100 protein-coding genes (2 of these 100 cut by a window edge) are annotated in these 115343 nt (G+C 70.0%); 53 read left to right on the top strand and 47 right to left on the bottom strand.

What is annotated here, in order from left to right:
- From ACIBF5_RS19340 to ACIBF5_RS19350, 3 genes are all read left to right on the top strand, one after another.
- Positions 1-61 carry the end of a cobalt transporter gene (locus ACIBF5_RS19340; protein WP_396813404.1) on the top strand. The gene continues 743 nt to the left of window position 1, outside the view, so the window shows 61 of its 804 coding nt (coding positions 744-804); the start codon falls outside the window, past its left edge; the stop codon is at positions 59-61.
- Between the two features lie 161 nt (positions 62-222).
- Positions 223-567 carry a PLP-dependent transferase gene (locus ACIBF5_RS19345; RefSeq protein WP_396813406.1) on the top strand — a complete coding sequence of 115 codons (345 nt, stop codon included), beginning with the start codon at positions 223-225 and terminating at the stop codon, positions 565-567.
- Positions 564-1052: a CoA-binding protein gene (locus ACIBF5_RS19350; RefSeq protein WP_396813408.1), complete on the top strand. Its 489-nt coding sequence runs from the start codon at positions 564-566 to the stop codon at positions 1050-1052. The genes ACIBF5_RS19345 and ACIBF5_RS19350 overlap by 4 nt, the downstream gene beginning before the upstream one ends.
- A gap of 87 nt (positions 1053-1139) precedes the next feature.
- Here the strand turns inward: ACIBF5_RS19350 and ACIBF5_RS19355 are convergent, their stop codons facing one another.
- The gene (locus ACIBF5_RS19355; protein WP_396813603.1) at positions 1140-2369 is read right to left on the bottom strand and encodes a D-alanyl-D-alanine carboxypeptidase family protein; all 1230 of its coding nucleotides are present in this window, start codon (positions 2367-2369) and stop codon (positions 1140-1142) included.
- A 495-nt stretch (positions 2370-2864) separates the two neighbouring features.
- Here ACIBF5_RS19355 and ACIBF5_RS19360 point away from each other — a divergent pair, with 495 nt between their 5' ends.
- Together ACIBF5_RS19360 and ACIBF5_RS19365 are read left to right on the top strand one after the other, a co-directional pair.
- Positions 2865-3827, top strand: a complete 963-nt coding sequence (locus ACIBF5_RS19360; protein ID WP_396813410.1) for a hypothetical protein — start codon at positions 2865-2867, stop codon at positions 3825-3827.
- Between the two features lie 95 nt (positions 3828-3922).
- Complete coding sequence (locus ACIBF5_RS19365; protein WP_396813412.1) at positions 3923-5968, top strand: PQQ-dependent sugar dehydrogenase; 2046 nt, start codon at positions 3923-3925, stop codon at positions 5966-5968.
- 241 nt (positions 5969-6209) lie between these two features.
- Here the strand turns inward: ACIBF5_RS19365 and ACIBF5_RS19370 are convergent, their stop codons facing one another.
- The gene (locus tag ACIBF5_RS19370; protein WP_396813414.1) at positions 6210-6572 is read right to left on the bottom strand and encodes a MerR family transcriptional regulator; all 363 of its coding nucleotides are present in this window, start codon (positions 6570-6572) and stop codon (positions 6210-6212) included.
- A gap of 50 nt (positions 6573-6622) precedes the next feature.
- On the opposite strand from ACIBF5_RS19370, the gene ACIBF5_RS19375 reads away from it, so the two are divergent.
- From ACIBF5_RS19375 to ACIBF5_RS19385, 3 genes are all read left to right on the top strand, one after another.
- Entirely contained in the window at positions 6623-7894 is a 1272-nt protein-coding gene (locus ACIBF5_RS19375) for an MFS transporter (RefSeq protein WP_396813416.1), read from the top strand.
- 327 nt (positions 7895-8221) lie between these two features.
- Positions 8222-9028 carry an SAM-dependent methyltransferase gene (locus ACIBF5_RS19380; protein ID WP_396813418.1) on the top strand — a complete coding sequence of 269 codons (807 nt, stop codon included), beginning with the start codon at positions 8222-8224 and terminating at the stop codon, positions 9026-9028.
- Positions 9029-9350: 322 nt separating this feature from the next.
- Positions 9351-9806 (top strand): Lrp/AsnC family transcriptional regulator, encoded by a 456-nt coding sequence (locus ACIBF5_RS19385; RefSeq protein ID WP_396813420.1) that lies wholly within the window; start codon positions 9351-9353, stop codon positions 9804-9806.
- Here the strand turns inward: ACIBF5_RS19385 and ACIBF5_RS19390 are convergent.
- Positions 9787-10389 (bottom strand): histidine phosphatase family protein, encoded by a 603-nt coding sequence (locus ACIBF5_RS19390; RefSeq protein WP_396813422.1) that lies wholly within the window; start codon positions 10387-10389, stop codon positions 9787-9789. The two genes, ACIBF5_RS19385 and ACIBF5_RS19390, sit on opposite strands and share 20 nt — an antisense overlap.
- A gap of 160 nt (positions 10390-10549) precedes the next feature.
- Here ACIBF5_RS19390 and ACIBF5_RS19395 point away from each other — a divergent pair, with 160 nt between their 5' ends.
- Entirely contained in the window at positions 10550-10744 is a 195-nt protein-coding gene (locus ACIBF5_RS19395; RefSeq protein WP_396813424.1) for a CsbD family protein, read from the top strand.
- 66 nt (positions 10745-10810) lie between these two features.
- Here the strand turns inward: ACIBF5_RS19395 and ACIBF5_RS19400 are convergent, their stop codons facing one another.
- Entirely contained in the window at positions 10811-12223 is a 1413-nt protein-coding gene (locus ACIBF5_RS19400) for a KamA family radical SAM protein (RefSeq protein ID WP_396813426.1), read from the bottom strand.
- A 137-nt stretch (positions 12224-12360) separates the two neighbouring features.
- Here ACIBF5_RS19400 and ACIBF5_RS19405 point away from each other — a divergent pair, with 137 nt between their 5' ends.
- The 9 genes from ACIBF5_RS19405 (at position 12361) to ACIBF5_RS19445 (ending at position 22845) form a co-directional block, all read left to right on the top strand.
- Positions 12361-13392: a zinc-binding alcohol dehydrogenase gene (locus tag ACIBF5_RS19405; RefSeq protein WP_396813428.1), complete on the top strand. Its 1032-nt coding sequence runs from the start codon at positions 12361-12363 to the stop codon at positions 13390-13392.
- A gap of 4 nt (positions 13393-13396) precedes the next feature.
- On the top strand, positions 13397-14965 hold the full coding sequence (locus ACIBF5_RS19410; protein ID WP_396813430.1) for an amidohydrolase: 1569 nt from the start codon (positions 13397-13399) through the stop codon (positions 14963-14965).
- A gap of 52 nt (positions 14966-15017) precedes the next feature.
- Positions 15018-16631, top strand: a complete 1614-nt coding sequence (locus ACIBF5_RS19415) for a lysine 5,6-aminomutase subunit alpha (RefSeq protein ID WP_396813432.1) — start codon at positions 15018-15020, stop codon at positions 16629-16631.
- The gene (locus tag ACIBF5_RS19420; protein ID WP_396813434.1) at positions 16628-17401 is read left to right on the top strand and encodes an OAM dimerization domain-containing protein; all 774 of its coding nucleotides are present in this window, start codon (positions 16628-16630) and stop codon (positions 17399-17401) included. Before ACIBF5_RS19415 ends, ACIBF5_RS19420 begins: the two co-directional genes overlap by 4 nt.
- Positions 17398-17826 (top strand): hotdog domain-containing protein, encoded by a 429-nt coding sequence (locus ACIBF5_RS19425; protein ID WP_396813436.1) that lies wholly within the window; start codon positions 17398-17400, stop codon positions 17824-17826. Before ACIBF5_RS19420 ends, ACIBF5_RS19425 begins: the two co-directional genes overlap by 4 nt.
- Complete coding sequence (locus ACIBF5_RS19430; RefSeq protein WP_396813438.1) at positions 17823-19181, top strand: glutamate mutase L; 1359 nt, start codon at positions 17823-17825, stop codon at positions 19179-19181. Before ACIBF5_RS19425 ends, ACIBF5_RS19430 begins: the two co-directional genes overlap by 4 nt.
- Before the next feature lie 604 nt (positions 19182-19785).
- Positions 19786-21453 carry an apolipoprotein N-acyltransferase gene (gene lnt, locus ACIBF5_RS19435; RefSeq protein ID WP_396813605.1) on the top strand — a complete coding sequence of 556 codons (1668 nt, stop codon included), beginning with the start codon at positions 19786-19788 and terminating at the stop codon, positions 21451-21453.
- Positions 21450-22259 carry a polyprenol monophosphomannose synthase gene (locus ACIBF5_RS19440; RefSeq protein ID WP_396813440.1) on the top strand — a complete coding sequence of 270 codons (810 nt, stop codon included), beginning with the start codon at positions 21450-21452 and terminating at the stop codon, positions 22257-22259. Before lnt ends, ACIBF5_RS19440 begins: the two co-directional genes overlap by 4 nt.
- A 64-nt stretch (positions 22260-22323) precedes the next feature.
- Positions 22324-22845, top strand: a complete 522-nt coding sequence (locus ACIBF5_RS19445) for an FxsA family protein (RefSeq protein ID WP_396813442.1) — start codon at positions 22324-22326, stop codon at positions 22843-22845.
- Between the two features lie 91 nt (positions 22846-22936).
- On the opposite strand, the gene ACIBF5_RS19450 is transcribed toward ACIBF5_RS19445, so the two are convergent.
- The 3 genes from ACIBF5_RS19450 to ACIBF5_RS19460 all read right to left on the bottom strand — a co-directional run bounded on the left by ACIBF5_RS19450 (position 22937) and on the right by ACIBF5_RS19460 (position 25181).
- A complete protein-coding gene (locus tag ACIBF5_RS19450; protein ID WP_121161198.1) occupies positions 22937-23278 on the bottom strand; it encodes an RNA polymerase-binding protein RbpA in 342 nt (113 codons plus the stop codon).
- A 208-nt stretch (positions 23279-23486) separates the two neighbouring features.
- Positions 23487-24632, bottom strand: coding sequence for a hypothetical protein (locus ACIBF5_RS19455; RefSeq protein WP_396813444.1), 1146 nt, complete (start codon positions 24630-24632; stop codon positions 23487-23489).
- Positions 24633-24665: 33 nt separating this feature from the next.
- On the bottom strand, positions 24666-25181 hold the full coding sequence (locus ACIBF5_RS19460) for a pyridoxamine 5'-phosphate oxidase family protein (protein WP_396813445.1): 516 nt from the start codon (positions 25179-25181) through the stop codon (positions 24666-24668).
- Positions 25182-25495: 314 nt separating this feature from the next.
- Here ACIBF5_RS19460 and ACIBF5_RS19465 point away from each other — a divergent pair, with 314 nt between their 5' ends.
- The 3 genes from ACIBF5_RS19465 to ACIBF5_RS19475 all read left to right on the top strand — a co-directional run bounded on the left by ACIBF5_RS19465 (position 25496) and on the right by ACIBF5_RS19475 (position 29125).
- Positions 25496-26500, top strand: a complete 1005-nt coding sequence (locus ACIBF5_RS19465) for an NAD(P)H-dependent glycerol-3-phosphate dehydrogenase (RefSeq protein ID WP_396813447.1) — start codon at positions 25496-25498, stop codon at positions 26498-26500.
- A gap of 137 nt (positions 26501-26637) precedes the next feature.
- Positions 26638-28170, top strand: coding sequence for an alpha/beta fold hydrolase (locus tag ACIBF5_RS19470; RefSeq protein ID WP_396813449.1), 1533 nt, complete (start codon positions 26638-26640; stop codon positions 28168-28170).
- A gap of 91 nt (positions 28171-28261) precedes the next feature.
- A complete protein-coding gene (locus tag ACIBF5_RS19475) occupies positions 28262-29125 on the top strand; it encodes an alpha/beta fold hydrolase (protein WP_396813451.1) in 864 nt (287 codons plus the stop codon).
- A 53-nt stretch (positions 29126-29178) separates the two neighbouring features.
- On the opposite strand, the gene ACIBF5_RS19480 is transcribed toward ACIBF5_RS19475, so the two are convergent.
- From ACIBF5_RS19480 to ACIBF5_RS19490, 3 genes are all read right to left on the bottom strand, one after another.
- On the bottom strand, positions 29179-29784 hold the full coding sequence (locus tag ACIBF5_RS19480) for an HAD family hydrolase (protein WP_396813453.1): 606 nt from the start codon (positions 29782-29784) through the stop codon (positions 29179-29181).
- A 167-nt stretch (positions 29785-29951) separates the two neighbouring features.
- Positions 29952-30125, bottom strand: coding sequence for a hypothetical protein (locus tag ACIBF5_RS19485; protein WP_396813455.1), 174 nt, complete (start codon positions 30123-30125; stop codon positions 29952-29954).
- A gap of 10 nt (positions 30126-30135) precedes the next feature.
- Positions 30136-30732: a TetR/AcrR family transcriptional regulator gene (locus tag ACIBF5_RS19490; protein ID WP_396813457.1), complete on the bottom strand. Its 597-nt coding sequence runs from the start codon at positions 30730-30732 to the stop codon at positions 30136-30138.
- Positions 30733-30841: 109 nt separating this feature from the next.
- Between ACIBF5_RS19490 and ACIBF5_RS19495 the strand changes: the two genes are divergently transcribed.
- Positions 30842-32056, top strand: a complete 1215-nt coding sequence (locus tag ACIBF5_RS19495; protein WP_396813459.1) for a macrolide family glycosyltransferase — start codon at positions 30842-30844, stop codon at positions 32054-32056.
- Here ACIBF5_RS19495 and ACIBF5_RS19500 read toward each other — a convergent pair.
- Positions 32007-32351 (bottom strand): recombinase family protein, encoded by a 345-nt coding sequence (locus tag ACIBF5_RS19500; protein WP_396813461.1) that lies wholly within the window; start codon positions 32349-32351, stop codon positions 32007-32009. The two genes, ACIBF5_RS19495 and ACIBF5_RS19500, sit on opposite strands and share 50 nt — an antisense overlap.
- Positions 32352-32371: 20 nt before the next feature.
- A complete protein-coding gene (locus ACIBF5_RS19505; RefSeq protein ID WP_396813463.1) occupies positions 32372-32806 on the bottom strand; it encodes a Tn3 family transposase in 435 nt (144 codons plus the stop codon).
- Between the two features lie 219 nt (positions 32807-33025).
- On the opposite strand from ACIBF5_RS19505, the gene rox reads away from it, so the two are divergent.
- Positions 33026-34450, top strand: a complete 1425-nt coding sequence (gene rox, locus ACIBF5_RS19510; RefSeq protein ID WP_396813465.1) for a rifampin monooxygenase — start codon at positions 33026-33028, stop codon at positions 34448-34450.
- Here rox and ACIBF5_RS19515 read toward each other — a convergent pair.
- The 5 genes from ACIBF5_RS19515 to ACIBF5_RS19535 all read right to left on the bottom strand — a co-directional run bounded on the left by ACIBF5_RS19515 (position 34443) and on the right by ACIBF5_RS19535 (position 36682).
- Positions 34443-34637 (bottom strand): hypothetical protein, encoded by a 195-nt coding sequence (locus ACIBF5_RS19515; RefSeq protein ID WP_396813607.1) that lies wholly within the window; start codon positions 34635-34637, stop codon positions 34443-34445. The two genes, rox and ACIBF5_RS19515, sit on opposite strands and share 8 nt — an antisense overlap.
- 230 nt (positions 34638-34867) lie before the next feature.
- Positions 34868-35533, bottom strand: a complete 666-nt coding sequence (locus ACIBF5_RS19520; protein ID WP_396813468.1) for a dihydrofolate reductase family protein — start codon at positions 35531-35533, stop codon at positions 34868-34870.
- On the bottom strand, positions 35533-36039 hold the full coding sequence (locus ACIBF5_RS19525; protein WP_396813470.1) for an SRPBCC family protein: 507 nt from the start codon (positions 36037-36039) through the stop codon (positions 35533-35535). The genes ACIBF5_RS19520 and ACIBF5_RS19525 overlap by 1 nt, the downstream gene beginning before the upstream one ends.
- Before the next feature lie 3 nt (positions 36040-36042).
- On the bottom strand, positions 36043-36384 hold the full coding sequence (locus tag ACIBF5_RS19530) for an ArsR/SmtB family transcription factor (protein ID WP_396813472.1): 342 nt from the start codon (positions 36382-36384) through the stop codon (positions 36043-36045).
- Positions 36385-36520: 136 nt separating this feature from the next.
- Positions 36521-36682, bottom strand: a complete 162-nt coding sequence (locus tag ACIBF5_RS19535; RefSeq protein WP_396813474.1) for a hypothetical protein — start codon at positions 36680-36682, stop codon at positions 36521-36523.
- Positions 36683-37190: 508 nt separating this feature from the next.
- Between ACIBF5_RS19535 and ACIBF5_RS19540 the strand changes: the two genes are divergently transcribed.
- The 15 genes from ACIBF5_RS19540 (at position 37191) to ACIBF5_RS19610 (ending at position 59687) form a co-directional block, all read left to right on the top strand.
- Positions 37191-37550 (top strand): WXG100 family type VII secretion target, encoded by a 360-nt coding sequence (locus tag ACIBF5_RS19540; RefSeq protein ID WP_396813475.1) that lies wholly within the window; start codon positions 37191-37193, stop codon positions 37548-37550.
- Positions 37551-37605: 55 nt separating this feature from the next.
- The gene (locus ACIBF5_RS19545; RefSeq protein ID WP_396813477.1) at positions 37606-37890 is read left to right on the top strand and encodes a WXG100 family type VII secretion target; all 285 of its coding nucleotides are present in this window, start codon (positions 37606-37608) and stop codon (positions 37888-37890) included.
- Between the two features lie 164 nt (positions 37891-38054).
- Positions 38055-39050, top strand: a complete 996-nt coding sequence (locus tag ACIBF5_RS19550) for a hypothetical protein (protein ID WP_396813479.1) — start codon at positions 38055-38057, stop codon at positions 39048-39050.
- A gap of 11 nt (positions 39051-39061) precedes the next feature.
- Positions 39062-41074 (top strand): hypothetical protein, encoded by a 2013-nt coding sequence (locus ACIBF5_RS19555; RefSeq protein ID WP_396813481.1) that lies wholly within the window; start codon positions 39062-39064, stop codon positions 41072-41074.
- The gene (locus ACIBF5_RS19560; RefSeq protein ID WP_396813483.1) at positions 41071-41676 is read left to right on the top strand and encodes a hypothetical protein; all 606 of its coding nucleotides are present in this window, start codon (positions 41071-41073) and stop codon (positions 41674-41676) included. The genes ACIBF5_RS19555 and ACIBF5_RS19560 overlap by 4 nt, the downstream gene beginning before the upstream one ends.
- Entirely contained in the window at positions 41673-42767 is a 1095-nt protein-coding gene (locus ACIBF5_RS19565; protein WP_396813485.1) for an SMI1/KNR4 family protein, read from the top strand. Before ACIBF5_RS19560 ends, ACIBF5_RS19565 begins: the two co-directional genes overlap by 4 nt.
- Before the next feature lie 34 nt (positions 42768-42801).
- Positions 42802-43701 (top strand): SseB family protein, encoded by a 900-nt coding sequence (locus ACIBF5_RS19570; RefSeq protein ID WP_396813487.1) that lies wholly within the window; start codon positions 42802-42804, stop codon positions 43699-43701.
- 85 nt (positions 43702-43786) lie between these two features.
- A complete protein-coding gene (locus ACIBF5_RS19575; protein ID WP_396813489.1) occupies positions 43787-44203 on the top strand; it encodes a YbaB/EbfC family nucleoid-associated protein in 417 nt (138 codons plus the stop codon).
- Positions 44187-44543: a hypothetical protein gene (locus ACIBF5_RS19580; protein WP_396813491.1), complete on the top strand. Its 357-nt coding sequence runs from the start codon at positions 44187-44189 to the stop codon at positions 44541-44543. Before ACIBF5_RS19575 ends, ACIBF5_RS19580 begins: the two co-directional genes overlap by 17 nt.
- Positions 44544-44550: 7 nt before the next feature.
- A complete protein-coding gene (locus ACIBF5_RS19585; RefSeq protein ID WP_396813492.1) occupies positions 44551-45513 on the top strand; it encodes a hypothetical protein in 963 nt (320 codons plus the stop codon).
- A gap of 85 nt (positions 45514-45598) precedes the next feature.
- Complete coding sequence (locus ACIBF5_RS19590) at positions 45599-46267, top strand: hypothetical protein (RefSeq protein WP_396813494.1); 669 nt, start codon at positions 45599-45601, stop codon at positions 46265-46267.
- Between the two features lie 45 nt (positions 46268-46312).
- Positions 46313-56797: a toxin glutamine deamidase domain-containing protein gene (locus ACIBF5_RS19595; protein ID WP_396813495.1), complete on the top strand. Its 10485-nt coding sequence runs from the start codon at positions 46313-46315 to the stop codon at positions 56795-56797.
- A gap of 168 nt (positions 56798-56965) precedes the next feature.
- On the top strand, positions 56966-57568 hold the full coding sequence (locus ACIBF5_RS19600; RefSeq protein WP_396813496.1) for a hypothetical protein: 603 nt from the start codon (positions 56966-56968) through the stop codon (positions 57566-57568).
- Positions 57569-57869: 301 nt separating this feature from the next.
- Complete coding sequence (locus ACIBF5_RS19605) at positions 57870-58421, top strand: hypothetical protein (RefSeq protein WP_396813498.1); 552 nt, start codon at positions 57870-57872, stop codon at positions 58419-58421.
- A gap of 21 nt (positions 58422-58442) precedes the next feature.
- Positions 58443-59687: a S8 family serine peptidase gene (locus tag ACIBF5_RS19610; protein ID WP_396813501.1), complete on the top strand. Its 1245-nt coding sequence runs from the start codon at positions 58443-58445 to the stop codon at positions 59685-59687.
- Between the two features lie 53 nt (positions 59688-59740).
- Here the strand turns inward: ACIBF5_RS19610 and eccB are convergent, their stop codons facing one another.
- Together eccB and eccD are read right to left on the bottom strand one after the other, a co-directional pair.
- Positions 59741-61144, bottom strand: coding sequence for a type VII secretion protein EccB (gene eccB / locus ACIBF5_RS19615; RefSeq protein ID WP_396813503.1), 1404 nt, complete (start codon positions 61142-61144; stop codon positions 59741-59743).
- A 7-nt stretch (positions 61145-61151) separates the two neighbouring features.
- Positions 61152-62558 (bottom strand): type VII secretion integral membrane protein EccD, encoded by a 1407-nt coding sequence (eccD, locus tag ACIBF5_RS19620; RefSeq protein WP_396813505.1) that lies wholly within the window; start codon positions 62556-62558, stop codon positions 61152-61154.
- Positions 62559-62717: 159 nt separating this feature from the next.
- On the opposite strand from eccD, the gene eccCa reads away from it, so the two are divergent.
- Entirely contained in the window at positions 62718-66686 is a 3969-nt protein-coding gene (gene eccCa / locus ACIBF5_RS19625; RefSeq protein ID WP_396813507.1) for a type VII secretion protein EccCa, read from the top strand.
- Between the two features lie 44 nt (positions 66687-66730).
- Here eccCa and ACIBF5_RS19630 read toward each other — a convergent pair whose 3' ends face one another.
- Positions 66731-68149, bottom strand: coding sequence for a hypothetical protein (locus ACIBF5_RS19630; protein ID WP_396813509.1), 1419 nt, complete (start codon positions 68147-68149; stop codon positions 66731-66733).
- The gene (locus tag ACIBF5_RS19635; protein WP_396813511.1) at positions 68146-69276 is read right to left on the bottom strand and encodes a type VII secretion protein EccE; all 1131 of its coding nucleotides are present in this window, start codon (positions 69274-69276) and stop codon (positions 68146-68148) included. The genes ACIBF5_RS19630 and ACIBF5_RS19635 overlap by 4 nt, the downstream gene beginning before the upstream one ends.
- A gap of 539 nt (positions 69277-69815) precedes the next feature.
- On the opposite strand from ACIBF5_RS19635, the gene ACIBF5_RS19640 reads away from it, so the two are divergent.
- Complete coding sequence (locus ACIBF5_RS19640) at positions 69816-71495, top strand: right-handed parallel beta-helix repeat-containing protein (RefSeq protein ID WP_396813513.1); 1680 nt, start codon at positions 69816-69818, stop codon at positions 71493-71495.
- Between the two features lie 100 nt (positions 71496-71595).
- On the opposite strand, the gene ACIBF5_RS19645 is transcribed toward ACIBF5_RS19640, so the two are convergent.
- The 10 genes from ACIBF5_RS19645 to ACIBF5_RS19690 form a co-directional block, all read right to left on the bottom strand.
- A complete protein-coding gene (locus ACIBF5_RS19645) occupies positions 71596-72849 on the bottom strand; it encodes a DUF1501 domain-containing protein (protein WP_396813515.1) in 1254 nt (417 codons plus the stop codon).
- A gap of 1 nt (position 72850) precedes the next feature.
- Complete coding sequence (locus tag ACIBF5_RS19650; protein ID WP_396813517.1) at positions 72851-74119, bottom strand: DUF1800 family protein; 1269 nt, start codon at positions 74117-74119, stop codon at positions 72851-72853.
- Positions 74120-74194: 75 nt separating this feature from the next.
- The gene (locus ACIBF5_RS19655) at positions 74195-75385 is read right to left on the bottom strand and encodes a glycosyltransferase (protein WP_396813518.1); all 1191 of its coding nucleotides are present in this window, start codon (positions 75383-75385) and stop codon (positions 74195-74197) included.
- Positions 75382-76212 (bottom strand): glycosyltransferase, encoded by an 831-nt coding sequence (locus ACIBF5_RS19660; protein ID WP_396813520.1) that lies wholly within the window; start codon positions 76210-76212, stop codon positions 75382-75384. The genes ACIBF5_RS19655 and ACIBF5_RS19660 overlap by 4 nt, the downstream gene beginning before the upstream one ends.
- On the bottom strand, positions 76209-77372 hold the full coding sequence (locus ACIBF5_RS19665) for a glycosyltransferase family 4 protein (protein WP_396813522.1): 1164 nt from the start codon (positions 77370-77372) through the stop codon (positions 76209-76211). Before ACIBF5_RS19665 ends, ACIBF5_RS19660 begins: the two co-directional genes overlap by 4 nt.
- On the bottom strand, positions 77372-78508 hold the full coding sequence (locus ACIBF5_RS19670) for a polysaccharide pyruvyl transferase family protein (protein WP_396813524.1): 1137 nt from the start codon (positions 78506-78508) through the stop codon (positions 77372-77374). Before ACIBF5_RS19670 ends, ACIBF5_RS19665 begins: the two co-directional genes overlap by 1 nt.
- Positions 78505-79998 carry a lipopolysaccharide biosynthesis protein gene (locus ACIBF5_RS19675; protein ID WP_396813526.1) on the bottom strand — a complete coding sequence of 498 codons (1494 nt, stop codon included), beginning with the start codon at positions 79996-79998 and terminating at the stop codon, positions 78505-78507. Before ACIBF5_RS19675 ends, ACIBF5_RS19670 begins: the two co-directional genes overlap by 4 nt.
- Positions 79985-81322, bottom strand: coding sequence for an O-antigen ligase family protein (locus ACIBF5_RS19680; protein WP_396813528.1), 1338 nt, complete (start codon positions 81320-81322; stop codon positions 79985-79987). The genes ACIBF5_RS19675 and ACIBF5_RS19680 overlap by 14 nt, the downstream gene beginning before the upstream one ends.
- Positions 81323-81466: 144 nt before the next feature.
- On the bottom strand, positions 81467-82990 hold the full coding sequence (locus tag ACIBF5_RS19685; RefSeq protein ID WP_396813530.1) for a hypothetical protein: 1524 nt from the start codon (positions 82988-82990) through the stop codon (positions 81467-81469).
- Between the two features lie 526 nt (positions 82991-83516).
- Positions 83517-84125 (bottom strand): NADPH-dependent FMN reductase, encoded by a 609-nt coding sequence (locus tag ACIBF5_RS19690; protein ID WP_396813531.1) that lies wholly within the window; start codon positions 84123-84125, stop codon positions 83517-83519.
- Positions 84126-84240: 115 nt separating this feature from the next.
- On the opposite strand from ACIBF5_RS19690, the gene soxR reads away from it, so the two are divergent.
- Both soxR and ACIBF5_RS19700 read left to right on the top strand, forming a co-directional pair.
- The gene (gene soxR / locus ACIBF5_RS19695) at positions 84241-84792 is read left to right on the top strand and encodes a redox-sensitive transcriptional activator SoxR (protein WP_396813533.1); all 552 of its coding nucleotides are present in this window, start codon (positions 84241-84243) and stop codon (positions 84790-84792) included.
- Between the two features lie 94 nt (positions 84793-84886).
- A complete protein-coding gene (locus tag ACIBF5_RS19700) occupies positions 84887-85900 on the top strand; it encodes a tyrosine-type recombinase/integrase (RefSeq protein ID WP_396813535.1) in 1014 nt (337 codons plus the stop codon).
- Positions 85901-85923: 23 nt separating this feature from the next.
- Here ACIBF5_RS19700 and ACIBF5_RS19705 read toward each other — a convergent pair whose 3' ends face one another.
- The 4 genes from ACIBF5_RS19705 to ACIBF5_RS19720 all read right to left on the bottom strand — a co-directional run bounded on the left by ACIBF5_RS19705 (position 85924) and on the right by ACIBF5_RS19720 (position 90050).
- Entirely contained in the window at positions 85924-87126 is a 1203-nt protein-coding gene (locus ACIBF5_RS19705) for a PQQ-binding-like beta-propeller repeat protein (RefSeq protein WP_396813537.1), read from the bottom strand.
- Positions 87127-87329: 203 nt separating this feature from the next.
- Positions 87330-89036 (bottom strand): acyl-CoA dehydrogenase family protein, encoded by a 1707-nt coding sequence (locus ACIBF5_RS19710; RefSeq protein ID WP_396813539.1) that lies wholly within the window; start codon positions 89034-89036, stop codon positions 87330-87332.
- Positions 89037-89153: 117 nt separating this feature from the next.
- On the bottom strand, positions 89154-89663 hold the full coding sequence (locus ACIBF5_RS19715; RefSeq protein WP_396813541.1) for a GNAT family N-acetyltransferase: 510 nt from the start codon (positions 89661-89663) through the stop codon (positions 89154-89156).
- A gap of 6 nt (positions 89664-89669) precedes the next feature.
- Complete coding sequence (locus ACIBF5_RS19720; RefSeq protein ID WP_396813609.1) at positions 89670-90050, bottom strand: GntR family transcriptional regulator; 381 nt, start codon at positions 90048-90050, stop codon at positions 89670-89672.
- A gap of 63 nt (positions 90051-90113) precedes the next feature.
- Here ACIBF5_RS19720 and ACIBF5_RS19725 point away from each other — a divergent pair, with 63 nt between their 5' ends.
- On the top strand, positions 90114-90569 hold the full coding sequence (locus tag ACIBF5_RS19725) for a DUF4878 domain-containing protein (RefSeq protein ID WP_396813543.1): 456 nt from the start codon (positions 90114-90116) through the stop codon (positions 90567-90569).
- A 53-nt stretch (positions 90570-90622) separates the two neighbouring features.
- Here ACIBF5_RS19725 and ACIBF5_RS19730 read toward each other — a convergent pair whose 3' ends face one another.
- The 3 genes from ACIBF5_RS19730 to ACIBF5_RS19740 form a co-directional block, all read right to left on the bottom strand.
- Positions 90623-91288, bottom strand: coding sequence for a thymidine kinase (locus ACIBF5_RS19730; RefSeq protein ID WP_396813611.1), 666 nt, complete (start codon positions 91286-91288; stop codon positions 90623-90625).
- A 115-nt stretch (positions 91289-91403) separates the two neighbouring features.
- Positions 91404-92789: an MFS transporter gene (locus ACIBF5_RS19735; protein WP_396813545.1), complete on the bottom strand. Its 1386-nt coding sequence runs from the start codon at positions 92787-92789 to the stop codon at positions 91404-91406.
- A 43-nt stretch (positions 92790-92832) separates the two neighbouring features.
- Positions 92833-93612, bottom strand: coding sequence for a glycerophosphodiester phosphodiesterase (locus tag ACIBF5_RS19740; RefSeq protein ID WP_396813547.1), 780 nt, complete (start codon positions 93610-93612; stop codon positions 92833-92835).
- Positions 93613-93739: 127 nt separating this feature from the next.
- On the opposite strand from ACIBF5_RS19740, the gene ACIBF5_RS19745 reads away from it, so the two are divergent.
- Together ACIBF5_RS19745 and ACIBF5_RS19750 are read left to right on the top strand one after the other, a co-directional pair.
- The gene (locus tag ACIBF5_RS19745) at positions 93740-94498 is read left to right on the top strand and encodes a class I SAM-dependent methyltransferase (protein WP_396813549.1); all 759 of its coding nucleotides are present in this window, start codon (positions 93740-93742) and stop codon (positions 94496-94498) included.
- A 63-nt stretch (positions 94499-94561) separates the two neighbouring features.
- Positions 94562-95083: a hypothetical protein gene (locus tag ACIBF5_RS19750; RefSeq protein WP_396813551.1), complete on the top strand. Its 522-nt coding sequence runs from the start codon at positions 94562-94564 to the stop codon at positions 95081-95083.
- Between the two features lie 18 nt (positions 95084-95101).
- Here the strand turns inward: ACIBF5_RS19750 and ACIBF5_RS19755 are convergent, their stop codons facing one another.
- Genes ACIBF5_RS19755 through ACIBF5_RS19765 form a run of 3 tightly spaced genes read right to left on the bottom strand, consistent with a single transcriptional unit; the run spans position 95102 to position 99256 of the window.
- Entirely contained in the window at positions 95102-95824 is a 723-nt protein-coding gene (locus ACIBF5_RS19755) for a hypothetical protein (RefSeq protein WP_396813552.1), read from the bottom strand.
- A gap of 4 nt (positions 95825-95828) precedes the next feature.
- Entirely contained in the window at positions 95829-97697 is a 1869-nt protein-coding gene (locus ACIBF5_RS19760; RefSeq protein WP_396813554.1) for a dynamin family protein, read from the bottom strand.
- A complete protein-coding gene (locus ACIBF5_RS19765; protein ID WP_396813556.1) occupies positions 97694-99256 on the bottom strand; it encodes a dynamin family protein in 1563 nt (520 codons plus the stop codon). Before ACIBF5_RS19765 ends, ACIBF5_RS19760 begins: the two co-directional genes overlap by 4 nt.
- Before the next feature lie 204 nt (positions 99257-99460).
- Here ACIBF5_RS19765 and ACIBF5_RS19770 point away from each other — a divergent pair, with 204 nt between their 5' ends.
- Positions 99461-102013 carry a LuxR C-terminal-related transcriptional regulator gene (locus ACIBF5_RS19770; protein ID WP_396813558.1) on the top strand — a complete coding sequence of 851 codons (2553 nt, stop codon included), beginning with the start codon at positions 99461-99463 and terminating at the stop codon, positions 102011-102013.
- Complete coding sequence (locus tag ACIBF5_RS19775; RefSeq protein WP_396813561.1) at positions 102010-102546, top strand: LuxR family transcriptional regulator; 537 nt, start codon at positions 102010-102012, stop codon at positions 102544-102546. Before ACIBF5_RS19770 ends, ACIBF5_RS19775 begins: the two co-directional genes overlap by 4 nt.
- A 49-nt stretch (positions 102547-102595) precedes the next feature.
- Here ACIBF5_RS19775 and ACIBF5_RS19780 read toward each other — a convergent pair whose 3' ends face one another.
- Positions 102596-103381, bottom strand: a complete 786-nt coding sequence (locus ACIBF5_RS19780; RefSeq protein ID WP_396813564.1) for a lysophospholipid acyltransferase family protein — start codon at positions 103379-103381, stop codon at positions 102596-102598.
- A gap of 151 nt (positions 103382-103532) precedes the next feature.
- Here ACIBF5_RS19780 and ACIBF5_RS19785 point away from each other — a divergent pair, with 151 nt between their 5' ends.
- Positions 103533-104978, top strand: coding sequence for a cytochrome ubiquinol oxidase subunit I (locus ACIBF5_RS19785; protein WP_396813567.1), 1446 nt, complete (start codon positions 103533-103535; stop codon positions 104976-104978).
- Between the two features lie 14 nt (positions 104979-104992).
- Entirely contained in the window at positions 104993-105988 is a 996-nt protein-coding gene (gene cydB / locus ACIBF5_RS19790) for a cytochrome d ubiquinol oxidase subunit II (protein WP_396813569.1), read from the top strand.
- A gap of 65 nt (positions 105989-106053) precedes the next feature.
- Here cydB and ACIBF5_RS19795 read toward each other — a convergent pair whose 3' ends face one another.
- Positions 106054-106776 carry a hypothetical protein gene (locus ACIBF5_RS19795; RefSeq protein WP_396813571.1) on the bottom strand — a complete coding sequence of 241 codons (723 nt, stop codon included), beginning with the start codon at positions 106774-106776 and terminating at the stop codon, positions 106054-106056.
- 244 nt (positions 106777-107020) lie between these two features.
- Here ACIBF5_RS19795 and ACIBF5_RS19800 point away from each other — a divergent pair, with 244 nt between their 5' ends.
- Positions 107021-107749: an SDR family oxidoreductase gene (locus ACIBF5_RS19800; protein ID WP_396813574.1), complete on the top strand. Its 729-nt coding sequence runs from the start codon at positions 107021-107023 to the stop codon at positions 107747-107749.
- An 87-nt stretch (positions 107750-107836) separates the two neighbouring features.
- Here the strand turns inward: ACIBF5_RS19800 and ACIBF5_RS19805 are convergent, their stop codons facing one another.
- The gene (locus ACIBF5_RS19805) at positions 107837-108193 is read right to left on the bottom strand and encodes a DUF2255 family protein (RefSeq protein WP_396813576.1); all 357 of its coding nucleotides are present in this window, start codon (positions 108191-108193) and stop codon (positions 107837-107839) included.
- A 442-nt stretch (positions 108194-108635) separates the two neighbouring features.
- Between ACIBF5_RS19805 and ACIBF5_RS19810 the strand changes: the two genes are divergently transcribed.
- Positions 108636-109634, top strand: a complete 999-nt coding sequence (locus tag ACIBF5_RS19810; protein ID WP_396813578.1) for a tyrosine-type recombinase/integrase — start codon at positions 108636-108638, stop codon at positions 109632-109634.
- A gap of 67 nt (positions 109635-109701) precedes the next feature.
- On the opposite strand, the gene ACIBF5_RS19815 is transcribed toward ACIBF5_RS19810, so the two are convergent.
- Together ACIBF5_RS19815 and ACIBF5_RS19820 are read right to left on the bottom strand one after the other, a co-directional pair.
- Complete coding sequence (locus tag ACIBF5_RS19815) at positions 109702-112341, bottom strand: Hsp70 family protein (RefSeq protein ID WP_396813580.1); 2640 nt, start codon at positions 112339-112341, stop codon at positions 109702-109704.
- Between the two features lie 124 nt (positions 112342-112465).
- Positions 112466-113245, bottom strand: coding sequence for an endonuclease/exonuclease/phosphatase family protein (locus ACIBF5_RS19820; RefSeq protein ID WP_396813582.1), 780 nt, complete (start codon positions 113243-113245; stop codon positions 112466-112468).
- A gap of 207 nt (positions 113246-113452) precedes the next feature.
- On the opposite strand from ACIBF5_RS19820, the gene ACIBF5_RS19825 reads away from it, so the two are divergent.
- Complete coding sequence (locus ACIBF5_RS19825) at positions 113453-114223, top strand: sulfite exporter TauE/SafE family protein (protein WP_396813584.1); 771 nt, start codon at positions 113453-113455, stop codon at positions 114221-114223.
- Between the two features lie 13 nt (positions 114224-114236).
- On the opposite strand, the gene def is transcribed toward ACIBF5_RS19825, so the two are convergent.
- Positions 114237-114746 (bottom strand): peptide deformylase, encoded by a 510-nt coding sequence (def, locus tag ACIBF5_RS19830; RefSeq protein ID WP_396813586.1) that lies wholly within the window; start codon positions 114744-114746, stop codon positions 114237-114239.
- 338 nt (positions 114747-115084) lie between these two features.
- On the opposite strand from def, the gene ACIBF5_RS19835 reads away from it, so the two are divergent.
- Positions 115085-115343, top strand: the 5' end (the start) of a protein-coding gene (locus ACIBF5_RS19835; protein ID WP_396813587.1) for a cation diffusion facilitator family transporter. The gene runs 782 nt beyond the window's last position; only the first 259 of its 1041 coding nucleotides appear in the window; the start codon lies at positions 115085-115087; its stop codon lies beyond the right edge, outside the window.

A 115343-nucleotide genomic window follows, 5' to 3' on the forward strand; every position in this document is an offset into this window, starting at 1 on the left:
CACACTGTTCGGCGGCGGCCTCGTCACCGTCGCCGTAATCCACCTCGCCACGGGCGGGTAGGGCCGGTCACGAGAGTGTGGCGAGGTGACAGAGCCGAAGCATCCTCCTAGACGCGCGGTCCGAGGAACAGGCCACCACCTGCGTGGTCCGGCCGTACCCGGCGGATCGGCACGCGCGACACCGTGAGGGTTCCCCGCGACGCCCCCGACGGTCGTCAACGCGTGGCTAGGTACCGGTCACTCGCGGAGAAGTATCTGCCGCATGGCGCGGGTGCGGTGTTCTCGTTCGACTGCGCCGGCGGCCGGGCCGGCGGACAGGATCTGATCCGAGGCGTGACGCTCTGGTCTCACCTGGCCAATGTCGGCGACGCGAAGAGTCTGATCATCCACCCTGCCAGCACGACCCACCGCCAGTTGAACGATGACGAACTGCGGGCGGCCGGCGTCGCGCCGGGGACCGTGCGCCTGTCGGTCGGCACCGAGTCGGTCGAGGACCTGATGTGGGACCTGGAGCAGGGTTTCGCGGCGGTCGCCGCGACGGTGGGGAAGGAGGCGGCGACGGCATGACCGCAACCGATCTTGACCGTTACCAGGATCCGTCGACGATTCAGCGGGTTCTCCACGGCGGGCGGACCACTGCGATCGTGGGACTGTCGAACAACGAAATACGCGCCAGCTATTTTGTCGGCTACTACCTCAAACGGCACGGCTACCGGGTGATTCCCGTGAATCCCCGAGAGACGACGATCCTCGGCGAGACCAGCTACCCGAGCCTGCTCGACGTACCCGTGCCGATGGACATCGTGAACGTCTTCCGTGCGCCGAACGCGCTGCCGGCGATCGCCCGGGAAGCTGTCGCCATCGGCGCCGGTACCCTCTGGTGCCAGTTCGGTGTGATCAACGCCGAGGGCGGACAGATCGCGGAGGACGGCGGCGTGACGGTGGTGATGGACCGCTGCCTCAAGATCGAGCATGCGCGCTACCTGGGTCGGATGCACTGGCTCGGCTTCAACACGCAGCGCATCACCTCCGTACGCACCGGGCTCCAGTAAGCAACGGGGCACCGCCGACGGTGCGAGCTGGACCGTCACTCTGGTGTGGGCCGGACCCCCGCGTCGAACCCGGCGGACGAGGGCGGCTCAGGTATTGCGCTGGGCGCGCCGCCGGACCAGGAGCAGGATCAGCAGGATGGCGAGCAGCACGACGGGGGCACCTGCCATCAGCAGCCACCCTGGACGCGAGGGTGTCCCGTCGTCCGCCTGGGTCTCACCGGACCCGCCGGAACCACCAGCTCCGGCGGCCTGGGTCGGAACCTGCCCACCAGGACCGAGCTGGCCCCGGGAGACGAGCTGTCCGACCTTCGCGTTCGCGGGCAGCCCGAAGCCCCAGTCGAGTAACGCGGCACCCTGTTGCCAGCCGGCGAGCGGCTGATTCTCCCCGCCGAGCAGGGTGACCAGCAGCGTACGTCCGTTCCGTTCGGCGGCGCCGACGAAGCTGTGCCGGGCCAGGTCCGTGTAGCCGGTCTTGCCACCCAACCCACCGGGATAGCGGTGCAGCAGTTGGTTGTCGTTCCAGATCGGGAAGGCCTTCGTCTTGTTCGCCGCCTGCGCGGGGACCTGTGCCAGTTTTGTCGCGGCGTACCGCCGGAAGTCTGCTCTGGCGAAGCAGGCACGGGCGATCAGGGCAACGTCGTACGCGCTGGTGTACTGACCAGGACCGTCCAGGCCGGATGGGGTGGCGGCGTGCGTCTGGTACGCCCCGAGTTGGCGGGCCTCACTGTTCATCGCGGCGACACCGCCGGCCTTCCCGGCCGATCCACCGCCCAGCCGAGCCAGTACGTTCGCCGCGTCGTTGCCCGAGTTGAGCAGCAGTCCCAGCCACAGTGTCTCGATCGAGTACCGGCCGCCCTGGACCAGCCCGACGGCCGAACTGCCCGGCTCGAAGTCGAGGTCCGATTCGGTCACCTCGACCATGCTGGTCGGATCCACGTGCGGCATCACCGCCGCTGCCAGTAGCAGCTTCTGCACGCTGGCCGGTACCCCGTACTCGTGCGGGCCACAGCCGCCGAGCACGGCGCCGCTGGTCAGGTCCGCCACCAGCCATGAGGTCGCGGTCACCGCCGGCGGCGTCGCCGAGCCGGGCGGAGCCACCAGCCCGGGGGTGGCCAACCCTGCCCCGCCGACCGCCGCGTGCGTCGGATCGAGGGGCGGTGGCGCGGGTCGGGTCGGTCGGGCTACCGGCGGGGTCGGCGTGGGGCACCGGCGGTTCGACGTGCCCGCTCGCACCGTGTTCGGCTGTCTCGCGGGTGTGGTCTGACTCGTTGTCGCGACCTGCCCCGCCGTCGCCACTGCGGGCGTACCGACTGTCATCACCGGCGGTAGCACCAACACGGCGCCGGCTACGCTGAGTATCAGCAACCCTCGGGCCATACTTCGGAGCGTAACTTCGACCACTCGTACGGGTGACGCTTTTGTGAACGGCCCTGCGTGACCAGCACCCGATCTCCGGGGTGTTAGCCGCCTGCGGGGACGGTTGGCGTGCGTGCCACGTGGAAGTTGTCCTGTATCGCCTGCTCAGGGTCCTTCCTGGCCTCGACCACCCGAAATTCGACAGTGTGGCGAGTTGGACGATTCGCCACATACTGATCGTTCCAGTGGCACGTTGGTGTCCCGTACGAGCCGTGGTGGACCAGGTGGTCCTCTTCGGAGCGTTCCGAGCACCCTCTACCTGCATAGATAGACATCCATGCGGGTCAGCGATCACAATCTACCCGGGTCCGCGTCTGACTCCACAACTCGACGCGGCTCCGGCGAGCGCTGTGGTCGGCCTTCCCGGTGCCGCGGCACACGGAAGGGAGGTACGCGATGTCGATACCTGGACGCGCTGTCATCGCCACCACTGTCCTACTGGTGGTGGCGCTGGCCACCGGCGTCGTCGCGCCGCCGGCACAGGGTCATGGCAGACAGCACCACGATGTGCACCCCTCCCTACGACCCGACCTGGTCGCCTTCTACGACTTCGACCACCCCGTCCGAGGCACCCCTGCCCGGGAGCGGGACCAGGGCCGGTCCGGCACCACGATCGACCTGGTCGCGGGCGGCGCCGCGATGCGGGTGCGGGACCGCGCCTATCCCGGCAGCGGGCGGGCGTTGCAGACCCGGCAGGTCAACCCGACCGAGGCCGGCAACGACGACTGGAAGGCCGGCGTCTACTCGCCAACCGGGGTGTCGAGCCTGCGTGCCTTCAACGCGGCCGAGGGAATGACGGTCATGGGCTGGGTCAAGATGACCGGGGAGAACCCGCAACCGAACTCCAACACCGCCAACCCCGAGGACCGGTTCAACGCCATCGGACTGGCCGGCGTACTGACCGGCGACTCCGACGGGCACGCCGTCCGGGCACTGCTCGAACTCATCGACGTGAACGGCGAACTGCGACTGGTCGCCCTCGGCCGCCGGCTGGACGGCGGCAACTCGCAGACGTACGCGGCGAGCGCGGACTGGCGTACGTTGCTGCCGATCGGCGAGTGGGTCTTCCTCGCCGCCACCTTCGACTTCACCGACGGCACCCTGGCGCTCTACCGCAACGGGAATCCGATCGACGGCTTCTACACCCGGGCCGACGACCCGTGGTTGGTCGCCGGCCCCGGGGAGCACCGTACGACGGCAACGGACCCACGGGGCATCAAGATCGGTGGCAGTTTCCCGCAGGGTACCCGGGAGCAGAACCCCTGCGACTGCCGGCTGGACTCACTGATGTTCCTCGACGCCGTCGTCTCCGCGCGCGACGTCGAGAGGCAGTACCGCTACGTGACCGGACGACGCTGACCCACCCACCACCGAATCCCGCTGTCGAAACGGAGTGATCCCGCGTGCGTATCCCATCCCGTCGTGTCTGGAGGTCGGGGACGACGGCCCTGTTCATGGCCGCCGCCCTCGTCCTGTCCACCCTGGTCGCGGCGACCCCGGCCCAGGCCGCCGACGCCATCTACGACCCCGTGCCGGATCAGCAGATCCAGTCCCGACTCGGGCTCGTTCTCACCGAGTACGCCGCGTTCCCGAAATCCGAGCCGAATCCGGCGCCGATTGACGCGCGCCTCATGCGGCAGGCCCGGATCAACACGATCATGGAGGTGCCGGACGGTTCCGGTCGGCGGGCCGTACCGGACCTGAACGGCAGCCTCTACTTCGTCCGGGACGGCGTGCCACACGTCTACCTGGACGTCGCCGGTACCTTCGCGCCGAAGTTCTTCTCCGGTCGCGGGCTCGGCCAGGGCTTCGGGTATGTCGCCTTCCATCCTGACTTCCGGCGCAACGGCACGTTCTACACGGTGCACACCGAGGCGGCGTCCACCGCCACCGAGGTGCCGGACTACACCCAGAGCGGTGCCGTCTACCACGGCATCATCACCGAGTGGACCGCCACCGACCCGGCGGCGGAGACCTTTGCCGGCACCCACCGGGAGGTGCTGCGGATCGGCTTCGGTGGACAGGTGCACGGCATCCAGGAGATCAACTTCGACCCGACCGCACGGCGGGGAGACCGCGACTACGGCATGCTCTACGTCGCGGCTGGAGACGGCGGTCTCGGCGTACGCAACACCGACCCGCAGAACCTGGCGATGCCGCACGGGAAGCTGCTGCGCGTGGACCCGGCCGGCACGAACGCCCCGAACGGGCGGTACGGCATCCCGCCGACGAACCCGTTCGTCGGCCGCGCCGGCGCCCTCGGCGAGATCTACGCGTACGGCATGCGTGACCCGCACCGGTTCAGCTGGGACCGGGCCACCGGCAAGCTCTACCTCGGTCACATCGGCGAGCACGCCATCGAGGCGATCTACGAGGTACGTGCCGGCGACAACCTCGGCTGGAGCGAGCGGGAAGGCGCCTTCGTGTTCGACAGGACGTCGACGGTCGCCTGCGACAAGATCTTCCCGCTGCCGGCGGACGACGCCCAGTACGGCTACACGTACCCGGTTGCTGCCTACGACCACGCGCCGGCGCCGGGCTGGAACTGCACCTCGGACGTGGGTGTCGCGGTGGCCGGCGGTTTCGTCTACCGGGGTCGGGACGTGCCGGCGCTGCGCGGCAAGTACGTCTTCGGCGACCTTGTCGACGGGCGGGTGCTCTACACCGAGGTCGACCAGATGCGGCGCGGTCGCGACCTCGCACCGATCCACCGGCTGGCGCTCTTCGACGCCACTGGCAGGTCGGTGCGGATGCAGGACCTCTCCGGTCCGGGGGCGCCGGGCGACCCGAGCCGGGTCGACCTGCGGTTCGGCACCGACGCCCAGGGCGAGCTCTACATCCTGGCAAAGGCCAACGGCAAGATCTGGAAGGTGAGCGGTACGCAGGAGTTCGCCGACGCGAAGGTCGGTGACACCAGGGTCCGGGACACCATGCGCCCGAGCAACTGGGCCCCGGTAACCCCGTCGAAGTGGCGGTTCACCGGCAAGCAGGTGATCCTCGCCGAGGCGGGTGAGCAGCGGCCTGGGCCGCGTCGGCCGTTCGAGTACGCGGTCCTGACCGCCGGTCCGGCACTCGGCGCGGTCGAGATCCGGGCCGAGGTACGACTCGACACTCCGGTGGAGGTGACCAACCGGGACGTGATCATCGTCTTCGGGTGGAAGTCGGACACGCAGTTCTACTATGCGCACCTCTCGACCGACAACACGATCTACCCGCACAACGGCATCTTCAAGGTGGACAACGCGGACCGGGAGCGGATCGACTACCAGTGGAACGGGCGCTCGGAGGGCGCCGCGCCAGCGGTTACCGACGCGGGCTGGCACGAGGTTCGGGTGAAGCACCTGCCCGCGACCGGTGAGATCGCCGTGTACGTCGACGGCGCGAAGGACCCGCTGATGACCGCCCGGGACACGACCTTCCCGTCCGGACGGGTCGGTTTCGGCTCCTTCGACAACATCGGCAGCCTCCGCGACCTGAAGGTACGCGGCGCGCCGGCCTGACCGCGCTGGCCCTGCGGTGGTCGTGGGTCGATCGCCCCGGTCGATGTCGTCCGGTTTCGCGATCGACCCCCGACCACCGTGAACGACGCGGCTCCCGTGACACCGAGTGCGGTTACGGCCTTGCCCCGGCAGAGCGGGTCGAGTGGCTGTCGGAGACGGGAGCCGTCGGCCGTGGCCTGGAGGACTCCGAGGACCGCGCCATGCTCAGGGAATCCTCAGCGGTACGCGGACTGGTTGGCGTCTACCCGTGGACGGGCGCACGCAGCCGGTCGAGGTGCTTGTGGACCGCGTTTCGGCTCAGGTTCATACACGCGATCTTGCCGTCGAGGCGGGCCAGTTCGGCGGCGAAGAGCCCTTCCAGGCTCTCGTCCACCGCGGACGGCGTCTGCCCGGGTGACCCGTCCTGTAGCAGCGGGATGATCAACTTGGTGGGCAGGCCGGACCGGATGAGGCTGCTGACGAGCACGGCCCGCGTGACGTCGCTCTCGCTGTAGTCGCGGTATCCGTTGGCCCCGCGAACCGGGGAGAGCAGACCGCGCTCCTCGTAGTAGCGCAGCATCCGGATCGGGACCAGGCTGCGCTTTGCCAACTCGCCTATGCGCACGAAATCCTCCCTTGACCCTCACATATATGTCAGACTTTACGGTCTCCGACATGACCGTTCAACTGTCGGGCGCAGCCCCAAACCTGTCCCGCAAGCTGCCCTGGTGGCCACTGCTGGTGCTCTCCGCGGCAGCGTTCGCCACCGTCACCGTCGAACTGCTGCCCGCGAGTCTGCTTCTGGAACTCAGCGATGACCTGGACGTCGCGGAGTCCACCGCCGGCCTGCTCGTCACCGCCTGGGCGCTCACCATCGCAGCCGCCAGCATCCCCCTGACCCGCCTGACGACCCGGGTGCCGCGTCGACACCTGCTGCCGCTTCTGGTGCTGCTCCTGGCCTTGGCGACCGTGGGCACCGCACTCGCGCCGTCGTACGGTTGGGCCCTCGCCAGTCGAATAGTCGCCGCCAGTACGCACGGCGTGTTCTGGTCACTGCTGGTCCCGACCGTGGCCACCCTTGTGCCTCCGGCGATCCTCGGCCGGGCCGTTTCGGTGGTGCTGGCGGGGCCGGTACTGGCTGGCATCGTCGGCATCCCGCTCGGTGCGGCCATCGGCGAAGGCGTCGGCTGGCGCCTGTCCTTCGGTCTGCTGGCCGCACTCCTGGGAGCGGCGTCGGCGGCCGTCTGGGGCCTGTCGTTGCAGGACGCGCCGAGTCCCGTGGCTCGGCGGGTGGGCCGTGATCCGGCGATGCGGGCCGTCCTCGCCGTCGCGTTCGCCACGGGGCTGGTGCTGACCGGTCACTTCATGCTGTACACCTACATCGCACCCCTGCTGTGGCAGTTCGGCGGGTACGCCGCCGCCGCCCGCACCGCGCTGCTGCTCGTCTTCGGACTCGCCGGTCTGGTCGGCATCGTGGTGTCCGGGCCGTTGTCCGACCGGTTCCCGCGTCAGGCACTCGGATGGGTCAGCGTCGCCTTCGCCGCAAGTGCCGCCTCGCTGGCCCTGCTGCCCGTGAACGTGGCCGTGGCGGCGGTCGTGATCGCTCTGTGGGGAATGCTCATCGGGCTCCTCCCGCCGGTCTTCCAGACACGCCTGCTGCGCATCGCCTCACCTGGCCGGGAAGCCGCCGTGGGAGCGGTCGGCATCACCGTACTCAACATCGGCATCGCCGCCGGCGCGGCCTCCGGTGGCCTCGTCGTCGGCATCTGGAACGCCGGCGTGCTGCCCGTCGTCGCGGCCGGCATCATCGGGGCGGCCGCGCTCGGGCTGCTCGTGAACGGCACCCGCCGGGACCGCGGGTCCGAGGGCGTCCCCGCCGCTGAGTCGGCATCCTCCGCAGGGACACGGCCAACGGATGACCGACAAGGCAGCACCGCCTCGGGGTGAGCGGCCGGACCGAAAACTCGGTCCGGGTGGTGGCGCAACGATGCGGGGGACCGGGGGTACGCCTGGTCCCCGTACCCCTCGACGAACGCGAACCCGAAGTCGGCGCCGCGCGGCAGTGTTCGTCTGAGTGAACGTGATCCAAGGAGAGGAAGCTGTTCTTCGGCATGCTGCCCGTGTGGGTGAGAACGTCGATCCCGCCGTCGACGTGACCGGGCATACGGCCGTACTCACGAGCGCCGTCCACTGTGGTCGCGGCGCACACGTCGTCGACGATCTCCTCTAGGATCAGCACCCGGACAAGGGTGGGACAATTCGAAAGAAGGACGGATGGCGGACCAGGACCGGCCGGCTTCTGTTGGTGTCGACACCTCGAAACCCAGCATCGCGCGAGCCTACGATGTTGTTCTCGGGGGCAAGGACAACTTCGCGGTCGACCGGGCCGTGGTCGGCGAGATGCTCAAGATCGTGCCTCAGTTGCCCGAGGTGGCGGCCTACAACCGGCAGATCCTCAGTCGAGGTGTCCGCTACCTGGTCGAAGAGGCAGGTATCCGGCAGTTCATGGATCTGGGATCGGGGCTCCCGACGCGTGAGAACACCCACCAGGTCGCACAGCGGTCCGCGCCGCAGGCCCGCGTGGTCTACGTCGACAACGACCCCATCGTCCTGGCCCACGGCCGGGCCCTACTTGTCGAGAACGAGAACACGACCGTGGTGACGGCCGACCTGCGAGACCCTCAGTCCGTACTCGCCGACCCCGAGGTGCGCCGCTTGATCGACTTCTCCCAGCCGGTCGGCATCCTGCTTGTCGGCATCCTCCACCACCTGCACGACAGCGAGGACCCGCAGGGCGTCGCCAAGGCGTACATGGATGCGGTGCCCTCCGGCAGTCACCTGTTCATGACCAGCTTCTGCGCGTCCTTCCCCGAGGCCGCCGAGCTCGAGGAGACCTACCTCAGCGTGCTGGGCACCGGCCGATTCCGAACGCTGCCGGAACTCCAGGGATTCTTCGGAGATCTTGAGATGGTCGAGCCAGGCCTGGTCTCTCTCCCCGAGTGGCGGCCAGAGGCTCCCATTGGTCCCGACCTGTCCGTAGCCGAACGTCTCATGGCCGGTGGCATAGCCCGAAAGCGCTGATTGTCGTAAGGAGGATTCCGGGGCGGCCACGTCGGAATCCGCGCAGAGCGACGGGGGCCGGATTTCGGCCGACCGCAGCGCCGGTGACCTGGCCGCCTTCCTGGTGATGAGCATGCAGGGCCTGCGGGTGAGGGGGCGGTCACCCCAGACCGGGACGTCTGATGCGCTCCGCCGAGGCAGGGCCGAGCTGCTCGTAGTGACGGCCACGGTGCCGGTGACACGGGGTCAGGCCACGCGTTGGGGGGTGCCTTCCCGTCGAGGCACGTCACGTCCGTGGGATCAACTTCGTCGGATCGGGGCCCCTACAGGTAGGTTTCTCGCCGTGGAGGAAGTCGATCGCGCCATTGTCGCCGGGTTGACCGCTGACGGCCGGATGTCGTACACGGACCTGGCGGAGAAGGTCGGGTTGTCGGTGTCCGCGGTGCACCAGCGGGTACGCCGGCTGGAGCAGCGTGGCGTCATCACCGGTTACACCGCCCGGGTCTCCTACGACGCGCTGGAACTGCCGCTGACCGCGTTCGTGGCGGTCCGTCCGTTCGACCCGTCGCAGCCGGACGACGCGCCGGAGCGGCTGGCCCACCTGCCGGAGATCGAGTCCTGCTACTCCGTGGCGGGGGAGGACTTCTACCTGCTGCTGGTACGGGTCGCTGGCCCGGCTGACCTTGAGCGTGTGTTGCAGGAGATTCGTACCTCGGCGAACGTCACCACCCGAACCACGGTCGTGCTCTCCACGCCGTACGAGGGCCGGCCACCTCGGATCAGCCGCGATCCCGACTGATCGGCGGGTTGGCCGCGCCACCGGTGTTCCATCGCAGGATCACCGGTCGGTCGTGCTCGTGTCCGAGTGCCGAGACGGTGGCCGTGTCCAGCCGGAGCAGTCCGCCGCCGCTCGGTGGTAGGCCGATCCAGCGGGCGCCGGCGACCCGGAGGCTGTGGCCGTGCGCGACCAGCGCGACGTCGCCCTCGGGGAGCAGCGCGGCGGCCCGGGCGAGCACCCGGTCGAGCCGGTCTCCGACCTGGTCGGGGGACTCGCCGTCGGGACAGCCGTCGGTCCAGAGGTTCCACCCTGGGCGCTCGACCTGGATTTCGGTGGTGGTGCGCCCCTCGTAGGCGCCGTAGTTCCACTCGACGAGGTTGTCGTCGACCGAGGTGACGGCCAGGCCGGCGAGTTCCGCGGTGTGCAGGGCCCTGCCCCGAGGACTGGAGAGCACGGCGGCGAAGGTCCGGCCGGCCAACTCGTCGCGGACCGCACGGGCCTGCCGCTCGCCGTCCACGGTCAGCGGGATGTCGGTGTACGAGGTGTGCCGGTGCGAGGCACTCCACTCGGTTTCGCCGTGCCGGATGAGAACGATCTCTGCCACCTGGCTAGTTAAGCACGTTGGATGGCACCTAGCTTCCTAGGACGCTGTACGGGGTGTGCCCTCGCCCGCCACAAAGCCGCCAACGAGCCGGGGGTTTCCGCCAACCCCCGAGGGGGGACTCAGCAGGTGGCCGAACACCGACTACTCCCGAGGAGTCGCGATGAGCCTCACCGACAAGGCCAAGAACAAGGCGCAGCAGATGGCGGGTGCCGCCAAGGAGAAATATGGCGACGCGACCGACAACGAACAGATGCGCGCCGAAGGTGCACGGCAGCAGTCGGGTGCCCAGACCAAACAGGCGGGCGAGAACGTCAAGGACGTTGGTCGGAACATGAAGGACGCGTTCAACAAGTAGCTGACGGTCGCGTAGACGACAGTGGGGCCCCGGTACGTGTACCGGGGCCCCACTGTCGGTCAAAGCTCAGTCGAGGGCACTCGGCTCGTGCGTGCTCCACCAGGCGCGGCCGGATTCGGGCAGCGTGTCGATCGGGTCGTAGTAGGCGTACCGGCGGCTCAGGGTGGCCAGGTCGGCCGACTCGATGGAGGTGCGGTAGTTCTTGGTCCAGTAGGAGATGCCGCGCTCCCGGTCGTACTCGGTGAGCATGTGCACCCAACGCTTGCCGACGAACGGAACGTCGCAGACGATCCGAGGGGTGGCGTAACCGGGCAGGTAACCCATCATGTCGTGCTGGAGCTGCTGGGCGTGCCAGACCGGCACCCGCCAGTGTTCGGCGTTCGGGATCATGTCGCACATGTAGAAGTAGTACGGCAGGATGCCTGCTTCGCCCTGGAGTGCGAAGCAGAGGTCGAGCAGGTCGGGTGCGGTGGCGTTCACTCCGCGCATCAGGACGCCCTGGTTACGCACGTCGCGTACGCCGACCTCGAGCGCGGTCTGGGCGGCTCGGGCGACCAGTGGGGTCAGCGACTGGGCGTGGTTGACGTGGGTGTGGATGGCGAGGTTGACCCCGCGTCGGGCGGCGGTGCGGGCGACCCGTTCGAGCCCTTCGACGACGTCGGGCTGGAGCCAGTGCTGGGGCAGGCCCATCAGCGCCTTGGTGGCGAGCCGGATGTCGCGGATGGTCTCGATGTCCAGCAGTCGCATCAGGTAGGACTCAAGGTTGCGCCAGGGCACGTTGGCGACGTCGCCGCCGGAGACCACGACGTCGCGTACGCCGGGATGGGCGCGGAGGTAGTCGATCTGGGCGTCGTAGCGCTCGACCGGTTTGAGGGTGAGCTTGAGCTTGTCGACGGTGGGGGTGGAGTTGCCGACGAGGTCCATCCGGGTGCAGTGTCCGCAGTACTGCGGGCAGGTGGAGAGCAGCTCGGCGAGGACCTTGGTGGGGTAGCGGTGGGTGAGGCCCTCGGCGACCCACATGTCGTGTTCGTGGAGTGAGTCGCGGGTGGCGTACGGGTGGGAGGGCCAGTCGGTACGCCGGTCGGAGGCGACCGGGATCATGTATCGCCGGACCGGGTCAGCCAGGAACGCGTCGGTGGTTACTGGTCCGTCGGGCACCATCGTGTTGATCATCTGTGGTGGGACCAGCATCGACATGGTGGCGAGTGCGGCCTGGTCGGTGGCGAGGTCGGTGTAGAAGCTCTCGTCGACGAGGTCGCCGAGTATGGCGCGCAGTTGTTTGGCGTTCTTGACGCAGTTGACGCGCTGCCATTGGGCGGATTCCCACTGTTCGCGGGTGATGTGGCGCCAGCCGGGGAAGCGGGTCCAGTCCGGTTCGACCAGGGGTCGGCGGCGGTATTCGTAGGGCTGGCCGGCGAGTGGTGGGGTGTCGGCTGGTCGCGGCTGCGGGATGGCCTCAACTGGTTGTGCCTGCGTCACGGACCCTCCTCTGGCTGCGCGGTACCGGTGACGGTCCGAAGGCTACTGGAAAATATCCTGTGTAGGAATTATTCTGCCGGAAGTTTTCCCGCGATGCGTTCTGTTGGCAACGTGACTGACTTGGAAGGGGCGCTTCGATGACTTCACCCGTGGGGCTGCACCGTGTGCTTGATCCGGTTGGTGTGCTGCCGCAGGCGGCGTGGCGGCTGGATCCGTACGCGCCGTTGGGGGAGGACGAGGTGCGGATCCGGGTCGAGCGGTTGAACCTCGACGCGGCGAGTTTCCGGCAGTTGTCGGAGAAGCATGGTGGGGATGGGGCGGCGGTCCGGGCCGAGGTGTTGGAGATCATCGGTGACCGGGGCAAGATGCATAATCCGGTCACTGGTTCGGGCGGGATGTTGATCGGTGTGGTCGACGAGGTCGGACCGGCGACGCCGTTGCCGGTCAAGCCTGGCGACCGGGTGGCGACGCTCGTCTCGCTGACGCTGACCCCGCTCGTGGTCGAGGACGGGCTCGCCGGGTGGGACGGGCGGGGCGAGCAGGTCCCCTGCGTCGGTTACGCGATCCTGTTCGCTCGGTCGGTGGTGGCGGTGCTGCCGGAGGAACTCGATCCACGGCTGAGTCTGGCCGTCCTGGACGTGTGTGGGGCGCCGGCGTTGACCGCCCGGGTGGTGCGCGGTTACCACTCGCCGTCGGTGGCGGTGCTCGGCGGGGCGGGTAAGAGCGGTTCGCTGGCGTTGGCTGCGGCGCGGCGGGCGGGCGCTGGTCGTACCGTGGGGGTGGTTCCGGTGCCGGCGGAGCGGGACCGGCTGGTCGCCGCGGGCCTGGCCACGGAGGTCGTGTTGGCCGACGCCCGGGATCCGGTGGCGTTGGCGGCGGCGGTGACCGGGGCGCTCGGTGGTCCGGCGGACGTCACGGTGGTCTGTGTCGATGTGCCGGGTTGCGAGCACGGGGCGATCCTGGCGACCGCGGCTGGCGGCACGGTGATCTTTTTCTCGATGGCGACGAGTTTCGCGGCGGCGGCGTTGGGTGCGGAGGGGTTGGCCGCGGACGTGACGATGCTGGTCGGTAATGGGTACGTGCCGGGTCACGCCGAGTTGGCGTTGGATCTGGTGCGCCAGGACACCGGGGTGCGTGCGCTCTTCGAGGCCCGGGTCGCGGCAGACTGATCACATGACTTTCCCCTCGACTCTGTATCGCGGCGGCCACCTCTACTGCCCCGGTGACCCGCTGGCGACCGCGTTGCTGGTCCGGGACGACCGGATCGTCTGGATCGGCTCGGACGCGGATGCGCCGGTGGCCGATCAGGTGGTGGACCTGGCGGGTGCGTTGGTGACGCCCGCGTTCGTGGACGCGCACGTGCACGCGACCGACACCGGTCTGGCGTTGTCCGGGTTGGATCTGTCGTCGACCCGGTCGGCGGCGGAGGTGGGTGCGGCGGTGGCGGCGTTCGCGGCGGGGTTGCCGGCGGACGCGGTGGTGTTGGGGCATGGTTGGGACGAGTCGAACTGGGTGGACCAGCGGCCGCCGGACGCGGTCGAGTTGGACCGGGCTGCGGGTGGTCGGCGGGTGTACCTGTCTCAGGCGTCGATCCACTCGGCGTTGTGTTCGTCCGCGTTGCTGGCGGCGGCGCCGGAGGTGGTGTCGGCGGCGGGGTACGACGGGTCGGGTTGGTTGCGGCGCGACGCCCACCATCTGGTGCGGGCGTTGGCGTTCGCGTCGGTGACCCGGGAGCAGCGGGTGGCGGCGCAGCGGGTGGCGTTGGCGCGGGCGGCGTCGTTGGGGATCGCGGCGGTGCACGAGTGTGGTGGTCCGGAGATTTCCGACGAGGTGGACTTCACCGGGGTGTTGGCGTTGTCCGGTGACGGTGGCCCGGAGGTGTACGGCTACTGGGGTGAGTTGTCGGGTGCGGCGCGGGCGCGGGAGTTGGGGGCGGTGGGTGCCGGTGGGGATCTTTTCGCCGACGGCGCGTTGGGGTCGCGTACGGCGCATCTGTCGTCGGCGTACCTGGATGGTGCCGAGGGTGGGTGTGGGCACGGGTACGTGTCGGTGGAGCAGGTCCGGGACCACTTGTTGGATTGTGCGCGGCAGGGGATGCAGGGCGGTTTCCATGCGATCGGTGACGCGGCGATCGGGACGGTGTTGGCCGGGTTCGGTGAGGCGGCGCGGTCGTTGGGGGTGGATCGGTTGCGGGCGGGCCGGCATCGGGTGGAGCACGCGGAGATCATGAGTAAGCGGTTGATCGCGGGTTTTGTCGAGTACGGGATCGTGGCGAGCATGCAGCCGGCGTTCGACCGGTTGTGGGGTGGTACGGAGCGGATGTACGCCCAGCGTCTGGGGGTGGCGCGGTCGTTGGATTCGAATCCGATGGGTGCCATGCACGGGGTGGGTGTGACGTTGGCGTTCGGTTCGGATTCGCCGGTGACGCCGTTGGATCCGTGGGGGTCGGTGCGGGCGGCGATGGCTCATTTCAATCCGGCGCAGCGGATGAGTGCGCGGGCGGCGTTCGCGGCGCATACCCGGGGTGGTTGGCGGGCGGTGTTCCGGGATGACGAGGGGGTGTTGGCGCCGGGTGCGCCGGCGACGTTCGCGGTGTGGTCGGCGCCGGCCGGTGTGGAGCGGGGGTTGCCGGTGTTGGTGGCCTCGGATGTGGAGTTGCGGGGGCCGGACGATCCGACGCCGTTGCCGGTGTGTCGGCGCACGGTGTTGCGTGGTCAGGTGATTTACGAGGCGCTCGACTGAGTCGCCGTCGCGCTCCGGTGGATGGCCGGGGCGGGTGAGAGGGAGGTATGCCGTGACGGGCAAGTTGGCCTTGGACGCGTCGGTGGTGGCTCAGGCGCGGGAGTTGGCGCGTCGGGCCGGGCAACCGGTGGTGGATCTTGCTCGTGGGCATACGACGGTGTCGGTGGAGCGGGCGGTGTTGCGGCTGGCCGGGGTGACCGGGGCGGATCCGGATGGGATTCCCTGGGTGAACCGGCTGGTCGACGCCGTCGTGGGTGAGGTGGGTCTGGGGCACGGGGTGGCGTTGCCGGTGTTCGACGCGTTGGCCCGGGAGGGTCTGGCCGGTGGTGAGGTCGGGGCCGGGTTGACGTTGTTGGCGCAGAAGGCGGCGGCCGGGTCGGTGGGTTTCGTGGTGCCGTCGGGGAGGTCGGCGACGGCGGCCCGGTCGGTGGCGCGGCGGTCGGTCGGTGCGGGGTTGCGGGTGATCGACCGGCGGCGGGTGGAGCGGGAGCGGTTGGTGCGCCGGTACGGGGATCCGGCGCGGCGGCCGTGGATTTATCTGATTGTGGCGACGGGGGACATCTACGAGGACATTCCGCAGGCGCAGGCGGCGGCGCGGGCGGGTGCGGACGTGATCGCGGTGATTCGGTCGACGGGTCAGTCGTTGTTGGACTATGTGCCGGAGGGGGCGACTCGGGAGGGGTTTGCGGGTACGTACGCGACGCAGGAGAACTTCCGGTTGATGCGGGCGGCGTTGGATGAGTCGTCGCGGGAGTTGGGCCGGTATGTGCGGTTGACGAATTACGCGTCGGGGTTGTGTATGCCGGAGATGGCGACGTTGGCCGGCCTGGAGCGGCTGGACATGATGTTGAACGACTCGATGTACGGGATTCTGTTCCGGGACATCAACCCGATCCGTACCTTTGTCGACCAGCGGTTTTCTCGTCAGGTGCACGCGCGGGCGGGGATCATCATCAACACCGGTGAGGACAACTACCTGACGACCGCGGATGCGGTTGACGAGGCGCACACGGTGACGGTGTCGCAGTTGCTCAACGAGTTTTTCGCGCATGAGGCGGGGTTGGCGGACTGGCAGTTGGGGTTGGGGCACGCGTTCGAGATCAACCCGGATCTGCCGGATTCGTTCCGGTTGGAGTTGGCGCACGCCCTGTTGGCGCGGGAGTTGTTCCCGGATGCGCCGTTGAAGTGGATGCCGCCGACGAAGCACATGACCGGGGACGTGTTCCGGGGCAACCTGTTGGACGGGTTCTTCAACCTGGCGGGGGCGCTGACCGGGCAGGGCATCCTGCTGGTCGGGATGATGACCGAGGCGGTGGTGACGCCGTGGCTGTCCGATCGGGACATCGCGTTGCAGAACGTGCGGTACGTGTTGGATGCCGCCGGTGGGTTGCACGAGGATTTCGTGCCGGCAACGGGTGGGTTCATCCAGGCGCGGGCGGCGCGGGTGCTCGGTGAGGCGGTGGAGTTGCTGTCGCGGATTGCCGATGACACGTTGTTGAACGCGATCGCCGAGGGAACGTTCGGGATCATGAAACGTCCGGCGGACCGGGGTAAGGGCCTCGACGGGGTGGCCCCGCACGCGGAGGGTTACTACAACCCGGCCACGGAGCTGTTGGAACGCGACCAGGCGGCGGCCCGGGTGTCGGCGGCGGAGGTGGCGGCGTGAGCGGCCCGGTGGTGCGTCCGTACGGGGACATGACCGGGGACGGCATGGTGCAGGTGTCGTTCACGTTGCCGGTGGCGCACGACAAGCGGGCGGAGGGGGCGGCGCTGCAGTTGGCCGCGAAGATGGGCCTGGAGCCGGCGATGCTGGTGCACGCGAAGCCGATGGGTGACGGGTTCACCTTCTTCGTGGTGTACGGGCGGGTGAACCACCTGGTGGATCTCGACGCGGTACGGGTGGTCGAGCGCGACTTTCCGCTGTTGTCGGCGAAGGAGGTCAACGCGTTGGTGAAGTCCCGACTGCGGCGGAAGTTGTCGGTGGTGGGGGCGTGTATCGGCACGGACGCGCACACGGTCGGGATCGACGCGATCCTCAACGTCAAGGGTGTGGCGGGGGAGAAGGGTCTGGAGTACTACCGGGAGTTGAAGGTGACGAACCTGGGTGCGCAGGTCAGTGTGCCGGAGTTGGTGGAGGCGGCCCGGGTGGAGAAGGCGGACGCGGTGCTGGTGTCTCAGGTGGTGACGCAGCGGGACGCGCATCTGCACAACACCCGGGAGATGTCGGCGGCGTTCCGGGAGGCGATGCCGGCGGGGCGGCGGCCGTTGCTGATCGTCGGCGGGCCCCGGTTCGACGAGTTGATGACCGGTGAGCTCGGTGTCGACCGGATTTTCGGCCGGGGTACGACGCCGCGTGAGGTGGCGAGTTATCTGGTGCACGAGTTGGTGGTCAACCGGGGTGGTCGGGTTGCTGCGGTGAAGGTGGCGGGGCGATGAGCGACGAGCGGGTCGGGTTGACGGTGACGCATCGGCGGTACGTGCCGTACGGGCACGCGCACTATGCCGGGGCGTTGGTCGACGGGGCGTACGCGTTGGGGTTGTTTGGCGACGTGGCGACCGAGGTGTGTATCCGTACCGACGGCGACGAGGGGTTGTTCGCCTCGTACGACCAGGTGCAGTTTCGGGCGCCGGTGCGGGCGGGGGACGTGGTGGAGGTGGTGGCGACGGTGACCCGGGTCGGTAACCGGAGCCGGACGATCGAGTTCGAGTGTCGGGTGGTGTGCCGGGGGCGGCCCGAGCGGGGTGAGTCGGCGGCGGTGGTGCTGGATCCGCCGTTGGTGGCGGTGACCGCGACCGGGACGGTGGTGGTGCCTGCGCCACCACCGGGCGGGGCACCGGGTGCGGTGGCGCGGCCGTTGTGACGGGGTACGCGGTCTGCGCCGATGTCGGGTCGACGTTCACCAAGGTCGTGGTGGTGGAGTTGGCTGACGGGGCGGTGGTGGGTGCGGCGGTGCGGCCGACGACGGTTGGTTCCGATGTGCTGCACGGTCTCGACGCGGCGGTCGCGGAGGCGACGGCCGCGGTTCGGGGTGCGTCCGGGGCGCCGTGGTACGTGTGTTCGTCGGCGGGTGGTGGGCTGCGTCTGGCGGTGGTCGGGTACGAGCGGTTGGTGACGGCGCGGGCTGGGGAGCAGGTGGGTCTGTCGGCCGGGGCGCGGGTGGTGCACGTGGGTGCGGGGCCGCTGGACGGGGCGGGGTTGGCGCAGTTGCGGGCGGCGGCACCGGATGTGGTGTTGTTGGTCGGTGGGACCGACGGCGGGGACGGTGAGGTGCTGCTGCACAACGCGTGCCGGTTGGCGGGGGCGCGGTGGCGGGTGCCGGTGGTGGTGGCCGGGAACGTGGACGTACGGCCGGCGGTGGTCGAGGTGTTGACCCGTCGGGGTGTGCCGGTGACGGTGGCGGAGAACGTGTTGCCGAGGATTGGGGTGTTGGCGCCGCAGTCGGCGCGGGCGGCGATCCGGGATGTGTTTCTGCGGCATGTGATCGGCGGCAAGCGGTTGTCCCGGGGTGGCCGGTTCGCTCGGCTGGTACGGGCGGCGACGCCGGATGCGGTGTTGACCGGGGTCGAGGTGCTCGCCGACCATCTCGCCGGTGATCTGGTGGTGGTTGACGTGGGTGGGGCGACCACGGATGTGTACTCGGTGTTGACGCCGGACGAGCGGGCGGGTGGGCCGGCGCGGGCGGCGGCGGGGATGTTGTGGCGGGCCCGCACGGTCGAGGGTGACCTGGGTATGCGGTGGAGCGCCCCCGGGGTGGTGCGTGCGGCGGTGGCGGAGCGGATGTTGTCTGTGGACGAGTCGCGGGCGCTGGAGACGGCGGCGGCGGCGCGGGCCGGGGATCCGGGTTTCCTGGCCTCGGATTCGGTCGAGTGGGCGGTGGACCGGCGGATCGCGCAGTTGGCGGCGACGGTGGCGTTGCGGCGTCATGCCCGGGGCGCGGCGGTCGGCGATCGGGGTGGGCGGGACCTGCGCGACGTCCGGTTGATCATCGGGTCGGGAGGTGTTCTGCGCCACGCCGGGCCGGGCGAGGCGGCGACCGTGCTCAACGCGGTTCTGGGCGATCATGGTGGTGGCTGGGTGTTGCCGAGGGCCGCGTCACCGGTCGTTGATGATCAGTACGTGCTGGCCGCCGCGGGTTTGCTGGCGTCGGAGAAGCCGGAGGCGGCGGTGTCGCTGTTGCGGCGGCATCTGGTCGGGGCGGTCCCGGCGCGGGACTGAGTGGCGACTCGCAGGGTGCGACACGCCGGTTTTGTCCGGGCGACTGGCCGGTGGCAGTTGACAGGGCCCGGGGGGCACCACGTACCGTCTTTGAGTCCTACTACGGGAAGCGGCTGTTGTTCGCTTCGTCCCTTCGTCCGCTGGCCGAGCGACTCGTTTCGATGTCGCAGCGGCCAGGTCCAGCGGGCGGGGGTCGGCGGGGCGGCGCGAACCGGCCGCGGTTACCGGTGTTTGGGCAGGACGACGTGCGCGGCCAGTAGACAACGGCCTGACGGGGACAGCCAGTCCTCCTCCGGTCGGTCCGAAGGTCGTGACGGGTCGCCTCTGCCACACCGGCCGGGAAGGGCCTGGGAGCATCGGGGCGCGGCCTGTGGCCGCGCCCCGATTTTGTCGCCCTGGTGACCACCGTGACCGGCCCGGTGCGGGGTTGGGCGAGTCCGGGCCGTGGTGTCGGTTTCCGCTGGTGCCGGGGGCGTGACACGGGCTGGACCCGTTCGTGGCCCGAGACGTGGCGGTGGGTACAGGTCGGGCCGGTAGCCTTCGCCGGGGAGATCCGCCGCCGTACCGTCGGTGGCGGCCGGATGGGCGGTGAGGCCAGGTGGCGATGGTGGACACGGTGGGCACGCAGGTCGGTGCGGGCCACGAACCGGTGGCGGCGCCACGGCCGCTGCCGTTGGGGGTGTCGGTCCTGGCGGCGCTCGCCGGTGGCGGGGCGCTGCTGCTCGCTTTTCCACCGTACGGGCTGTGGTGGTTGGCGCCGGTCGGGGTGGCGTTGCTCGCGGCGGCGGCGCACCGGCGCCGGTTGCGGGGCGGTGCCGGGGTCGGCGCGCTCGCCGGGCTGGCGCTGTTCCTGCCGATGCTGAGTTGGACGAACCTGCACACCGGCTCCCTGCCGTGGCTGCTGTTGTCCGGGTTGCAGGCCGGCTACCTGGCGTTGCTCGGGTTGGCGACGGCGTTGGTGAGCCCGGTGGTCGACCGGTGGCGCTGGTCGTGGCCGGTGGTGACCGGGCTGCTGTGGGTGGCCCAGGAGGCGTTGCGGGACCGGACACCGTTCGGTGGGTTCCCGTGGGGAAGGTTGGCGTTCAGCCAGGCGGACGCGCCCCTGGTGCGGTGGGCGGTGCTCGGTGGGGCGCCGCTGGTGACGTTCGTGGCGGCGCTGGCCGGTGGGTTCCTCGTCGCGGCCGGCTTCTGGGCGGTCCGCCGCTGGCGGGCTGGCACCCCGGGCTGGCCGGCGGTCACCGGTGCGGTCGCTGGTGCGGTCGCGGTGGTGCTGCTGGGGCTGCTGGTGCCGCTGGGCAACACCGCCGGTGGTGATACGGCCACCGTCGCGATCATTCAGGGGAACGTGCCCCGGCTGGGGTTGGACTTCAACGCCCAGCGGCGGGCGGTGCTGGAGAACCACGCGAACGCCACCATCGACCTCGCCGCCCGCGTCCGCACCGGCGCGGCCCAGCAGCCCGATCTGGTGGTGTGGCCGGAGAACGCCAGCGACGTCGACCCGTTGCGGGACAGCACCGCGGCAGCGGAGATCACCGCCGCCGCGGACGCGATCGGGGCACCGATCCTGGTCGGCGCGGTGCTGCTCGGCCCCGGGCCGGGGCAGGTGCGTAACACCGGGCTGTTGTGGTTGCCGGGAAGTGGCCCGGACCAGGACCAGATGTACTTCAAACGGCATCCGGTGCCGTTCGCGGAGTACATCCCCATGCGGAACATCGCGCGGAAGGTCAGCAAGGAGGTCGACCGGGTTCGGTCGGACTTCGTCGCCGGGACCCGCCCCGGGGTGGTACACGCGGGCGGGATCACCCTCGGGGACGTGATCTGTTTCGAGGTCGCGTACGACGAGGTCGTCCGGGACACGGTCACCGGCGGGGCGCAGCTGCTCGTGGTGCAGACGAACAACGCCACGTTCGACGAGGCCGAGGCGCGCCAGCAGATGGCGATGGTCCAGTTGCGGGCGGTTGAGCACGGTCGTGAGGCGCTGATGGCCTCCACCGTCGGGGTGTCCGGGTTCGTCGGGGCCGATGGGCGGGTAATCGGTGCGACCGGGTTCAACACCCCAGCGGTGGTGGTCCGGCAAGTGCACCTCGGGAACACCCGTACGGTCGCCACCCGGGTTGGACTCTGGCCCGAGGTGGTGTTGGTGGGTCTGGCCGTGGCGACGCTGGTGGTGGCCGTGGTGACCCGTCGTCGGCGGGTGGTTTCCGTGAACGGTCCGGTCGTGGACGGGGGTGACCCCGAACCCGCCGGCACGGCAGATACGGAGGAGCGGTGAGCGAGGCAACCGGCGCGGTCGAGCGTACGGCGGGCTATCCGGGCGTCGGGCGCGTCCTGGTCGTCATTCCCACGTACAACGAGGCGGAGAACGTCGTCATCATCACCGAGCGGCTGCGTCAGGCGGTACCGGCGGTGGAGATCCTCATCGCCGACGACAACAGCCCCGACGGCACCGGGGCGGTCGCCGACCGGCTCGCCGCGGCCGACGAGTACGTGCACGTACTGCACCGTCCCGGTAAGCAGGGCCTGGGCGCGGCGTACGTGGCCGGGTTCCGGTGGGCCCGGGAGCACGGGTACGACGCGGTGGCCGAGATGGACGCCGACGGTTCGCACGCCCCCGAGGAGCTGACCCGGCTGCTCGACGCCGCCCGGGACGCCGACGTGGTCATCGGCTCCCGGTGGACGTCGGGCGGGGAGGTCGTCAACTGGCCGTGGCACCGGCAGTTGCTCTCCCGGGGTGGGAACCTCTACACCCGGGTGGCGCTGGGGATGCCGGTTTCCGACGCGACCGGCGGGTATCGGATCTACCGGGTGCCGGCGCTGGACAAAATGGACTTCGAGTCGGTCACCTCCCAGGGCTACTCGTTTCAGGTGGAACTATCCTGGCGGGCGCATCAGGCCGGTCTGCGTACGGTCGAGGTTCCGATCACGTTCGCGGAACGGGAACACGGGGCGAGCAAGATGAGCCCGTTGATCGTCGGTGAGGCGTTGTGGCGGGTGACCCTCTGGTGCCTGTCGGAGCGGCGTCCGGGCCTGGGACGTTCCCGTCGGGGCTACGGCGACAGCACGCCGCGGTGGCCGTGACACCGGTTCGTGTCATGCTGGAGGGGCGGGATTCCGCAGTCGTACATCATCCGGATGGGGTGACATGGGCCGAGGGCTGAGACTGGTGCCGTTGGCACTGCTACTCGCCGTGGTCGTCGAGATCGTGGTCTTCGTGCTGGTCGGCCACGCGATCGGGTTCGGTTGGGCGATTCTGCTCGTGCTCGCCGCCTCGGTGCTGGGGTTGGCGTTGCTGCGTCGCGAGGGGATGCGGGCGTGGCGTGGCTTCCGTTCGGCGGCACAGGCCGGTAGCCCGCCCGGACAGCAGGTCATCGATGGTCTGGTCGGGTTGGGTGCCGGTCTGCTGCTGGCCGTACCGGGGTTGGTCAGCGCGGCCGTGGGTCTGCTGCTGGCGGTGCCGCCGCTGCGTCGGTTGGCCGGCAAGGGGGTGCGGGTGGCGGCCGAGCGGCGGGTATCGGCGATGGTCGCCGGTGACCTGTTCGGTCCCCGGCGGGTGCGGGTGCGTCGCGGTGCGCCGCAGCCGACCCCACCGGCTGCCGACCAGCCCCCGCCGGCCGCTCCGGGGGCGGCGATCGAGGGCGAGATCGTCGAGCAGCGGCCACACTAGGCCGTGGACCGGCCGCAGGCGTCCGTTGACGTGAAACCGCCCCACGGCCGTACGGGCCGTGGGGCGGTGGTGTAGCTGTCGGTTGCTGGTGTCAGATGCGACCGCGTCGGGTCCGTACCTCTTCGAGCCGTTCGGCGAGGATGTCCTCGAGCTCGGCGATCGAACGACGCTCCAGCAGCATGTCCCAGTGGGTACGCGGCGGCTTCGCCTTCTTCTGCTCAGGCTCGGTGCCGTCGACCAACCGGGCGACGCTGCCGTCGAACTTGCACTCCCAGGTGATCGGAACCTCGGCGTCGACGGCGAAAGGCACCTCGAACTGGTGGCCCTTGGCGCAGAGGTACTCGCGGGTCTGGCGCGGTGCGAGCTCCGTGTTCCGGTCGGACTCGTAGCTGACTGCTCCCAGACGGCTTCCGCGCAGCATGCGCTCGCCCATGATCGGCTTTCCCCTCGGTCGTGGTGCGTGTCTTATCGGTGTAACGATGGGCGCCGGGTCGGCGATTCCCGCCACCGACGGCAAAACTACTTCCGCTCAAACATTCCGAGCGTAGCCGCACCGGACAACTGGTGACCCAGGTCACAGTCCCGGTGCGAACTTCGTCCCCGTACGCCGACGATGACCGGTCCCCACCCCCGGGGACCGGTCAGCCCGGTTCGGACGGTGACCGGACGGGTGGGGCGGGCGGCACCGGGGTGGGCGCCATGGCGCGGGTGCTGAGACTGGCGAGCGCCGTGGCCAGATCGCTCACCTGTGCGGACAACCGGGTGGCCCGATCCGACGCGGCGTCGGAGGCAGCCAGCGCGGCGTCGAGTCGCGTGACGAGCTCGCTGATCCGCGCTTCGGCCGCCGTGGCGGCATCCCGGGCCCCGCGCAGCTCGCCAGCGAGCTGATCCCGTTCCCGTTCGACCCGTCGCGCCGCCTCCCCGGCCTGCGCGACCGCCGTGTCGGCTCGTCGTTGCTCCTCCCGGGCCAGTTCCGCGTCCCGGGCCGCCTGCGTCGCCTCGGCCCGGGACTGCTCGGCCGCGGCCTGCGCCTGCCGCGCCGCCGTCCGGAACTCCTCCGCCGTCTCGACCGCCCGTGCCGCCGACGTGGCGGCCCGGGACGCGTCGACGCGGGCCGCGTCCCGATCCCGGGTCAGGTCGCTGATCGTCCGCCGGTCCGACTCCGCCTGCGTACGCAGCGCCCGCAGATCCGACCGGGCGGAGTCCCGGTCGGATACCGCCTGCGTACGCAGCGCCTCGGCGGCGCTCACCGCCCGCCTGGCCTCGTCCCGTTCGGCCAGCGCCTCGGTGGCCCGCTGGGTAGCCGTGGCGGCGTCCCGTTGTGCCTGCTCGGCCCGCTGGTCCGCACGGTCGCGTTCGGCCAGCGCCACCGTCGCGGTCTGCCGTGCCACCGCCAACGCCGACCCGGCCGCCTCCGTCTCACGGCGCGCCTCGTCCCGCTCGGTCTGGGCCGCCGCGACCTCGTTCGCCGCGTCCGCCCGCGCCTGGGCGAGTTGCCGCTCCACCCCGACGGGTGACAGTTCGGCGTGCAGCGCCTCGGTCAGCGTCTCCACGACCTGGTCGAGCCGGTCGACCGCCTCCCAGGTACGGGCAACCTGCCCGGCCAGCCCGGGGGCGTTACGGTGGCGCATGCGGGAGTTGCGGGAGGCGCGTTGGCAGGCGCCGTCGTTGTCCCGACAGTACCGGAACGGCCGCCCGGCGGCGGCCCGCTGGGGAACCGGACGGCCACAGTGGGCACAGGGACGGGTGTCGGCCAGGTGTTCCCCGGCGGTCTCGGGTTCGTTCATCGCCGGGCAAGTCTAGTGCCGGCCCCGACAACGTCAGCCAGGGTCACGGGACCAGAACTGCCGTGGGGCGTAGCCGTCGCGACGCAACCAGTGTTCGGTGTAGACCACCCGACCGACCTCGATGCGCAGCAGCGGGTTGCGGGGTACGTCCCCCAGCGGTCGCCCGCGCTCGACCGCGTCGGACTGCCACCGGTACACGGCCATGCCCTCCTCGAACCCGTCATCCCCGGGTAGCAGCACCCGGGCGGCACCGAACAGTTGCGCACCACGGGAGCTCGCCTGCCCGACCAGCGGGGCGAACACCCCCACCGACACCCGCGGGTCGCCGGCGATGTTACGCAGCTTCGGTGTACCGGCCTGGGAGGTCACGTAGAGAGTCAGGTCGTGGTGGTAGTAGCGGACCGGGGTGGCCAGCGGCCCGTCCGGCCCGGACGTGGCGAGCACGCACATGTTCTGCGACGACAGCAGGTTGAGGATCCGTTCGACCAGCCGCTCGCGGGGCAGGACCGCTGTCGGCGCGGGGCCGACCAGCCAGGGATTCGCGATCATGCGGGAGAGTAACTCACTCGTCTCGACCCCGGCGTTCTCGGGCTAGGGTCACGGACATGTTCCTCCAGCAGCTCTACGGCTGACCGTGGCGAGGACCTTGTCCTCGCAACGACCGGTGTGTCCACCCGTGCCCGGCGCCGCCGTCACGGTGCCGGGACCTGTACGACATCGGCTCGTTCGCCGCCCGTGCGCTCGCCGAGGCACACCAGCGCCCGATCGTGCAACTGTCACCGACGTACCTGGTGTACGGGTGCCGTCACGATCACCTCTCGTACGCCGTAGGCTGCGCCGATGCAGCATGATGGGGGAGACCTGTGACGACCCGTATCGCGGTCTTCGGGGCCGGGTCGTGGGGCACCGCGTTCGCCATGGTCCTCGCTGACGCCGGCTGTGACGTCACCCTGTGGGGGCGTCGCCCCGAGGTCGTCGACGCCATCAACACCACCAGGGTCAACCCCGAGTACTTCCCGGACTTCGTACTCCCCGAAGGGATCACCGCGACCACCGATCCGCGCCGGGCGGCGGCGGGCGCCACGTTCGCCGTGCTCGCGGTCCCGTCACAGACGCTGCGTGCCAACCTCGGCGCCTGGACGTCGCTGCTCGACCGGAACACGGTGCTGGTCAGCCTGATGAAAGGTGTCGAACTCGGCACCACCCTGCTGATGAGCGAGGTCATCGCGGAGGTCACCGGAGCCGGATCGGACCGGATCGCGGTGGTGTCCGGCCCCAACCTGGCCGGTGAACTCATCCACCGCCAGCCTGCCGCGTGCGTCGTCGCCTGCCGGGACGAGGCCGTCGCCCAGGAACTACAGGCCGCCTGCCACACCGCCTACTACCGGCCCTACACCAACGTCGACGTGGTGGGCTGCGAGATCGGCGGCGCGGTGAAGAACGTCATCGGGCTCGCGGTCGGCATCGCCGACGGTCTCGGCCTGGGCGACAACACCAAGGCGTCGTTGATCACCCGGGGCCTGGCCGAGACGGCCCGCCTCGGTCTGGCGATGGGTGCCGACCCGCGTACCTTCGCCGGCCTGGCCGGAATGGGTGACCTGGTCGCCACCGCCTGCTCACCGCTGTCGCGCAACACCAGCTTCGGTGCCAGCCTCGGGCGCGGGATGACCCTGGCACAGACCGTCGCCACCAGCAACCGGACCGCCGAGGGTGTCACCTCCTGCCGCTCGGTGCGCGACCTCGCCCGTCGACACGGTGTCGCCATGCCGGTCACCGAGGCCGTCGTCGACATCGTCCACGGCGGAAAACCGCCCCGGCTGGCGGTCAAGGAACTGATGACCCGGTCGGCGAAACCCGAACGCGTCTGAGGACGTACGCCGGGCGATGTCGTGGCCGCAACCCTGGTGCGGCCGGCATCGACGAACCCCGGCGACCCTTGACTTCCTTCCGTCACCGATGGTGGGGTTTCAAGGACGCTCCGTCCGACGTCAACAGGGGGCCTGCCATGCAGGAGACGCCGTACGCCCGGTTGCCGGTGTCCGAGGAACCGGGACAGTCGAGTGTGGCCGTGCGACATCCCATCTGGCGCTGGGGTGCGGCGGTGCTGGTGGCAGTGGCGTGGGGCGTCGCATCCGCGTTCTGGACACCGCGCGGTCCGTTGACGACCGCACAGGCGCTCTGGTCGATCGGGTTCAGCCTGGCCGTCGGAGTCGGCGTGGGCTGGACGACCCGGTCGCGGTGGTCGATGCCGCTCGCCCCGGTGGCCTTCGTCGTCGCCCTCGAACTGGCCCGCTGGCCGATCACGGGACCGTCCGTGGACGGCATCCACCTCAGCCCCTTCGGCGTGCTCGTCCTGATCTCCGGTCGAGGGGTGCACGGTCTGCTCTCCGTGCTGCCGATGGTCTTCGGCGCGGCGTACGGCGCCGGCATCGCCCGTCGGGCCGCGTCGACCCGCACCGGCAGCCGGGCACTGCGCTACCTGGGCCGGGCCGGTACGGGTCTGCTGGCGGCGGTGGTCCTGCTGGTCACGGTGGCGGTGGCCGTACCGGCCCGGACAGCACCGATCCTCGGCCCCGACGGTGAGCCGTTGACCAACAGCGTCGCGGAACTCGGCAGCATCGACGTGGGCCCGCACCGACTCGGCGTGATGATCCGGGGAAACGACACTTCCGCGCCGGTCCTGCTCTACGTGCCCGGGGCACCCGGCGGCTCGGACATCGGCCCGGTCCGCCGGCACCTGGAGGAGCTCGAACGACAGTTCGTGGTGGTGACCCTGGACCGCCGCGGTGGTGGCAAGTCCGCCTCCTCACTGGACCCGACCTCCGCCCTGACGCTGGAGAGCGCGGTGGTCGACGTCATCGCCGTGACGAACCACCTGCGGGACAGGTTCGGACAGGAGAAGATCTACCTGCTCGGTCATTCCGGTGGATCGCTCCTGACGACGCTCGCCGTCCAGCGGCGTCCCGAGCTGTTCCGGGCCTACATCGGCACCGGTCAGGCGGTCAACCTGCCCACCAGCGACCGCATCTTCCACGAGGACCACCTGACCTGGGCACGCGAGCGTGCGGACGGTGAGCTGGAGCGGCGACTCGTCGACCTGGGCCCGCCGCCATATCCGGGTTTCTATCCGTACGAACCGTTCGTGACCCACACCAACGAGGTGTACGCGTACGACCGCAGCCGTAACGCGGAGGGTGACGGCGGCCCGACCGAGAGCCTGAACGTGCCCGAGTACACCCTCCTGGAGAAGCTGCACACCCTGACCGGGCTGGTCGACACCTGGAGCGTGCTGTACCCGCTCATGCAGGACGTCGACCTCCGTACGGACGTCCGCCAACTTCAGGTGCCGGTCTACTTCGTCCAGGGCGGGCACGAGACGCGGGCGCTGGCGGAGCCCTTCGCACAGTGGTACGAGCTGCTCCAGGCCCCGTCGAAGCGGCTGGTCGTGCTTGAGACCTCGGGGCACCGGCCGATGTTCGAACAGCCGGACCGGTTCGTCGACGTCATGGCGACCGTGCTCACCGACACACGCCCATAGCCGTCCACGGGTCCAGGGGTTCTCGCCTGTCGCAGCGGACACGCGCCCCGAAGTCGAGCACCTCTCGACCGGACCGGCTAACGTCGCGCGCATGACGTACGTGATGTCTGGTCGGTTACGACTCTGGACCGAGCGGTTCGGTGACCCTGCCAACCCCACCGTACTGCTGATCATGGGGGCTGAGGCGCAGGGCATCGGCTGGCCGGAAACGCTGGTGCAGCGACTGGTAGCGGGCGGGCGGCAGGTGATTCGGTACGACCACCGGGACACCGGGCAGTCCGACGGCGTCGACTTCGACACGGAGCCGTACGCGATGACCGACCTCGCCCTGGACGCGATCGCGGTCCTCGACGGCCACGGCATCCGTGCCGCCCACGTCGTCGGTGCGTCGATGGGCGGCGTCGTCGCCCAATGGCTGGCCGTACACGCGCCCGAACGGGTCCTGACCCTCACCACCATGATCACCACCCCGATCGACGGCGCGCCCGACCGGGAACTGCCGCCACCCACGCCTGCCCTACTACAACGGCTCGCCGAAACCGCGTCCGCCGCCCGCGACACCGACGAGCAGCGGGTGGCGGCGGACATCCTCGTCTTCGACGCACTCAACGGCGGTGAGCTGCCCTTCGACCGGGAAGCGGCGCGGGATCTGGCCCAGCGCCACGTGGCCCGCGCCAGGGACTGGACCAGATCCGCCAACCACCACCGCGCCGGGCAGAACCGAGCCGACGTCTCACCCACTCCGTTGTCGACGATCACCGCATCGACGCTGGTCGTGGCGGCGACCGCGGATCCGCTCTTCCCACTGCCGCACTCGGAGGCGCTCGCGGAGCAGATCCCGAACGCACGTCTCGTGCCGATCCCGGGGATGGGGCACGGTTTCCTCTCGCCCGGTCTGGCCGACCGGGTCGCCGACCTGGTCCTCGCGCACACCGGTGTCGCACCGCCGCGGTAGGGGGCCGACGGCCACGCGCGCCACCGGCATGAGCTGGGCACAGAGCCGTCTCCTCAGAGAATCAGCCCCAGCGAGGCCAGCTCGGACATCAGGGACCGGTTGTCCACGAACCGGATGCCGTTGATGCCGACCGTCGTCGCAGCCGCCACGCAGGCCGCGTTGTCGTCCACGAACAGGCACTCTGCCGGCGCACGGTCGACCGTACGCAGGATGTGGTCGAAGTACCTCGTGTCGGGTTTGCGGTGACCGACGCGGTGCGAGAGGAAAGCCCCGGCGAGCCATCGCTGACCCCGATAGAGCTGTTCGACGTACGCGCCGCGTCGGGATTCCTGGTTGGACGCGAGATAGACCCGCTCGATTCCGAGACGGGGTATGACGTCCAGCAGAGCCTGGTTCAACTGGATGTTGCCGCCGAGCCACCGGTCCAGGAACACCGACCCCGTCAGACCGTCGACATGTTCGGCGAGAACACGGTCGGCGACGTCGAGGAAGTCGCCATCACCCGCCAGGCTGCGCAGGTAGGCGGGATCCCGGAACAGGTCGTCCTGGAATGCCAGGTAGCCGTGCCGCCACCGGTAGTCGCGCTCGATCGCCGCCGCGAACTCCGGACGGGGAAACTGGAGTACGCCGTCGATGTCGAGCAGCAGAATCGACGTCACCGGACCGCCTCGAAGGTCGTGGGAGTCAGTCTCCGTACCAGTGCAGCATCAGATGAGGCTCACCGCGCCACCGCGCCAGCAACGACCGTAGCGCCTCCACCAGCGCCCGTTCCATCTCGTTGCCTGCCGACTCCGCAGAGGAGGGTGACGGTAGCCCTGGCGGAAAATCAACGGATGCGGATGGTCCGGACAAACGCGTTCAGTCCGTCGGCATAGATCCGGTACGCGTAGCGGTCGGCGGAGGACGCGCCGTCGGTGAGGCCGGCCTCGGCGAGCACGTGTGTCTGATGCTGGCTGCTCTGCTCGTCGGTGCTGTTCGGGCAGGCCAGCCAGATTTTCACGGCCCCGGCGTCACCCGCCAGGACGGGTGTCGACAGGGGTAATGGCGGCGACGGCCAGGTCGACGATCCCGTCGGCGTAGTCGTCGGTCAGTGGGCCGTTGCGGAGTAGCCAGCGGTGGTAAAGCGGGCCGAACAGCAGCTCCACCACTTGGTCCAAGGGGGCGTCGGGGCGGACCTGGCCGGCCTCGCGGGCGGCCTCCAGGCGGGTGCGGACCGCGTTCAGTTGGGGACGGAGCAGGCGGTCGCGCACCTGGTCGGCCAACTCCTCGTCGGCGAGTGTCTCGATAGTGATGGCGCGGGTGGTGGCGGACAGCCGTGGATCGGCGAACTCGGCGACCGTGGCCCGGAGGACCTGGCCCAGATCAGCCCGCAGGTCGCCGGTGTTGGGCAGGGCGAGGACCTCCGGCGTGTTGTCGACGAGCGCGTCCAGGATGACCGCGCCCTTGCCACGCCACCAGCGGTAGATGGTCTGCTTGCCGACCCCGGCACGGGCGGCGATCGCCTCGATGGTCACGGCCGAGTAACCGGTTTCAGTCAACAGTTGCAGGGCGGCGGCGAGGATCGCGCGGCGGGACTGCTCGTTGCGACGGGAGGGCTGTGGAGTCACACCGACAGCTTACAACGAGACGAGACGTTTCGTCTTGACGTGCTCGTGGTGCTGTGCTCTTCTTGTTGCGAGACGCAACGTCTCGGCTCTCTAGCCTTCAGGAGATTCCATGCCGCACATCGCCATGGTCAGCATTCCGTTCCACGGCCACGTCAACCCGAGCTTGGAGATCATCCGGACCCTCGTGCAGCGCGGTCACCGGGTCACCTACGCCAATGACCCCGCCTTTGCCGACGTCATCGAGGGCACGGGCGCCGAGCTGAGACCGTATGAATCAACGCTGCCCAGCGACGGTGGCTCCGGAACCGACAATCCGATCGAGCAGCTTACGCTCTTTCTCGACGATGCCATCGCCATGCTGCCGCAGTTGCGGGCCTCCTATGTCGATGATCGGCCGGACCTGTTCCTCTACGACATCGCCGGCGCACCGGCGCGGCTACTCGGCGAGCAGTGGGGGATTCCGGCCATCCAGCTATCCTCGACGTTCGTTGCCTGGGACGGCTACGAGCAGGAGATGGCGCCCGTCGTCGAGGCGATGCGGGCTGATCCGCGCGGGGCCGACTATTACCAGCGGTTCAAAGAGTGGCTGACTGCGGAGGGTTCGTCGGTCACCGACAGCTTGGCGTTCCAAGGCCGGCCGGTGCGCAGCCTCGTTCTGCCGCCGGAGGCGCTCCAGCCGAACGCCGATCGGGTGGACCCGTCGGTCTACAGCTTCGTCGGCCCGGTTCTGGGAGACCGCTCCCACCAGGGTCCCTGGGTCCGTCCGGACGGCGTCGAGAAAGTGCTGCTGGTCTCCCTCGGCTCCGCCTTCACCCGGCAGCCCGAATTCTACCGCCGCTGCATCGTCGCGTTCGGTGACCTGCCCGGCTGGCACACCGTTCTGCAGATCGGCAGCCACGTCGATCCCGCCGAGCTCGGTCCCGTCCCGGACAGCGTCGAGGTCTGCCCATGGGTGCCGCAGTTGGCCGTGCTGGAGCAGGCAGACGCCTTCATCACCCACGCCGGCATGGGAGGCAGCAGCGAGGGCCTTTACTGCGGGACCCCGATGATCGCCGTTCCGCAGGCGGCCGACCAATTCGCGAACGCCGAGCAACTGGCCTCCCTCGGTGTTGCCCGGGTCGTCGACTCGGCCAGTGTCACCGCCGTAGAGCTCCGCGAGACGCTGCTCGCCCTCACCGCAGACCCCGCCGTGGTGGCCCGCAGCACCGACCTGAAGCGGCAGGCCCGCGAGGCTGGGGGCGCCGACCGGGCCGCCGATCTGATCGAGGCCGAACTCACCGCTGCGCGCGGCCGTACCGGGCAGCGGTGCGCGAGCGGCGGGTAAACCGCCGTACCTCACGCCCCTGACCAGCCCCGCTGTCAGGGGCGTGAGGTGGCGCGGTTGCCGGGCGGAAGATGAACATGCCGCTCGGGGCGGTGGTGTCCAGCTTCTCGTGCATGGATTGGAAGGCCGACTGCTGGCGCTTGAGCTGCACGACGATGGCGATGAGGTCTTCCAGGGACCGGCCGAGCCGGTCCGGCGACACCACGAAGAAACCCTCCAACTCCGGTCGGGTGAGGTGACCGACGAACCGCTCGTACGCGGAAACCCGGTCATCAGTCAGGCGACCGAGCGGCACAGCCGGAAACCTACGACCCGTCACATCCCAATGTGGAGCGGTCCCGACCCAGACCCAAGATCATCGTTGGCGCCAATAATGGCGTGAATCTTCCTCAGCCCCGGTGCCGAAAAAGTTGACGTTCTCGCCGTGTGCCGGCGAGATGTGCGCCAGCAACTCGTCGGGGATCTCGCGGCCCGCAGCCGGCCGACGGATATCGCGTAGTACTCGGTGGTCCAGGTGATCACGGCATTGGTCAGCACGGTGAGGCACCACGCCTGCTCGGTCTGTTGCTCCGGGTGTCGGCGGCGGACAGTGCCGTGGTTCGCGTAGTGCAGGTCGCGGCGCAGCGCGTACAGCGACTCGCCCTCGTTCAGCTTCCGGGAGATCTCGCGGCAATACGCCGGATACGACAGGTTCGGGAAGAGCTTGTCCGTTCGCCCGAGCAGAAAAGCAAAGGCAAGGAGGATATCCACTCCTTGCCACTCTCAATGTATATCGCACCAGGGGTCTTGCGGCAAGACCCGGGTTGTGCCGCAGAATCTCCAGCCGAAGCCAGAAGCGGCGATAAATCAGAGGTTGGCGTAGTACCTGCGTTGTGCCCACATGCGGGGTGTCGAACCGCCGGTGGGACGCGCCGCTGAACTGCGCGGAGCAGTTGGCCGAGATGCAAGCTTGTCGAATGGGGGGTCTTCATGATTCACGTGATCATTGCCGGGGGAGGGCCGACCGGCTTGATGCTGGCGTGCGAGTTGCGGCTGCACGGCGTGCACGTGGTCGTGCTGGAACGGGACGCGGAGCCGACCAAGGTTGTCCGCTCGCTCGGCCTGCATGCGCGCAGTATCGAGGTGATGGACCAGCGTGGCCTGCTGGAACGCTTCCTCACGCTCGGGCAGCAGTACAAGCTCGGTGGCTACTTCGCCGGCATCAACGTGCCGTGGCCCGACCGGATGGACACCGCACACGGGTACGTCCTCGGCATCCCGCAGCCCGTCACCGACCGGCTGCTGACCGAGCACGCCACCGAGGTCGGGGTCGAGATCCGACGCGGTAGTGAACTGGTCGGGCTGAGCCAGAACGCGGGCGGGGTGACCGTGGAGCTGGCCGACGGCACACAGCTGCGCTCCCGCTACCTCGTCGGCTGCGAGGGTGGTCGCAGCTCGGTACGCAAGCTGCTCGGCGTCGACTTCCCCGGCGAGCCCACCAGGGTCGAGACGCTGCTGGGCGAGATGGAGCTGACCGCTCCGCCGGAGGAAGTGGCCGCCGTGATGGCCGAGGTTCGCAAGACCCAGCTCCGGTTCGGCGCCGGGCCGATCGGGGACGGGCTGTACCGCGTCGTCGTACCCGCCGCAGGGGTGGCGGTGGAGCGTATCCCGCCGACCCTGGAGGAGTTCAAGCAGCAGCTCCGGGCGACCGCCGGCACCGACTTCGGCGCGCACTCACCGCGCTGGCTGTCCCGCTTCGGTGACGCCACCCGGCTGGCCGAGCGCTACCGAGTCGGCCGGGTACTGCTGGCGGGCGACGCGGCGCACGTCCACCCGCCCTTGGGTGGTCAGGGGCTCAACCTCGGGATCCAGGACGCGTTCAACCTGGGCTGGAAACTGGCCGCCGAGATCGACGGCTGGGCACCGGCGGAGCTGCTGGACAGCTACCACGCCGAACGGCACCCGGTGGCCGCCGACGTGCTGGACAACACCCGCGCCCAGACGGAGCTGATCTCCCTCGATCCGGGTCCCCAGGCGGTGCGGCGGCTGATCTCGGAACTGATGGACTTCGAGGACGTGAACCGGTACCTGATCGAAAAGGTCACCGCGATCGGGGTCCGCTACGACCTCGGCGAGGGGCACGAACTGCTCGGCCGGCGGCTGCGGGACGTACGGCTGAAGCAGGGGCGCCTCTACGAGCTGATGCACGGCGGTCGCGGGCTACTGCTCGACCAAACCGGCCAGCTCTCGGTGACGGGCTGGACGGATCGGGTCGACCACGTCGTCGACACCAGCGACGAACTGGACGTGCCCGCCGTGCTGCTACGGCCGGACGGCCACGTGGCCTGGGTCGGTGACGATCAGCAGGATCTGGTCAACCACCTGCCTCGGTGGTTCGGCGCCGCTGTCAGCTGAGTGCGCTGTGGTGGCCCGGGAGAGCAGGGCGGTGGCCCATTCCGCGAGGGGGGCGAGGTCGCCGATCTCGTACGTCACTCGGGGCGGAACCCCCGAGTGGCGGGTGCACGACAAGTCCGTCCCGTTCGAGTTGCCACAGTCGCTGGGTCAACACCTTCGACGTGACGGTGTTGACCCAGCGCCGCAGCTCGACGAAATGATGCCGTCCCTCTGACCGTGGTGGCCGCCGCGATCACCAATCACGAACGGATCCGGATGGGCAACAGGCCGGCACTTCAAGGAGAGTCGGAACGAAAAGTAGCGCTAAGGCTGGTCACGGATCGGGCCTGCTGCTGGACACGTTCGGGGTACGTCCGTTGTCGTAATCGACTGACCGTTAGTCCAGCCTCGACTATGTTCGATCACTTCCAGGGGCGGCTACCGTGGGTGCACGGCGTAGGTCAGGTGCGTCACCCGCGACGACGGCTCCGAACGGACCGGCTCCAGCGCGACCCTGGACGCGTCCACGCCGTCGAACAGGCGGGTGCCGGCGCCGAAAAGCACCGGTGAGAGCGCGATCGAGAACTCGTCGACCAGGCCGGCGTTCAGGTGCGCCAGGATCGTCTCGCTACCGCCGGCGATGCGGACGTCCCGGTCGCCGGCGACCTGGCGGGCCTGGCGCAGCGCGCTGTGGATGCCGTCGTTGACGAAGTGGAACGTGGTCCCGCCCGGCCGTTCCCAGGGGACGCGCTGCTGGTGGGTGACGACGAACACGGGGGTGTGGAAGGGGGCCTCCTCCGGCCATGCCCGCTCGCCGAGGTCGAACATGCGCATGCCCATGACGCTCGCGCCCGTGCGCTCGAACGTCTCCCGGGCGATGTCGTTGTCGCGCCCTTCCTCGCCGCCTTCGCCCAGGTTGAGGTTCTCCCGGAAGAATCGCTGCGGGAAGATCCACGCCTGCAGTTCCATCCACTGCGCCATCCAGCGCTCCAGCCTCGGGTCCTGCTCCCGCTGCTCGGGCGTGGCGCGAATACCTTCCATTGACTCGGGCGCACTGAAGCCGTCCAGCGACATCGACACGCTGAAGAACACCTTCCCGGCCATCAGCTGCCCTGCTCCTTCTGGGCGATCTCGGCGACGTAGGCCGCCAGGTTGCCCAGTGTCTGCTCGCCGCCCTCGATCGCGTGGTACTCCTGCACGGCCTGATCGCGCAGTTGTGTGGTGGGGAAGACCGTGCGCATCACGATCCGGGTCGCGGTGCCGTACGGCGCGAAGGCCAGGGTCGACTCGAAGGCGTTCGGGTCGTCGCGGGACTCGCCGTGCAGCAGTGCGATCCGCTCCGGTGGGACGATCTCCGTCCAGGTGATCCACTCGGAATAGTCGGTCCCGTCCGGCCCGTGCATCACGAAGTCCCAGGCTCCGCCCTCGTGGAACTCGAAGGACCGCGTGGTGGTGGTGAACCCCTCCGGACCCCACCACCGCGACAGGTGCCGGACCTCGGTGAACGCCTCGAACACCAGTTCCCGCGGGGCGTCGATGATCCGGGTGATCACGATCTCCCGGTCCGCCGTCGCCAGTTCCCCTTGCGTTTCTTGCCTTGCCCCTGCCATCGGTCATTCCTCCTGCCGTGTCTGCTTGAGGTCCTGGACGTAGGTGTCCAGTCGGTCGAAACTCTCGTTCCAGAACCGCTCGAATCCGCCGACCCATTCGTGGACCGGCCGCAGCCCGCTGGCGTCCAGGCCGTAGAGGCGCTGCTTGCCCGCCCCGCGGACCCGCACCAGCCCCACCTCCCGGAGTACCCGCAGGTGCTTGGATGCCCGAGGCTGGCTCATCCCCAGCTCCCGGGCCAGGTCGGTCACCGGCCGCTCACCCGTCCGCAGCAGCGCCAGGATGTCCCGGCGCTGCGGCTCGGCAATTGCGTTGAACGCGTCCGACGTCGTCGCTGCTCGTGCCACGACAGCCATCATATTCCCATAACGGAATATGTCGAGCCGGTTGGGAATCGGGCGTGGAAGACGGACCCTTGTGCCACCCCGGACTATTGCTTGGACTGCGGCTCCGACACGTGGGCGTGCGACCGAGAGTCGGGAGTCACTCAAGGGCCAGGCTCGCGACGGCACCCAGACCCACCACCTCATCGAGCCGCCGCCTAGGTACCGGTCCGGTGTCCCGCACGTCACCGACAGACGAGGCTTCCCGGCTCATGTCCATGCAGGAGGGGGTGCCGCGTGGGCCGGGATCGTCGTACACCATAACTGTCATTATGGTGTACGACGTTTTGTCCGAATTCAGGGACGATCCCCGCTCACTACGGTTGATAGATTGCATTAATCGATAATTCGATAATCCGGGTACGGAACCCGGGCGGGCCACTCGCCGTAGCCGGCCGATAGAGGACTTCCTGCGTGTGGAGCAGCAAGCGTGGGTGCTCTGCTGCTGGGGCACCACCTCGTGTCGCATGGGTCGACGAACACGGGACCGGGGATCAGGGTGGGCCGCCCGGCGAGCGCCCCGAAGCCTGGAGTCTGTTGTGGACGGTTGTCGTACGCCCGCCCCGGCTCCCAGGCCCAGACACGTACGACCATCAGGGTCAATCTGGTGCGTCATATCCTGGCAAAGGGCGCATCGATGCAAGGGTGAGTGGCCTGGGTGGACAAATGGCGCTACCTTCGGGTCGCGAGACACGGCGCATGGGTTTCATGCGACCCAAGGGGAGGCTCCCCTGGGCGGGGGCGTAACAGAGGAGCGGGGTGAATCCACCTTGACGGATACTCCAGGCGTTGGTCAGGTACACGCGACCCAGGACCAGCTCAACGCGATGGCGCAGCGGTGCCAGGACACCGGGGAACGGCTTGCCACAGGGATGGCGCAGTTGCTCGACCGCGTCACGTCGCTGAGTGGTACCGGGATGGCCGGCTCGGCCAACAACGCACTACAGCTCGTCTCGGGTGACCTCAACGAGGGCCTGACGAAGATCCTGAACGCGCTGGACGGTCTGTCCGGCAAGATCAGCGACGCCTCGACGCAGTTCGGGGTTCAGGACGAGGACGCGGCGGCGGAGATCCGCGCCGCGGCGGAGGGGACCGGTAACAGCGCCGTCATCGCCGCCCTACGCGGCTGACCTCGGCGACTGAGGTCCTTACCAGTGGTCGAGACAGTTGAGAGGTGACACACCAATGACCATTACCTACAACTTCGGCGCGATCGGCGACGTGGCGACCGCGATCGGCACCTATCAGGGCAACCTGGACGTCGAGCTGGGCGAGCTCTACAACGCCTTCCAGCAGCTCTTCGCCAACGACTGGTCGGGCTCCGCCGGCCAGGCGTGCGACCAGGCCCAGGCCCAGTGGAACCAGGGCGCCACCGAAATCAAAGAGGCACTGGCCCGCCTCGGCATGAAGCTCGGCGCCTCCGCCGAGCGCATGCAGGAGGTAGACAACAGGATTTCGGCGAACTTCTGAGGAACCTGCTGACAGCAGGACATCGTCGGGAGTCCCGGTGAGGTGGCACGCCTCCTCGCCGGGACCGTCGGCTGCGGCGGCTGACCGACAGGTAATACGCTGGACCGTGCGCCCAATCCAGACGCACGGCGATCGGGCGGATCGCGGTTCTCGGGGGAGGCACGATGGGGGTTCCGCAGGACGACCACGTCGGTGGCACGTCGTCGGATTACAAGCCCTTCGGCGACAAGGTTCACGTCGAGGTCACTGACCTGGTCAGCTACTTCGAGGAGATGAACAACCTCTCCGGGCAAGCCGGCGGTGCGGCCAGTACGGCGATGTCCCAGATGAACATGCTGATCATGACGGGGCTGGCGACGTCGGACGATGGCCAGACGTTCCCTGAGGGACTGCAGGCAGCCCGGTTCATGAACCATCGACTCAGCGACTTCCAGCACTTCACCGCTGACGTGACCGAGGGCGTACGCAACATCGGCTCGGCGGCGGCGGTGGTGGCGGAACTCTACGAGAACTCCGACAGCGAGAACGCGGCCAACGTCGCCGACATCGGCTTTGTCTTCTCCGAACCGGGGGCGAATCCGCCACGCGGCTTCCGTAAGGTCGAGAGCTGGTCCGAGTACGAGCAACGGTTGGCGGAGGAGGCTGGCCCCGTCCCCATGGCGACGATGGGTGACGCCGTTACCCCCAGCTACAGCGTACGGATAGCGGCCGGACTCACCCACTACTACTACTCGGACGGCTCCTACCGCGTGGAGCAGTACCAGACCGAACCAGGCACCGCGGGCTGGACCAGCGAGTCCCAGGTGTCGACGACGACCGTCTACGGGGCCAACGGACAGGTCGTCTCGACCGTGACCGAGCGGACCTACTCCGTTCGCGGCACCCCCGTGAACAGCGTCACGACCAGCCGTGGGAACGACCAGAACGGCAGTACGTCGACCACGACGACGACCAACAACCCTGACGGCAGCATCACCGTGACCAACGAGAGCAGCAGCACTGTCGAGGGCGAACGGCGCGACGCGGACCCCACCACAACAACCATCCAGCGCGACCAGCATCGCGAGGACGGGACCCAGGGTCCGGTGGAGAGCGCTTCCGAACAGCTCGACTCCCACGGTATGGACCACACCGTCCGTGAGTACGGCGCCGGGTACTGAGGGGAGGGCCAATGGCGGGCGAAGGGGACTACTTCGGTTACACGTCGGCGCAGAACGAGCAACTGCAGCTCAACCGGCAGATGGCCCGTCGGATGGGCGAGGACATCCGGCACTATCCGCCCCCGGCGAGCGGCGAGTACATCGAGCCCACACGCAACTGGGACACGGAGGAGGGCAGGACCCTCTCCTCCGACCAGGAGAAGCAGGCCTTCTACGCGGACAGCATCGAGAAGATCCGCAAACGGATCATGGCGCAGGACGCGACGGTGGTTCGCCAACTGGCTGACCAGTGGTACGAGGTCAGTCGGGTTCTCGATGACCTGCGGACCCGGGTGCTCGACGCTTCCAGGAAGCTCAAGGACGGCAGCAACGGGAAGGACGGCTGGACCGGTGCGGGCGCTGATGCCTTCCTCGCCCGTGGGCCAGGCGCGACCCTGATGTCCATTGACGCGTGGGAGGACGCCGCCATCACCAACTGGCTCGGCACGCTCGCCCTTGCCGGGGTGATCGAGAGCCGCCAAGCCGAGATGTCCCAGCTTTGGGAGCGGTACACGCGCGGGATGGTGGACGCGAGTTCGCGGTGGCTGCAGTCCAAAGGGTTCGACTCGGTCGACGATCTTCCGGCGGGCACCCCTTACGCGGACCAGTACGTCACCTTCATGCGGGACAACCAGCTCGGCTGGAACTGGGAGGCACAGCGGGTCCAGTTCGGGATGGCCCGTGACTACTGGTCAGTGATGAACGAGGACCTGGCGGGTGGGCGGGCCACCGTCTACGAGGGACCCACGGACGCGGTCCGGTTCAATCCTGATTTCATCGCCCGTCACAAGCTTGGCGAGCTGGGCCTGCCCAACATCGCCCCGCCGCGTGTCAACCCGAACATCACCGGCCCGAACATCACCAAGCCGACGGTCCGTCCGGAGGTGGTCCCGCCGAAGGTGACCCAGCCGAAACCGAACGGCCCGAACATCACTGCCCCGAACGTCGTCGCAGACCTCCCCGACACGGACGCCACCGCCCCGAATCTGACTCGGCCGGACATCACTGCCCCGAACGTCACCGCGCCGTCGACCAACCTGCCCGTGGCGCCGCCGGTCGTCCCGAGGACACCGCCGGTCCAGGCACCCACCGGCGCGCCGGTGTCGCGGCCGGGCAACCTGCCGTCGTTTGCCAACCGGGGACTGCTGAGCAACCTGCCCGGCGGTGGGGTGTCCAGCGTGCTGCGTGGATCCGCCGGTGTGACACCCCCGTCCGCAGAGGGTCTCCCGCCGTCGATGCCGCAGTCACGCGCCGGCCAACCGCCACCGCCGCAGGTCAGGGGACGTGGACCGGCTGAGGGTGGACCGGCGGCGCCGGCCACACCGCCGGCCAACAAGCGAGGTACGGAAGCGCCGCCTCCTCCGGCCGTTCCCGGTGCCCCGGACTCCACGAACCAGTTCGGTAGCCCGCCGGGGGTGCCGTCCTCCCCGGTGCTACGCAATCCGCGGGCCACTCCGCCACCCACGGGGGGACGGGGGAGCGGGCCGCGTCGCGGCGACCCCGCCGTACCGGGAGCACCGTCGACCACGCACGGCCCCGCGTTTCGATCGGATGCGGCGCCACCGGTGCTGGGTCGGCCCCGAGCGAGCAACCCGCCGGGATCCGCGCCGATCCGTCCTGCGGCTCCCTCCATCGGACCGAACGCCCCTGCCAATCCGCTGGCCCCGCCACCGCCACGGACGACGCCGGTCGTCGGTCGACCCGCCCGTCCCACTCCAGCGCAGTCGCAGCAGGCCGAGCCGACCTCCGGTGTGGTACGCGGCCAACGGCGGGCCGCGTTCTCCGGCCAGACCGGTGAGATAACGTCGCGCAAGATGGCGACCGAACAGCCGCAGGTCGATCCGGTGGACCGCGACTTCGAGAAGATTCGCAAGATCCTTGACCAGGAGGGTGTGTGGACCGTCGAGACCCCCGGGGGTGGAGTGCTGGACGGCGTCCGGCCCACCGCCGCATCCGCGGAACCCAAACCGACCCTCGGCACGTGAACGGCCGCACGGTACGTCCATGGGCGCTCGCGCTTGCGCTGGTGGCGGTACTGGCGGCGGCCGGTTGCGGGGACGCGGACTCGACGACCGGCAGCGGCCCTGACCGGGTGCTGACCCAGCCGCCGCTGCCGTCGCAGACGACGGCCGCCCCCCGCACCTCCTCGGCTGATCAGGGGCCGGTCTACGCCCCGAGCGGTAGCCTCTGCGAACGGGCCGACCTGGCCTCACTCGCGGAGCTCTTCCCGAAGGCGGAGACCCCGCTCGCCAACACCGCGCGGCTCTGCGACACGTCCCGGTCGTCGGAGAGCATGGTCGTGACCCTCTCGATCGACGCGGAGCTACTCAAGGACGGACGGTGGGCGAAGGAGTTCTTCGACACGGCGCGGCGGCGGGCGAAGACCGCGCCCACGGACGTACCCGCCGCTGGCGCGGGCGCGTTCTGGACCGGCGACGAACGCACCGTCGAACTCTTCAGCTACCACGGCAACCTCGTGCTGCAGATCCGTCTGCACGCCCTGCGCGACCAGGACCGGCTGCCGGCGGACACCCCGGACCGGCTCGCCCGGGTAGCCGCCGGCACGTTCGCCCGCCTGGCACCATGACGGGTCCCGAACCGGGCCGCCAGCCGCCGGGCGCCCGGTTCGCGATGAGCGTCGTCCACCCCGGGTCGCCGGTCCTGCGGGTCCGCTACCGGCAGGGTGTGCTGGTCACGCCGTACGGCTACCCGGACTGGGCACTCTGCGCCCGCGCGGTGGTGGAGTTGCCACCTCCCGAGCCTGGGCTGAGCCACGACGAGGTGCGGGTGGTGGACGTACTCGCCGCCAACGCGGCGATGGCCCGCGCCGCCGCAGGACTCGACGGTGACCCGCTCTGGGCGACGTCGGATGTGCCGGACGGGTCGACACCACCCGCTCGGGCCGTGCCGACTCCGGCCGGCTGGTGCTGGGCACACGTCGCACTGACCCGCCAGGTCGCGCTCGTGCCGATCGAGTTGCACGGGTCGTACCGACACGGGGGCGGGTTGAGCACATTGCCGGTGGCCGGGCGCGGACTACGGCTCGACGAGCGACCGACACCGGTGCCTCCCGGTGTCACCGAGGCCGTCCCCGAGGAGATGCTCGCCCTGTTGGAACAGGCGTTGGGTTGGCCGTTGCCGGACGCGTACCGCCGTTTCCTGGCCGCGACCAACGGTGCGGGACCGGCGGCGCCCGGGGTGCTGCCCGGTTACGGATTCGTCGTTGACCAGCCGTTGTTCGGCATCGCCCGCGAGGACCGGCATCAGGATCTGTCCTACCTGGTGGAGTGGGTACGTGACCGGCTGACCGTCGACTTCCTTCCGATCGGGTACGTGCAGGGCGGGCTGCTCGCGGTCCGGGTTTCCGACGGCGACCTCGATTCCGTCTGGTATCTGGATGACGACGACCCGCGCGACCGTGACGGCTACGACGCGGAGTACGTCTCTGGGAACCTCCTGCACCGCTGCGCCGACAGCATCGACGACTTCTGGGCGCGGCTGGGTCAGCCGTCTCGGGACCTGGTCGCGGTGGCCGACGCGTGGGTCGACGCGGGCCAGGTCGTCGAGGTCCGCACCGACTCGACCGGGGCGGGACTACCGCCCAGAATGAGAGCGCCCTGGCAACCGGCGGCACCACCTGGGCGGGATGCGCTGGCGGCGATGTTCGAGGCCCGATGAGATCTGGGAAGTCGATGAGGACGGGAGCTGGGTGATGGTGGAGCCCGGCACGGACCGGCCGGAAACGCCCTGGGCTCCGGCGAACGAGGTGGAGCGCCGGTTGCGCGATGCCGCAGACTCGGGCGACCTACCCGGGCTGATGGGCGTTCTCGCCAGTGCGCCGCTGTACCTGCCCGGATTTCGCGACGACGAGCCGGTGGACAGGGAGCGTCAGCGGCTGCTGACCCGCGACCGCGACGGCGTACCGTACCTGCCGGTCTTCACGTCTCCGGAGGCCCTGCACCGTACGGTCACCGCCGACGGGTGGCGCGCGACGAGCCTTCCGGAACTGGCCCGGACCACGCCGGCGGGTTGGGGGCTGGCGATCAACCCGGTCAGCCCTGTCGGTGTCCTGATCGCGCCGGACAAGGTTGCGGAGTTGGTGCCGGACGCGGCCGTACTGGCCAATTTCGTCCCCGCGAACGAACTGGAACGGCTGCTACGCGACGCACTCGCCGTGCTCGACGGCGAGGTGCTGCTCGATCTGCTCGTCACCGCGCGGGTGACGGTGCCGACCCAGGCTCTCGACGTCGACGGCGTACCGACGATTCCGGTGTTCACCTCGTCCGAGCGGTATGCCGACTTCTTTGCCGGACGCAGCCTGGACCTGTCGACGCTCACTCTTGACCTCATCGCCGTGGTGCGCCAGTGGCCTGGCGGAGACGTCCGGCTCGCGGTCAACCCGGGCTCGCCGATCGCGATCTCATTGGGCGGCGACCGGGTGCGAGGACTGCTGGCGTACGCGATCGAGCTGGCCCGCCGCACTGAGCAGCCGGCGTCGCCGCCACCTGCCACGTCAGGCACATCTGGTCCGACGCCGCCCATGCCCGAGCCGCCGATTCCCCAGCAGCGCGCCGGTGGCATCGCCGACCTGCTGCGCGGCGGTGACGGCTGAACGCCGGATCGGGCGGGCGTCATCTATTGTCGAGGCAGGTCGGTGGCAGCGGATACCAGCAGGGCCACAACGGGGAGGTGCGAGCATGGAACGTCCGCAGTGGTCAGCGATCAGCGGCATCATCGGTGACCTTCAGCGTACGCTCGACGACGCGGCCCAGACCCGCCAGCAGGTCATGGAGATCACCGGGACCGCCTGGTCCGACGATCGCATGATCAAGGCCGTGGTCGGTCCGCGTGGCCAGCTCGTGGAACTCGAGATCGATCCCCGGGTCTACCGCACGCCCAATTCCAAGGCCCTCTCCGCGTCGATCCTCGCCACCGTCCGCGCTGCTGTCGAGGACGCCAACCGAAAGACCCGCGAGGTCATGGAGCGGGTGATGCCGAAGACGGCCGGGTTCCTCGGCAAGACGGACTTCGACGTGATGATGGACAACCACGACGCCGACCTGCCACAGGCGCTGCGCAAGAGGGAGGAGGAGGGGAATGGGTACGTTTCTTAACGTCGACGGGGATCCCAACGAGGTTGCCGGCACCGGGGCGGTGCTCAGGTCTATCGCGGAGTCCTTCAAGACCGAGACCCAGGCGGTGCTCAGCGAGATCAACGCGGTGCACGCCGAGCGCCCGTGGGGGTCCGACGAATACGGCAACGCCTTCGAGACCACTTACTACGCCGTCCCCCCGGGCGCGGAGGAGCCGTTGCCGGACCTCGTGCAGACCGGAATGTCCAGGGCGGGTGAGATCCTGTCTCGGGTCGGCGACGGGACGATCCTCGCCATGACGGAGTACCAGGGCACGGATGTCGAGAACGCCACCGGAATCAACGGGACGAACGCGTCGTGAGCTGCTGATGGGCGACACTGTCGAGATCTACCTGGGCTATTCGGGTCCGGCGCAGCGCCTGGCTCACCGGGTGGCCGAGGCCCTGGACCTGGTCGGCTACTTCTGTTCCGGCGAGGGCTGTCTGCTCCCGGTCGACGGTCGGCCGCTGATCGGCGTCGACGGTTGGGGACAGTTGGCGCTCGACGGCACCGACCGGAACCTTGACGCCGGTGCCGAACCTGACGAGGAGACAACGGCGTACGCGCCGTACGGGTTCGAACTGTCGCTCGACTTCCGGGGACCACGCGAGCAACTCGGCCAGGTGATCTTCGAGCGGCTGGCGGGTTTGGGTCTGCCGATGGCGTACGGCGACTATCTGCAAATCCGCGCCGATTTCCGACCCGGCCGGGGCGTCAGGCAGTTCCCTCCCGACACACCGGCCGACGAGCAGGGCCGCCCGGTCTGGTCGGACCTGCCATCGGTCGGCGATGCTGTGTCTTCCGGAGAGCGGCTGCTGCCCGGTGATCCAACGACGGGTGGCCGGGTCGTCGTCTTCGATGCCAGCACGTTGCTCCAGATCATCCCGCTGGTGGACGAAGACGGGCGGTGGCGCTGGTCCGGGCCGGTTGCCTCGGTACTCGGTACGGTGAGCGACAACGATCTCGGTCTGCTGCTGGACGCCGCACTGCACCCCCGGGTCGGCTCCGGCCACGTCGGGCGGGAAGTCATCGACTCGGCCGCGTCGGCCAGCCGATTGTCCGTCGAGGATCTACTCCAGAGTCGCGGGTCGGTCGAGGTCCGGGCCGAGTCGGGGGAGGTGGTCGTGGTCGGATGCGGGCCTCGCTCGGACATCGGCGACGCTGCCGGGCCAGTCATCGACGGCTTGGTCGACAGTCTGTCGGTCAGCGCACCGCCGGAGGCGCTCGGCAGGATGGTGCGCGAGGTGTTCAACCAGTTGACCGCGCGATTCGGGCCGGCGGGCCGCGAATAGGAGCCGTTCTGCCAGCAGACGGACGATCAATACGCGTGAACGATCAGCGCCATCCTCAGGTGGCCGCAGTGACAGGAGGTGTCTGGTGGACGGGGATCGGCTGACCGCTGCTGTCGAACGCTACATCCTGAGCCCGGACGAGAAGGTCATCGACCGGCGGGACTGGCCGGACAGTGTGGCCATCAAGACCAACTGGGGTTGGTACGACGCCGAGCCCGCCAACTGGCTCGTCGCCCGGGAAGCGTGGGTCGAGCAGGCAGTCCGGCTGGTCATGGACGCCTCCATCGAGGACGTCCCGCTGTCCACGTTCGGCCTGCTTCTGCGGCACGACCGCGAGGTGCTCTACCTCAACGACCAGGCGACCATGCGCGGGTTGGGCGGCCGGATGGGCGACGACCTGGACCCGATCGCCTACGCCGAACTGCTGGCCGAGTTCTACTCCGGCCCGGATATCGATCGTCCCGTGGTAGCGGCCGACACGGTCAGCGACTTCACGAGGCCCGGCTGGTTGGTCCAGGACGTCGACGCCACCCTTCAGGAGCATCCGCATCTCGAGTCGGCAGGACTCGCACCACCCCGGGTCACCCAAACGGCGCAGCGGGTGGAGCTGAGCTTCCACTCCTGCCGTTACTACCTCGACTCGGTTGGCATCAAGGGTTCTTTCGACGTCCTGCGGTGGACGGTGACCGGTGGGGCGGGGCAGGAGGTCTCCTGGCGTCGGGAGTACGTGGTCAAGGGCGTCAAGCGGGCCTGACCAGCACCAGAACGGGGGCGGGAAACCACCGGGGGGAGGTCCACTTTGGGCGACAACGTCGCGGAGGACGCAGCCGACGCCGCGCTGGAGGCCGTACGCCAGTGCATGATCCAGATCAACGAGTGGATCCCCGTACTCGGTGACTTCCTTGAAATGATCACGCAGTGGCCGGAGGCGCGGCACAGCCGTCTCTTCGACCTCTCCGACTCCTACCTGCACGCCGCCGAGCTGTACAGCGCCCACATCGAGGAGTTGCAGGACTACCTGGGCGACTTCGACGCATGGCAGGGCGACGGGGCGGCAATGGTCGCCCGCGCGCAGTTCCAGGGCTACTTCGACGAGATCGCCGGCATGGCCGAACTGCTCGGCGCGGTGCAGCAGACGGTGCACGCCAAGGCCCTCGAGATCGAGACCATGAAGTGGATGGCCGTCGTCACGTTGGTGATGATGGCGGTCGCGCTGATACAGGCGATCCTCACGATCTGGACCGGAATCGGCGGAGTGGCCGGGCTGGCCGCGATCGTCACCGCCCGGCAGTCCATCGTGGCGCTGGCCCGCCAGCTCGTCACGCGGCTCTGGCAGGAAACGGTACGGGCCGGTGTACGGCAGTTCACCCAGAACCTGGCGCGAAACGCCGCCCGCGCCGCAGTGCGCGGCGGGATCATGTACGCCGGTGTGATGGGCGGCATCAAGGGCGGGATCCTGCTCATACAGGCTGCTGAGGGGCACGACCCGTTCAGCGAGGGCTGGGCGACCAGATTCGGTGTCGAGCTGGTCGACAGCTTCATCGCCGGTGCGATCGGCGGTCCGTTGACGTTCGGGATCCGCAGCCGGGTCGTGGAGGCGGTGGCGTTCGGACTCGGCCAGACCGCCGACAACGCCCTGCAGTACGGCCGAGATCGACTGCTCGACGCTGCCGACCTGACCGACTGGGCCCAGCGTAACCACCTCTACAGCGGCATGACCCTCGACGGTCTCCTCAACGCGGTCACTCCGGCGGCGCTCATCGGCGAGATCGTCAGTGAGGGTCGGCGTCCTGGCGGCCGACCGGATCTCATCACCCCGACGGTCGGCCAGGCCGCTCAGAACCTGTTCGGCGCAGCGAACGCGGCCACACCCGCGCCGAGCAATCTCGCCCCGCCTGCTGTGCTCCCCAGCCCTGCTGTGCTGCCTACCCCGGTCGGTGCCCCGGCGGGTTCGCCGACGAATGCACCGTCATCCGCGGGTACGAGCAGCACCAGCAGCAACGCCGGCCCGGCGACCAGCCAGTCCGGTACTCGGACGGCGCCCGCCGTGCCGGCGGGTGCGTCCGCGGCTACCGCCACCGCCTCGACGACGACCTCCGGTTCCGGCACTGCGACGGCGACCTCGACCAGCCGCGACGCAGGCACTACCTCGACCAGCCGCGACTCCACGAACGCCACTTCCCATCCGCCCGACACCCGTTCCGATCCGGGTCCGGTTCCGACCAGTCAGTCGCACGGCGAGCGATCGGCCGCAACACCGACTCCCGCGACACCAGAGCCGGCCTCCTCTGCGCTCTCGACAGAGTCCGCCGGCCGAACGAACCCGACCGTGACGGAACCGGCGACCAGCACCCGCACCGATACGTTCGCCACCCCTGATGCCGGTGCTCGGACGGCGGACCAATCGGTTGCGGATGGCGACCGCACCCGCGACGCGCAGGTGCCGACGAGCGCCGATTCGGCGCGGAGCATCGACGGGTCGTCGTCACCCCCCGCCCTCGCCGACGACGGCACGATCCCCACCTCCGAAGCCGGAGACACCACCGCGTCGACGGGTTCGGAGGATGGCGCCCACGATGCGGATGGCCCCCGGGCCGACCAGCGGACCGACGACGCGCCACCGACCGGCCCGACTGCCCCATCAGCACCCGACGGTGGCCGGGCCGATCCCGGCCAGCCGACCCGAGCCGATTCGGCCCGGGGTGAGTCGCCGGCCCCGACCTCCCCGCCCGACGTCAACGGGGATTCCGGGCGCGCCGAATCGCGCTGGGGGGAATGGAAACAGCGGATCGAGCAACGAATCGAGGCACAGTACGCGCATGGTGTCGCCGAGCACCTCGGGCGGCCGCCGGACGGCTCGGACCCCACCCCCGGGTCGCCGCCGCACCTGACACCTGATCTGGTGCAGCAGGCGCTCGACACCCGCCCGGAAAACCTCAACCGGTACGGCGAACGCCTACGCGGTTTCATCGAGCAGAACTTCACCCGGGTCGACGAGACCGGCACGCGTCGCCCGTTGAACGCGACCGAGATTGACGCTCGTCTCGAACAGATGCGAGGCGAGGGGCACGATCCCCACCCTCCGGCTACCTCCACCAGCCCTCCCGAGCCGGACAGCGTCGACCGAAGCGATCCCGTGGAGGGTGTCAACCGGACCGACCGGCCCGAGACCGGGACGACCGGCCGACCGGACGTGACGACGGTGCCCGAGCCTGTGCCAGGAGGCCGTCCCGACGACAGGCCCGCTCCCGAAGCTGAGGCGGGAGCACGGCCCGAGACCACGACCGAGCCCGAGCCAATGCGTGCCGAAGCGGACGGTTCGGCACGAGCCGACGCCTTGCACTCCTCCGAATCCGAACTCCGACCAACCGACAGTCTCGGCCCCAACTTCCCGGCGCCCGACGGTCGAACCGGCGCGGACCTGCCCCGGCAGGTTCGGGAACTGGTGGCCCAGGCACGCCAGCGATTGCTCGACAACTACCCGGAGCATGCGGTGGCCGGCCGCCTCCGCGACCTGGACGACGTAGCGCGGATAGCCGACCGGCTGCAGAATACGGCCGGACAGGCCCGTGTCACCGGTGACACCGGTGACCTGGTACGCCAGGTGCGCGAACTCAGCTCGGCGGTCAACCAGTATTCCGACCGGTACCGGAACTGGCACCACCCCACCCGACCGGACCTACCGGCCGACCCGGGATGGCGTGACCTTGACGGCGTCGACCCCCTCAACTCCGTGGAGATGGCCAACCGAGTCTCCTCGATCGACCCCGAAACTCACCGGTTCCACGTCGTCGACCAGGCCATCGCGATCGCGAAGATCGGTGACGTGCTGGGTCCGGAGTTCGAGGTCCACGCGAGGCGTACCTTTGCGCGGACCGTCCCGATGAACATGCACCACGCGGGGGAACTCCTGTCCGCCGCGGACGCGTCACACCTCGCGGAGAGCATCAGCGGCAGCAGCCGTGGTTTCTACGACTCACGCCTTGGCATCACGTTCATCAACCCGACCGGTGCGGCAAGACATCCGGTAACCGGTGAATCGATCACCGTGCCCCGGCCGATCAGCGCCATCGCCGCCACAGTCGTGCATGAGGGCATGCACGCGATGCAGGTCAACATGGCCCTGCTGTCCGACCTGGCCAGGACCAGCCTGCCGCGAGCGGAGTCCCGTCGGCTGGTGCAGCAGCTCAGGCTCGAGCGAGAGTTCCAGGCGTTCTCGGTGCAACAACGATTCATGCACGGGTTGGCAGGATTCCGCTCCCCGGACCCGCAGGTCGACCCCCGAATCCCGAGTACGGACGGGTACCGGGACACGGCCGCTCTCACTCCGCGGCAACTGGCGGACGACCTCTTCGTCCGCTACGGGCTCGATCGGAACGCTGTGCCGGAGAGCCTGATTTCGCAGCTCCGTGAACTCACCCCGGAGCGGGTCACCGAACAGGCCCGTACCGCCATCGCCGAGTCCGTGCACCCCCAGCCCGACCAGCGGCGGGAGGGCGGCCTGCACGGACCGATCACCGCCCATGTCTTCGACCTGCACGGGTGGGATCTGGAGAGCGTTCGGAGCCGCCAGGGCGAGATGGCATTCGCGCCGCTCGGCGACGGGTCCGCCGGAGCAGACCGACAGGATTCCGCCCCATCACCCGAGGCGGAGACCGGACCTGGTGAAGATCGCGGTTCCCACGCGCAGAGCCGACCGGACCAGGAGAACACGGTCGACGGCGACGGCGGGGTCCAGGGCGAGAACAGCCCGGACGCCTCCCGCCGACTGCATCTTCCACTCGATCAGTTCGGGCCGCTGGACCCGCAGCAGCCCGGACCGTTGGGCGACTCCTACACCCCCGGCGTCTACGACCGGCACGACGGCACCCCGCAGGGCTTCGACGCCCGGGAACGCGAGACTGCCGCGCTGCGGGCCGCCGAGGGCAGGCTGGTCACCAGGTTGCCCGTACATCCCCTCAACCACGCGGGGTACCGATCGCTGGAAGCGTGGGAGCGAACCGGTCCTGACGACCCTGGCCGTGGAGTGGAATACAAGGACGTCGGCCGGAACACCCGGTCGGCTGTGGACGACCAGCTTCGGCGAGGACTGGAAAAGTTCAAACCGCAGCCGGACGGGAGCCGTCTCGCCGGCGACATCGTCCTGGACGGTCGAGCGACCGGCCTCAGCCGGGACAACGCCCTCAACTCGGTTCGTTCACGACTCGGCCGGATGCTCGGCGACGGAGACCAGCGGCTCGGTCAGATCGGCCGGATCGACGCCTACCTCGGCGACGGCAGCCGGGTCAGCTATGCCGACGGTCGGATCACCGTTCACAGCGACCGCGGTGAGCAGGTGGTCGGCGAGTGGGACGCCGACGCCAGGAGATTCGTGGAACCGCCGGGTCGGACCCCGGAGGACATCCGTACGGAGCTGGAACTCGAGGGAGAGAACCCGCCCGTCGGCGACCACGGACCGGATTCCGGTGGGCTGCCTCAGCCGTCGGGTTCAGATCCACCCCCGGACCCGAGGCCGCCGTTGGCGTCGACCCGCTCGATCGGCCCCGGCAACCTCGCACCGATCGAGAACCCGCAGTACCAGCGGGACGTCGAGGAGAGCCTCCGCGCCGAGGGCGGCTACCTCGTGGGCGCGGACCCGTCGACCCACCCGTACGGGCAACTGGTCAACGATGGCGGACCCGAGGTGGTGGGTCGAAGCAACAACTGCCTCGACTGCTCGCTGTCGGCCCTGTCGAGCTTCCACGGCCGACCCGAGGTCTCCGCACCGCGCTGGCCCGACGAGCTTCCCGGCGGTTCGATTGACCGGAACACCGGCGAGGCCCTCGGACTCGACCGCGCTGTCGCCTGGTTGGGGCAGGAGTGGAGCGGCCCGTCGGCCCCCATGCCCGCCGACCCTGACGGCCGGGCCGCCGCCGTGGCCGAGCAGTACCGCGCCCTGCATCAGCAGATCGCGGACGCGGGACCGGGCAGTTCGGCGCTGGTCGTCGCCGACTGGCTCGCCGTCGACCCCGTCACCGGGCAACTACGCACGGATGAGAACGGTGCCGTCCAGAGCGACGGTGGTCACGCGATGGTGCTGGTCTATCCGCACGGCGCGGACGGCCCGATCTGGTGGGATCCGCAGTCCGGCAGGACGTCGCCCGAGCCATTCGCCGGCAACGTGGCTGCCACCCACACGCTGTGGCACATCCGTGGCGACGCACTGGCCGCAACGTCGTTGCCGGACACATCAGGCGTCGTCGGGCAGCCCGACAACGGGGTACAGAACAGCGAGGAAACACCACATGAGTCAGGATCCGGAGATAACCGAGGATCAGGCACGGGAGTTGATGAGCCGGCTGCTCGGGACGGGGGCGCAGATAGCACTGCACCGGTTCGAGTTCGGCTGGCTAGCTCGGGAGATTCTGCCGGAGCGGGAACGTACCTGGGGGATGCAGGTCGGTCAGGGGAACTTCGTGATCGACAAGACGGGCGTGATCACGGCCCATCCGAGTCTGCCGATACCGGTGGTGATCGAGGACTACAGCGAGGCCCGGAGGGCAGGGCGGACGATCGGCCGGCAGATCTGGCCAGAGCCGAGCGAGGCGTCCCCGAACCAGTAGCGGCCGACGCCGACAGGGCCCGGACGGCATACACCAGCCCCGACGGTCGGCATGACCAGACACCCGATGCGCCCCCGGTGACGTCACGGGGCGCGACCGCCCCGGCGCGGCCCGACGACCACTCGGCGACCGTCCCGGAGGGCTCGCCCGGCGAGCCGGATCCCGTCCCGACCGACCAGCGGGTCGCGCCGGACCCGGTGACTCGGCCCGAACTGCCGGGCTCGTTGCGGCGCATGTTCGACGGCCTTCGCCGACTTTTCGGCTTCGGCGACCCGCCGACCGCCGTCGCCGTGCCGGAGACCAGCCCGAACCCGTGGTCGTACTCCCGTCCCGAGCTGTACCGCGCCGACCCCGCAGTCGTCTGGCCGGACGACTCGACAGCAGACCTGAGCTGGCCTGACCAGACGTCGACCAGTCTGGGGTGGCCTGACCAGACGTCAACGAACCCGCTCTGGCCAGACCACTCGACTTCCGACTTGTCGCCCGTACCCGAGGCGAGCCAGCCCACCGCGGAGCCGGCACCGGCGCCGTCGCCGGAGAGTTCCCACGACGAGATCTGGAGCGACCCGCCGTGGCACCGCGACGGGCGCCCGCCGTCGCTGGACGAGCTGATTCCGTCCACCGATGCCGAGGTCGCGCGGTGGACGGACGCGGTCCGGGAGGAGTTCGCCCGCCACCTTGACGGGCTGGAGTTCGCCGGCATGCGGGTCAGGCTCGACCTGACCGACCCGGAGACGTTCAGCGTCTACCGCAACAGCGTGGTCATTCGCGCGGCCGTCATCGACGGGGAGGTCGGGCACGTCGGTCGGGTCGTCCGAGAGTTCCGTCGTGACCACGACGGAACGCTGATCGCCGAACACGTCTCGCTGAGACTCTCGTCGACCGTGCACGGCCGGGGGTTCGCGGACGAGTTCAACCAGGCGATGCGGGAGTGGTACCGCTACTCCGGGGTCGACCACATCAGTCTCCGGGCCGCCTCGTCGGTCGGTGGCTACGCCTGGGCGAGAGCCGGTTTCGACTGGCAGCCGGACACCGGACACCACGCGCGGACGGTCATGCAGCGCGTCGGAGCGGAGATTCGTAGTGCGGAGGCCGACGCCGACGCGGTGACCAGATGGGCGTCCGGCGACACCACCGTCGACATCGACGTCCTGCGCGCCCGGTACGGGGCGACCGACCCGGACGCGATCGTGACCGAGATTCGGCGGCAGCAGGAGGGTGCCCGGGACATCCTGGACCGGGCCGCCCGCCACGGGTTCGGCAATCCCGGCTACCCCAGCCCCTTCGAGGTCAGCCGTGCCGGCTGGAACGGGCAGCGGGGGCCGAAGGCGACCTGGCTCGGCAAGCGTGCGCTGCTCGGTGCCGACTGGCGGGCGTACCAACGGGTCAGCGACAGTGGTCCGCTCCATCCGCGCAGCGCCCACAGCACCCCCGAACCGACGCCTCCGTCGGGCACCGGGCGACACGCCGCAGAGCGCTCCGTCGGTGAAGGGTCCGCTCCCGATCCGCGTCCTCCGGCTCCACCGGGACGGGCGGTGGACACCACCCACACCGGGCCGGACGACCTGGCCGACGCGCAGCCTGGACGGGACGAATCGACCGGAGCCCGGATCAGACCACGCGACGACATCCGGGCGATGCAGTGGGCGGCGGATGCGTACGACCGGTTCCGCGCCGACAACTCCGACGTCCCCGACATTGCCCGTAACCTGGCCGACGTCCAGCGCTCGGACGGCAGACTCGGGTTCACCCAGGCGGAGATCGACCAGATCAAGCAACATCTGATGGTCGAGGAACACCTCCTGGACGACTACGAGGGCGGTCACGTCAGCCAACGGTTCGCGCCGGACGAGGACATCGCCGAGGCATGGATCCGCTTGCGCGAGGGACGGCACGTGGATGCCGATCTCGTGTTGCTGGAACACGAACTCGCCGAGTCCAACTACCTGCAGGCCCATCCGGGAGCCACGTACCGTGAGGCGCATACTCACGCGACCCAGTCACACGACTGGGCGAACGTGGCGCCGGGTCGTACCGGCGAGGACCTAGACAGTTCGTGGGGGGAGGGGCGTCCGGATGGCGATTCTCGTGGACTTCCAGAAGGTCGGGGAGGACAGTCAGGAGGTCGAATACGCCTTTGGCTTTCCGGAGACGGATCGCCGGATGGTGATCGAGAAGGAGACGCAGCAGGGCAGACCGCTGGACGGGGTGGAGAATCTTCTCTACCGGAAGGCGTACCTGACGATAGTGCGAACCCGGTTGGCCAACGGGACGTGGCCGACGAAGGGCGGATACGCGGCGTAACGGACGAGGGCCAGGGCGCGCCGACAGCCCACCTGCCGGAACAAGGCGACGGATCAACGGACACCGCGAGTGAACCGGCGGACGGCTCCGCCGCGCCGGCTCGGGTGCCCTTCGACTTCGAGCGATTCTTCAACGATCCCCGCTGGGCGGACGAGGCGACCCGGTTCGAGCAGCAACTGGGGGCGTACTACTTCAACGACCCCGGCACCGTCGACATCGCCCGCGAAGCAGTCGCGAGGTTGCGGGACGTACTCACCGAACTCACTCCACGGCAGGCCGACGAGAGCGCGTCCGCGTACGCGCGCCGGGTGGAGAGTGCGTTCTTCCGCGACGACGCCGCCGACAGCGCCGGCCAGGTTGGCACCGGTGTCACCCTCGACGACCTGATCGCCGAGGGGAACCTCCGCGAGGTGATGACGGCGTTCTACAACGCCGCCTACTTCAACCGTGGGGCGTCGACCACGCTGGCGAGCACGCTCCTTCACGTGATCGACAACGGGCGCTGGAGCGCCGCTCGGGACGTCGGCCTGGATCTCGACCAGCTCGCCACCATGCGGCGGCAACTGGACGAGAGCGTGAACCGGGCGATTCTGGGTCGGTTGGAGGCACGGTTCGACCCCAGCGGCTTCCGCTTCGCCCGTGATCCGTTCGGCACCGGCAACGTCGTGATGCTCTCCGAGCGCGGCCTGCGGGATCTCGCGGAGGTGGTCCAGAGCCAGGCGAGTCGGCACAACCGCACACCCGAGGAGCAGGAACAGCTTGGTCTCATCACGTCTCCCGGCTCGTACGACGCCCTCGGTACGCCGCTGGGCCGGTTCGAGCGGGCGTACGTCGAATCGGTGCTGGGCGGACCGCTGACCCCGGACACCCCGCTGCCGTGGCGGGAGGGGGTGACCGCACATGAGACGACCGCGAGCCGGTGGGCGAGGCGCATCGCCGGTGACGGCTTCCCCGTCGTGGACGGGGTCTCCGCCACGACCACCCGGATGGTGACAGCGGCGAGGTTCATCGGTCTCGACCCGACGAAGGTGCAACGGTTCGTCGATGCGTTGATGGGTTGGATGCTGCCCGGCCGGGACCATTCGCTGTTTGAGATCGCCCGGGGTGCCCAGATCGCCGGCGCCGGACGTCTGGCGCTGGAACCGCGCTCCCGTACCAACGGCGTGGACTTCTACCGCAGCGTGTCCGGTCTCGACCTGCACACGTTGCGCACCCGGATCCTGCCGGACGGACTGTTCCCGCACGAGTCCGTGTACCTGCGGCGTGCGACCGACCCGGACGGGTTCACCGAGACCCTGCACCCCATGGTGCGGGACACCGCCGCGAGGCTCTGGCCGCAACTACGCGATGGTCACGTCACCGATACGGACCTCGCCGACTGGCTGCGCCGTAACGGAGTCGACCCGGGCGATGTGGCTGCGGTCCGCTCGTTGGGCGAACGGCTCTCGGAACCGCACGTGATGGCACTGACCGTGTATACCCGGCACAGTCATTACCTGATCAACAACGTCATCCGCACCCAGCTCTGGACCGCCGGGGTGTCCGAGAGGGTGGTCCGGGCGAGGATGACGGACAAGGCCGTCGAACTGGTCTCGAACTATCTGGAGAACCTCCGTACGGGCCGCAAGGCACTGCCGCTGCCGTTGGCGCTGCGCCCCGTCCTGCACACCGGGGACGGCCATCTCGACTCCCGGTCTCCGTTGCGGTCAAACGTTCAGGAGTGGATGGACGCCACCCATCGGATGGAGGAGGCCGCCCGCCAGGCGGCGGAGCACGCAGCCGCTGACCGGCAGGCGGCGAAACGTCAGGCTCGTCGTGCTGAGGACCAGGCGGGCCGAGAGCGCGATGCGATGTGGGATCGGATCGTCGCGTCGCTTGGTCCGCCGACAAGCCGCCTCTTCGACGAGATGCGCTGGCACGCTGATATGGTGCACGACGCCACGTCACGTCTGCCCACTCTCGGTTCGGCGGATGATCCGACGCTCGCGTACCGAGGCGACTGGGTAACACCGGTGCATTCGCCTATCTACGGGTCGCGGCTCTGGTCACAAGGAACGGCACGCGAGTTCCTGAGCGTCAGTCGCCGGCTGGACGTCGCAGTCCGGTTCATGGCTGAGAATCCTGCCAGTGACCGAAAAGTAATCGTCGTCTACCATCTGACGGGCAGACAGGCTCGGGATATCTCAGTCTTCTCGTCCTTCGCCGAGGACCAGGAGGCGGTTCTTCCGCCACGTTCACGGACCCGCCTGGTGGATGCACCACAACTTGTCGATCGGATCCGAAGCGAGCTTGACAGGACCGTGGACGAGATGGTCCGCAACGGCGTGATACCGGAGGCGCCGCACGGCTACAAGGTCATCGTTGTGGAGGAGGAATAGTTGACTGATTCGTCGGAGCTGGATGGTGTGACTCGGACGGTCTACGGGGGCCTGCACAGGTTGCTGTTCCGGTTTGCTGGTCGGGTTCCCGATGAGTGGTTGACGCACACCCGTGACATGTTGGGCGGCGGTGACTTGAACTATCTTCCGGACACGATTTCGGGTTCGATGTTGGACCTTGATCTGCCGTTGCGGGCGGCCGAGGCGGAGTTGCTGCGTTACACGCTGGTCGCCCTCGGGATCGAGGGGGACCAGCCGGCGGGGCTGCCTCTGGTGCGGATCTCGGAGGACGCCACGCCGCCGACTGACCACCGGTTCTACCCGGCGCCTCCCGAGGTGCTGCTCTCAGCGGGGGAACGCATCCCGCCGAGTCTCGACCTGACCGGCGGAGATCCGGACGACCTCGTTGCCTTGCCGGCCGACCTGGCGCACCTGGACGACCTGGCCGACGACCTGACGGATTCCACAGACGACCGCGCGGTAGGGAATCTCTCACGACACGCCGGCACCGTGTCGGTCTGGCGGACCTGGAGATTCGGGCCCGAAGGCCCGTCGGGAACCGGCGAGCGGGTTTACCTCGCCGAGGTTGCCCCTGGCACGAGGGCCTGGAAGCTCGCCCACGAGGCGCAGCGTGAGCTGAAATGGAAGGGGGAGGAAGCGCCGCAGGTGGAGGTGTACTGGACCGGGGACGAGCTGACGCCGTACCACCGGGCGGCGTTGGCCGGCGCGGCACGCCTCTGGGCCAGGCCCGAGCCGGCGACCGGAACCTAGGCCCGGCGTACCGCTGAAGCGCTCGTACGAGCACCGAGACAAAGCCCGGCCGCGCGGCCGATCAGCGCGAAGAGCCCTCCGATGAGGAGAGCCACTGCGGCGTAAGCGGATCGCGCTCGGTGCGAAGGCCGTGACCGTCGCGGCGTAATTGCCTGCCACCTCGCCAGTTTCCGCAGACAGGGCGGCGAGCCGCACCCCGTGCTAGCTGCGCGGTGCGGCGGATGCCGTCTGGTGTCGATGCCGTACCCGGCGGATCAGGGCTCGCTGCTACATTAGCGGGCGGACCGACGGGGAGGTACGCATGGCGTTGCCGGTCGCCCGCAGCGAGGACGAAGCACAGCTCTACCTTGACCTGCACCCTTGTGAACGTTGCCAGGCTGCCGACACCGACTGGCAGACCGCGCTCAGCCAGGACGACGGGGCTCCCGTGCGGCGGTACCACGGCGTCTGCCGGCGGTGCCAGGCCGCTCGCGAATTCATCTTCCGGCTGCCGGAGCGTCCAACGCTGCCCGGTGACGACGACCTCGTCTTTCTCGGCGGCCCGGAGCCTTCGCAACTCTTCGACGCCGGCGAGTGGCGACTCATTTCCGACGCGGGCATCCGCGAGGGCGGGGCGCCACCGGACACCGGCTCCGTCACCGAACGCAGGCACGCCTTCGCGCTCGGCGTGGCCGCTCTGGCTGAGGTGCTGAAGTTCATTCCTGATGATGGCGACGAGGTGCCGGATTCCGCCTTCTGGACGCCGCACGGCCGTGCGGCGTACGAACAGAAACCCGCCCGGTTCACCCGCGAGTACCTGGAACGGTGGCTGGACGATTTCCAGGACGAGTTCGAAGCACGTTTCCGCGACTGAGCGGTGCGGAGGGAGACACGCATGCGCCGGCCCATCCGTACGGTGACGGTAACTGCGGCCTGTGTGGGGGTGCTGCTGGTCGGCGCAGGCGGGCCGGGAGCCGCGGTGCACGCCGCCGTTCGGTCCGCTGTCGACTGCGCCGACCCTGGGCAGCCGATCAACCCGGTGCCGTGGCCACAGCAGATGCTCGGTCCCGAACGTGCCTGGCCGTTCACTCAGGGAGGTGGCGTGACGGTCGCGGTGCTGGACTCCGGTGTGGATGCCCACCACCCGCAACTTGCCGGGCGGGTCGCCGACGGGTTCGACGCGGTTGCCGGAGGCGGCTCGGCCAACGATGACTGCCTGGGCACGGGTACCCAGGTCGCGGGCGTGATCGCCGCCGGCCAGGCGCCTGCGGTCGGGTTCGTCGGGCTGGCGCCCCGGGTGTGGATCCTGCCCATCCGGGTTCTCGACGAACGTGGTGCGAGCGGTGGGGTCGCCGCCCCCGACGTGCTCGCGCGGGGCATTGACGCAGCGCTGAGCTGGAACGCCGACGTGCTGGCGGTGTCAGCGGTCAGCTACACCGACGACACGAGGTTGCGGGACGCGGTGGCCCGAGCGGTGAGCCGGGGGGTCGTTGTCGTGGCCGCGGTCGGCGACCGGGGCGACGAGCAGGCCACGGGAATCATCCCCTACCCGGCGGCTTATCCCGGGGTGGTTGGCGTCGGCGCGATCGACGAGGCAGGTGAGCGCTGGCGCGGCTCGCAACAGGGCTCCTTCGTTGACCTTGTCGCGCCGGGTGGTGCCGTCCCGACGCTGCAACGTGGCGCTGGCATGACCGTCGTGAACGGGACGGGGGTGGCCTGTGCCTTCGCCGCTGGGGCGGTGGCGTTGGTACACGCCCGGCGCGGCGACCCTCAAGCGGACGAGATGGTGCGGCAGCTGCTGGCGACCGCAGTGCCGGCCGCGGGCGGCGACGCCTACGGTCACGGCATTGTGAACCCGTACGGAGCGGTGACCGATCGGGTAGCGGGCAATGGCCCGGAACCGTTGCCCGCTCTGGTCCGACCCCCGGCTGAGGCTTCCCCCGCCTGGGCGCGAAGTCGGGAGCTGGCAATCGCCGGCAGCGTCGTGGCGTTGCTGGTCGTGCTGACCGTGCTGGTGACGGCGGTGGCGATGCCACGCGGGCGGCGGCGGCTCTGGCGATCTGCGTCGGCAGCCGCACCGGCAAACCGGGTCGAGCCAGACGAGCCGGGTCCGCCGGTGTCGCTCTTCCCGGCGGGCTGACGCCAGCGCAGTGTGTCGCGCGCGGCCGGCTCGGCGCCACCGGCGCTGAGCCGTCAGGCTCCGCCGGTGGCGGCTGGTTGGAGCGCGGCGGCCGGATCGAGGGTCGGGCCGGTCGGAATCCGGCTCACCAGACTCGCTGGCACGTCCACCGCCTGGGCCGGTTGGTAACCGAGCATTGGCAGCACGGCCGCCTGCGGTACGGGGTACTTGATGCCCAGGTCGGTGATGACGTAGTAGGGTCCCGCCTGCGCGCTCGGCGAACCCAGCACGCGTACGGTGGTGACCCGGCCCGGAGGCACCAACACCAGGTCGGCAAGGGGGACACCATCGGCTGAGACGGCCGTGGTGGGCACCGCCGTTGCGAGTCCGAGCAGCCGGCCGCCCACCTGGACGGTCGGCGCGGCTGTGGCGTCGCGGGTGACGGCGCAGAGGGCGTCGGCGCCGGACGGCTGGGTCAGCGTCGGGGTTGCCGTGGGCGGCTGAACGTCACCGGCAGGAGCCTGGAGTTGGCCACTTCGGGGAGCCGCGTTGGCTTCGGAGATGCTGACCGGGATGGCCTCCACCGGTGACGCGGCGCGCAGGATGTCCCGCTGCAAAGCGGTGATCGGGGCCAGTCCGTCTCCGAAGACCAGGTGAAACTGTGTTCCCGAACCGGTTTCCGTGCTCAGGACGTCGCCGATTCGGCGACCCGGGACCGCCTGGGACTGGTTGCCCCGGTCGTTCACGTTGATGGGTTGGATGTCGCCACCGGCTGGCAGGGCGTTCAGCCACGCTGTGCCGACGGGGACCTGGTTGACCGCACCGAACAGCGCGGGCACCAGGGTGTCCGGTGCGTGCACCTGATGGCGGCGGCCGTGCCAGATCAGGAACTGGGAGCCCAGCCGGGCGTCGCGGACCAGAACCGCTTGATCGCTGAGCGACTGGCCGCCTTCAGGCACGGTAGCGATCGCCACCGCGACTCCGCTGATGCCCTGCCCGGCTTCGTCGGTGCCGGGTACGGCGCAGACGGTCCAGGGCAGGCCGACGTGACGCTTGACAGTCGGCAGCGAGTTGGGTGCACCGGGGATGCCGACGGTGCCGCCGCGCGGCGCCTCGCTCAGCGAGTTGGCCGCTACCCGGAACACCGGTGGATTGGCCCGCCCGGCGGCCAGCACGGCCGACGCGTAGTTCAGCGTCGGATGCAGGATGCCCCCGAAGTAGACGAAGCTGGCGCCGGTTTCCTTTTCGATCACCACCGCGCCGTCGGCTTGCCACCGGTCGGCGCCCACCTTGGTGAGTAGACCGTAGATGCCGAACCCGGCCGCCACCAGAACCGCGACCATCACGCCGCCGAAGAGCGCGCCGATGCCCCGTCGCAGCGGGGACTGCTGTGGGTCGGTCTCCCGCATGACAAAGGCGGAGATGACCCGCTGTGTCATGAACTGGTAGGAATGTAGTTGGTCCCGTCGGGTCGCCATCAGATCCTCACCCGCCGATCGACGCGAAGAGCCCCTGGATCGCGCCGAAGACACCCAGCACCGCACAGGCCAGCGGGATCAACGCCATGATGGCGAGGACGTCGAGGATGTCGGCGGCGCGGCCCACGTACGGTGACGGGCTCCGCCGGCTGTACACGAGCCCTGCGGCGAGCACGATGCCGGCCGCGGCGACGAACAGGATCAGCAACAGCAGCCGACCACCCTGCCCGGCTCCCAGCACATACCCGAACAGCAGTAGTGCCAGACCGATCGCCCCGCTGGTCAGCAGGGGAACCCGCTGTTGGGGCAGGGCGAACAGCCGGGCCCGGAGCAGCAACGCCGCGGCGGCGGCCAGTGAGAGCAGCTCACCGGCGAGCGTTCCGTCGACGCTGATCAGGAAGGCGATGGACAGCGCCCCGGTCACCGCGGCGGCGAGCAGCATGCCCGAGAGCAATTCCGTGGCACGCGCCACGGCCGCGAATACGTCGGACCGCCGGGGGACCGGTCGATCCTCCAGAATGTCCTCCGGTCGGTCCGGCAGTTCTGGAACCGGCAGCCGGCCGAGCGAACTCGCGATCAGCGGATAGCCGGGCAGCAGGCCGATGACCAGGGTCAGGGCCACCGCGGCGGCGCCGACCGGTGCGGCACCGACCAGGCAGAGCAGCGCCGCGACCACACCGGTGAGGCTGCAGGCGAGACCGGCCATGAAGAGCCGCTGTACGGCGGCGACGCCGGTGTAGCCGATGACGCTGAACACCAGCAGCAGCGCGGACCCGAGCAGCAGGCTGGACGCGCCCAGGCTGGTCAGCGGGGTCCCATCGGGTGCGGCGAGCAGGGCTCCACCGACGAAGGCGTACGGCAGGCCGGAAGCGGCCACCACTGCGCCCACCGAGGCGTCCGCGAACGCCCGGGAGAGCAGGATGCCGAGGACCGCCAGCACGGCGGCGAGGCCGAGGGCGGCGGCGGCGGGCAGCGGCCACGGCGGTCCGGCGGAGAGAAGTACGAACAGGCCGAGGACGAGGACGGCGGCGGTGACCGCCAGCGCGCACCGCCGGGTTGCCTCGTTCCCCCAGGAGCGCCCGGCGCGCCGGGCGCCGCCGGCGATCACTTCCACCACGTCGTCGTAGGCCAGCTCCGGCCAGTCGTCGCGGCGTGGCGCGAGGTGCAGCAGCTCGCCATCGCGAACGCCCTGCACGGAAAGGTTGCGGTTCGGCTCGAGCACCGCGCCGGTGGCGCGGCGCAGGACCCAACCGCCGTGCCGCTCGCCGACGTCACCGAGATCGTCGCCGGCATGCCGCAGCAGATGCGGCAGCAGTTCGGCGACAATCAGATTGTCGGGCAACGCGACGTCCATTCGCCGCTTCGGTGCTGCGACCGTAACCCTGGCCAGACTTAGGCTTCCGGGGACCGCCATGCTGGTAACCTCCCCGCCCCATGCGATGGCAGCGCTCAACCTAGCATGTCGGTTCCGGCCCGTTCGCATCTCGTGCGTCCAAGCCGGGGCGATCCAAGACGAAGCTCCACTGTCTATAGGATTGCCCCGCCGGGTCCGGTCGTACGGGGAGGTCGAACGATGACGTCGGTCATTGTCAAACGCCTGCCGCGCCGGGTCGCCCCGGCGCTGCCTTCGGGCGAGGTCGTGCTCGATCCGCCGCCGGAAGTTCCGCCGCCAGCGGGCAAGGCATGGACGCGCATGCTCACGATCCTGCCGATGGTCGCCGGTGGCGCGGCGATGGGGCTGATGATGGCCGGCCAGCGTGGCGGCGGCGGGCCGCTGACGTATGTGGCCGGCGGAATGTTCGGCATCTCCATCCTCGGAATGATGGGGATGATGATGATGAATCAGTCCGGGCCGGGTAAGAAGGAGATGATCGAAGCCCGCCGCCAGTACATGCGCCGGCTGGCCCAACTCCGGTCCCAACTACGCGCCACCATCCGCCAACAGCGCGAGGCGATCCACTATCGACACCCCGAACCGGCAGCCCTCTGGGCTACCGCGACCGGGGGTCGGCTCTGGGAGCGCCGCCGTGGCGACGCCGACTTCAGCGTCGTCCGTATCGGGCTCGGCTCACAGGAGGTCGCGACCCCGCTGATCCCGCCACAGACCCGTCCGGTCGACGAGTTGGAGCCACTCTGCGCCATGGCGTTGCGGAAGTTCGTCGCCACCTACGCGGTGGTGCCCGACCTCCCGGTGGCCATCGCGCTGCGCGACTTCTCCCACGTCTACCTGCGCGGACCGCAGACCCCCACCCGCGATCTCGCGCGTGCCCTGCTGGCCCAGGTATCCACCTTCCACGCCCCCGACGACCTGCTGATCGGGGTCTGTGTGTCCAACGAACGGCGGGCAGACTGGGAGTGGGCCAAGTGGTTGCCGCACGCGCAACACCCGGCGAAACTCGATGCTGTCGGGCCGATCCGGCTCTTCGCGCCGTCGGTGGCCGCACTGGAGGCGATGCTCGACGACGTGCTGGCCAACCGGCCACGGTTTGACCCGACCGTCGCGCAGGCCGTCGCGGGGCCGCATGTCGTGGCCATCATCGACGGCGGGTCGACAGCCGGGTCGGACCACCTGATGACCGATGGTGGCGTCGCCGGGGTCACGATCCTCGACTTGTCGAACCCGCCGCCTCGACTGCTCGACGACACCTCCGTCACGCTCGACCTCGCGGACGACGGCACGATTTCCGGCACCACCATGGACGGCACCACCGAGGTGGGCATCGCGGACACGTTGGCCCCGGCCGAGGCCGAGGTGCTGGCCCGTGAGCTGGCGCCACTGCGGCTCTCCGCCACCTCGTACGCGGATCAGTCGTCTCCGGTGACCATCGACCTCGGCCTCGCCGAGCTGCTCGAACTTGGCCCACCGCACGACCTCGACCTGGTTCGTGCCTGGGCCGGCCGGCCCAACCGGGACCGGCTGCGAGTGCCGATCGGGGTGGGCCAGGACGGGCGCCCGATCGAGCTTGATCTGAAGGAGTCCGCGCAGGACGGCATGGGGCCACACGGCCTGCTGGTCGGCGCAACCGGCTCCGGCAAGAGCGAACTGCTGCGCACGCTCGTGCTTGCCCTCGCCGTCACACACAGTTCCGAGATCCTCAACTTCGTTCTCGTCGACTTCAAGGGCGGTGCGACCTTCACCGCGCTGGACCGGCTTCCGCACACCAGCGCGGTGATCACCAACCTGGCCGACGAACTCTCCCTCGTCGACCGGATGCTCGGCGCCATGCAGGGTGAGCTGGTCCGCCGCCAGGAGCTGCTGCGGCAGGCCGGCAACTACGCGTCCCAGCGTGACTACGAACGAGCACGCGCCGCCGGCGTGCCGTTGGCGCCACTGCCGAGCCTGCTGGTCATCGTTGACGAGTTCAGCGAGCTGCTGACCGCGCGGCCCGACTTCATTGACATGTTCGTTCAGATCGGCCGGCTGGGCCGGTCGCTCGGGATCCACCTGCTGCTCGCCTCGCAGCGGTTGGAGGAGGGCCGACTGCGCGGGTTGGAGACCCACCTTTCGTACCGGGTCGGGTTGCGAACCTTCTCCTCGATGGACAGCCGGGCGGTGCTCGGCGTCTCGGACGCCTACGAGTTGCCCCGCGCGCCCGGTCACGGTTACCTGCGTACCGGCACCGAAGGGCTGATCCGGTTCAGGGCCGCGTACGTATCCGGCGTGGTTCGTCAGGACGGCTACCGGGCGACGGTGGGCGGTCGCCCGGTCGATCCGGTCCGAGACTTCACCACCTACTACGTCGCGGCGCCGCGCACGGACCAGCCGGCCGGGAATCCCGAACCCGAGGAGCTCGAAGAGACCGCGGTCGGCGACACCCTGCTCGACGTCCTGGTTCAGCGAATGGAGGGCCAGGGTCCGCCGGCGCACCAGGTCTGGCTGGAGCCGCTCGGCGCACCACCCACCCTCGGCCAGATGCTGGCGCCGATCGTGCATTCCCCGGAACGCGGCCTGACCGCCGAGTCGTTGGATCCGGAGCGGGCGATGCACGGTTTGGTCGGGATCGTCGACAAGCCGTTCGAGCAGCTCCGCGAGCCGATGTGGCTCGACATGTCCGGCAGTGCCGGCAACGTGATCGTGGTCGGTGGGCCGCAGACCGGAAAGACCACGTTCCTGCGTACGTTGATCGGCAGCCTGGTCCTGCGGCACACGCCGCGCGAGGTCCAGTTCTACTGCCTCGACTTCGGCGGCGGTGGCCTGACGGCGATGGCGGGGCTGCCTCACGTGGGTGGTGTGGCCAACCGGCGTGACGTCGACAAGGTCCGCCGGACCATCGCCGAGATGTACGGCCTCATGCAGGAGCGGGAGGCGGCGTTCGCCGCGCACGGCGTGGAGGGGATTGCCGCCTACCGGCGGGCCAAGCGGCAGGGACGGTTCACCGAGGACGCGTTCGGCGACATCTTCCTGGTTGTGGACGGTTGGGCGACGGTGCGTGCCGAGTTCGACGACCTTGAGCCCATGATCAACGAGCTGGCCAACCGAGGGTTGGGTTATGGGGTTCACATCCTCGCCGCCACGAACCGGTGGATGGATGTCCGGGCGGCGGTTCGGGACATGTTCGGGACCAAGATCGAGCTGAGGCTCGGCGAGCCGAGTGACTCGGTGATCAACCGGCGGGCGGCGGTGAACGTGCCGGAGCGCACGCCGGGACGTGGCCTCACGCCGGACGGCTTCCACTTCCTGGCCGGGCTGCCCCAACTGGACGCCGAGCCACGGGTGGACGACCTTGCCGACGCGGTCGCCGAGTTCGTCAAGACCACCCAGGCGCAGTGGACCGGCAAGCGGGCACCGGCGGTCCGACTGTTGCCCGCCGAACTCCCGTACGCGGCACTGCCCGCTCCACATGCCGGTCGGTTGCCGATCGGCATCGCCGAGGCCGACCTGCAGCCGGTTCATCTCGACTTCGACGCCGAGCCGCATGCGCTGCTCTTCGGCGACATCGAAAGTGGCAAGAGTTCGTTCCTGCGCAGCCTGGCCAAGATGATCACGACCGGGTACGAGCCGAGCGAGGCTCGGATAATCCTGGTCGACTACCGCCGGAGCCTTCTCGGCTGTGTCGACACCGCGCACCTGATCGGCTTCGGCACCGCCCAGCAGTCGACGACCGACCTCATCAAGCAGGTCACGACGGTGATGCGGGAACGGCTGCCCGGTCCGGATGTCACGCCAGAGCAGCTTCGCAACCGTAGCTGGTGGAAGGGCCCCGACCTGTTCCTGCTGGTCGACGACTACGACCTGGTGGCCAGCGGTACGGTCAACCCGTTGGCGCCGCTGCTGGAATTCCTGCCCCAGGCCCGGGACATCGGCCTGCACGTGGTGATCACCCGGCGGATCGGTGGCGCATCCCGAGCCATGTTCGATCCGTTGATCGGCAGGATCCGGGAACTGGCGTCACCGGGCCTGATGATGTCCGGACCGCGCGAGGAAGGGGCGCTGTTCGGCAACATGAAGCCTCAGTTCCTCCCGCCCGGCCGGGCTTGGCTCTTCACCCGCCGACACGGCGCCCGACTGGTCCAGCTCGCCTGGTCTCCGCCGGCACACTGACCAGACGGAGCCTGCCTCGCCCGCGCCGGGCGGGGCAGGCTGGATCAGCGTCGGGGGCCGCCGACGAACTGCCGCTCAACCTCCGTCTGTGCGTACCAGACGTAGCGCTCGGCGCCGTCCCCGACCAGCGCGAGCATGTCGTCGGCCATCACCTGGAGGAACTGGGTGCTCGGCTGGGGCAGTCGTAACGCCTCGGCGGCCAGCGTCGCCTCCACGCTCGACAGCCGTTGCAGGAGCACCAGCTCGCAGTCCTGGATCGCGGGGACGCCGGATTGGCTGAGCTGACGCAGCACGGTGAGCTGGGTCTGCCAAGGCCCCAACGGTGGCGGCGCGGAGCCACCGACAAAACCCAGGTCGTAGATGACCAGGACGGGCTGGTGCGCAGAACCGGTCAGCGCCAGAGGCTGCTCGGCGTTCAGCACGGCGACCCGGTCACCGTGCCCGGTCGCGCGTTCACCGAACCCGTGCCAGGCGTACGGGTCGGTGGTCACCACGGCGACCCGGGCACCGAGCGCGAGCGCCCGGAAGGTGAGGAGCTGCCCGGCCCACACTCCGCCAACCAGGGCGACCCGGGCGGGCTCGGGCCGGAACATGCGCACCGATACCGGCAGTTGCTGCCGGTCCGCGCCGAGGATCATTCCGGAGCCAGCGGACGTGATCCGAAGCTGAGTGAGTGCGGTCCGGGAGGCTGTGTGCGAGCCGATGCGCAGTCGCGTCAGCCAACCGGAAAGGCTCGGCCGTCGGCCGTGGTCCGGTGGTGTGTGGTCCTCTTCGGTGTCGGGTGGACCCGAGCGGCCGGTGTCGGGCACGGCGATCCCGTGCGCCGACAACTGGGCCGCCGAAGCCCTGCCAAGTGCCTCGGCGGTTCCCAGGGCCTGGGCGGTCGGCCGGGCCACGGTGCCGGCTCCGGGGAATGTGGCGGCCTGCGGTGGCGCCGGGGCCGGCGGTGCCGTCAGGTGAGGCGCCGGTGTCGCGCCCGCCGGGCTGGTCTGTACGGGAAGCCCTCCGTGGACCGGGGTCCACTGGCTCGGCGGTGGCGCGGGGATGGCCTCGCCCGGGCTCTGCGCGCCGTACTGCCCCACGGCCGTTCCCGGACCCGGTGTGGCCGTCGTCTGTCCTCCCGCCGGATTCGGAGGTGGGGGTGGCGCCCACTGCGCTGGTGCGGGGCTCGGGGGTGCCCACGTCTGCGGCGGCACTGGCTGCGCCGGCGGGGCGACTGCCGGCCACGCCCCCGACTGGCTCCCGGGGCGGCCGATGACCACGCCCCCGGCGACGGCCGCGACCTGCGAGAGTGGTGGGGGTGGCGGTAGTGGTTGGGCCGGCACCGCGTCGCCGGTCGGTGCCGCGCCGGTTGCCGGTTGCCGTCCGGGCGGCAGCACGACGGACGCCCGCCCGGTGGCTCGTGGTGGAGGTACGGGCTGCACCGCGGTCTCCCGCGCCTCGTCGTTTCCTGGCCCGGTCATCGGGCACCGCCTCCCGTCGGCGCCGACGCGTAGACCGCCGGGCCATGTTCGCCGTCAAGCCGCAACAGGTCGGCGCTCATCCGTTCCGCGCCGCGGACCAGCGACAGGCAGACCCGCTCCAGTTCTTCGGCCGGTGCGGCGACCCGTACCAGCGCTCGCAGGTCAACCGTCCGAGCAGCATCGTCCGCTGCCATGATCAGTGCCACGCTCGTCATGGCGGCCTCGGCGGTGGACACCTTCGTGAGCAACGAGGATGCCTCGGCCAGAGTCGGCCAGCCACGGATCCAGAACGACCGGTGGGCCAGCCGCGACGAGTGCCACTGCGCCCAGTCCTCGCGCGGCTGAACCGGGCTCGCGCTGTACCCCGGTTCCAGGTCACAGGAGTGGCTGAGCACGACGAGAAGTTCCTCGGCGTCGAGCAGTCGATGCGTCACGCCGACCCAGCGCAGCGATTTGGCGACCCGCCGCACCAGACTGGCCACCACAGCCGGCGCGACGTCAAGCTCGGCGCCGCCGGTCGCACCGGCCTCGGCCACCAGACGCGCGTCCAGACGGACGGCGATCCAACTCTGCTGGTCCGCCGGTATGGCGCCGAACCGCCCCAGAAGTTCCTGGTACGACTGGCGGGCCTTTGACGCGGGAGACAGGGCGACGCTGGGCGAGGGCACCGTCTGGGTCACCACCTGCAGCACCGCGCCGGGCTGTGCGGCGTCGGCGAGGGCCGCTACGAGCAGATCCAGTGGGAGTCCGCCAGCCTCGCCGCGTGCGGCCGGCTTGGGGGTGACCTGCGCGACCGCGTACCAACCGGCGTTGTCGCGGGCGACGCCGACCGGTGTGCCAGCCACCTCGACGTTCTCGACGGTCAGGTCCGGGGCCAGTACGCGCAGCGCGGCGAGGCGGGGGTTGTCGCCCGCCGGTACGCCCGCACCGGTGCGCTGCCGACGCCGGTACCGCCACGTCATGAGACGTTTCTCCAGCCACCAGCGACCCTGGTGCCGCCCCAGCGCGAGCAGGAGCACCGCCGCGCTCACCAGGCCACCCACGACGGCCGGCAGCACGCCGCCGTTGAACGCGACGAGGAGCGCGATCACCACCGTCTCGGCGATCAACAGCTGGGCGACGTGCACGGGCCCGAGTCGACCCGGCCGGCGACGGGGAAGGAGGATCGCTGGCTCGGGGCGTTCCGGTGCGCCCGGACCGGCCGATGTGCCGGCAGCCGACTGCGGGGACGTGGTTCGCGGTCGTGGCGGCTGCCGTCTGCGGTTGCCCGGCGACTGGGTCTGCGGCGACGCGCTCATGCGATTCAGCTCCCCCTGACTGGTTCGCCGCCCGCGTGGGGCGTCCCACCATCATAGGATCGACGTGCGTGCCGCCATCCCCGCCGTTGGTTGGCGTATCGGTGCGGATGTTCCTACCACGTGGAGCGGGTCGCCGCGGAGGCGCACCGGGTCGCCGCGTCGCGGTCAGGACTCTGTGGACTGCTCACCGACTGGCTGACCGGACCGCGCCGTCAAGGCCCGCGCCCGGTTCCGTGCCGACGGCCACGGGTCGGGACCGTAACCCGTTGCGGGAGAGGAGGGTCCGGTCGGTACGATTTCCTCCGAGGTGGACGGGGAGGCCGGCAGGCCGGGACCACTGTCCACCCTGACCTAGGTGTAGGGGAGCCATGGCCCGGATACTGACCGTTTCGTCACAGCGAGCGGGGGCCTACCCGACGATCCAGGACGCCCTTGAGGTCGCCACCGACGGGGCGGTGATCTCCCTCGAACCAGGCGTCTACCCGGAGAGCGTCCGCTTGGTCGGGCGCCGGTTGAGCCTGGTGGCGGCGAAGGAAGCCGGCTCGGTGACAATCGATGCCACCGGCGCCGACGGACCTGCGGTGACCTGCCGGGACGGCGAGATCACCCTGCAGGGTCTGGTGCTGAAGGCCGCCGACTATCCTGCGGTGCAGGCGTCCGGAGGCCGGCTGACGGTCGAGCGTTGCGAGGCGAGCGCCGGTTACGCGGCCGCTGTCAGCGTCGGTGACGGCGCCATCCTGACGGCCACCGACGTGAAGGTCTCCGCGGGCCAGTACGGCTTCATCATCGAGGATGCCGGTGGGGTTCTCGACAAGTGTGAGATCAGGGACATCGCCGACGACGGAATCATCGTCCGACTGGGTGCGAACCCGACGATCCGCAACTCCACGGTGGCGGGCTGTGGTTTCCGTGGTTTCTACATCTACCAGGCCGGCCGGCCTGCGATCGAGCGTTGCGACATCTCCGGTACCGGAGATGTCGGCATCGCGATCGCGCACCAGAGTTCACCAAGCATCACGGACAGTTGGGTGCACGACACGCGGGGCGTTGGCATCAGGTTCGACCGAGGCTGTGCCGGTCTGGTCGAGGGCACCCGGGTGGAGGACACCGCGACGCCTGGTATCCAGGTCGAAGAGGGAGCCACCCCCACTATCCGGCCGTTGGAAGACGGACTGCACCGACCAAAGGTCGGCATCGAGGCAATCGAGGGTGCCACGAAGCAGGACACCGCGCAGGTCGACAAGCTTCTCGCCGAACTCGATTCGATGATCGGGCTGGCCGGTGTCAAGGCCGAGGTACGCGCCCTTATCGACGAGATCCAGGTCAACGAGTGGCGGCGCGGTGCCGGCCTGGCCGTCGGCGCGGCAAGTCACCACCTGGTCTTCACCGGTGCTCCCGGAACCGGCAAGACCACCATCGCCCGGCTCTACGGGCAACTCCTCAAAGCGCTCGGCGTACTGCCGAACGGGCAGTTCAAGGAGGTCTCGCGGCGCGATCTGGTGGGCCAGTACATCGGACACACCGCCGAGAAGACGACCTCGGTATTCGAGGAGGCACTGGGCGGAGTGCTCTTCATCGACGAGGCGTACACCCTCTCGCGGTCGGGTGGTGCGAGCGCCGACTTCGGTCAGGAGGCCATCGACACACTGGTCAAGCTGATGGAGGACCGCCGCGACGAGGTCGCGGTCATCGTGGCGGGCTACACCGACGAGATGCGGGACTTCCTGAACGCGAACGCCGGTCTGGGCTCCCGGTTCGCCAAAACCCTCGAGTTCGAGAACTACGACCCGGACGAGCTGGTCCTGATCGTCAAGCGAATCACCCGCAACGACGACTACGTGCTGGGTGCGGGGCTCGGCGACGCTCTGCTGGAGTGGTTCGGGCAGATCGAACGTGACCGCAACTTCGGCAATGCCCGCGAGGCCCGAAAGCTGCTGGAGGGCATGCGGAAGGCGCAGTCGGGACGGCTGCGGGGGCTTGGCCGGATGCCCTCGCGCGACGACCTGCGCACGCTCGTCCTGGACGACCTGCTGGTGGCGACCCGATAGCGAGTCACCGATCACCGACGAACCTCAGCAGCCGCCCATCACAACCGGCGGCTGCGCCGTGTGGCGGAGCCGGTGAACGTGACCACCGCCGGGACGGCAGTCACGCGGCCGAGAACAGCGGGAGCGGGCGTACGTCATAGCGGTCGAGGTAGCGGCCCGGATCGGCTTTCAGCACCGAGGCGATCACCGTGCCGAACACGTCCCGGAAGTCGACAGTCGCCTTCAGGTCACCGTCGTCGAGGTCGGTCAGCGGCGGCTGCTCCCCGTAGAAACCGCCAGCCACCCCCGGACCCAACAGGAGGACCGGACTGGCGGTGCCGTGGTCGGTGCCGTCGGAGGCGTTCGCCCGGACCCGACGGCCGAACTCGCTGTAGACCACGACGGTCACCCGGCGGCCGGTCTGGGTCCGTGCCATCCGCCTCACAAACGACGTGAGCGCGGCGTCGAGCTGCCGCAACAGCCGTTCGTGCCCGGGCACTTCCTCAGCATGTGTGTCGAAACCGCCGAGGCTGACCGAGTAGACCTGAGTGGGAACGCGGGCCTCGATGCACGTGGCCACCAGTGAAAGCTGGGCGTCGAGCGAATTGTCACCCCCGGTGCCGGTGGCGGTGGCGCCCGGTCCGGCATCCGCGCCGGCCGTGTTCATCGCCCGCTCCGCCTCCCGGGTCAGTTGGTCGATCGTGAGTAGGTCGGCGTAGGAGGCGGCGGCCCGGGAGCGCGCCGGAGACTCACCCGGATCGGTGCGTCCCAGTGCAGCGACCATCTCGGCGCTGATCCCGCTCGGCAGCCGCAGGCCACCGGTGCTCACACAGGAGCCGGCTCGGGTTTCGCCGACAAGCAGGGGCGGGAGCACGGACTCGAAGCTGACCGCAGTCTCCGGAGCGGCGTTCACACTGTCCAACCATCGGCCGATCCAGCCGGTTTCGACCGGACCCTTCGGGGACGCGGTCTGCCAGATGTCCATCGACTGGAAGTGGCTACGGTCGGGGTCCGGATAACCAACACCGAGGACGATCGCCAGCCCCTTGTCGTCCCAGAGCCCGCGCAGCCCGGTCAGCGCCGGGTTGAGTCCCAGCGCGTCGTCGAGCCGGAGCACTGTGTCGGCCGGGTACGCCAGCTCGGGTCGCAGTGAGTGGTACACGGGGTCGGCGTACGGGATCACCGTGTTCAGACCGTCGTTGCCGCCGTACAGGGTCACCATGACCAGCCTGTCGGCGTCGCTGTCCTGAGGGGACGTATCAGAGGCGGTCGCGAGCAGCTCGGCGAGACCGAGCCCGGTGGCGCCTGCGGCGATGGCACCCGCGCCGACCACTCCGGAGGCGAGCAGGAACTTCCGTCGAGTCACCGCGTCCATGTCAGGTCACCAGGTACTCCGGGCTGGCCAACCCGAGGGTCAGCAGGTGACGGGGATCGCTCGTCTCTGTCAGGGCGGAGTAGGTCCTGTTCGTCCACGTGTCGACGGTGAGTAGGTGCGCCAACTCATCCGGGGTCGTCGGTCGGGTGTCGACCAACTGGGCGAGCTTGCCGGCGAGACTCAGACGGACCTGCGCCGCTCCCACGGTCAGCCAGGACGCACCAGCGGGCCAGCCCGCGACACTGGGTGGCGCGAACGGCACCTGACCGAGCCGTTCCAGCCCGTAGATGACCTGTTCCATCGTCGCCACGGGCAGGGTGCCCAGCCGCAGCCCCAACTGTCGGGCCGCGCCAACCAACCACTCCACCGGTTGCTTCACAAGGTTGCCACGGCTGACAGGGAAGGCCTCGTCCATCAGGAGCGCCCGCAGCATGGCCATCGAGTCGGGGAAGGCGGCAACCATCCGGTCCTGTGTCGGCCCGGGGATCGGGGCCGTCGACGAGGCGTAGCGGTACCAGAGTCTGGCGGCGACGAAGCGGGGGCACTGCGGCTGCGAGAGCAGGAAGTCCACCAGCGAGTGCGCGTTGAAATCTCTCGTCACACCGAGGATGGTCTTCTGCCCGGTGTCGTACGACGGCGGGTTGAAATACGTCCGTACGGCGTCGTAGTCGATTTTCCAGCCGGTCAGCGCCCGACCGGCTTCCTTGACGTCCCGCTCGCTGTAGTTCCCGACGCCGAGGGTGAAGAGTTCCATCAGCTCCCGGCCGAGATTTTCGTTCGGCGCGGACCTCGTGTTGAGCTGCCCGTCGAGCCAGTAGATCAGCGCCGGGTCGGTGATCATCCGGTGCGCCATGACCGAGAAGTCGAGCGAAGCCCGCAGCGTTTGGTGCTGGGACAACATCAGATGGGCACGGATGACCTTCTTGACGGACGTGGCCCAGTGACCATGCCAAAAGAAGATCAGCTTTTCCGTGCCCTGGTGGTCGGCGACGGTGAGTCGGTCCAGCCACCACTGGGTTATCGCCAGCGTCTGTTGCCGACGCTGCTCGTCGGCGGTGCTCCGTTGCGCCGGCGTCGGGTCGCTCAGCCGCGTGTACGGGTCCGGTTCAAGGCTGGACATCGGTGCGGCGAGCGCGCCGATGTCCAGCCCGGTGGGCGACGTCAATGCGGCGACGGTCGCCTGGTAGCCGGCCTTGCGCGCCGCGTCCAGGTCTGTCGCCTTCGGGCCGAAGCCGGTCCGCCGCAGCAGCAACGCGACGTCGTCGGGCATACCTGCCAATATATGCCACTGTCGTGCGCCAGGACTCGGACGGCTCAGGCTGGCGCAGCGATCCCGCAGGACGGCTCAGGGCTGCATCGCCGGGGCGCCAGACACCGAGGTGTACGCGAGGTCAAGCTGCCGCGACACGGCCGACAGGCTGTGCTCCGCGACTGCCCACCGCCTACCCTCAGCGGCGAGCTGCTCCGTGCCCGGTTCCCGGTTCAGCATGCCGATCACAGCGGTCGTCCAGCTCTGCGGGTCTTCCGCGATCCGCACGTGGACGTCGTCACGTACCCCGGCGCGATCCGCGACCGTGGCGGTGGTGACGGTCGGCACGCCGGCAGCGAGGGACTGGATGAGTTTCATCTGGACCCCGGTGCCCCGAAAGATCGGCGCGATCGCCACCGTCGCCACCTCGTAGTGCGGCTCGATCTCCGGGACGTCCGCGAAGAGCTCGATCCCGTTGCCGTTCCTGACCAGGGACTGCACCACTCGGGGCGGATCCGACCCGACGATCCTGAGCCGGGCGTCGGGAACACCTTGCCGGATGCCGTTCCAGCATTCGCGTACGAACCACAGCAGGCCAGCCACGTTCGCCTCGTAGCTGAGCCGTCCGACGAAGAGCACCATCGGCGCCGTCTCCGCGCCGTGTTCCGCCGCCGGCCCGGTGTCGCGGCGACGAGCCGGGAAGTCGTACGGGCTGCGGACGAGATAGGTGTTCGGCCGCATCGCGCCGTGCGACGGCGGGGCGGAGAGCATCAGCGGTACGCCCATCCGTACCAGCTCGTCCTCACGGGCGCGCATCCGCCGGGATTCGATCCGGCCGAGCGTCCGCCAGGCGAGGTTCGGACCATGCGCGGCAAGTTGCTCGTAGTACTCGCTGCGGAACTCGTCCAGGTCGACGATGACCGGCGTACGACCACAGGTTTCGACAAGATGGACGGTCCGGAAGACGTTGAGGTGGACCGCGTCCGGGCGCCAGTCGTCGAGGATCGTTTCGAGCGCAGCGGTCAGGGCCCGAGGGCTCGCGTACCCGTGTTGCAACGACCGTCCCGTGACCAGCGCACGTAGGGTCCGGACCAGGGCACCCGGGCGGGGGTTGGGGACGAGGGTCCGAACCGGCACCGGGAGGTCGTCGGCGAGCCGTACCTCCGCCTCATTGTGCACCAGCGAGAGGAAACGCACCTCGTGTTCGGCGGCGAGCGTCCGTAGCAGCGCGAGGCTACGCGGTCGCATCGGCGACGGCACCCAGGGCGCCACGAACAGAATCCTCATACCGGAAGCCTCCCCAGTGCGCGCGCAAGCAACCGCTGGCGCCGTGTGCCGTGCTTGGAAAAATAGACGGTCATGCCCGATCTATACAATCGACGCTTGCCGACCACGGCGGTACTGGTGCTCTCCTTGTGGTCGGCGACGCTCGCCCCGACCGAAGCGACCTGCCAACCGTGCTCGCGCATGCGCCGGCAGATGTCCACGTCCTCGTAGTAGAGGAAAAAGTCCGGGTCGAAGCCGCCGACTGCGCGGAACGCCTCGCGCCGCACAAGCATGCAGAAGCCCGACACCCAGGCGACCGAGCGGGTCTGCGGGGTCGGTTCGACCGCCAGGTAGCCGAGCATCGGCACCCGCGACCGGAGCAGCGCCGAGCGGGCCAGGAAACTCTTGAGCCAGTGGGGCACGAGATAGTCCACCCGCAGCGCCGCCAGCCACTCCTTCGCCATGCTCGGCTCCGGCCCGGAGGAGACGCCGTAGCCCCCGGCCGGATAACGCATCAGCGGCGCTACCGCGCCGAGCCCTGGTTCGTCGACGAGCGCGTCGACCAGGGCCGCGAAGTCCGTCCCGGAGAGACTGCAGTCCGGGTTGAGCAGGAAGTACGCCTCGGCGTCCGGCGCCGTCGCAACGGCAGCGTTGATCGCCGCCCCGAACCCCACGTTCGGCAGCACCAGGACGTGCGGCGTGTACCGCTTGGCGACCTCTGCGCTGCCGTCCACGGACGAGTTGTCGGCCACCACGATCCGCTCCAGCGGGAGCGCCGTCAGGCAACCCAGACTCTCCGGCAGGTCGTTGGCCGAGTTGTACGCGACGACGATCGCGGCGATCCTCACCGGGCGCTCGCGGTTGCGTAGGCGTCAAGGTACCCGAGCACCGTGTCGTCCCACCGGAAGGTGCGGTCGATGTGCGCACGCGCCCGACGTCCACGCGTGACCGCCTCGTCGGGTGAACCGACGACCACGCCGACCGCGTGGGCGATCTGCTCGGGTGTCGACGCGATGAACAGGTTCGTGGCATCCCCCCGGACCGAGGCCGCCGGCCCGGGGGACGTGACCACTGGGCAGCCCAGGGCCATCGCGTGTACCACCTTCATCAACACGCCGCCACCGATGATCGACGGCACGACGACCGCGTGCGCGGCCAACATTTCCGTGCGGAGGTCAGGCACTGTGCCGGTTACTACGAGCCTGTTGTCCAGGTCGGCGAGGGCGAGTACGTCCGGGGACGGGTCCGCACCGACGATTCTGAGTTCCGCGTTCGGCAGGGTCCGCCAGACGATCGGCATCACCTCCCGCGCCAGGTGCTGCACCACGAGGACGTTCGCCCGGCGCCACATCGCCCCGGCGAAGACCAGCCGCGGTCGGGAGCTGTCCCTTGGCGGCGACCAGCAGACCTCGCCGAGATCGACGCCGGGTCGGGCGAGGACCGTGTTCGGGTTGTACCTCGATGCGGTGTCGAAGTCGGCGTCGGCAAGGGTCAGAACCGCCCCCGCCCGGCGGATCGCCCCACGTTCGAAGTGGCGGGTCCGGAGCAGTTCGGCCAGCCGGTACGCCCGTTCGACACCGCCGTCGGCGGCCCGGTAGGACTCCCGCATCACGCTCTCGGTGATGTCGTGCAGGCCGAGCACGGAGTTCCGGCGGTTGGTGAGAGTTTCGGCGCTCTGGAGGTACTCCGCGTGAACGACGTCCGGCCGTAGCCGGCCGACCAGTTCGGCGGCCTCCAGTGTCGCCTGTCGTGGCCATGCCTGCCGCAGCCAAGCCGGTCGCCGGCCGAACCGGTCCCACCGACCCGGTGCGCCTGGCACGCTCGAACGCAGCAGCGTGTAGTTGAGGTCCTGGACCTTCGCCGGCGCGGTCGCGGGCCGATGCTGCGGCGAGTACACGAACAGTTCGGTCTTCTCGGCCAGGCGGGGCACGAGCCGTGCGATGGTGTCGGCTGCGGCGTGTGGCTGGGTCAGATCCGGGGCGTACGGGGTGAGCAGCAGGACCCGCATCAGCCCAGCCTCCTGAGCGTGGAGGCGACAAACTCCCGTGCGACCCTGCCCTGGCGGGCGGCCCGGTCGGCTGCCTCCCGGAAAAGGTCGGGTGAGTCGACCGCCGCCACGGCCGTGTGGTGCAGCGTCTTGACATCTACGTCCGGCGCGACCACGAATCGTTCGAGCCCCAGATCGACGAAGGCGTCGTGCACCTTGCGTTCGTACGCGATCGCCACCGTCGGGACGCCGAGGACCACGGCCATCACCGCGGCGTGCAACCGGGTGCCGATGACGAGCCTCTGCCCGGCGAGCTCGACCAACCACTGACCGAGCGCTCCGGCGAGCGGACCCTCGTTCCTGCTGTCCAGCGGGTTGCCGGCCAGGCCGAGTACGTCGCCGAAGGCCCGGCGGTAGATGTCCCGGTCGTCTTCGCCCCTGGCGTCCTGCCCGAAGGCCATCGGAAGGAACTGTCCCGTCCAGCCGTCGGCAGTCAGCCGGTCCAGACAGCCACGGAGGGAGACCAGCAATCGGGCCTCGGTGTCGGGGGCAAGCGGTCGCATCGACAGCGCGAAGCCACGCCGCGTCGCCTCCGCCGTCGCACCGGCGGTTCCCGAACGCAGCTCGGGCAGCGGCAGCGCGTAGGCCAGGTCCCCGATCACCTGCGCCTTGCCCCCGAAGTACGAGGCGCTGCGCTGGTCGCGTACGCCGATCGCCATGGACGCGGCGCCCAGCACGTGCAGCAACTGCCGGCCGACCGGTGTGCCTCCCTCCCGGACGCCCGCCCCGACTGGCGCCACCGGTGTGCCGGCCAGCCTGGCCATGCCGACGATCCGTGAGAACAACGCCAGGGTCCCGGGCCACGGCAGGTTGGGAGACCGCTCCTGAAACACCGTTCCAGGGCCGAGGAACAGAATGTCGCAGTCCCGGATCGCCCGTTGTACCGCGCTCTGCCGTCCCACCGCACCGCGCGACCGCAATGTCGGCATCTGCTCCGCGTCGACGCCGTGCAGTGCGGCTACCCGGCTCGGGTTCGGGGAGAAAACGACAAAGGACGCGCTCTCGTCGACCGATCGGACACACGAGACGAGCGTGTGTAGAAGGATCTCGTCGCCGAGATTGTCGGAGCCGAACCACCCCGCGATTCCACATCTCACCTGACAGTCGCCCTTCGATCCGTGTCCGTGCTGCTCTCACCGTCCTGCGTCAAGCCGGCGGTGTCGGTCTCCGTTGCCTGCCGGGCGGCTCGTCGCTGCCGGAGAAAACCGAGCAGGGCCAGGGCGAGCAGGACGACGCCGGGAACCGGGGCGGCCAGCGCCGGTTCTTTCAGCACTGCCAAGGCGGCGATCAGCGCAGCCGCCGCGAGCGCCGTGCCGGAGACCGAGAGCAGCACCGGCCGTACCAACGCCCGGATCCGGAGGAACCAGAGCAGTGATCCCGCCACGATCAATTCGGTCAGCACCGTCGCCCAGGCCGCGCCGTGGGCGCCGTACCGACCGTCCAGCGCGAGGTTCAGCGCGACGTTGCCGCCGAGGCTCAGCACCAGCACCAGCAGGCGACTGGCGGCCCGGCCGTGGGCGAGCAGCGTGGCGGAGAGCCCGAAGTTGGCGAACCGCAGTGCCAGGAACAGGGCAAGGATCATCGCGAGCGCCAGGATGTCGTCACCTTCGCCGCCGAACAGCACCACTACCGCGATCGGGAGGGCGAGGCTGATCACGCCCGCTGCGATCTGGCCGCAGATCCGGAAAAACTGGAAGATGACGACCGGGTCGTCTGACGGCGGATGGTCGGGCCGCAGGCGTGGGGCGGCGTACGCGACCGCACCGAGTCCCATCGAGGCCGCGACCTGCACGGCGGGACCGATGATGGCCGCTGCCGAGACGTACTGGCCGACCTGGCTCGCGGAGACGAACATCGCCAGGACGAAAACATCGCCGCGGAAGTAGAGGAGGCCGAGCAGGTCGGATGCGAAGTATGGCAGTGACCGCCGGAGTTGGGCCGCCGGATCGACCCGGCCGGACGCGCGAAGCTGGCGCCAGATGCCGACGACGAGGAAGGCCGTGGCGGACCGGAGGATGGCGGCGACCGCGAAGTAGCCGGCTGCTTCGCCGAAAGTCAGGCCGTCGCCCAGCCACGTCTCGACCGAACAGGCGGCGATGAGCAGCAGCCCGGTCGCGGAGTTGGTGAGCGGTTCCAGCCAGGCGGAACGAGTGCCCCGAACCAGAACCCAGGCCGTCTCGTTCCACTGCTCCAGGAGGCTGGCGACGAATATGAGAAAGAAGCCGAACTGGATCGCCCGGGGCAGCAGGCCCCCGGCAACCGGGTACGCCACCGCTGCGGCCAGCAACAGGGGGAGGAGCCGACCAGTGTGAATCCGGGCCACCTGCGGCGCCGAGACCAGACCGGCCGCGACGTCCCGGGTCAGGTACATCGGAAGTCCGACGGAGAGCGCGGCGGCGGTGAACGAGGCAATCAGGGTCGCGAGTCCGTAGTAGCCGACCGCCTCGGTGCCGGCGCCTCTGGCCAGCAGCGCCATCGCGACCAGGGTGGTCATCCGGGTGGAGATGGTAGAGACGCCGAGTAGGCCGGACGTGATCGTGAGCGACGGGCGTCGCCGTTTCGGCGCCTCGACCTCAGAGGCGGACATCAGCACGTTTGGCGTACGGTTCGCCGATGCGTGCGCCGAAGTAACCCATGACCAGCGAGAAGATCAGGAAGTAGGGTCCCTGGAGCAGGCCCCAGCCGGTCGCGCCGATCAACACGATGCCCGGTAGCGCGCTCACGAGGACCCGGGCGGTCGGGTCCGCTCCCCGACTGAGCCGGACGCGCCGGATCGCCCGTACGGCCACGACGAGGAACGGCAGCCAGAGCAGGACGGCGCCCAGGATGCCGAGTTCGGCGGCGCTCAGCAGGAAGATGTTGTGGACCGGGACGCCGGTTTCGGTGAGCCGGTCGGTGGCGCCGATCACGGCGACGTACCCGTTGGGGCCGACGCCCGCCCACGGGTGGTCTCCGATGGCTGACAGGGCGACCTGCGTGATGTGTGGCCGGGCTCCACCGGTCGGGTCCGCCATGAACCGGTTGATCAGCCACGGTAGCGACGCCAGGCCCAGGACGACGGTCGTTCCGAGGATGACGAAGTGTTTCCGCTGCCACCGCCCGCCGGCGAGTTCCAGCAGTACGGAGATGAGGATCATCGCCATGACGGCGGCAAGGACCGCGCGGCTCTGGGTGAGGGAGGTCCCGACGAATACGGCGCCCAGCGTCAGCCAGACCGCAACCCGTTCCCGCGCCGTACGTTGTGGAAGCGTGAGCACACAGAGCCCGCAGAAGAACAGCACCTTCGACAACTCGCCGGGGTGGCTGGTCAGTCCGGTGGCACGACCGTGCACGTCCAGTGCCTGCGCTCCGGTGACCTCGCGCAGCGGAAAGCCGAGGACGGCCGCCACGATCGCGCCGAGCTGGACCCAGGCGACGGCGGCGAACACCCAGGCCAACGCCGATCCGCCGCGGTCCTGGTGGTGGGCCGCGACGCCGATGGCGAACGCGATCGCGCCCAGGCAGAGGTGCAGCAGCCCGGAGACGGTCCGTGGCGACCAGCCCCAGGCGACGACGGTGAGCGTGAGCAGCCAGAGCAGGAAGGGTGCCCAGGGCAACAGGCCGGCACGGAACCGGCGCCCCGCCAGCATGACCATCAGCAGGCTGGACAGTCCGAGCGTGAGCGTGAATGTGTACAGCGTTGGTGTCGCGTTCGTGATTCCGGCGTAGATCGGGCTTTCGGCCGGCAGTAACGCGACTGGCACCAGCCCGAGCGTGACCACGAGTAGGCCGGTCGTGACCCGTTGCCCTGGGTCGGAGATTGCCAGGACGAGCAGGGACCGGATTGCCGCCAGCCGGGATGCCCTCACCGGACCTGTGGTCCCGGCGGGACGCCCGCTGTCGACCGGGTCGGCCACCGTGTCGTTGGACATCACGAACTCCATGCGTTGCATCAGGGGCTGACCGGACGCTCCGGGGTGGCTGACGATGGTCGACGCGGGGATACGCCGTCACACCGGAGCAGGCGGGCTCATCATAGGCATGGAAGCGTCACGGCGGAGACGTTCCCGTGCCGCCTAGAACGCGGCTGCCTGCCGGACTCCATTCGCGACCCGGCGCACCTCGTCCACCCAGTCCGTCGGTGCGGTCATCCTGAGTACGAGCTGCCGGTCGACTGTGCCGCTCGGGACGCTTCTCCGGTAGCCGACCACCGTGAGACCGTAGCGCTGCTCGCCGTCGAGGGTCAGTGTCTCGGCAAGCGTGGCGTACTCACCCGCGTAGCGCCACTGCTGGCCCCACGCGTCCTCGGCCTGACGCATCGTGGTCCGGCGCGCCTCGTCGCACGGTTTGGGGCAGTCGCGGACGATCAGTTCGCCGCCGATCGTGCCGCCGTCGGCATGGGTGGTGCCGCAGTTGTACCTGACGAACCCCTGGGCATTGCCGTCCATGACGCAGTCCCACGTGGAGGGGACGGTGAGAGCGAAGCCGATCCCGTCGAGGGTGAGCGTCTGGACCCGGCTCGTCTGGTCGAACTGTGGCCAGGACGTCGGCCAGTTCCCCGGTCGCGGCGGTTCGATGCCCGGTCGGACCGGTCGCGATGTCGGTACCGGCGTCGACGGCGGAGCGCTGGTGGGAGCCTGGCTCTGCGGCGGGCTGCCGTCCGGCCACACCCGCAGACCAACCACCGCGCCAGCGGCGACCACGACGATGACGCCCACGATCGCGATCAGACGTCGGTTGCGGCGGCCCGCTGGTGCGGTGGCGGTTGGCGCGACGCCGGGCCCGTCCGGGTAGGTCGCCCCGTGCGAGTAGGCAGGCCCGTACGAGTACGGGCCTGCCGGTGGCAACGGGCCCGCCGGTGACGGCGTGGGCGGTGACGAGTGCGGTGCTCCCGACACCGGGTACGGCTGTCCCGATGTCGGCAGTGGTGGTCCGGAGACCGACCACTGCGGTTCGGTGGAGGACAGTGGTGGCACCGAGACCGGTTGCTGTGGCGGTACGGAGTACGGCTGGACCGGCGACACAGGCTGTGCCGGGGTGGAGAACACCTGCGGCGGAGCGGCCCACGGGTCGATCCGTGGCAGGACGTGCGTTGGCTCGGTGGTGTCGGCGGCAGCCGAGGATCCGGCCGGGGCCGTTGGGGGGCCGGGGATCGGACTACCGCCGGAAACGGGTTGCTCGGCGGGAGGAGAACTGTCGGTGGGATCGGTGGCTGCGGTCGCTGGCTGTGGCTGCCCACCCTCCATTGCTTCGATGGGCGGCGATGCGCCATCGTGCAGGTCCGGTGGTACGGGGTGGTACTCCACGCCGAGAGCCAGGAAGACCCGCTCGGCGCCGGGTCCGTCATCTGCGGCGAAGGCAGCCCATGGGGCAGAGGTGGCAAAGTCGGCGAAGAGCAGCCGAGTCCCTCCCGTTTGGCGTGCCGCCAATGCGTTGACCGCGGTGGCGAAGGCTTCCCGCCACCGCGGGTCGGTTGCGGCCCGGGCATCGAGGACAACCACTGTGAGGGGTGTGCCCGCCTGGTCGACGGCCGACCAGACAGTGCCCACCTCAGACGATCCCAGCGCCTCGATCAACTGGTATGGACTGTCCGGCTGCATCCGACCCCTCCCCGCTCTTCAGTGCGGCATACTAGCGATCTGCGGCTCGCCCAGCCCAGGCGCCCGCGCGGGAGGTTGGGGATCGCTCGGCCGACCGTGTGCGACCGTGTCGAGGACTGGCCTGCTACCGACAGCGCTTGCATCAAGCGCGGCACCCGTCGCACTGTCAGCGCCAGTGATAGGGCCGGGTCAGGCCAGTGTCGACGCATACGACCAGCTTGCAGGCGCCCTGGAGCACTGGGACTGGCGGCGGACCAGCACGTGGACACGCTTCTGATCTGGACGGTCGGTGAGCCGGAGTGGCGCCCCCCCGCAGCGTGGACGAGTCCAGACGAAGACGCGCGAAGCAGCCGGGGTTCGTACGATTGTCAGCGGTTTCTGACCGAAAGTGCCCCTGGCTGAGATACGCATCGCCGATACGAACGACACTTCGGCCGGATGGACGGCCGCATCCTGTCCAGGTGGATGCGTTGCCAGGCGGAACCGGGGCCGACCCCCGTCTTGCCGGCCCCGGTTCCGCCTGGCGTCAGCCCGCGTACGGCTGTCGGGTCCGGGCCTCCCGCAGTGCCTCACCCCACCAGACGAGCTGGTCGAGCAGGGCCTTCGCCGCCGCGTCACAGTCCGTCGGATCGTGTGGGCGTCCATCCGGACCGAAACGCGCCCAGGCGCCGTGGAAGCTGACCGTCTCGCGCACCGTCACCGCGTGAAGTTCGGCGAACACCTGACGCAGGTGCTCCACCGCCCGGAGGCCGCCGGAGAGCCCACCGTAGGAGACGAAGCCGACCGGTTTGGCCTGCCACTGCGTGAAGTGCCAGTCGATGGCGGCCTTGAGTGAGGCCGGATAGCTGTGGTTGTACTCGGGGGTGACCACGACGAACGCGTCGGCCAGGTCGAGTCGACCGGTCAGGCTGGCGAGGACCTGCGCCACGTCGGCCGGAGGTTCCTTGGTGAGCCCGGTCGGCAGCGGGGTCTCCGCCAGGTCGATGAGGTCCACGGTCAGGTCGTCGCGTTGCTCGGCGTGGGCGACGAACCACCGAGCGGCGGTGGGTCCGAAGCGTCCCTCACGGTTGCTCCCAATGATGACCGCCACCCGCAGGGGTGGCCGGGCGGTCGAGCTCTGCTCTTCTGCGTCCATCTGCGTCCACTCTCTCTGATGTTGATGACTGTCCGTTGTCTGACGGCGACAAGATGGACGGTAGAACCTCAACATTTGTTAAGGTCAAGGGCGACCGAAAAGAAAGAGCGTGAGCATGGACGAACTGACCGTCGGCGAACTGGCGGCACGCAGTGGCGTGGCCGTATCTGCCCTGCACTTCTTCGAACGGCAGAACCTCATCAGCAGTCGCCGTACCGCGGGAAACCAGCGCCGGTACCGGCGCGACGCGCTGCGCCGGGTCGCGCTGATCCGCATCGCCCAGCGCGTCGGGATCCCGCTGGCTCGGGTCGCCGAAGTGCTGGCCGTGCTGCCGGACAGCCGTACGCCCAATCGGGAGGACTGGCGGCGGCTGGCCGAGTCCTGGCAGGACGAACTGGACCAGCGGATGCGCCACCTCCAGCAACTGCGCGACGAGTTCACCGACTGCGTCGGATGCGGGTGCCTGTCACTCGACCGTTGCCCACTGGTCAACCCACAGGACCGGCTGGGCGCCCAGGGCCCCGGGCCGAGACGACTGCTCGGCCCCGCCACGACCACCACCGGCGACTGCGCGCCGAAAGACCCACCGAACCCGTCGACCACCAGCAAGAAGACGTGCGGCTACCAGCCCCCGGCCGACGACGACACCTGTGTACCGGTCGGCTGAGTCCGAGAGCGGCGCCCGGTAGCGCGAACACGATCTCGAATGGACCGGGCGCGCCTCGGACGGCAACCGCGACCAGACTGAGAAGCTTTTTCACATGCCCCGTACCGTCGGCACGCCCGCCGTCCAACGTCCATCGGCCCAGGCCGCCCTCACCACCGGGCCGGTCGACTTCACCGAGGCGTGGCTGCGTAACCGGCGACTCTCCGAACACACCCGGGCGGCGTACCGGCGCGACATCGCCGGATGGCTCTCCTGGTGCGCCGGACGCGACCTCGACCCGTTGCGGGTGACCTTCCTCGACGTCAACTCCTACGGCCGGGACCTGGAGTCGACGGTCGATCCACGCAGTGGCCGTTCCCTCACCCCGGCCACCGTGGCCCGCAAACTGTCGGCCCTGTCCAGCTGGTACGACTTCCTTGCCCGGTTGCGGGCGGTCGAGGCAAACCCGGTCTCCGGGGCCGACCGGCCCCGGGTGAGCCGGGACCACTCCGCCACCGTGGGCATGACCCCGGACGAGGTCGACGCGCTGCTGGCCGCCGCAGCGGCTGACAGCGGCCCGACCGCTGCCCGTAACCGGGTCGCCCTGGCGTTCCTCGCCGACCTGGGGCTGCGGGTCGGGGAACTGGTCTCGCTCGACGTCAGTGACCTCGGCTACGAACGCGGGCACCGCAGCATCCGATTCGTCGGCAAGGGCGGACGGGCCCGCCGCCGTGCCCTCACCCCCGGCACCGCGTACGTGCTGGACGCGTACCTGCGGGACCGGGCCGCGACCGAACGGATGCCGGTCGAACAACTCACCGGGCCACTGCTGGTCACCGGGACCGGTGGACGACTCGACCGGCACGCGGTGTTCCGGCTGGTCCGCCGGCTCGCCCAACTCGCCGGGATCCCCGCCTGGGCCAAGCTCTCCCCACACTCGCTGCGCCACGCGTTCGCCACCACCGCCCGATCGGAGGGGGTGCCGTTGGAGGACGTGCAGGACGCCATGGGGCACGCCGATCCGCGCACCACCCGCCGCTACGACCGGGACCGGCACAATCTCGACCGGGACCCGGCGTACGCGATCTGGGCCGCCCGCGCCCGGCGCCATCCGGCGGACCCGGACTGACCGGCCCCGGTCCTGCCGTACGTTCACCGCTCGGGCGACACCATCCGCCAGATGCCCAGCCGGTAGTCACCGGTACGGCACACCAGGTCGACCGTCCCGACCCGGCAGTCCATCACACCGGGTGGCAGGGCACCGAGAATGTGCACGTCGGCACCACGCTCGACGGCGACAAGGGGCCGTTCCACGGTGGAGCGCAGCAGGAGCCGGGCGCCGTTCGTGGCACCCCGGGGCAACGGACCCCAACCTCGCCGTGGTGCACCGCTCTGAAGCTGGGCACCGGTGGCCGGATCGAGGACCGTGGCCCGCTCACGGTTCTCGACGCAGACCAGGCCCCCACAGTCGCGGAGATCGGCGACGATCCGAGGACCCGGTCGGCTCCACCGTGGCGTCAACTGGGGCAGGGCGTACCCGCTGATGAGGGACTCGCCGGAGCTACCGGGGTGACGCAACACCAACTGGCCGCCGACCACCACCGGATTGTCCGGCGCGTAGTCCGCCGGGGGCAGCTTCCCGGTGGCGACCACCGCCCCGGTACGCAGGTCGTGCAGGTTGACCACGCTGCTGTCGTGCAGCACCAGGAGCCGATCCGGTGTGCCGGGAACCAGTTCGCCGACCGCCGTCGACGGCAACGACAACGTCCACCGGGTCGAACCAGTGGCCAGGTCGACCGTTTCGATGGTGCCCTCGATCCGGCGACCGGCACCGGATGCGCTGCGCACCTCCGAGGTCGCCACACCCGTGGCCGTACCGGCGTCGACCAGCAGCAGGCCGGGGCGCTGCCAGCGGACCTGCCCGGTCCGGGCCGAACGGGCCGTGGTCGTGATCCGACGCCCGAGTGCGTCCATCTCGGCGACCAGCAGCAGATCACCGACGAGTTCCCCGGCGAACGACGCCGCGCCGGTGACCGGCACCTCCCAGAGCCGGTCACGCCCGGGCAGGTCGTACGCGGCGAGCGTCATCGGCGCAGCGGTCGTGTCCACGGTCAGCAGCAGGTCACCGGCGAGGAAGAAGTTGACCCGGGCGGAAACGTCCAACTCGCCGAGCCGACGCAGGTCACGTGCGAGCGGCTGCGCCGCGGTGACCGACAGGAGCACCAGCAGCGCGGTCAGACAGAGCACCGGCCATCTGACCGCGACCCGCCGGGCGCGAGCCGATCGCGGACGGTCCTGCTCGGGAACACCCCGTTCGGTGCCGAGGTCGATCAGAGCCACCGGGTGGCTTTCCATCGCATCTCCCGCTCGTCGGCGTCGCCGCCGCTACCCGGTGGATCCCACTGCTACCGGTCGAGCGTAGCCATCACGGGCGGCGTTGCCCGCCGGACCGCTCGATCAGCCGGCGACGCACCGGGATTCACCGCGTGTCGCACACGTATCGCCGCTACCGGTCCCCACCGAACCGGGCCGTCCCACCGGCGACCCGGTGAGGCGTGCTAGCAGAGCACATCCAGGTGATGGTGGGCGTCGGCGGCGATCTCCTCACCGCGTAGCCAGCGCCGTACCCACAACCGGGCCGCCACCTCGGCCAGTTCGTCCCCATCCGTGGCCTGCTCGACCAGCACGGCGGCGGCCACTGCGTACGCCAGACGCAGGGCGAACCCGCGGGCCCCGGCGACCACCGCCACCGCGTCGGGGTCGGCGGTCACCTCGTCGACGGCGGCACGCAGACGGCGGGCCGTGGTGGCGAGCGCGTCGGCCAACGCCGGGTTCAGCCGTCGGGCGGTGTCGACCGCCAGGTCCAGCCGGCTCAACAGGGGTGGGGCGGCGTCCTCACGCACGATCGCCCGGAGGACGTCGAGGGAGAGTACGTTCGTCGTGCCCTCCCAGATCGGCAGTACCTGGGCGTCGCGGAGCAGTCGCGGCACCCCGGTGTCCTCGACGTAGCCGGCGCCGCCGAAGCTTTCCACGTATTCGCTGGCGGAGGCGACGGCGAGCCGTCCGGTGGCGAGCTTCGCCAGCGGGGCCACGATCCGCAACTCGGCCGCCGCGCCCGGGTCGGCGCCCACCTCCACCCGACCGAGCAACGAGAACGCGTGCCCGGCGAGCGCGAACGCGCCGGCCGCGTCGACCGCGAGGGTGCCGAGCGTGGCCCGGTGCAGGGGTGAGGCGGAGAGCAGTCCGCCGGCCACCTGACGGCTGTCGGCGTACGCGCGGGCGTAGGCGAGACCGCGCCGCATCCCGGCCGCCGCGGCGGCGGCGTTGTGCAGCCGGGTCACCACCACCAGCGTCATCGCCCGGGTCAGGCCGGGTTGGGTCGGGTCACCCAGCGGCAACGCGTACGCGTCCGTCAGCCCCACCTCGGCGGTCGGCAGCGCCCGGGTGCCGAGCTTGTCCTTGAGCCGGTGCACGGTCACACCCGGTGCGGGCGCCGCCGGGTCAACCCCGACCTCGGCCAGCGGCGAGTCGGCGGCGTAGCGCGGCACCAGGAACGGGGCGAGGACCCGGCTGCCCCGGGGCATACCCTCCGGTCGGGCCAACGCCACCGCCATCGCGGAGTCGGCGGCGGAGCAGAACCACTTCTCCCCGGAGAGCCGCCAGGAATCGTCCCCGGCCGGTCGGCCGACGGTCGACGACCGCGCCAGGTCGGAACCTCCCTGCGACTCGGTCATCCACTGGCCGCTGGTGATCGCGGTCTCCGGGTCGGTCGCGGTCAGCCGGGGTAACCAGGTGTCCCGTACCGCCGGGTCGACCTCGGGGCGGGCCAGCAACGCCGCCGCGCCGTCGCTCATCGCGACCGGACAGGAGAAGGTCGCCGACTCGGGCCCGTACAGGTGCAGCAGGGCATGTTGCACCACCCGGGCGGCGGCTCCCCACTCGCCCCGGGCCTGCGCCTGGTAGGGGAGGGCAACCACCGCGTGCCGGGCGGCGGCGGCCCGCTGGGCCTGCCACCCGGCGGAGGTGTCGATCCGGTCGATCCTGGCCCCCCACGGGCTGTACCGCACCAGCGTGGGTGGGTGCTCCTCGGCGTCGGCGTGTGCGGCCCGCAGCGGCCCGTTGACGTCGGCGGCGAGCGCGGCGAGTCGACCCGACGCTGCGGCGTGTCCGGCGGGTCCGAGTTGCCGGTCCAACCAGGAACGCAGCAGCCGGTCGTCGGCGTAGGGGTCACCGGGTGGGGTCACCGGCTGCACGTAGCGGGCCATCGTCTGCTCCTGCGCCGAGCGGGGGTGGTTGGCGGGATGCGCTGACGGTAGACCACACCGAACGGCGGCAACAGGCCACCGATTGTCGACAATCTATTACCCCACCGGGGGGCGTGCTCAGCCGTGCGCGTCGGCCGTGTCGCTGGCGTACAGGTCGAGCACCATCGTGTCGGAGCCGCCGTTGCGGCCGACCACCCTGAAGCCCACGCTGGTGTAGAGCGACGCGGCCCAGTTGTCGTCCTCCACGCTGAGACTGAGCTGTTCCCAGCCCAGGGCAAGGGCCTGGTCCGCGACCGCCCGCAGTAGCGCCCGGCCGATGCCCCGTCCTCGGTGCCCGGGCAGGACGGCCATGCTGAGTTCGGGTACGTCGACGTCGACGTACCCGTAACCGGGGTCGTCGGCCGGAAACACCCGTGCCCATACGGCGCCGAGCGGGTCACCGGCCTCGTCGATGGCGACCGTGCCGAAGTCCGATGGCCGCTGCCACCCGGTCACGTAGTGCATGACCTGCGGGTCGGCTTCCATCTGTGCGTGGGTCAGTGCCGGCTCGTCGGCCCAGTTGAACGCCTCGAACAGCAGCCGGTGCAGCAGCTCACGATCATCGGGGGTGGCGGCACGCAGGTGCATGGTCGGTCAGCGCTCCAGGGCGGTCGACGGCAGGTCCAGGGCGGCCCGGACCAGTGCCAGCGCCTGTGGGGCCGGGACGCCCAGTCGGCGGCTCTCCTCGGCGTAACGCTCGGCGAGCCGCTGCGCCTCGATCCCCACCTGGGCCGCGCGGGCGGTGACGACCGTACCGTGCCGCCCCCGGGTTTCGACCAGACCGGCCTGTTCCAACTCCCGGTAGGCGCGGGCCACGGTGTTCGCCGCGAGGCCCAACTCCTCGGCGAGGTGCCGTACGGTCGGCAGGCGGCTGCCAGCGGTCAGCTCACCGGCGGCAGCCAGCGCGGCGATCCGCGCCCGGACCTGCTCGTACGGTGGGACCGGCGAACTCGGGTCCAGTTCGATGAGAGCGATTGACCGAGGGTAGCAACGTGAGTTCCTGCGGTGGGGCGTGGGAGGTCTCTACCGTCGGTAGGCGTGGCGTACGAGGTCGCGAGATCGCAGGCACGTCCTGGACGGGGGCTGCGCCGGGCGCTGCTCGTGGTCGGCGTGACGCTCTTCGTCTGTTGTGTGGGCGCGGCCGGTCTGGGCGCCTGGAACTACCAGTCGATCCGGCTCGCGCAGGGCCCGGCGAAGAAGGCTGCCGAGACGTTCCTGAGCGCGGTGAGCTCCGGTGACCACGAGGCGGCGTACGGGCGGCTCTGTCCGGCGACCCGGGAGCAGTGGAGCCTGCCCCGGTTCGCGTTACGGGCGCAGACCCCGTCGGCGATCGCCCGGTACGCGGTCGAGGACGTCAAGATCTCCAGCAAGGACGGGCAGCAGCGGGCCACGGTCTCGGTCGCGCTGACCCGGCAGAGCGGGACGGTCGACCAGCACGAGGTGCCGGTGGTCAAGGGCGACGACGGCTGGCGGGTCTGCGGTAACCCGTTCTGAGCTGGTACGGCCCGGGGCAGCCGGTCGTCGCCGAACGGGCGGGCCGCTCTGGCTCAGCCTCGGGGACCGAGGTTGCCGGTACGGAAGTGACGCCGGCAGAGAACCTGGTAACGCACGTCGGCGCTGACCACCGTGTCGCCGATGACCACCTGCTGCCCCTCCCGGACCACCACACCGTCGACGACCCGGGCGTTGAGCAGCCCTTCCCGGCCGCACCAGCAGAGCACCTCCACCTGGATCCGGGTGACCTCGTCGGCGAGTTCGAACAGTCGTTGGGCTGCGGGGAACAGCCCCGAGCGGAAGTCGGTGGCCAGACCGAACGCGAAGACGTCGACGTCGTAGTCGTCGACGAGTTCGGCCATCTGCTCGACGTGTTGCACCGTGTAGAAGCACGCCTCGTCGCAGATCAGGTAGTCGACCCGCAGCCCTTCGGCGCGGCGTCCGCGTACCAGGGCCCGCAGGTCCAGGTCGTCGGTGACCTCGATCGCCTCGTGCGCCAGCCCGATCCGGGTGGTCACCTGCGGACCGAGCGAGCGGTCGATGCGGGTGGTGACCAGTCCGCCCCGGCCCTGCCGCGCGTGGTTGTAGTTCATCTGCAGGGCCATGGTCGACTTGCCACAGTCCATCGGCCCCCAGAAGAACTTCAACGCGGCGGCGTGCAGCGGCCGGCCGTCGCCGGCCGACCGGGCCGCGTAGGTCTGGTCGGCGCCGGGTCCCACGTACGGTGGGGGCGCCAGGCTGGCGGGGGGAACGGCAACGTCGTCGGTCACGGTCGGGCAGCCTAACGCATGGTGAACAGCGGCCCCCTCCTGTCCGGGCCGTGGTCGGTCTCGCTCACAGCACCCGGGGCGGCGTGTTTCCGGCGGCCACGATGGCGCGTCGGATCGGGACCGCGAGCAGGAGCACGAATCCGACCACGAAGAAGATCAGTAGCGAGACCAAGCCCACCCGGTAGCTGTTGGTGAGCTGGAACACCAATCCGAAGGCGAGTGGTCCGAGCCAGCTCGTACCCTTGTCGCTGATCTCGTAGAAGCCGTAGTACTCGCCCTCCTTGCCGGCGGGAATGAGCTGGCTGAACAGCGACCGGCTCAGGGCCTGGCTGCCGCCGAGGACCAGGCCGATACCGGCACCGAGGACCATGAACGGCACCGGCGCCTCGGCGGGGAGCCGGAATGCCGCCAGGATCACCACGGTCCAGAGCACCAGGCTGAGCAGCACGGTCTTCCAGGCGCCGATTCGTTTCGCCAGGGCGCCCAGCAGGAGCGCGCCGCCGAAGGCGAGGAACTGGACCAACAGGATGGTGACGATCAGGGTGGTCTGCTCCAGTCGCAGTTCCTCGGTGCCGTACTGGCTGGCCAGGGCGATGACGGTCTGGATGCCGTCGTTGAAGACGAGGAACGCGAGCAGGAAGAACAACGTCAACGGGTACGCCTTGAGGCCCCGTATGGTCCGACCAAGCTGACGGAACCCGTCGGTGAGCAGGTTGCCGCCGGTGCTGGCCTCGGCCGCCGGGCGTTCCCGCAGCCAGCGCAGCGGCACCAGGGTGAAGGCCGCCCACCAGACGCCGGCCGAGACGATCGACCAGCGGGCCAGGTCCAGGGTGCGCTGGTGGTCGCCCTCCACGCTGAACATGGTCACGATGACCAGGTTCACCGCGAGCAGCAGGCCGCCGCCGAGGTAGCCCAGCGCCCAGCCTCGACTGGAGATCCCGTCCCGGTCGTCGGGGCCGCCGAGCTGCGGCAGGAACGAGTTGTAGACCACCACGCTGGCGCCGAAGGCGATGTTGGCGATCAGGAACAGGACACCGCCGAGCAGGTACCGGTCGCCGGTCACGAAGAACATCGCGATGGTGGCGGCGGCGCCGACGAAGGCCGCCCCGGCCAGCAACCGCTTCTTGTGCGCCGACCGGTCGGCGACCGCGCCCATCACCGGCAGGACGAACACGGTCAGGAAGACCGACAGCGACACCAGGTACGGGAAGTACGAGCCGGCCGCCACCTTGATCCCGAGTGGGTACACGTAGCCGGAGCAACTGTCGGCGCCGAGTTCACAGCCGGCGGCGAGTTCGGTGACCGTGGTCAGGAACGGGCCGAGGAAGACGGTGATGACCGTGGTGGAGAAGGCCGACATCGCCCAGTCGTAGAAATACCATCCGGTCCGCTCCTGCCTGGTGCTGGGCGGTGGTGTACCGGTCACGGAGACGGAGACGGTTTCGGCCATCGGTGGTCCTTCGACGGGGGTTGGGCGGCGGGTCCGGTCCGACCTAGGGGGTTCGGTCGGCGGGCCAGTGACCGCGGCTGAGGTACACGTCGCGTAGCACGTCCACGCGATCGGTCATGATGCCATCCACGCCGAGGTCCAGTAACTCGTGCATCTGTGCGGTTTCGTCGATCGTCCAGACATGCACCTGGAGGCCCAGGCGGTGGGCGTAGGTGACGAACCGTCGGTCGACCACCGGGATCCGGCCGTAGCGGACCGGGACCTGGGCGGCGACCACCGACGGCGGCAGGATCAACCGCCGTCCGGTCAGCGACGCGAGTCGGAGTCGGGCCACGCCCCGCATGCCGAGCGAGGTCGCCACCTTCGGTCCGGCGAGGGCGCGCAGCCGGGCGAGTCGCGCGTCGCTGAACGAGGCGAGCAGCACCCGGTCGGCCGCACCGGTCCGTTCCATCGACGCGATCGTGGGGGCGATGCCGCCGTCGGCCTTCACGTCGATGTTGAACCGCACCTGTGGCCAACTGCCGAGCACGTCGTCCAGGCGTGGTACGGCCGCCGCCCCGCCCACCCGTACGCTGGTCAGATCGGCCCAGGTCAGGTCGGAGATCCGGCCCCGCTCCCCGGTGAGCCGGGCGAGGGTCTCGTCGTGGAACACGACGGCCACTCCGTCGGCGGTGCCGTGCACATCGGTCTCGACGTACCGGTAGCCGAGGTCGATCGCGCGGCTGAACGCCTCGGCGGTGTTCTCGTCGCCGTCGGCGGCGCCGCCCCGGTGTGCGAAGGCCAGTGGTGTCGGCGCGTCGAGGTAGGCGAAGTGCTCGGTCACGCAGCGCAGTATGCCGGCCGGAGGTGGCCGCCGGGTGTCCGTCACTCGACCGGTGTTGGCCGGCAGGTCGCCGAATATGGGTGTGTCGGGTTCGACGAGACCCCGGTTCGTAACTACCCTTGCGCCCATGACTCCTTACGGGATCGATCCGGTGGCGTGGCAGGAGAGCTGGGACCGCCAGCAGGAGGGTTACCTGCCCGATCGGGAAGAACGCTTCGCCGCGCTGCTCGACACGGTCGAGGCCGTCGCCGACGGGCCGGGCGTCACCATCCTCGACCTCGCCGGCGGCACCGGCAGCATCTCCCTACGGGCGCTGCGCCGGTTCCCGTACGCGACCACCACGCTGGTCGACGTGGACCCGGTGCTGCTGACCATCGCACGGGAGTCACTGGACCAGCGCTCCACCGTGGTCACCGCCGACCTGCGCGACCCGGACTGGACGGCCGGTCTGCCGCGACACGACTACGACGCGGTGCTGACCGCCACCGCCCTGCACTGGATCGCCCCGGAACGCCTCACCGCGCTCTACGCCGAGATCCGACAGGTGCTGCGCCCCGGCGGGGTGTTCGTCAACGTCGACCGGGTGCCCGACGACGGCCTGTCCGGGCTCGGCGCCCGACTTGGCGACGTCGCCCGGCGGCGCCGCGAGTCGCGTCACGCCGCCGGTGCGGTCCTCTCCTGGGACGCGTGGTGGGACCACGTCGCCAAGGACCCGGTCCTTGGACTGTTACTGGAACAGCGCCGTCAGGTCTTCGCCGAGCGACACGAGACGGAGTGGAACCCGCCGCTGTCGTGGCACCTCGACACGTTGCGCACCGCCGGCTACACCGAGACCGGTCTGGTCTGGCGGGGTGGCCGCGACGCGGCCGTGGCCGCCGTTCGCTGAGCCGCCCACGGCCGGTCGTGTGGCGCCGGAACCGCATGACCGGTCCGCCCCGTCGAACCGGTCATGCGAACCATCGGAATTGCCTCCGCCTCGCTGACCGTCACCGCCCTGCTCACCACCGCCTGCGACGCGTCCGACGCCCCGACCGAGCGCTCGCCGTTTCCGCCGCCAACCGCCCCGGTCACGGTCGCGGCGACCTGCCCGACGCCGCCCCTGTCCCGCCCGCCCCTGTCCGGGTACGACCCCGGCCCGGCCGGGAACGTACCGGCCAGTTTCGTGGCGGTCGCCGCACTGCGCTGCACCGCGCCGCCGAACGGGTCCGCCGGACCGGTCAGCGCCCAGGAAGATCGGCTCGACGGGGAACTCGACGGGCTGCTCACCGTGCTGGCCACCCCGTGGGCCACCGAGCGGGCCGACGTCTGCCCAGCGGACCATCGGGTCCACCCCTATCTGGTCCTGCTCGCCGCCGACGGGACCGCGATCCGCCCGGCGGTGCCGCTGGACGGGTGCGGCCAACCACGCCGGGAGGTGATCGACGCGATCGCCGCCCTGCCGTGGCGGTCGGCCCCGGGACCGACCCGGTGAACGGGGCTGACCCGCCGGTCAGCTCTCTCGTTGCCCCCAGAAGCGGGCCAGCGCACTGGTTGCCGGGTCCTCGGAGTCGGCGAGTACGGCCCACGGGTCGACGTCGGGCGGCAACTCCTGGGCGGCGTACCCCGCCAGTTCGGCGGGGTCGGGGGCGGCGGCGGGAACGGCGGCCGGGTCGGGCACCGTGTCCGGGTGGCCGAGGGCGGCCGGGTCGGCCCAGGGCCAGCCGTCGATCGGCTCCGGCACCACCCCGCCCTCGAACATGTCCGGGAATGCCGGCTGCGGCCACCCGTCGGCGTCGTCGTACGGCCCGAGGTCCGGGTCGGCGCCCACCGGTGGTCCGGCCGCCCCGAAACCAACCTCGGCGTCCGGCTCCGCCGACCCCAGGCCGCGCTCCGGCTCGGCCGCGGCGAGACCCGTGTCGGGGTCCGCCGCCGACCCCGGCCCACTGTCGGCGTCGACGTTTCCCGGCCCGGTGTCGGAGGTGAACGGGTCGTCGCCGTACCCAAGGTCGGTGTCGGAGGTGAACGGCTCGTCGCCGTACCCGATCGGCCCGGCCTCCGGCGACCCGCCGGGGTCCTCGGCGCCAGCGCCGCCGCCGGTGAAGTCGTCGGCGGGGCCGAACCCCTCGGTCGGATAGTCGTCGCCGGCGAGGCCCGGTACGGCGTCGGAGTCCCCGTCGAGCCCGCCGTCGAAGCCCGAACCGTCCTCGATCCACCCGTCCCAGTGGTCGGTCATCCGGCTACCCCCGCTCGTCCGGTGCCGCGGCCGGGGCGAGTACCCGGGCTCGGAGCAGCACCTCGTCGACCTGTTTGATCCGCGCCCGCAGTGTCTCCCGATCGGCCTGCAGCGCCGCCTTGCGCCTGGCCCGGCTCGACTTGTCCTCGACCATCGCCTTGTCGATCTCGGCCATGTGCGCGTCGAGTTCCTTCAGCCGTCGTTCGATCGCGTCGTCGAGGGCGAGGGTCAACGCGTACTGCAGGTCGGTGAAACGGTGTGTCACCTCGTCGGAGAGCGCGGCCCGGGCCTCGGCGAGCACCTCCCGCAGCCACGTCCGGGCCTGCTGCCGGTCGGCCTGCACCCGCCGCCGGTAGAGGATGAACGCGCCAGCGGCCAGGCCGAGGCCCAACCCCGCGAACGGCACCAGCAGCCCGCCGCCGAGCAGCGTGCCGGCGCCGAGCGCGGAGGCACCGGCCATCGCACCCCGGCCCGCCATGAACGCCATCCCGCCGGCCGACATCGCGATCATCACGTTGTCCGCGCCGCCGCCCTCACGGCGCGGTTTGCTCGCCAGGGCGTGCTCCAGGGTCGCGTTGAGCCGGCCCAGCACGTGCTGCACCTCGTGCGGGGCGAACACCTGCGCCAACGCCCGCTGGGCAACCTTGCCGAACCGGGTTTCGAGGTCGCGGGACAGGCGTACGGAGACCGCGTGCAGGGACTCGTCGACCAACCCCGGCAGCCCCTTGAGGTCCTCACCCCGCCCCTTCTCGACCGTGGTCAGGAGTTCCTCCTGCAGGCTGCTCAGATACCCGCGCAGCAGACCGGTCACCTCGACCCGGGCCCGTTGCGTCTCGGTGCTCAGCGTCAACGACCACTGCCGGGACTCGGTACGTTTCTGGGCCGCGAGCGCCGCCCGCTCCTCCCTTGCCCGGGACACGTCCGCCGGCTCCGGGTCGGATGCCGTAAGCCGTGCCCCGAGGCCGAGGTCGAGGCGGACCAGTTCGCTGCGGACCGTACGTAACACGTTCGCCTGGGCCAGCAGGTGCGCCTTGCCGGCCAGGTCGACCAACGCGTGTTGCAGTTCGCCGATCCGTGACTCGCGGACCAGTTCGGTGGCCGCCTCCGGCGGGAGGGTCAACGCCAGCTCGGCCAGCCGGGACGAGACCGGGAACCAGGCGGCGGCGGCGAACCGGGCCGCGTGCGTACGCAACTGCGCCTGGTTGTCCGACCAGATCGTCCGCCAACCCGGGTACGCGTCGGTCTTGGTCAACGCGAACACCACCAGGTTGACCCGCTTACTCGCCTCGATCAGGAAGTCGAGTTCGGCCTTGCCGAATGGGGCCGACGCGTCCACCACGAACAACAGCAGGGTGGCCCGCTCGACCGCGTCGAGGGCGATCTCGGCGTGGACCGGATCCAGCCCACCGGTGCCCGGGGTGTCGACGAGGGCCAGATACTGCAACAGCGGGGCCGGGTGCCGCACCTCGATCCGCCTCGGCGGGCGGGTCCCCTCCGGCAGTGCCCCCAGGCCGGTGCCCCAGTCCCGCAGGTCCGCCACGCCGATCTCGACCGGATCCTCCCGGCCCGGCACCCAGGCCCGGGCCCCGGGTTCGGACCCGGGTACGAACTCCAGGTAGGTACTGGTTGCCACAGCCACGTCCACCGGCGACAGTCCGGGCACCCCGATGAGCGCGTTGACCAGCGAACTCTTGCCCCGTTTGGTTTCACCGACCACCACCACCGCGGGCCGGGTCAGCTCCCGCCGCCGGACCTCGTCGACCTCGGCGCCCGCGTCCGGGTCGACCTTGCGCAGATACGCCAGCGACGTCTGCACCGCCCCGGTCAACAGTTTGCCCAGCGCCTCCGGTTTCACGTCCGAGGTCGCCGTCACCGCACCTGCCCCCCGTATCCGTATCCGACCGTCGGCGACGCGGGTTCTGGCGGCGCCGCGGCGCGGATCTGCTGTGAGAGTAGGTAGAAGCCCCGGTGCGCCACCAGCGCCACCCGGGACTGGGCCGGGCCGGCGCCGGCGACGGCGTAGACCCGCCACCGGGTCGCCGCCGCCAACGCCGCCTCGACCAGCTCCCGTGGCCCCGCACCGGGCAGCGCCAGGATCCACCGCGGGTCGGTGGCCAGCGCCAGCCGGGACAGTTCCTGTTCCATCGGCTCGGGCAACTCGACCGCGCCGGTGCCGACGAGCTGAGCCACCTCGATCAGTCGCAACCGGTGGTACTCGGGCTGTTGCAGCACCCGTTCGATCGCGTCGCGCAGCAGTTCCCGGTCCGCCGGTACGGCGGCGTGGCTCGCGATCCGCTCCAAGGCGGAGAGCGCCCACCCGGCCTTGATCGCGTCAGTTCGCCACCGGAACGCCTGGTCGAGGGTGTGTCGCAGGCGCGGGAAACCCGACGCCTGGAACAGCGCCCGGACCAGGTCACCACTGGCGAGCTGCGGTGCGGTGGCGAGCTGGGCCAGGGCGAAGCCGATCCCGTACAGGTCCAGCAGCCGCAGCAGCCGCTCCCGTTGCGCCCGCGGCACCGCACAGTCCCGCCCGGTGAACAGGTCCACCGAGGCGAGCAGGATCATCCGTTCGGCGGCCGGCAGCCCGGCCAACGTACGCAGTGCCTCACAGTCGGCGGCCGTCAGCCGGCCCGCCTCGGTCGTCTCGGCCAGCAGTCCCACCACCGGCACCACGTCCGACACCACCCGCCGCAGCACGCCGGCCTGCCCCGTGGCGAGCGGCCCGGCGACCGGCCACGGGTCGTCCAGTCCGCTGACGAGCTTGTCGACCTTGTTGAACAGGCCGAGGGAGTTGATCGGGTTGCTGGCCAGCCGCGCGGACACCGAACGGAACGCCTCCAGGGCCTGCACGTCGTCGTCCCGTACCGCCTGGGTGAACACGTAGACGATCGCCTCGGCACCGGAGACCGCCCCGACCGAGTCGGCGTCGATGTCGTCGTCGTACGGGGCGACGGCGTCACCGTGCAGGAACCGGCTGGCACCGTCGCTGACGGAGGTGTTGGTCGAGCCGAGCCCGGGGGTGTCGACCACGGTCAGGTCCCGCAGATGGTCACTGGTGAGCGTCACGTCCACGAACGCGATCTCGGCCCGTGCCACGCCGAGCCGGGACGGGATCATCCCGGCCTCGTCCAGCGGCAGACTCGTCCGGCTGCCGTCGCGCCGGACCACGTCGACCCGGTCGGTGGTGCCGTACCGGAACTGGGTGACGACCCGGGTGCACTCGCCGACCTCGGTCGGCGCCACCCGACGACCGATCAACGCGTTGACAAGTGTCGACTTTCCGGCTTTGAGTCGGCCGGCGATCGCCACCCGCAACGGCTCGTCGAGCCGTCTCCGTACGCCGAAGACCTGTCCCTGCAACGAAACACCGAGCCGAGGCCCCACCTCGTCGCAGAGCGCGGCGACGCGGGCACCGAGCGGACCTGATCCCATGATTCGTCAGCCGGCGGTACGGTCGGCGACAATGGCATGGTCACGGCGGTCTTGCTCGCTCATATCGTTGGTCGTCCCTCCGACGCGGCGACAGGGCGGGGCGCTCCTGCCGGACCCCACACTACGAATATCCTGCCGGCGCAGGATCCCACGTTCGTGCCACCGCCCCCACGGTGGTGGCCGCGAGCCCTGGCGGGAGGACCAGTGCGGCACGCACTCGGCGGCGACCCCGACGACCGCGTCCCCGGAAACGGGACGGTCGACGCGTCCGTGTACGCCCTCGTCGCCGCCGCGGCGACCCTGACCAGACCCGGCCTGGTGGTGATCCACGGTGGCCCGGGCCTCGGGCGCAGCACCCTGCTGCGCCGCCTCGGCGACGCCTTCCACGGGCCGGTGTTCACCGGAAACGCTCTGGCCACCCTGCAGACGGTGCCGGCGTTCGCGCTCAGTCACGCACTGCGGGTGCGACTGCCGACCGACGACCCGGCGCTGCTCGCCGAAGCGGTCCGGTCCCGGGTCCGGGCCGGTCTGCTGCTCCTCGACGATCTGCAGTGGGCGGACCCGGTGACCCTCGCCGCCCTGGTCCCGCTCGCCGCGCACTGCCGGGTGGCGGTGGCGTTGCGTACCCCGCACCGGCTGCCACCGGCCGCGGTGGCGGCGATCCGCGGCGCGGCGACCCGCTGGTTGGCCGTACCGCCGCTGGACCCCGGCGCGGCGGTTGCGTTGGCCCGCGCCACCGCCCCCGGGCTTGACCCGGCCACGGTCGCCGACGTGGTCCGGCGCGCCGGCGGCACACCGTTGGCCGTGACGGTGCTGGCCCGGCACGCGGCCGACCATCCGGCCGGCGCCGCCGACGTCGACCAGATCGGGTACGTCATCGCGACCGCCCTGGCCGACCTGACCCGCCCGGCCCGTACCGCCCTGGCCGCGCTCGGTCTCCTCGGCCGCCCCGCCAGCGCAGGGCTGCTCGGCGCCGGTGTCGACGAACTCGCCGACGCCGGACTGGTCGAACGCACCAGCGACGGCACCGTCACCCCGACGTCGCCGTACCTGACCGAGGTCGCGGCCGGGATGCTCGACCCCGACGGCCGGCGGGCCCTGCACGAGCGGCTGGCCGCACTCGTCCCGGCCACCGAGTCGCCCCGGCACCTGGCCGCCGCCGGCCGCCCCGGCGCCGCGTACGCGGCCGCGGTAACCGCCGCCGCGGACGCGACCACCGTCGGGGCCCGCGCCGACCTGCTCCTGTTCGCCTGCGGACTGCCCGAGGTCGACCCGGAACCCTCGGTCCGACTCGCCGCCGCCCACGCCGCGCTCGCCTGCGGCCGTCCCCGTGCCGCGGCAAGGGTCCTGACCGGCACCGCCCCGCTCGGGGTGGCCGCCTCGGTGCTACGGGCCGAGGCCCTGGTACGCGTCGGTGACCTGACCGCCGCCCGCACCGCGGCCGCCCCGGTACCCGACTCGGCCGCACCGGAACTGGTAGCCGCCCGGGACCGGGTGATGTTGCTCGCGGCACTCGCCGACGACCCGGTCGCCGCCGGCCGGGCACTGGCCGGGGTCGTGGCCCGACACGGCCCGGAGCCGACCCACCCGGGGCTACGCGCGGCGTACGCGGCGGTGGCCGCCGCGAACCGGCAGCCCGGCTGGGAACGGTCCCTGGGCACGGCCGCCGACGGCGACGACCCGCTCGCCGCCCGGTGGAGCGGGTGGCTGCTGGTCGAGACGCTGATCGCCGACGCCCGGCTACCCGAGGCCAACCGCGTCGCCACCCGCTACGCACACGCCTGCGCCACCGACCTCGCCTACAGCTGGCAGACCCGATTCCTCGGCGCGTCCCTGTGGTGCGCGGCCCTTGCCGGCACCGGCCGGCAACCGGACGAGGTGCTGCGCCACGCCGGTGACCTGACCGACCGGACGCTGCCAACCCTGGCCCGCCAGTACGCGGTGGCCGCCGCGAGCCTGCTCGAAGCCGACGCCGGGCTCCTCGCACCAGCCCGGGCCCGGCTCACGACCGTGCCCGGGGCACCCGGCGGACCACTGGAGTGGGTGACCCGGGAGGCGGCCTGGCTCGACGGTCAACCGGAGCGGGCGGTGGCCCCCGGCCACGCCCCGCCGGGACCGACCCTGCTGGACGGGCTACGCCAGATCACCGCCCGATGGGCAGCCCACGACAGTTCCGCACCCACCGCCCCCCGTACCGACCCCACCCCGACGACGCGCGCACCGCACGCCGTACGCCAGACCCTCGCCGCCTGGGACAACGCCGACGACGACCCGGCCGGGTTCACCGACGCCGCCACCGCCTGGCACGACCTGATGGTCCGTGAGGAGGTCCGCTGCCTGCTCGCGCGCGGCCTGCACGAACACGACCCCGAACGGGCCGTACCCGCGCTGCTGGCCGCCGAACGGCTGGCCGAAGAGGCCGGCCTGGTGGTCCTGCTCGGCCGAACCCGACGCGGGTTGCGCCGCCACTCCGTACGCCGCGACAGCCGTGGCCCCCGCAGCGGCACCTCACTCACCGACCGGGAACGGGACGTGTTGCGTCTGGTCGCGGCGGGGGAGCCGTCCCGTCGGATCGCCGGGCAGCTCGGCGTCTCCGCGGAGACGGTGGAGACACACATCCGTTCCGGGATGCGCAAACTCGGTGCCCGTACCCGCACCGAGGCGGCGGCGCTCGCGCTCGGCGGGCTCACCGGGGTGCCGGCACCCCGTACCGGGGACGACCGGTCGCCCGCGCTCACCCCGGAGGTGGGCCGATGACCGCGACCGACGCGCCGCGCTACGTCCTCACCTCGACCACCGACGCCACCACCGTACTGCGCCGGCTGGCCCGCTCCGGGTGGTCGACCCGGGAGGGATTCGCGTTGCCCGACGGCGGGTGGGACCTGAGATCCGCGCGGCTGGTGCTCTTCGGTCGGGTGCCGGACCTGGACACGGCACGGCTGGTGCTGCTGGCCGCCGCCCGTGGTGCCGGCGTGGTGGCGATCGCCGACCCCGACACGGACGCCGGTCGGGCGCTCCTCGCCGACCTGGACCGGCTGGGCCCGGTACACCGGGACGCCGACAGCGGACCGGACCCGGCCGGCGCGGCCGTGTCGACGCCACTGGTCCCGGAGCAGCGGGCGCTACTGGAGCGGCTGGCCAACGGCGAGACCATCGCCGCCGCCGCCGCGGCCGAGTTCCTGTCCCTGCGTACCGCCAACCGGCGCATCGCGCAGGCCCGGGAAGCGCTCGGTGTCCGTACCACCCGCGAGGCGGTCCTGGCCTACCTGCGGCAACGCCAACCGGAGTAGCCGCGACCGTGCCGCCGCCGGGGAATGGCTCGCCGGCCGTCGTCCGGGTTCACCGCCCGGGTTCACCGGGGCGGCGGTGCGAGCGGGTCGTCTCGACCGGCCGGCTCGGGTCACGATGCCTCGGAAGGTCCGGTTCGTCGGGGCGCAACGGGACCAGGTGCGTGGTCAACGCGTCGATGATCCGGTCGGTGGCCCGGCGGGCGGCGCCCGGTACGGCCGGGTCGAGCCCGCCCAGGTCGACCGGGTCACCGAAGTGCACCCGGATCACCGGGCGGCGTACGAGTGCTCGGCCGACCGCGCGCAGCAGCCCCCGGGGTGTGCCGTACGGCAGCACCTCGTGCGCCCCCCACTGGGCGACCGGTACCACCACGGCCCCGCTGGCGAGGGCAAGCCGGGCGGTGCCGGTCTTGCCCCGCTCGGGCCACATGCCGGGGTCCAGTCCCATCCGCCCCTCCGGGTAGACCAGCACCACCGATCCGTCGGCGACCGCCGAGGCTGCCGTGGAGAGAGCCTGGCCGACCTCGGGGGTGCGCCGGTCGACGCGGATGTGGCCGCTGCGCCGCATCACCGTGCCGATGACCGGGGTACGGAACAGACCACCGGTCGCCATGATCCGTGGGGCGATCCGGCGGACCTGGCACGCGGCGGTGAGCACGACCGGGTCGAACGGGCTGATGTGGTTGGCGGCCAGGATCAGCGGCCCGTGGCGCAACTGGTCCGGTACGTCGCCGGTGACTCGTAGCCGGGCGAGCGCCCCGACCAGCATTCGGCCGACCACTTGCAGGGCGCGCCAGAGTCGCGGGGCCCGCCAGCGGGCGTCGGTGACGGTGTCCATCAGCCGCCGATCCTCGCACAGTCCAGCCCGGTCCAGCGCGTAGTGGGGCGGGCCGGGGGAGTGTGGTCGAGCGCACTCCGGTCCCACCCACCCAGGTTCTACGACGGTCGGTAGTATTTACTACAGGCCGTCGTAGAACCTGGGGGTTTTCGTGGACGCTCTGGACGTCGCCCGCTGGCAGTTCGGTGTCACCACCGTCTACCACTTCCTATTCGTACCACTGACCATCGGACTCTCCGTCCTCGTCGCCATCCTGCAAACCCTCTGGTACCGCACCGGCAACGAGCGCTACCTCAAACTCACCAAGTTCTACGGCAAACTCTTCCTCATCAACTTCGCCATGGGCGTCGTCACCGGCATCGTCCAAGAATTCCAGTTCGGCATGAACTGGAGCGACTACTCCCGCTTCGTCGGCGACGTCTTCGGCGCACCCCTGGCCATCGAAGCACTCCTCGCCTTCTTCCTCGAATCCACCTTCCTCGGCCTATGGATCTTCGGCTGGGACCGGCTACCACGCCGCATCCACCTCGCCACCATCTGGGCCGCCGCCATCGGCTCCACCCTCAGCGCCTACTTCATCCTCGCCGCCAACTCCTGGATGCAACACCCCGTCGGCTACCGCATCAACCCCGACACCGGACGCGCCGAACTCACCGACATCTTCGCCGTACTCACCAACAAGGTCACCCTCGCCACATTCCCACACACCCTCGCCGGCTGCTTCCTCGTCGCCGGCTCCCTCATGGTCTCCGTCGCCCTCTGGCACCTCATCCGCCGCCGCACCCACACCACCGAACAACCCGACACACAACAAAACGACACCGACACCCACGCCTTCCGATTCGCCCTCAAATTCGGCGCCGTCGTCACCCTCGTCGCCGCCGTCGGCGTCCTCATCAGCGGCGACATCCAAGGCAAAATCATGACCGACGTACAACCCATGAAAATGGCCGCCGCCGAAGGGCTCTACCACACCGAACAACCCGCCGCGTTCTCCGTACTCACCGTCGGCAGCCTCGACGGAACCCGCGAACTCTACGCCCTCAAAATCCCCTACCTCCTCTCCTTCCTCGGCACCGGCGACCCCCACGGCGAAGTAAAAGGCATCAACGACCTCCAATCCCAATACGTCTCCGAATACGGACCCGGCAGCTACACCCCGATCATCCCAGTGACCTACTGGAGCTTCCGCTTCATGATCGCCCTCGGCATGGCCGCCGCCGCAGTAGCCGCCTGGGCCCTCTGGGCCACCCGCCGAGGCCGCACCCCCACCTCCCGCTGGCTCCTACGCGCCGGCATCATCCTGCCCATCCTGCCGCTCGCCGCGAACTGCTTCGGCTGGATCTTCACCGAAATGGGCCGCCAACCCTGGGTCGTCTTCGGCGAAATGCTCACCCGCGACGGCGTCTCCCGCAGCGTCTCCCTCACCGAAGTCCTCACCTCCTTCACCGCCTTCACCCTCATCTACGCCACCCTCGCCGTCATCGAAATCCGACTCCTGCTCCGCTACGCCCGCGCCGGACTACCCGACCCCACCCCACCCCCACCCGACGACACCACCGCCGACGAAGACCGCCCCCTCGCCTTCGCCTACTGACCCCGGAGCCCACAGTGGACCTCACCACCGTCTGGTTTCTGCTCATCGCCGTCCTCTTCACCGGATACTTCATCCTCGAAGGCTTCGACTTCGGCGTCGGCGCGCTCCTACCCGTACTCGGCCGCAACGACCGCGAACGCCGCGTACTCATCAACACCATCGGCCCGGTCTGGGACGGCAACGAAGTCTGGCTGATCACCGCCGCCGGCGGACTCTTCGCCGCCTTCCCCGAGTGGTACGCCACCCTCTTCTCCGGCTTCTACCTACCCCTCCTACTCATCCTGCTCGCCCTCATCGGCCGAGGCGTCGCCTTCGAATACCGACACAAGCGTCCCGACGCCCCCTGGAAACAACGCTGGGACGCCGTCATCACCATCGGCTCCACACTCCCCGCCATCGGCTGGGGCATCATCCTCGCCAACATCACCCGAGGCGTACCCCTCGACAGCGACCACGAATACACCGGCGGCCTACTCGACCTGCTCCACCCCTACGCCCTCCTCGGCGGCGCCACCACCGCAGCCCTCTTCCTCACCCACGGCGCCGTCTTCCTCGCCCTCAAAACCAACGGCGACATCCGCACCCGCGCCGGCCACCTCGCCACCCGCACCACCCCCGCCGCACTCGCCCTCACCACCGCCTTCCTCACCTGGACCCTCACCCACCGCCACAACCCCACCGCCATCACCCTCGCCACAATCGCCACCCTCGCCCTCACCGGCGCGCTCGTCGCCACCCGAGCACGCCGCGAAGGCTGGGCATTCGCCGGCACCGCCGCCGCCATCGGCCTCACCATGGCAACCCTCTTCGCCACCCTCTACCCGAACGTCCTACCCTCCACCACCGACCCCACCGGCACCCTCACCGTCGTCAACGCCGCCTCCACCCCCTACACCCTCACCATCATGAGCTGGGTGGCCCTCGTCTTCACCCCCGTCGTCCTCGCCTACCAAGGCTGGACCTACTGGGTCTTCCGCCGCCGCATCAGCGTCGCCAACATCCCCCACTGACCCACACAAAACAGCGCGCCCCCGGAATCGTGGATTCCGGGGGCGCGCCAACGAACACCACCGCGTCAGCCCGCGTCGCGCAGCTCCGCCAACCGGGCCTCGATCTCGGCCAGCTCCGCCCGCAGCTTCTCCGCCTGCTGCTCAGCCTCACTCCGCTCCGCCGACATGATCTGCTCCACCGCCTCATGCACACCCGGAACATCGATCAACGACACCATCTTCAACGCCTCGACCGGCTTGATCACGTACGGCTTCGCCAACGCCTTGCTACCCTGCGTCGCCGCCAACGTCCACTCACCGTCAGCGTACGAAAGCGTCACCGTCAGACCCGCCGGACCCTTCGGCCGGGCCGGCTTCGCCACCGCCCGCCGCGCCGGCTTCGCATCCTGCTCCGCCCCACCAGCCGGGGGAGTGTCCACCGTGCTCACCACAACCTCCTCACGGGGCGCCGGCACCGGCGTCCTCACCACCATGAACTCCGGCTCCGGAGCAGCCTCCACCGGCTCCGGCTCCACCTTCTGCTCCACCCGACGACCCGTCGCCCCACGCGGCGGAATACTCAGATCAGTGGGGGAGAACGGCAACTCGTCCCGACCGAACCGCACCACCACCCACTCATCCGACGTCGCCGGATCAGCCAACTCCACCACCTGACCGATCTGCCCGGCGATCTGCCCCGCCGCCTCGGTGAACATCACCTTCGGCTTCCGACCACCGGCCAACGTGTCCCGGATGGTCTGCAACTCCTCGGTGGACAACCCTCGGGCATCGGTATGCGCGGCAGTCATCAGATCCTTCTTCCGTACACCTGTTTGATTTCCTGCTTTCCTACCAGCCCGCCCCGACAACGTCGAATCCACCCCACCGCCACCGGCCCCACCAACCGACCTCCGCACGCCGCCCCACCCGCACCGCACCGCACCGACAGTGCGCCGAAGCGTACGCCGTGCCCCACACCACACCGAGCACGCCGTACCAACACCAACGAAAGCGGTAACGTCGCTCCCACCCACCAGCGCGCGGAGGCACCCGATGAGCCCGGTAACAGTCGTCACCGGCGGCAGCCGCGGCATCGGGGCCGCGACCGTACGCCAACTCGCCCGCGCCGGCCACGACATCGTCTTCTGCTACCGCCGCGACACCGAAGCCGCCGCCGCCGTCCTACACGACATCCACCGCACCGGCGTACGCGGCCACGCCGTCCAGGCCGACACCACCGACCCCGAACAGGTCGACCACCTCTTCACCACCGCCGCCGAACTCGGCGACCTCACCGGCCTGGTCAACAACGCCGGCGTCACCAGCCCGGTCGGCCCCCTCGTCGACCTCACCCTCACTGACCTGCGCCGCGTCATCGACGTCAACCTCGTCGGCTACGTCCTCTGCGCCCAGCAGGCCGCCCGACGGATGAGCGCGGGCGCGGCGATCGTCAACATCTCCTCCGCCGCCGCCACCCTCGGCAGCCCCGGCGAATACATCCACTACGCCGCCGTGAAGGCCGCCACCGACACCCTCACCATCGGACTCGCCAAAGAACTCGGCCCTCGCCAGATCCGGGTCAACACCGTCTCGCCCGGCACCGTCTGGACCGACATACACGCCATCTCCGGGGTGCCCGACCGACCCGCCCGGGTCGCGGAACGGGTGCCACTCGGCCGCGCCGGAGAAGCCGACGAGATCGCTGCCGCCGTCGTCTGGCTGCTCAGCGACGCCGCCTCGTACACCACCGGAGCGACCCTCAGGGTCGCCGGCGGCCTCTGAACCCACACGCACGGACAGACCGCAGAGATCAACCAGGCGCCGGGGGAGAGGCATCAACCTCAACCTGAACCTCAGGCAACCCGGTCCCTACCTCACGTTGACCCTCATGGTGTATTCACGTACCTGCGGTGACGCGACCTGACGCAGCGCCGAGCCCTGGTCGGCGTACTTGGTCTGGTACGCCTCGTCGACCTGCTCGATGACCGCCTCGTCGTCGAGGTTCTCGACGGTCACCGGGTAGCGCTGACTCCCGTCCACGAACGCGGCTCGACCGGTACGTTGCACCCGCCGGTACCACTTCGACTGGGGACCATAGGCGCTGCGGACGTACGGCACACCGTCCACCACCACCGCCCAGATCGGTGTGACGACCTCACCGCCGTCGCGCAGCTCGGTGGCGATGTGCACCGTGTCCGTACCTGTGAAGTAGTCGATGACAGCCATGTGTTTCATCGTGTACCGGATCTGGTCCCACCGGAGCCGGTGGACCAAATCTCGTCGCTGTCACCCCGGTCGGCCGGCCCGGCATGGGTTCGATAATGCACATTATGTCAACTAGCTCGGTCGCATGCGTCGGGCAGGCCGCTGGTGGGGAGGCTCCCGGGGCCTCGTCCGGGAGCCTCCCCACCAGCGAGGTCTCCTCGATGGTCGCCCGGTGATCGGCTGTGTCGGCCTGGGCCGGCGGCGGGCTGGCTGTCGCTTCGGCGCGGTGGCACCGACCGTCGTCACAGTGTCGTGGTGACGAACCAGCCACGCGCGGAGCAGTGTCGAGCATCCTTGATCGGTATGACCTTCCCCGCGTACGGCGGCGTCCCCGGCACGCCCAACAAGATCAGCGACCCTCACCCCTTCCGGCGATGCCGGTAAAACCTGCATAATATTCCTTATGCAGGACAAAGGTGACTTACTGGTACTGAGGTTGGTCGAGGACTTCCTCACCGCGCGCGGCACCCGCAAACCTTCGCCACACACCCTGCAGGCCTATCGCCGGGACCTGGTCGCGATCGGACAGTTGGTCGCGGAGCAGAACGACCCTCCCCTCCCCCTGGCTGAGCTGCCGCTCTCCGTTCTCACCGCGCGCACTCTCCGGTCCGCCTTCGCCCGCTTTGCCGCTCCCCGGGCACCGGCGTCGATCTACCGGGCCTGGTCGACGTGGAACAGCTTCTTCACCTTCCTGGTCACCGACGCTGTGGTGGCCGGGAACCCGATGTCGGCGGTGGACAAACCGTCGGCGCCGGTCCCCCTGCCCAAGCCGCTGCGGGGTGAGGACACCCCGGAGCAGTTGCTGCACGCGGTTGCCCGGGAGGATCAGCGGCAGCGCCACCCGTGGCCCGAGCGGGACCTGGCCGTGCTCGCGTTGGCGCTCTGCGCGGGTCTGCGTCTGTCCGAGCTGCTCGCGTTGCGGGTTGGTTCGCTGGCCGGTCGGGCGGGTGAGCGTCGGGTCGAGGTGGACGGTAAGGGTGGTCGTCCCAGGGTGATCCCGGTCGAGCCGGAGCTTGACGCGGTGGTGCTGCGGTATCTGGACAGTCGGCGGCGGCGGTTCGGCGCGCGGTCGGTACGGCGGGAGGCGGTGCTCTTGGTCGATCGGCATGGTGAGCCGTTGCGCCGGGGCGGGTTGCAGTATTTGGTGGAGTCTTGTTACCGGCGAGCGGGGATCAATGATCGCGTTCCCCGTGGGGCGCGGTTGCACGCGTTGCGGCACACGTTCGCGACCCGGTTGGCGGAGGACGGTGCGACCGCTTCGGAGATCATGTGGCTGCTGGGGCATGCGAGCTTGACGACCAGTCAGAACTACATCGATGTGACGGCTGGTCAGCAGCGGGCGGCGGTGCGCGCCAATCGTACGAATCGGGCTTTGGGTGGTCTGGCCGCCGGTGGTTCCTGAGTCTGCTGGGTCGGGTCACGGGGTTGCCGGTGCCCGCGCCGTTGGTCTGCGGGCCGCTGGTGTTGGCTCATTTGGCTGGTGGAGCGGCCAGGTCGGTGATGGTGAAGGTGAGGGTGCGGCGGTCGGCGGTGAGGATGGCGACGAGGTTGCCGCGGAGGGTCACCTGTTCGGGTTGGTCGGTGCCGATTGTCACGCCGTTCGTGGTGCGTCCGGTGGCGATCTCCTGGACGGCGACCTGCCATTGGGAGGCGGTGCCGTCGTATTCCTGGACGACCATGTGGGTGCCGTTGGTGGCGGTGACGGTGGCGAACGTGCCGAGTTGACGGTGCTGGCGGCCGTCGTGGCCGAGGACCCGGGCTTCGGAAATGCGGTTGAACAGTCCGTCGCCGCAGATGAGGGTGGTGGGGCCGGCGTACCAGGTTTCGTCGTCGGCGGATTCGGTGGGGTTGGACCAGGCTTCTTTGCCGGTGCGGGTGTCGATGGCGATGGTGCGGTTCTTGCGGGTCTCGGCGATCGCCGCGCAGATGAGGTGGGGGCCGCAGGGTTTGACGTGTTCGATGTCGACGCCGGCGGGTTGTTCCAGTTTCCATTTCTGCTTGAGGTCGGTGGCGTTGTAGGCGGCGAGTACGTCGCGGCCGGCTGAGCTGGTGTTGTTGAGTTTGCCGATGATGAGGTTGTCGAAGGCGACCCAGCGTTCCTCGTCGAGGGGTAGCGTGCCGCTGCTTTTGACCTTGCCGGTGTGGGCGTCGAGGGTGTAGCCCTTGCCGTTGGTGGTGTTGAGTTCGACGACGGTGGGTGTGGTGGTGACGGTGTCGTGGAGGGCGCCGTACGAGGTGGGCAGGGTGCCGGCGGCCGGGTCGGGTGGGGTGGGCCATTGGCGCATGGCTTCGATCCGGTGGCGGTCGATGAGGAGCAGGTCGGAGTTGCCGGCGCGCTGCCAGCGTTGTTTGCCGGTGCGGAGGTCGACGTTGAGGACGGCGTTCCCGTCGATGGAGCCGCGGGTTTCGATGATGACGTTGGTGCCGTAGTAGGCGACGTCGTAGCGGTTGACCCAGGTGGATTTCCAGAGGAGTTTGCCGTCGGTGGCGGTGATGACGGCGCGTACGGGTTTGCCGTCGTCGGTGGCGGATTCCTTGCCGTCGACGATGATGAGGCCGCCGTCGGGGGTGTCGACGGCGGTGAGGGCGAGTTCGGCGGGTTCGATGGGGATCTTGGTGGTCCATTGTGCCGCTCCCCCGCCGCTGGGCAGGGCGGTGATGTCGGTGCTGCCGCTGCCGACGGAGGCGGTGATGACGGCGTGGTCGGCGATGGTGAGTGCGGCGGCACCGGCGGCGGTTGCCGGGTGGGTTTGGCCGGGGGCGAGAGTGCCGTCGGGGGTGGGGTGGTCGTCGTCGACGCCGGGGATTCGGTTGGTCTGGTTGGTGTGGTTGACGAGGCTGTTGAGGCGGTCGGCGAGCCAGTTGCCGCTGGTGAGGCTGGTGCCGATGCAGGCGGCGACGGTGAGGAGTGCGGTGGTGGTGGTCAGGATGCGGCGGGTTCGGCGGCGCTGTGGGGTGACGGTCGGGTTGGCCGCAGGGGGCGGTGGGGTGGGGGTGGGTCGGGGTGGGGTTGGCGCGGGTGGTGGTGTGTGTCGGTTGGTGGTGGGGTGGCGTAGTGCGCCGTAGGCGACGGGGAGTTCGGGTTGTTCGGGTACGGCGGGGGCGATGCCGAGGCGGGCGTGTAGCCGGCTGGCGACCAGCGGCATGCGGCTGGATCCGCCGACGAGCAGGAGCGCGGCGAGGGTGGTGGGTTCGATGCCGGCTCGTTGCAGGACGCGGCGGGTTTCGTCGACGGCGCGGGCGATCAGTGGGGCGGCGATGCGGTCGAGTTCTTCGCGGGTGAGGTGAAGGGGTTCGGTGCGTCCGGGCACGGTGACGGGTGCGGTGGTGGTGCGGGAGAGCATTTCCTTGGCGGCGCGGATTTCGGCCCAGAGGGTTTGCCGGTCGCGGCGTTCGACGGGGGTGTTCGGGTGGTGGAGTCGTTGCCACAGGTCGGGGTCGCGTAGGGCGATGAGGTGGCCGAGGTGGGCGACGAGGGCGTCGTCGATGTCGATGCCGCCGAGGTCGTCGAGGCCGCCGGTGGCGAGGACGCGGGGGCCGGTGGTTTCTCGGCGTAGGACGGTGACGTCGAGGGTGCCGCCGCCGAAGTCGAAGATGGTGATGGTGGCGCCGGGCGGCAGTTGGGGGCCGAGGAGGTCGAGGCAGTAGTGGGCGGCGGCGACGGGTTCGTCGATGAGGTCGACTTCGCCGAGGCCGGCGTGGCGGGCGGCGGCGCGGAGTAGTTCGCGGCGGGGTTGGCCCCAGTCGGCGGGGCAGGTGAGGACGGTGCCGGTGCGGGGGTCGACGCCGGTGAGGCGGGCTTCGTCGGCTACCCGGCGGAGGCCGGCGGCGAGGAGTTGTTCGACGGGTGTTTCGTGGGCGCCGAGCAGGACGGTGTGTTCGTCGATGCGGCGTTTGGGGTGGGGTTCGAAGCGGTCGGGTTCTCCGCTGGCGAGGCGGTGGGCGTCGCGGCCGGTGTGGGGGGTGCCGTCGGCGTCGAGGTAGATGCCGCTGGGTAGGAGTGGGGTCCCGTCGAAGAGGAGCGGCCGGGGTGGTTGGCCGGGACGGTGGATGACCGCGACGGTGTGGGTGGTGCCGAGGTCGACGGCGAGTCGGGCCGTGGTGTTCACCGTTGTCCGCCTTCCGGCGGACGCGGGGGACGCCGCCGGGGGGCGATGTTACTGCTTGGGTACGACGGATGGTGTCGGCTGGGTGGTTCGGTCCCGGCTGTCGGTTTTGTTGGTGGGGTGTGGGTCAGCCGAGGTCGATGACGAGGGGTCGGTGGTCGGAGATGGTGGCGGCGGGGGTGGTGACGGCGGTGACGGTGGGGAGCTGTTGGCGGCCTCGTGGGTCGGCGAGGATGTGGTCGAGTTGGACCTGGGGGGCGGCGGAGGGGTAGGTGGGTTGGCAGCCGAGGGTGTGCCAGCGGGAGACGAGGGTGGCGAGTCGGGCGGGGAGGTTGAGGTCGCCGAGGAGGATGCGGGGGGCGGGTAGGGCGCGTAGGGCGCGGACGACCTGGCGGAGTTGGCGGAGGTTCCAGCCGGGTACGAAGGAGAGGTGGGTGGCGGCGGCGGTGATGGGTCCGTGGGGGGTGTCGAGTACGGCGGCGAGGAGTACCCGGGGTTCGTCGTGGAGCAGGGTGAAGCCGCCGCCGGGGCCGGAGATGTAGATGGGGGCGCGTAGCGGTGCCGGGGTGAGGCGGGTGACGCGCCAGGCGCGGGCCGGGTAGCGGCTGACGAGGCCGACTCCGTAGAGGGGTTCGCCGTGGCCGTCGTCTTCGTGGTTGAGGGGGCGGAATCCTTCGCCGGGGGTGCCGACGACGGCGGCGGCGAATCGGTGGGTGGGTGCGTCGAGGGCTTGGGCGGCGATGGCGGTGAGGTCGAGGTGGCCGCTGCGGGACTGGTCGCGGTCGACTTCTTGGAGGGCGAGGATGTCGGCGTCGAGGGCGGTGACGGTGTCGGCCAGCCGGGTCTGGTCCACCATGCCGTCGTGTAGGGATCGGCCGTGGAGCAGGTTGAAGGTGACCAGTCGCACCTCTGCACCTTACGGGCTGTTGTGGGACAGTTTCTGGGTGATCTTCAAGCTGTTGCTCTGTTCGGCGTTGGTGTTTGTGCTGTTGGGTGCGGCCGGTATCGCGTTGCTGCGGCTGCGGCGGCGGTGATCGGCAGGGTTCCGGGCGGTGGGTGAGGCTGACCACAGGGTCGCTCGTCGTGGGTCGGGGCGGCGGAATAATGCCCGCTCGTGGATCCGGGTGCGTTGACGACGTTGCTGGTGGGGGCCGCGGCGGCCGGGTGGGTCGACGCGGTGGTCGGTGGTGGGGGTCTGCTGCTGTTGCCGGCGTTGTTGATCGCCGCGCCGGGGTTGCCGCTTCCGGTGGCGTTGGGGACGAACAAGTTCGCGGCGATCGCGGGTACGGCGACGGCGGCGGTGACGTATGCCCGCCGTACGAAGATCGATTGGCGGTTGGCGGGGCCGGCGGCGGGACTGGCGGTGGTGATGGCCGGGGTCGGTGCGGCGTTGGCTGGGGTGGTGCCGGGGCCGGCGTACCGGCCGGTGGTGTTGGCGGTGCTGGTGGCGGTGGCGTTGTTTGTGACGTTGCGGCCCCGGCTGGGGGTGGTGGCGGAGCCGTCGAAGCGTACGCGTGGGCGGGTCGTCGTGGCGGTCGCGGTCGCCGGCGGGGTGATTGCCCTGTACGACGGTTTGATCGGTCCGGGTACCGGTACGTTCCTGGTGTTGACGTTCACGGCCCTGGTCGGTGCGGATTTTGTGCATGGTTCGGCGATGGCGAAGTTGGTCAACGCGGGGACGAACCTGGGGGCGTTGGTGGTGTTCGCGTCCGGCGGGCATATCTGGTGGACGCTGGGTGCGGCGATGGCGGCGTGCAACGTGCTGGGTGCGGCGGTGGGCGCGCGGATGGCGTTGCGGCGCGGTTCGGGGTTTGTCCGGGTGGTGTTGCTGGTGGTGGTGTTGGCCCTGGTGACGAAGCTCGGCTACGACCAGTGGCTGGCGTGATCGGCCCGGGGGGTCAGGCGCTGGTGCCGGGTGAGGCGAACCGGCCGGCGCGGATTTCTCGTAGTGCCCGGCGGCGGGTGTCGCCACGCAGGGTGTCGACGTAGAGGCGCCCGTTGAGGTGGTCGGTTTCGTGCTGGAGGGCGCGGGCGAGGAAGCCGGTGCCGCTGATGGTGCGGGGTTCGCCGTGCTGGTCGAAGCCGTGGGCGGTGGCGTGCAGCGCGCGTGGGGTCGGGAAGTAGAGGCCCGGGATGGAGAGGCAGCCCTCGTCGTCGTCCTGGAGTTCGGTGGAGAGTTCCAGGGTGGGGTTGATCAGGTGGCCGCGGTGTCCGTCGGCGTCGTAGACGAAGACTCGGGCGCCGATGCCGATCTGCGGTGCGGCGACGCCGGCGCGGCCGGGGGCGCCGAGCAGGGTGTCCATCAGGTCGGTGACCAGGTCGCGTAGTTCCGCGTCGAAGGTGGTGACCGTTTCGCAGGGGGTGCGCAGTACGGCGTCGCCGATGATCCTGATGGGCCGCATCGTCATGGGTTGAGGTTATCGCCGCGGGCTCGGGTGTGGTGCACCGCGGTCGGTGGTGGGTGTGTCGAGCTGTGGTTCTCGGCCCGGTCGACTGCGCGTGCGAGGTCGGGTCGGGGTCTTCTCGAACAGGCAGATGGCTTCGGTCAGGTGCCGGGTCCTCGTGCTTCGGCGTTCACCCACAGGTGGTGGGGCCGCCCCTGGGAGGCTCCACGGGCCGGTGTGTGCACGCCGTTTCCCGGTAGTTGCCCAACACTCGCGGTTACCGCGTTGTCGCACACACGTACTGGCGCATATCCTGCCGGCCGGCGAGCACCGTCGGGCGACCCGCCGACCGGGAGGACGCGATGAGCCACGACCACGAGCATCACCACGACCACCACCATGGTGACGGGCCGAGCACCGGCGGGCGGGGCCTCGTGTCGCGGGTCCGGCACCTGCTCACCCCGCACTCCCATGACACCACCGACAAGGTCGATTCGGCGCTGGCTGCCTCACACGCCGGGATCCGGGCACTCTGGATCTCGCTGCTGGTCCTCGGGGTGACCGCCGCCGGGCAGGCTGCGGTGGTGTTCTGGTCCGGGTCCGTGGCACTGCTCGGCGACA

Origin of the sequence: Micromonospora sp. NPDC050417, from assembly GCF_044458865.1 — a bacterium.
Lineage (GTDB): Bacteria > Actinomycetota > Actinomycetes > Mycobacteriales > Micromonosporaceae > Micromonospora_G.

Bases quoted from the DNA above. Each gene is read 5' to 3' on its own strand.
- ACIBF5_RS19810 (WP_396813578.1), top strand. From the start codon at position 108,636: ATGCAGGACAAAGGTGACTTACTGGTACTGAGGTTGGTCGAGGACTTC.
- ACIBF5_RS19600 (WP_396813496.1), top strand. From the start codon at position 56,966: ATGTTGGACCTTGATCTGCCGTTGCGGGCGGCCGAGGCGGAGTTGCTG.
- ACIBF5_RS19665 (WP_396813522.1), bottom strand. From the start codon at position 77,372: ATGCGGGTCCTGCTGCTCACCCCGTACGCCCCGGATCTGACCCAGCCA.
- ACIBF5_RS19710 (WP_396813539.1), bottom strand. From the start codon at position 89,036: ATGGCCCGCTACGTGCAGCCGGTGACCCCACCCGGTGACCCCTACGCC.
- ACIBF5_RS19800 (WP_396813574.1), top strand. From the start codon at position 107,021: ATGAGCCCGGTAACAGTCGTCACCGGCGGCAGCCGCGGCATCGGGGCC.
- ACIBF5_RS19550 (WP_396813479.1), top strand. From the start codon at position 38,055: ATGGGGGTTCCGCAGGACGACCACGTCGGTGGCACGTCGTCGGATTAC.
- ACIBF5_RS19705 (WP_396813537.1), bottom strand. From the start codon at position 87,126: ATGGAAAGCCACCCGGTGGCTCTGATCGACCTCGGCACCGAACGGGGT.
- ACIBF5_RS19655 (WP_396813518.1), bottom strand. From the start codon at position 75,385: ATGAGGATTCTGTTCGTGGCGCCCTGGGTGCCGTCGCCGATGCGACCG.
- ACIBF5_RS19580 (WP_396813491.1), top strand. From the start codon at position 44,187: ATGGGTACGTTTCTTAACGTCGACGGGGATCCCAACGAGGTTGCCGGC.
- ACIBF5_RS19350 (WP_396813408.1), top strand. From the start codon at position 564: ATGACCGCAACCGATCTTGACCGTTACCAGGATCCGTCGACGATTCAG.
- ACIBF5_RS19355 (WP_396813603.1), bottom strand. From the start codon at position 2,369: ATGACAGTCGGTACGCCCGCAGTGGCGACGGCGGGGCAGGTCGCGACA.
- ACIBF5_RS19780 (WP_396813564.1), bottom strand. From the start codon at position 103,381: ATGGACACCGTCACCGACGCCCGCTGGCGGGCCCCGCGACTCTGGCGC.
- ACIBF5_RS19555 (WP_396813481.1), top strand. From the start codon at position 39,062: ATGGCGGGCGAAGGGGACTACTTCGGTTACACGTCGGCGCAGAACGAG.
- ACIBF5_RS19395 (WP_396813424.1), top strand. From the start codon at position 10,550: ATGAGCCTCACCGACAAGGCCAAGAACAAGGCGCAGCAGATGGCGGGT.
- soxR (WP_396813533.1), top strand. From the start codon at position 84,241: ATGGACGAACTGACCGTCGGCGAACTGGCGGCACGCAGTGGCGTGGCC.
- ACIBF5_RS19455 (WP_396813444.1), bottom strand. From the start codon at position 24,632: ATGAACGAACCCGAGACCGCCGGGGAACACCTGGCCGACACCCGTCCC.
- ACIBF5_RS19375 (WP_396813416.1), top strand. From the start codon at position 6,623: ATGACCGTTCAACTGTCGGGCGCAGCCCCAAACCTGTCCCGCAAGCTG.
- ACIBF5_RS19690 (WP_396813531.1), bottom strand. From the start codon at position 84,125: ATGGACGCAGAAGAGCAGAGCTCGACCGCCCGGCCACCCCTGCGGGTG.
- ACIBF5_RS19735 (WP_396813545.1), bottom strand. From the start codon at position 92,789: ATGGCCGAAACCGTCTCCGTCTCCGTGACCGGTACACCACCGCCCAGC.
- eccB (WP_396813503.1), bottom strand. From the start codon at position 61,144: ATGGCGACCCGACGGGACCAACTACATTCCTACCAGTTCATGACACAG.
- ACIBF5_RS19380 (WP_396813418.1), top strand. From the start codon at position 8,222: ATGGCGGACCAGGACCGGCCGGCTTCTGTTGGTGTCGACACCTCGAAA.
- lnt (WP_396813605.1), top strand. From the start codon at position 19,786: ATGGTGGACACGGTGGGCACGCAGGTCGGTGCGGGCCACGAACCGGTG.
- ACIBF5_RS19605 (WP_396813498.1), top strand. From the start codon at position 57,870: ATGGCGTTGCCGGTCGCCCGCAGCGAGGACGAAGCACAGCTCTACCTT.
- ACIBF5_RS19680 (WP_396813528.1), bottom strand. From the start codon at position 81,322: ATGTCCAACGACACGGTGGCCGACCCGGTCGACAGCGGGCGTCCCGCC.
- rox (WP_396813465.1), top strand. From the start codon at position 33,026: ATGATTCACGTGATCATTGCCGGGGGAGGGCCGACCGGCTTGATGCTG.
- ACIBF5_RS19520 (WP_396813468.1), bottom strand. From the start codon at position 35,533: ATGGCCGGGAAGGTGTTCTTCAGCGTGTCGATGTCGCTGGACGGCTTC.
- ACIBF5_RS19545 (WP_396813477.1), top strand. From the start codon at position 37,606: ATGACCATTACCTACAACTTCGGCGCGATCGGCGACGTGGCGACCGCG.
- ACIBF5_RS19685 (WP_396813530.1), bottom strand. From the start codon at position 82,990: ATGCAGCCGGACAGTCCATACCAGTTGATCGAGGCGCTGGGATCGTCT.
- ACIBF5_RS19715 (WP_396813541.1), bottom strand. From the start codon at position 89,663: ATGCACCTGCGTGCCGCCACCCCCGATGATCGTGAGCTGCTGCACCGG.
- ACIBF5_RS19610 (WP_396813501.1), top strand. From the start codon at position 58,443: ATGCGCCGGCCCATCCGTACGGTGACGGTAACTGCGGCCTGTGTGGGG.
- ACIBF5_RS19475 (WP_396813451.1), top strand. From the start codon at position 28,262: ATGACGTACGTGATGTCTGGTCGGTTACGACTCTGGACCGAGCGGTTC.
- ACIBF5_RS19585 (WP_396813492.1), top strand. From the start codon at position 44,551: ATGGGCGACACTGTCGAGATCTACCTGGGCTATTCGGGTCCGGCGCAG.
- ACIBF5_RS19535 (WP_396813474.1), bottom strand. From the start codon at position 36,682: ATGGTGTACGACGATCCCGGCCCACGCGGCACCCCCTCCTGCATGGAC.
- ACIBF5_RS19750 (WP_396813551.1), top strand. From the start codon at position 94,562: ATGCGAACCATCGGAATTGCCTCCGCCTCGCTGACCGTCACCGCCCTG.
- ACIBF5_RS19405 (WP_396813428.1), top strand. From the start codon at position 12,361: ATGACTTCACCCGTGGGGCTGCACCGTGTGCTTGATCCGGTTGGTGTG.
- def (WP_396813586.1), bottom strand. From the start codon at position 114,746: ATGACGATGCGGCCCATCAGGATCATCGGCGACGCCGTACTGCGCACC.
- ACIBF5_RS19565 (WP_396813485.1), top strand. From the start codon at position 41,673: ATGACGGGTCCCGAACCGGGCCGCCAGCCGCCGGGCGCCCGGTTCGCG.
- ACIBF5_RS19360 (WP_396813410.1), top strand. From the start codon at position 2,865: ATGTCGATACCTGGACGCGCTGTCATCGCCACCACTGTCCTACTGGTG.
- eccCa (WP_396813507.1), top strand. From the start codon at position 62,718: ATGACGTCGGTCATTGTCAAACGCCTGCCGCGCCGGGTCGCCCCGGCG.
- ACIBF5_RS19570 (WP_396813487.1), top strand. From the start codon at position 42,802: ATGGTGGAGCCCGGCACGGACCGGCCGGAAACGCCCTGGGCTCCGGCG.
- ACIBF5_RS19650 (WP_396813517.1), bottom strand. From the start codon at position 74,119: ATGCCCGACGACGTCGCGTTGCTGCTGCGGCGGACCGGCTTCGGCCCG.
- ACIBF5_RS19575 (WP_396813489.1), top strand. From the start codon at position 43,787: ATGGAACGTCCGCAGTGGTCAGCGATCAGCGGCATCATCGGTGACCTT.
- ACIBF5_RS19640 (WP_396813513.1), top strand. From the start codon at position 69,816: ATGGCCCGGATACTGACCGTTTCGTCACAGCGAGCGGGGGCCTACCCG.
- ACIBF5_RS19450 (WP_121161198.1), bottom strand. From the start codon at position 23,278: ATGGGCGAGCGCATGCTGCGCGGAAGCCGTCTGGGAGCAGTCAGCTAC.
- ACIBF5_RS19425 (WP_396813436.1), top strand. From the start codon at position 17,398: ATGAGCGACGAGCGGGTCGGGTTGACGGTGACGCATCGGCGGTACGTG.
- ACIBF5_RS19765 (WP_396813556.1), bottom strand. From the start codon at position 99,256: ATGGGATCAGGTCCGCTCGGTGCCCGCGTCGCCGCGCTCTGCGACGAG.
- ACIBF5_RS19645 (WP_396813515.1), bottom strand. From the start codon at position 72,849: ATGGACGCGGTGACTCGACGGAAGTTCCTGCTCGCCTCCGGAGTGGTC.
- ACIBF5_RS19470 (WP_396813449.1), top strand. From the start codon at position 26,638: ATGCAGGAGACGCCGTACGCCCGGTTGCCGGTGTCCGAGGAACCGGGA.
- ACIBF5_RS19675 (WP_396813526.1), bottom strand. From the start codon at position 79,998: ATGTCCGCCTCTGAGGTCGAGGCGCCGAAACGGCGACGCCCGTCGCTC.
- ACIBF5_RS19700 (WP_396813535.1), top strand. From the start codon at position 84,887: ATGCCCCGTACCGTCGGCACGCCCGCCGTCCAACGTCCATCGGCCCAG.
- ACIBF5_RS19755 (WP_396813552.1), bottom strand. From the start codon at position 95,824: ATGACCGACCACTGGGACGGGTGGATCGAGGACGGTTCGGGCTTCGAC.
- ACIBF5_RS19445 (WP_396813442.1), top strand. From the start codon at position 22,324: ATGGGCCGAGGGCTGAGACTGGTGCCGTTGGCACTGCTACTCGCCGTG.
- eccD (WP_396813505.1), bottom strand. From the start codon at position 62,558: ATGGCGGTCCCCGGAAGCCTAAGTCTGGCCAGGGTTACGGTCGCAGCA.
- ACIBF5_RS19630 (WP_396813509.1), bottom strand. From the start codon at position 68,149: ATGACCGGGCCAGGAAACGACGAGGCGCGGGAGACCGCGGTGCAGCCC.
- ACIBF5_RS19495 (WP_396813459.1), top strand. From the start codon at position 30,842: ATGCCGCACATCGCCATGGTCAGCATTCCGTTCCACGGCCACGTCAAC.
- ACIBF5_RS19525 (WP_396813470.1), bottom strand. From the start codon at position 36,039: ATGGCAGGGGCAAGGCAAGAAACGCAAGGGGAACTGGCGACGGCGGAC.
- ACIBF5_RS19745 (WP_396813549.1), top strand. From the start codon at position 93,740: ATGACTCCTTACGGGATCGATCCGGTGGCGTGGCAGGAGAGCTGGGAC.
- ACIBF5_RS19460 (WP_396813445.1), bottom strand. From the start codon at position 25,181: ATGATCGCGAATCCCTGGCTGGTCGGCCCCGCGCCGACAGCGGTCCTG.
- ACIBF5_RS19805 (WP_396813576.1), bottom strand. From the start codon at position 108,193: ATGGCTGTCATCGACTACTTCACAGGTACGGACACGGTGCACATCGCC.
- ACIBF5_RS19775 (WP_396813561.1), top strand. From the start codon at position 102,010: ATGACCGCGACCGACGCGCCGCGCTACGTCCTCACCTCGACCACCGAC.
- ACIBF5_RS19410 (WP_396813430.1), top strand. From the start codon at position 13,397: ATGACTTTCCCCTCGACTCTGTATCGCGGCGGCCACCTCTACTGCCCC.
- ACIBF5_RS19365 (WP_396813412.1), top strand. From the start codon at position 3,923: ATGGCCGCCGCCCTCGTCCTGTCCACCCTGGTCGCGGCGACCCCGGCC.
- ACIBF5_RS19795 (WP_396813571.1), bottom strand. From the start codon at position 106,776: ATGACTGCCGCGCATACCGATGCCCGAGGGTTGTCCACCGAGGAGTTG.